This window comes from Acinetobacter sp. 22512 (assembly GCF_052044755.1).
Taxonomy (GTDB): Bacteria; Pseudomonadota; Gammaproteobacteria; order Pseudomonadales; family Moraxellaceae; genus Acinetobacter; species Acinetobacter pittii.
Genome location: NZ_JBQENP010000001.1, coordinates 172,677 through 288,019 on the forward strand (window position 1 = coordinate 172,677; position 115,343 = coordinate 288,019).

Annotated in this window: 108 protein-coding genes, 1 other RNA gene and 1 riboswitch (2 of these 110 cut by a window edge); of the genes, 46 read left to right on the top strand and 63 right to left on the bottom strand. The window is 37.7% G+C overall.

Translation table 11 applies throughout. The features are described 5' to 3' along the window. The 4 genes from ACTJJG_RS00850 to ACTJJG_RS00865 form a co-directional block, all read left to right on the top strand. Positions 1-278 carry the 3' portion of a MarR family winged helix-turn-helix transcriptional regulator gene (locus ACTJJG_RS00850; RefSeq protein ID WP_002121027.1) on the top strand. Its footprint begins 187 nt before the window's first position, so only the last 278 of its 465 coding nucleotides appear in the window; the start codon falls outside the window, past its left edge; the stop codon is at positions 276-278. Positions 279-472: 194 nt separating this feature from the next. Further along, complete coding sequence (locus tag ACTJJG_RS00855; RefSeq protein ID WP_002120955.1) at positions 473-688, top strand: hypothetical protein; 216 nt, start codon at positions 473-475, stop codon at positions 686-688. A 579-nt stretch (positions 689-1,267) separates the two neighbouring features. Next, positions 1,268-3,358: a putative bifunctional diguanylate cyclase/phosphodiesterase gene (locus tag ACTJJG_RS00860; RefSeq protein WP_069119871.1), complete on the top strand. Its 2,091-nt coding sequence runs from the start codon at positions 1,268-1,270 to the stop codon at positions 3,356-3,358. A gap of 147 nt (positions 3,359-3,505) precedes the next feature. Continuing rightward, positions 3,506-3,949 (top strand): universal stress protein, encoded by a 444-nt coding sequence (locus ACTJJG_RS00865; protein WP_002120966.1) that lies wholly within the window; start codon positions 3,506-3,508, stop codon positions 3,947-3,949. 53 nt (positions 3,950-4,002) lie between these two features. On the opposite strand, the gene ACTJJG_RS00870 is transcribed toward ACTJJG_RS00865, so the two are convergent. Continuing rightward, positions 4,003-5,442, bottom strand: coding sequence for a glucose/sorbosone family PQQ-dependent dehydrogenase (locus ACTJJG_RS00870; RefSeq protein WP_069119868.1), 1,440 nt, complete (start codon positions 5,440-5,442; stop codon positions 4,003-4,005). A 394-nt stretch (positions 5,443-5,836) separates the two neighbouring features. Here ACTJJG_RS00870 and ACTJJG_RS00875 point away from each other — a divergent pair, with 394 nt between their 5' ends. Further along, positions 5,837-6,469 (top strand): SOS response-associated peptidase family protein, encoded by a 633-nt coding sequence (locus ACTJJG_RS00875; RefSeq protein ID WP_017386009.1) that lies wholly within the window; start codon positions 5,837-5,839, stop codon positions 6,467-6,469. 226 nt (positions 6,470-6,695) lie between these two features. Then, the gene (locus ACTJJG_RS00880) at positions 6,696-8,150 is read left to right on the top strand and encodes a SulP family inorganic anion transporter (RefSeq protein WP_032055931.1); all 1,455 of its coding nucleotides are present in this window, start codon (positions 6,696-6,698) and stop codon (positions 8,148-8,150) included. Positions 8,151-8,196: 46 nt separating this feature from the next. On the opposite strand, the gene ACTJJG_RS00885 is transcribed toward ACTJJG_RS00880, so the two are convergent. From ACTJJG_RS00885 to kynU, 5 genes are all read right to left on the bottom strand, one after another. Further along, positions 8,197-9,375: a S8 family peptidase gene (locus ACTJJG_RS00885; protein ID WP_032055929.1), complete on the bottom strand. Its 1,179-nt coding sequence runs from the start codon at positions 9,373-9,375 to the stop codon at positions 8,197-8,199. A 560-nt stretch (positions 9,376-9,935) separates the two neighbouring features. After that, positions 9,936-10,217: a DUF6527 family protein gene (locus ACTJJG_RS00890; protein ID WP_032055927.1), complete on the bottom strand. Its 282-nt coding sequence runs from the start codon at positions 10,215-10,217 to the stop codon at positions 9,936-9,938. 606 nt (positions 10,218-10,823) lie between these two features. Continuing rightward, positions 10,824-11,570, bottom strand: coding sequence for an alpha/beta hydrolase (locus ACTJJG_RS00895; protein ID WP_069119866.1), 747 nt, complete (start codon positions 11,568-11,570; stop codon positions 10,824-10,826). A 7-nt stretch (positions 11,571-11,577) separates the two neighbouring features. Next, positions 11,578-12,984, bottom strand: a complete 1,407-nt coding sequence (locus ACTJJG_RS00900) for an amino acid permease (RefSeq protein ID WP_032055923.1) — start codon at positions 12,982-12,984, stop codon at positions 11,578-11,580. 40 nt (positions 12,985-13,024) lie between these two features. Next, positions 13,025-14,275 (bottom strand): kynureninase, encoded by a 1,251-nt coding sequence (gene kynU, locus ACTJJG_RS00905; protein WP_032070666.1) that lies wholly within the window; start codon positions 14,273-14,275, stop codon positions 13,025-13,027. 147 nt (positions 14,276-14,422) lie between these two features. Between kynU and gigD the strand changes: the two genes are divergently transcribed. Together gigD and ACTJJG_RS00915 are read left to right on the top strand one after the other, a co-directional pair. Further along, positions 14,423-14,872, top strand: coding sequence for an Lrp/AsnC family transcriptional regulator GigD (gene gigD, locus ACTJJG_RS00910; protein ID WP_004791887.1), 450 nt, complete (start codon positions 14,423-14,425; stop codon positions 14,870-14,872). A 28-nt stretch (positions 14,873-14,900) separates the two neighbouring features. Then, positions 14,901-15,437, top strand: a complete 537-nt coding sequence (locus ACTJJG_RS00915) for a GNAT family N-acetyltransferase (protein WP_005068924.1) — start codon at positions 14,901-14,903, stop codon at positions 15,435-15,437. 37 nt (positions 15,438-15,474) lie between these two features. On the opposite strand, the gene ACTJJG_RS00920 is transcribed toward ACTJJG_RS00915, so the two are convergent. After that, a complete protein-coding gene (locus ACTJJG_RS00920) occupies positions 15,475-15,768 on the bottom strand; it encodes a hypothetical protein (protein ID WP_023187860.1) in 294 nt (97 codons plus the stop codon). Between the two features lie 423 nt (positions 15,769-16,191). Here ACTJJG_RS00920 and ACTJJG_RS00925 point away from each other — a divergent pair, with 423 nt between their 5' ends. The 4 genes from ACTJJG_RS00925 (at position 16,192) to ACTJJG_RS00940 (ending at position 19,024) form a co-directional block, all read left to right on the top strand. Continuing rightward, positions 16,192-16,878, top strand: coding sequence for an HAD-IA family hydrolase (locus tag ACTJJG_RS00925; protein ID WP_032062771.1), 687 nt, complete (start codon positions 16,192-16,194; stop codon positions 16,876-16,878). Further along, positions 16,862-17,290: an RNA-binding S4 domain-containing protein gene (locus ACTJJG_RS00930; protein ID WP_005068915.1), complete on the top strand. Its 429-nt coding sequence runs from the start codon at positions 16,862-16,864 to the stop codon at positions 17,288-17,290. Before ACTJJG_RS00925 ends, ACTJJG_RS00930 begins: the two co-directional genes overlap by 17 nt. A gap of 145 nt (positions 17,291-17,435) precedes the next feature. Continuing rightward, positions 17,436-18,482 (top strand): recombinase RecA, encoded by a 1,047-nt coding sequence (gene recA, locus ACTJJG_RS00935; RefSeq protein ID WP_002115680.1) that lies wholly within the window; start codon positions 17,436-17,438, stop codon positions 18,480-18,482. 59 nt (positions 18,483-18,541) lie between these two features. Next, complete coding sequence (locus tag ACTJJG_RS00940; RefSeq protein ID WP_005068912.1) at positions 18,542-19,024, top strand: regulatory protein RecX; 483 nt, start codon at positions 18,542-18,544, stop codon at positions 19,022-19,024. 13 nt (positions 19,025-19,037) lie between these two features. On the opposite strand, the gene ffs is transcribed toward ACTJJG_RS00940, so the two are convergent. Continuing rightward, positions 19,038-19,134: signal recognition particle sRNA small type (ffs, locus tag ACTJJG_RS00945), an RNA gene on the bottom strand. A 314-nt stretch (positions 19,135-19,448) separates the two neighbouring features. Here ffs and ACTJJG_RS00950 point away from each other — a divergent pair. Next, positions 19,449-20,324, top strand: coding sequence for a YbgF trimerization domain-containing protein (locus ACTJJG_RS00950; protein ID WP_005068911.1), 876 nt, complete (start codon positions 19,449-19,451; stop codon positions 20,322-20,324). Between the two features lie 58 nt (positions 20,325-20,382). On the opposite strand, the gene lpxA is transcribed toward ACTJJG_RS00950, so the two are convergent. From lpxA to rimO, 12 genes are all read right to left on the bottom strand, one after another. Then, positions 20,383-21,171, bottom strand: coding sequence for an acyl-ACP--UDP-N-acetylglucosamine O-acyltransferase (gene lpxA / locus ACTJJG_RS00955; protein WP_005068909.1), 789 nt, complete (start codon positions 21,169-21,171; stop codon positions 20,383-20,385). Further along, positions 21,168-21,653, bottom strand: coding sequence for a 3-hydroxyacyl-ACP dehydratase FabZ (gene fabZ / locus ACTJJG_RS00960; RefSeq protein ID WP_002115603.1), 486 nt, complete (start codon positions 21,651-21,653; stop codon positions 21,168-21,170). The genes lpxA and fabZ overlap by 4 nt, the downstream gene beginning before the upstream one ends. Positions 21,654-21,659: 6 nt before the next feature. Next, on the bottom strand, positions 21,660-22,730 hold the full coding sequence (gene lpxD, locus ACTJJG_RS00965) for a UDP-3-O-(3-hydroxymyristoyl)glucosamine N-acyltransferase (RefSeq protein WP_002115634.1): 1,071 nt from the start codon (positions 22,728-22,730) through the stop codon (positions 21,660-21,662). A 4-nt stretch (positions 22,731-22,734) separates the two neighbouring features. Then, positions 22,735-23,235: an OmpH family outer membrane protein gene (locus ACTJJG_RS00970; RefSeq protein ID WP_002115728.1), complete on the bottom strand. Its 501-nt coding sequence runs from the start codon at positions 23,233-23,235 to the stop codon at positions 22,735-22,737. A 41-nt stretch (positions 23,236-23,276) separates the two neighbouring features. Continuing rightward, positions 23,277-25,784 carry an outer membrane protein assembly factor BamA gene (gene bamA, locus ACTJJG_RS00975; protein WP_005068904.1) on the bottom strand — a complete coding sequence of 836 codons (2,508 nt, stop codon included), beginning with the start codon at positions 25,782-25,784 and terminating at the stop codon, positions 23,277-23,279. 36 nt (positions 25,785-25,820) lie between these two features. Next, positions 25,821-27,176, bottom strand: a complete 1,356-nt coding sequence (rseP, locus tag ACTJJG_RS00980) for an RIP metalloprotease RseP (protein ID WP_032055911.1) — start codon at positions 27,174-27,176, stop codon at positions 25,821-25,823. Between the two features lies 1 nt (position 27,177). Beyond that, positions 27,178-28,374, bottom strand: a complete 1,197-nt coding sequence (gene ispC, locus ACTJJG_RS00985; RefSeq protein WP_032055909.1) for a 1-deoxy-D-xylulose-5-phosphate reductoisomerase — start codon at positions 28,372-28,374, stop codon at positions 27,178-27,180. After that, entirely contained in the window at positions 28,375-29,199 is an 825-nt protein-coding gene (locus ACTJJG_RS00990) for a phosphatidate cytidylyltransferase (RefSeq protein ID WP_002115701.1), read from the bottom strand. Beyond that, entirely contained in the window at positions 29,199-29,951 is a 753-nt protein-coding gene (gene uppS / locus ACTJJG_RS00995) for a polyprenyl diphosphate synthase (protein ID WP_032055904.1), read from the bottom strand. The genes ACTJJG_RS00990 and uppS overlap by 1 nt, the downstream gene beginning before the upstream one ends. Positions 29,952-29,956: 5 nt before the next feature. Next, positions 29,957-30,511: a ribosome recycling factor gene (frr, locus tag ACTJJG_RS01000; protein WP_002115638.1), complete on the bottom strand. Its 555-nt coding sequence runs from the start codon at positions 30,509-30,511 to the stop codon at positions 29,957-29,959. An 84-nt stretch (positions 30,512-30,595) separates the two neighbouring features. Further along, positions 30,596-31,324: a UMP kinase gene (gene pyrH, locus ACTJJG_RS01005; protein WP_000852257.1), complete on the bottom strand. Its 729-nt coding sequence runs from the start codon at positions 31,322-31,324 to the stop codon at positions 30,596-30,598. A 52-nt stretch (positions 31,325-31,376) separates the two neighbouring features. Then, positions 31,377-32,720, bottom strand: coding sequence for a 30S ribosomal protein S12 methylthiotransferase RimO (gene rimO / locus ACTJJG_RS01010; RefSeq protein ID WP_032055900.1), 1,344 nt, complete (start codon positions 32,718-32,720; stop codon positions 31,377-31,379). A 342-nt stretch (positions 32,721-33,062) separates the two neighbouring features. Between rimO and glnL the strand changes: the two genes are divergently transcribed. The 5 genes from glnL to ACTJJG_RS01035 all read left to right on the top strand — a co-directional run bounded on the left by glnL (position 33,063) and on the right by ACTJJG_RS01035 (position 38,322). Beyond that, complete coding sequence (gene glnL / locus ACTJJG_RS01015; RefSeq protein ID WP_002115631.1) at positions 33,063-34,172, top strand: nitrogen regulation protein NR(II); 1,110 nt, start codon at positions 33,063-33,065, stop codon at positions 34,170-34,172. Next, a complete protein-coding gene (gene glnG / locus ACTJJG_RS01020; RefSeq protein ID WP_002115702.1) occupies positions 34,159-35,652 on the top strand; it encodes a nitrogen regulation protein NR(I) in 1,494 nt (497 codons plus the stop codon). Before glnL ends, glnG begins: the two co-directional genes overlap by 14 nt. Before the next feature lie 266 nt (positions 35,653-35,918). Beyond that, positions 35,919-36,572 (top strand): TetR/AcrR family transcriptional regulator, encoded by a 654-nt coding sequence (locus tag ACTJJG_RS01025; protein WP_005803466.1) that lies wholly within the window; start codon positions 35,919-35,921, stop codon positions 36,570-36,572. Positions 36,573-36,684: 112 nt separating this feature from the next. Continuing rightward, the gene (gene argF, locus ACTJJG_RS01030) at positions 36,685-37,605 is read left to right on the top strand and encodes an ornithine carbamoyltransferase (RefSeq protein ID WP_005068890.1); all 921 of its coding nucleotides are present in this window, start codon (positions 36,685-36,687) and stop codon (positions 37,603-37,605) included. Positions 37,606-37,797: 192 nt separating this feature from the next. Beyond that, a complete protein-coding gene (locus ACTJJG_RS01035; protein ID WP_032055898.1) occupies positions 37,798-38,322 on the top strand; it encodes a protein tyrosine phosphatase family protein in 525 nt (174 codons plus the stop codon). Here ACTJJG_RS01035 and ispF read toward each other — a convergent pair. Continuing rightward, entirely contained in the window at positions 38,310-38,801 is a 492-nt protein-coding gene (gene ispF / locus ACTJJG_RS01040) for a 2-C-methyl-D-erythritol 2,4-cyclodiphosphate synthase (protein WP_005068887.1), read from the bottom strand. The two genes, ACTJJG_RS01035 and ispF, sit on opposite strands and share 13 nt — an antisense overlap. A gap of 100 nt (positions 38,802-38,901) precedes the next feature. Between ispF and ACTJJG_RS01045 the strand changes: the two genes are divergently transcribed. Next, positions 38,902-39,546 carry an A1S_1983 family putative colistin resistance protein gene (locus ACTJJG_RS01045; RefSeq protein ID WP_016140721.1) on the top strand — a complete coding sequence of 215 codons (645 nt, stop codon included), beginning with the start codon at positions 38,902-38,904 and terminating at the stop codon, positions 39,544-39,546. Between the two features lie 44 nt (positions 39,547-39,590). Here the strand turns inward: ACTJJG_RS01045 and ACTJJG_RS01050 are convergent, their stop codons facing one another. The 3 genes from ACTJJG_RS01050 to ACTJJG_RS01060 form a co-directional block, all read right to left on the bottom strand. Continuing rightward, entirely contained in the window at positions 39,591-40,835 is a 1,245-nt protein-coding gene (locus tag ACTJJG_RS01050) for a D-amino acid dehydrogenase (RefSeq protein WP_032055896.1), read from the bottom strand. Between the two features lie 176 nt (positions 40,836-41,011). Then, a riboswitch (glycine riboswitch) is annotated at positions 41,012-41,100 on the bottom strand. A 150-nt stretch (positions 41,101-41,250) separates the two neighbouring features. After that, positions 41,251-41,742, bottom strand: coding sequence for a hypothetical protein (locus ACTJJG_RS01055; RefSeq protein WP_002115670.1), 492 nt, complete (start codon positions 41,740-41,742; stop codon positions 41,251-41,253). 241 nt (positions 41,743-41,983) lie between these two features. Beyond that, on the bottom strand, positions 41,984-42,427 hold the full coding sequence (locus ACTJJG_RS01060; RefSeq protein ID WP_032055894.1) for a BLUF domain-containing protein: 444 nt from the start codon (positions 42,425-42,427) through the stop codon (positions 41,984-41,986). A 228-nt stretch (positions 42,428-42,655) separates the two neighbouring features. Between ACTJJG_RS01060 and ACTJJG_RS01065 the strand changes: the two genes are divergently transcribed. Beyond that, complete coding sequence (locus ACTJJG_RS01065) at positions 42,656-42,919, top strand: hypothetical protein (protein ID WP_032055893.1); 264 nt, start codon at positions 42,656-42,658, stop codon at positions 42,917-42,919. Here the strand turns inward: ACTJJG_RS01065 and ACTJJG_RS01070 are convergent. After that, positions 42,914-43,615, bottom strand: a complete 702-nt coding sequence (locus tag ACTJJG_RS01070; RefSeq protein ID WP_032055891.1) for an alpha/beta fold hydrolase — start codon at positions 43,613-43,615, stop codon at positions 42,914-42,916. The genes ACTJJG_RS01065 and ACTJJG_RS01070 overlap by 6 nt on opposite strands. Positions 43,616-43,790: 175 nt before the next feature. Between ACTJJG_RS01070 and ACTJJG_RS01075 the strand changes: the two genes are divergently transcribed. Next, entirely contained in the window at positions 43,791-44,084 is a 294-nt protein-coding gene (locus ACTJJG_RS01075) for a hypothetical protein (RefSeq protein ID WP_002115649.1), read from the top strand. A 165-nt stretch (positions 44,085-44,249) separates the two neighbouring features. Here the strand turns inward: ACTJJG_RS01075 and ACTJJG_RS01080 are convergent, their stop codons facing one another. The 3 genes from ACTJJG_RS01080 to galE all read right to left on the bottom strand — a co-directional run bounded on the left by ACTJJG_RS01080 (position 44,250) and on the right by galE (position 47,572). Further along, positions 44,250-44,696 (bottom strand): DUF6097 family protein, encoded by a 447-nt coding sequence (locus ACTJJG_RS01080; protein WP_372552700.1) that lies wholly within the window; start codon positions 44,694-44,696, stop codon positions 44,250-44,252. 357 nt (positions 44,697-45,053) lie between these two features. Then, positions 45,054-46,448 (bottom strand): class II fumarate hydratase, encoded by a 1,395-nt coding sequence (gene fumC, locus ACTJJG_RS01085; protein ID WP_017385986.1) that lies wholly within the window; start codon positions 46,446-46,448, stop codon positions 45,054-45,056. Between the two features lie 116 nt (positions 46,449-46,564). Then, positions 46,565-47,572, bottom strand: a complete 1,008-nt coding sequence (galE, locus tag ACTJJG_RS01090; protein WP_032036542.1) for a UDP-glucose 4-epimerase GalE — start codon at positions 47,570-47,572, stop codon at positions 46,565-46,567. Positions 47,573-47,637: 65 nt separating this feature from the next. Here galE and tusD point away from each other — a divergent pair, with 65 nt between their 5' ends. The 4 genes from tusD to ACTJJG_RS01110 are packed head-to-tail and all read left to right on the top strand — an operon-like array spanning position 47,638 to position 49,033. Next, the gene (gene tusD, locus ACTJJG_RS01095) at positions 47,638-48,006 is read left to right on the top strand and encodes a sulfurtransferase complex subunit TusD (protein ID WP_002115623.1); all 369 of its coding nucleotides are present in this window, start codon (positions 47,638-47,640) and stop codon (positions 48,004-48,006) included. Between the two features lie 44 nt (positions 48,007-48,050). After that, entirely contained in the window at positions 48,051-48,401 is a 351-nt protein-coding gene (locus ACTJJG_RS01100) for a hypothetical protein (protein WP_017385985.1), read from the top strand. 17 nt (positions 48,402-48,418) lie between these two features. After that, the gene (locus tag ACTJJG_RS01105; protein ID WP_039762003.1) at positions 48,419-48,703 is read left to right on the top strand and encodes a hypothetical protein; all 285 of its coding nucleotides are present in this window, start codon (positions 48,419-48,421) and stop codon (positions 48,701-48,703) included. Between the two features lie 18 nt (positions 48,704-48,721). After that, positions 48,722-49,033: a TusE/DsrC/DsvC family sulfur relay protein gene (locus ACTJJG_RS01110; protein ID WP_002115694.1), complete on the top strand. Its 312-nt coding sequence runs from the start codon at positions 48,722-48,724 to the stop codon at positions 49,031-49,033. Positions 49,034-49,035: 2 nt separating this feature from the next. Here ACTJJG_RS01110 and ACTJJG_RS01115 read toward each other — a convergent pair whose 3' ends face one another. Then, on the bottom strand, positions 49,036-49,899 hold the full coding sequence (locus ACTJJG_RS01115) for a DMT family transporter (RefSeq protein WP_372552701.1): 864 nt from the start codon (positions 49,897-49,899) through the stop codon (positions 49,036-49,038). Between the two features lie 123 nt (positions 49,900-50,022). On the opposite strand from ACTJJG_RS01115, the gene ACTJJG_RS01120 reads away from it, so the two are divergent. Next, the gene (locus ACTJJG_RS01120) at positions 50,023-51,414 is read left to right on the top strand and encodes an aminotransferase-like domain-containing protein (RefSeq protein ID WP_032062783.1); all 1,392 of its coding nucleotides are present in this window, start codon (positions 50,023-50,025) and stop codon (positions 51,412-51,414) included. A gap of 16 nt (positions 51,415-51,430) precedes the next feature. Here ACTJJG_RS01120 and ACTJJG_RS01125 read toward each other — a convergent pair whose 3' ends face one another. The 12 genes from ACTJJG_RS01125 to ACTJJG_RS01180 form a co-directional block, all read right to left on the bottom strand. Next, on the bottom strand, positions 51,431-51,913 hold the full coding sequence (locus ACTJJG_RS01125; protein ID WP_032062785.1) for a winged helix-turn-helix transcriptional regulator: 483 nt from the start codon (positions 51,911-51,913) through the stop codon (positions 51,431-51,433). Positions 51,914-52,130: 217 nt separating this feature from the next. Further along, a complete protein-coding gene (locus ACTJJG_RS01130) occupies positions 52,131-53,366 on the bottom strand; it encodes a molybdopterin molybdotransferase MoeA (protein ID WP_032055880.1) in 1,236 nt (411 codons plus the stop codon). Then, positions 53,366-54,289, bottom strand: coding sequence for a bifunctional molybdenum cofactor biosynthesis protein MoaC/MoaB (moaCB, locus tag ACTJJG_RS01135; protein ID WP_000799986.1), 924 nt, complete (start codon positions 54,287-54,289; stop codon positions 53,366-53,368). Before moaCB ends, ACTJJG_RS01130 begins: the two co-directional genes overlap by 1 nt. Before the next feature lie 23 nt (positions 54,290-54,312). Then, entirely contained in the window at positions 54,313-54,798 is a 486-nt protein-coding gene (locus ACTJJG_RS01140) for a molybdenum cofactor biosynthesis protein MoaE (protein ID WP_032055877.1), read from the bottom strand. Positions 54,799-54,801: 3 nt separating this feature from the next. After that, the gene (locus tag ACTJJG_RS01145) at positions 54,802-55,056 is read right to left on the bottom strand and encodes a MoaD/ThiS family protein (RefSeq protein ID WP_032055875.1); all 255 of its coding nucleotides are present in this window, start codon (positions 55,054-55,056) and stop codon (positions 54,802-54,804) included. After that, positions 55,057-56,097 (bottom strand): GTP 3',8-cyclase MoaA, encoded by a 1,041-nt coding sequence (gene moaA / locus ACTJJG_RS01150; protein ID WP_114259797.1) that lies wholly within the window; start codon positions 56,095-56,097, stop codon positions 55,057-55,059. A 229-nt stretch (positions 56,098-56,326) separates the two neighbouring features. Beyond that, positions 56,327-58,600 carry a molybdopterin-dependent oxidoreductase gene (locus tag ACTJJG_RS01155; protein WP_440608908.1) on the bottom strand — a complete coding sequence of 758 codons (2,274 nt, stop codon included), beginning with the start codon at positions 58,598-58,600 and terminating at the stop codon, positions 56,327-56,329. 148 nt (positions 58,601-58,748) lie between these two features. Continuing rightward, positions 58,749-59,378, bottom strand: coding sequence for a molybdenum cofactor guanylyltransferase (gene mobA / locus ACTJJG_RS01160; RefSeq protein ID WP_032055869.1), 630 nt, complete (start codon positions 59,376-59,378; stop codon positions 58,749-58,751). Further along, complete coding sequence (locus ACTJJG_RS01165; RefSeq protein ID WP_032070662.1) at positions 59,375-62,161, bottom strand: nitrate reductase; 2,787 nt, start codon at positions 62,159-62,161, stop codon at positions 59,375-59,377. Before ACTJJG_RS01165 ends, mobA begins: the two co-directional genes overlap by 4 nt. Positions 62,162-62,179: 18 nt before the next feature. Then, on the bottom strand, positions 62,180-63,802 hold the full coding sequence (nirD, locus tag ACTJJG_RS01170; RefSeq protein ID WP_069119855.1) for a nitrite reductase small subunit NirD: 1,623 nt from the start codon (positions 63,800-63,802) through the stop codon (positions 62,180-62,182). Between the two features lie 12 nt (positions 63,803-63,814). Further along, entirely contained in the window at positions 63,815-66,361 is a 2,547-nt protein-coding gene (gene nirB / locus ACTJJG_RS01175) for a nitrite reductase large subunit NirB (RefSeq protein ID WP_069119853.1), read from the bottom strand. Positions 66,362-66,372: 11 nt separating this feature from the next. Further along, the gene (locus ACTJJG_RS01180; RefSeq protein WP_068557134.1) at positions 66,373-66,714 is read right to left on the bottom strand and encodes a hypothetical protein; all 342 of its coding nucleotides are present in this window, start codon (positions 66,712-66,714) and stop codon (positions 66,373-66,375) included. 384 nt (positions 66,715-67,098) lie between these two features. Here ACTJJG_RS01180 and ACTJJG_RS01185 point away from each other — a divergent pair, with 384 nt between their 5' ends. Together ACTJJG_RS01185 and ACTJJG_RS01190 are read left to right on the top strand one after the other, a co-directional pair. Beyond that, entirely contained in the window at positions 67,099-67,689 is a 591-nt protein-coding gene (locus tag ACTJJG_RS01185) for an ANTAR domain-containing response regulator (RefSeq protein ID WP_002115726.1), read from the top strand. Further along, on the top strand, positions 67,690-68,712 hold the full coding sequence (locus tag ACTJJG_RS01190; RefSeq protein ID WP_230445266.1) for an ABC transporter substrate-binding protein: 1,023 nt from the start codon (positions 67,690-67,692) through the stop codon (positions 68,710-68,712). Between the two features lie 5 nt (positions 68,713-68,717). On the opposite strand, the gene ACTJJG_RS01195 is transcribed toward ACTJJG_RS01190, so the two are convergent. Further along, entirely contained in the window at positions 68,718-68,804 is an 87-nt protein-coding gene (locus tag ACTJJG_RS01195) for a hypothetical protein (protein ID WP_081038164.1), read from the bottom strand. A 537-nt stretch (positions 68,805-69,341) separates the two neighbouring features. Between ACTJJG_RS01195 and sbnA the strand changes: the two genes are divergently transcribed. The 11 genes from sbnA (at position 69,342) to accC (ending at position 85,089) form a co-directional block, all read left to right on the top strand. Then, entirely contained in the window at positions 69,342-70,346 is a 1,005-nt protein-coding gene (gene sbnA / locus ACTJJG_RS01200; RefSeq protein WP_005068826.1) for a 2,3-diaminopropionate biosynthesis protein SbnA, read from the top strand. A gap of 21 nt (positions 70,347-70,367) precedes the next feature. Beyond that, positions 70,368-71,381: a 2,3-diaminopropionate biosynthesis protein SbnB gene (gene sbnB, locus ACTJJG_RS01205; protein ID WP_003652251.1), complete on the top strand. Its 1,014-nt coding sequence runs from the start codon at positions 70,368-70,370 to the stop codon at positions 71,379-71,381. A gap of 71 nt (positions 71,382-71,452) precedes the next feature. Beyond that, on the top strand, positions 71,453-73,093 hold the full coding sequence (locus ACTJJG_RS01210; RefSeq protein ID WP_081318603.1) for an IucA/IucC family protein: 1,641 nt from the start codon (positions 71,453-71,455) through the stop codon (positions 73,091-73,093). Between the two features lie 3 nt (positions 73,094-73,096). Beyond that, positions 73,097-74,302: an MFS transporter gene (locus ACTJJG_RS01215; RefSeq protein ID WP_069119845.1), complete on the top strand. Its 1,206-nt coding sequence runs from the start codon at positions 73,097-73,099 to the stop codon at positions 74,300-74,302. Beyond that, positions 74,299-77,826 carry an IucA/IucC family protein gene (locus tag ACTJJG_RS01220; RefSeq protein ID WP_069119843.1) on the top strand — a complete coding sequence of 1,176 codons (3,528 nt, stop codon included), beginning with the start codon at positions 74,299-74,301 and terminating at the stop codon, positions 77,824-77,826. Before ACTJJG_RS01215 ends, ACTJJG_RS01220 begins: the two co-directional genes overlap by 4 nt. Beyond that, positions 77,819-78,592 carry an HpcH/HpaI aldolase family protein gene (locus ACTJJG_RS01225; protein WP_069119840.1) on the top strand — a complete coding sequence of 258 codons (774 nt, stop codon included), beginning with the start codon at positions 77,819-77,821 and terminating at the stop codon, positions 78,590-78,592. The genes ACTJJG_RS01220 and ACTJJG_RS01225 overlap by 8 nt, the downstream gene beginning before the upstream one ends. A 153-nt stretch (positions 78,593-78,745) precedes the next feature. After that, the gene (locus ACTJJG_RS01230) at positions 78,746-80,983 is read left to right on the top strand and encodes a TonB-dependent receptor (RefSeq protein ID WP_372552703.1); all 2,238 of its coding nucleotides are present in this window, start codon (positions 78,746-78,748) and stop codon (positions 80,981-80,983) included. Between the two features lie 267 nt (positions 80,984-81,250). Further along, positions 81,251-82,576, top strand: coding sequence for a Y-family DNA polymerase (locus ACTJJG_RS01235; protein WP_372552704.1), 1,326 nt, complete (start codon positions 81,251-81,253; stop codon positions 82,574-82,576). Between the two features lie 235 nt (positions 82,577-82,811). Then, on the top strand, positions 82,812-83,267 hold the full coding sequence (aroQ, locus tag ACTJJG_RS01240) for a type II 3-dehydroquinate dehydratase (RefSeq protein WP_017480934.1): 456 nt from the start codon (positions 82,812-82,814) through the stop codon (positions 83,265-83,267). A 17-nt stretch (positions 83,268-83,284) separates the two neighbouring features. Further along, on the top strand, positions 83,285-83,704 hold the full coding sequence (gene accB / locus ACTJJG_RS01245; RefSeq protein WP_000354611.1) for an acetyl-CoA carboxylase biotin carboxyl carrier protein: 420 nt from the start codon (positions 83,285-83,287) through the stop codon (positions 83,702-83,704). A 17-nt stretch (positions 83,705-83,721) separates the two neighbouring features. Continuing rightward, the gene (gene accC, locus ACTJJG_RS01250) at positions 83,722-85,089 is read left to right on the top strand and encodes an acetyl-CoA carboxylase biotin carboxylase subunit (RefSeq protein ID WP_002115704.1); all 1,368 of its coding nucleotides are present in this window, start codon (positions 83,722-83,724) and stop codon (positions 85,087-85,089) included. A 45-nt stretch (positions 85,090-85,134) separates the two neighbouring features. On the opposite strand, the gene ACTJJG_RS01255 is transcribed toward accC, so the two are convergent. From ACTJJG_RS01255 to ACTJJG_RS01280, 6 genes are all read right to left on the bottom strand, one after another. After that, a complete protein-coding gene (locus tag ACTJJG_RS01255; protein ID WP_002115710.1) occupies positions 85,135-85,638 on the bottom strand; it encodes a hypothetical protein in 504 nt (167 codons plus the stop codon). 155 nt (positions 85,639-85,793) lie between these two features. Continuing rightward, positions 85,794-86,960: an MFS transporter gene (locus ACTJJG_RS01260; protein WP_372552705.1), complete on the bottom strand. Its 1,167-nt coding sequence runs from the start codon at positions 86,958-86,960 to the stop codon at positions 85,794-85,796. A 554-nt stretch (positions 86,961-87,514) separates the two neighbouring features. After that, complete coding sequence (locus ACTJJG_RS01265) at positions 87,515-88,543, bottom strand: Csu type fimbrial protein (protein WP_032055808.1); 1,029 nt, start codon at positions 88,541-88,543, stop codon at positions 87,515-87,517. After that, positions 88,534-90,942 (bottom strand): fimbria/pilus outer membrane usher protein, encoded by a 2,409-nt coding sequence (locus ACTJJG_RS01270; protein ID WP_372552709.1) that lies wholly within the window; start codon positions 90,940-90,942, stop codon positions 88,534-88,536. Before ACTJJG_RS01270 ends, ACTJJG_RS01265 begins: the two co-directional genes overlap by 10 nt. A 40-nt stretch (positions 90,943-90,982) precedes the next feature. Then, complete coding sequence (locus tag ACTJJG_RS01275) at positions 90,983-91,690, bottom strand: fimbrial biogenesis chaperone (protein ID WP_032070679.1); 708 nt, start codon at positions 91,688-91,690, stop codon at positions 90,983-90,985. Between the two features lie 81 nt (positions 91,691-91,771). Continuing rightward, positions 91,772-92,302, bottom strand: coding sequence for a Csu type fimbrial protein (locus tag ACTJJG_RS01280; RefSeq protein WP_032055806.1), 531 nt, complete (start codon positions 92,300-92,302; stop codon positions 91,772-91,774). 682 nt (positions 92,303-92,984) lie between these two features. Here ACTJJG_RS01280 and ACTJJG_RS01285 point away from each other — a divergent pair. The 3 genes from ACTJJG_RS01285 to ACTJJG_RS01295 all read left to right on the top strand — a co-directional run bounded on the left by ACTJJG_RS01285 (position 92,985) and on the right by ACTJJG_RS01295 (position 96,480). After that, complete coding sequence (locus ACTJJG_RS01285; RefSeq protein ID WP_002115187.1) at positions 92,985-94,658, top strand: FMN-binding glutamate synthase family protein; 1,674 nt, start codon at positions 92,985-92,987, stop codon at positions 94,656-94,658. 209 nt (positions 94,659-94,867) lie between these two features. Next, positions 94,868-95,923, top strand: coding sequence for a linear amide C-N hydrolase (locus ACTJJG_RS01290; protein WP_002115231.1), 1,056 nt, complete (start codon positions 94,868-94,870; stop codon positions 95,921-95,923). 62 nt (positions 95,924-95,985) lie between these two features. Further along, positions 95,986-96,480, top strand: coding sequence for a hypothetical protein (locus ACTJJG_RS01295; protein WP_002115218.1), 495 nt, complete (start codon positions 95,986-95,988; stop codon positions 96,478-96,480). 56 nt (positions 96,481-96,536) lie between these two features. Here ACTJJG_RS01295 and ACTJJG_RS01300 read toward each other — a convergent pair whose 3' ends face one another. The 5 genes from ACTJJG_RS01300 to ACTJJG_RS01320 all read right to left on the bottom strand — a co-directional run bounded on the left by ACTJJG_RS01300 (position 96,537) and on the right by ACTJJG_RS01320 (position 100,735). Continuing rightward, complete coding sequence (locus tag ACTJJG_RS01300) at positions 96,537-97,565, bottom strand: alpha/beta hydrolase (RefSeq protein WP_002115207.1); 1,029 nt, start codon at positions 97,563-97,565, stop codon at positions 96,537-96,539. Continuing rightward, the gene (locus ACTJJG_RS01305; protein ID WP_032055804.1) at positions 97,565-98,689 is read right to left on the bottom strand and encodes a YdcF family protein; all 1,125 of its coding nucleotides are present in this window, start codon (positions 98,687-98,689) and stop codon (positions 97,565-97,567) included. The genes ACTJJG_RS01300 and ACTJJG_RS01305 overlap by 1 nt, the downstream gene beginning before the upstream one ends. 4 nt (positions 98,690-98,693) lie before the next feature. Continuing rightward, complete coding sequence (murB, locus tag ACTJJG_RS01310) at positions 98,694-99,728, bottom strand: UDP-N-acetylmuramate dehydrogenase (RefSeq protein WP_032055802.1); 1,035 nt, start codon at positions 99,726-99,728, stop codon at positions 98,694-98,696. A gap of 19 nt (positions 99,729-99,747) precedes the next feature. Beyond that, on the bottom strand, positions 99,748-100,251 hold the full coding sequence (locus ACTJJG_RS01315; RefSeq protein WP_032005952.1) for a low molecular weight protein-tyrosine-phosphatase: 504 nt from the start codon (positions 100,249-100,251) through the stop codon (positions 99,748-99,750). Between the two features lie 256 nt (positions 100,252-100,507). After that, entirely contained in the window at positions 100,508-100,735 is a 228-nt protein-coding gene (locus ACTJJG_RS01320; RefSeq protein WP_002115197.1) for a tautomerase family protein, read from the bottom strand. Positions 100,736-100,797: 62 nt separating this feature from the next. Here ACTJJG_RS01320 and ACTJJG_RS01325 point away from each other — a divergent pair, with 62 nt between their 5' ends. Then, positions 100,798-101,265, top strand: a complete 468-nt coding sequence (locus tag ACTJJG_RS01325; protein WP_017480922.1) for a winged helix-turn-helix transcriptional regulator — start codon at positions 100,798-100,800, stop codon at positions 101,263-101,265. 181 nt (positions 101,266-101,446) lie between these two features. Here ACTJJG_RS01325 and ACTJJG_RS01330 read toward each other — a convergent pair whose 3' ends face one another. Both ACTJJG_RS01330 and ACTJJG_RS01335 read right to left on the bottom strand, forming a co-directional pair. Beyond that, positions 101,447-101,677, bottom strand: a complete 231-nt coding sequence (locus ACTJJG_RS01330; RefSeq protein WP_005068773.1) for a hypothetical protein — start codon at positions 101,675-101,677, stop codon at positions 101,447-101,449. A 289-nt stretch (positions 101,678-101,966) separates the two neighbouring features. Continuing rightward, positions 101,967-102,296, bottom strand: coding sequence for a YcgJ family protein (locus ACTJJG_RS01335; protein WP_185126873.1), 330 nt, complete (start codon positions 102,294-102,296; stop codon positions 101,967-101,969). A gap of 341 nt (positions 102,297-102,637) precedes the next feature. Here ACTJJG_RS01335 and ACTJJG_RS01340 point away from each other — a divergent pair, with 341 nt between their 5' ends. Together ACTJJG_RS01340 and ACTJJG_RS01345 are read left to right on the top strand one after the other, a co-directional pair. Continuing rightward, positions 102,638-103,795: an iron-containing alcohol dehydrogenase gene (locus tag ACTJJG_RS01340; protein ID WP_032055798.1), complete on the top strand. Its 1,158-nt coding sequence runs from the start codon at positions 102,638-102,640 to the stop codon at positions 103,793-103,795. Beyond that, on the top strand, positions 103,795-104,229 hold the full coding sequence (locus tag ACTJJG_RS01345; RefSeq protein ID WP_372552706.1) for an acyl-CoA thioesterase: 435 nt from the start codon (positions 103,795-103,797) through the stop codon (positions 104,227-104,229). The genes ACTJJG_RS01340 and ACTJJG_RS01345 overlap by 1 nt, the downstream gene beginning before the upstream one ends. 48 nt (positions 104,230-104,277) lie before the next feature. Here ACTJJG_RS01345 and ACTJJG_RS01350 read toward each other — a convergent pair whose 3' ends face one another. The 6 genes from ACTJJG_RS01350 to amvA form a co-directional block, all read right to left on the bottom strand. Further along, a complete protein-coding gene (locus ACTJJG_RS01350) occupies positions 104,278-106,506 on the bottom strand; it encodes a phosphocholine-specific phospholipase C (RefSeq protein ID WP_032063416.1) in 2,229 nt (742 codons plus the stop codon). 26 nt (positions 106,507-106,532) lie between these two features. Further along, positions 106,533-106,685 (bottom strand): hypothetical protein, encoded by a 153-nt coding sequence (locus ACTJJG_RS01355; protein ID WP_155394911.1) that lies wholly within the window; start codon positions 106,683-106,685, stop codon positions 106,533-106,535. A gap of 145 nt (positions 106,686-106,830) precedes the next feature. Beyond that, on the bottom strand, positions 106,831-108,909 hold the full coding sequence (locus ACTJJG_RS01360) for a DNA polymerase III subunit gamma/tau (RefSeq protein WP_069120569.1): 2,079 nt from the start codon (positions 108,907-108,909) through the stop codon (positions 106,831-106,833). A gap of 123 nt (positions 108,910-109,032) precedes the next feature. Beyond that, positions 109,033-109,665 carry a metalloprotease secretion chaperone CpaB gene (gene cpaB, locus ACTJJG_RS01365; RefSeq protein ID WP_032055791.1) on the bottom strand — a complete coding sequence of 211 codons (633 nt, stop codon included), beginning with the start codon at positions 109,663-109,665 and terminating at the stop codon, positions 109,033-109,035. A gap of 22 nt (positions 109,666-109,687) precedes the next feature. Then, a complete protein-coding gene (cpaA, locus tag ACTJJG_RS01370; protein ID WP_069120570.1) occupies positions 109,688-111,469 on the bottom strand; it encodes a metalloendopeptidase CpaA in 1,782 nt (593 codons plus the stop codon). 258 nt (positions 111,470-111,727) lie between these two features. Continuing rightward, a complete protein-coding gene (amvA, locus tag ACTJJG_RS01375) occupies positions 111,728-113,206 on the bottom strand; it encodes a multidrug efflux MFS transporter AmvA (RefSeq protein WP_069120573.1) in 1,479 nt (492 codons plus the stop codon). Between the two features lie 124 nt (positions 113,207-113,330). Between amvA and ACTJJG_RS01380 the strand changes: the two genes are divergently transcribed. Beyond that, entirely contained in the window at positions 113,331-113,909 is a 579-nt protein-coding gene (locus tag ACTJJG_RS01380; protein ID WP_016145712.1) for a TetR family transcriptional regulator, read from the top strand. A 46-nt stretch (positions 113,910-113,955) separates the two neighbouring features. Here ACTJJG_RS01380 and ACTJJG_RS01385 read toward each other — a convergent pair whose 3' ends face one another. Further along, a complete protein-coding gene (locus tag ACTJJG_RS01385; protein ID WP_032063421.1) occupies positions 113,956-115,215 on the bottom strand; it encodes a serine hydrolase domain-containing protein in 1,260 nt (419 codons plus the stop codon). A 71-nt stretch (positions 115,216-115,286) separates the two neighbouring features. Continuing rightward, positions 115,287-115,343, bottom strand: partial view of a MaoC family dehydratase gene (locus tag ACTJJG_RS01390; RefSeq protein WP_032055783.1) — the final stretch only. The gene runs 798 nt beyond the window's last position; only the last 57 of its 855 coding nucleotides appear in the window; the start codon falls outside the window, past its right edge — the gene reads right to left on this strand; it ends in the stop codon at positions 115,287-115,289.

A 115,343-nucleotide genomic window follows, 5' to 3' on the forward strand; every position in this document is an offset into this window, starting at 1 on the left:
GTGTTTCTGAACTCTCAGATATGATTATTTCAAAAATGTCGACTACCACAAAAATTGTTTATCGTTTGAAAGATGAAGGTTTGGTTGAAACTTACTCTTGCCAAACTGATGGTCGTATCACTCGTGTAGTACTTACAGAAAAAGGGACTGAAATGATCAACAAGATCAATGATCTTACAAGTGTAGTACTTGAGCAGTCTTTTGAAGGTATTACTCCCTTACAGCTAGAAAAAATGATGGAAAGTTTAAAATTACTTTTAAAAAACCTTTCTCGCTAAGATGAAATAAGAATCTATTTATACCCAATAGTTAAGCTCTCATTATGAGAGCTTAACTATTTTAATGTCTCTACTTTAATATTGAGAGAAATGGCATCCCACATAAAATAATCAATTAACCTTCTATCTGTTGACTTGAGCTCTTAACTCCAGTAGAAATTCTCTTTCAATAACTGAATAGCAAATTTCGGAAAATGGCTAAAAGAAAATACAAAAGTGACAAATTTCAGGTACGTCGTATTAACCGTAGCTGGTGGGTACTTGAAAAAGACCTTGAATCAAACTGCTATTTAAAACATGAGCAAGTGGCAACAAAAACCTTAGCAAACAACTATGCTGATGATTATATCGAACAGTACTATATGAATCTGTACATACAACAACAGTTGAACAAGCCAGAAACTGTATAAAAAGCCATTTTGGCTTTTTTTATTTTTATAATTAAAATCTATAAAAATTATGCATAAAAAAAACCTACATCTTGGGGAAAATGTAGGCTATAAAATGCACAAAAAGGAAATATATATCCTTTTTGACAAAAAGAATTTTACGATAATACAAGCTATTATTTTATATTACTTTTGTAAACTTAATAGCGATTATTGTATTTAATTAACCTCTTTTGAGAGCTTCTTTGTTTATATTATGAATAAAATTTGATTTATCAAATTCTTTATTTTTTATCTTTACTCCTTCTACTTTCTTAGTTTTATTTTTAATATGACAAATATATATGCATAATTATAAGCTGCTGTTTTAATAAGTTTTTTACAAAAATAAGCATAAATATTTTTTTAAAGAAAGATAAATAAAAATTAATAAATAACAAAAACATAAATTAAATCTTTAGTATATATTAGTTTTAATAACTCAATTTTAGTTCAAAAAAAATACACATAAAATTTATTATTTGCTGTTTTGCTTACTACAGAAAGATTACAATAATGGCTAATAAATAGATTAATCAACACAATCTTTCTAGGCATGTTATGACTTCAATGTCGAACAACACCCAAAAGCATTTTATTGTTGAGCAAATTCCACTCCCAACTTGGGTGAGTGATGAAAATGGCTTGATATTATATTGCAATATAGAGTGTACAGAATATTGGTTGGATACTTTTTCTCCATTGCCAGCGCAATGGCTAGATTTTATTTATCCTACCGATTTAGATGAAGTCAAAAACAGATGGCTCGAAGCAATTCGCCTACAAAAAAGAATCGAATTAAAATGTCGACTTTTACGAGCTGGAAATCAATATAGATGGTGCAAACTATCGATTCAAGCATCTAAGTATCGCAGCTCCTCACAAACTAGCGAATGGTATGTTAGCTTTTTAGATATAGATCACGATATTCAAGAACAACAAAACTTGCAAAAGAACATTGAAATACAAAATCAGATGTTAGATATCAGTGTAGATTGCATTAAAGTTTTAAATGTAGACGGCACACTTTCTCACATGAACAAATCAGGGTGCCTCGCTTTAGGTGTACCTGTTGATGAAACAGAATTTGGAATGAAATGGCTCGAACTATTACCACCGCACATTCGTAAACGCGGTCGAGTCGCTTTGAAAAAAGCTCTTCAAGGTAAAGTTGCTAGATTTGCAGGAATGAGCTGTTTGCCAGATCAGGATCCTGAGTATTGGGATAATATGCTTACCCCGATTCATCGGGAAAATGGTGAAATTGGACAAATCCTTTGTGTCTCACGTAATGTTACTCAACAACATTTGGCAGAAAACCAGCTTAGGAATATGAGTGAGAGAGATGAACTGACCGGATTATATAATCGGCGTTCATTTAAATTTCAACTTAAGCGTACTCTCTCATATTCAAAAGACACTCAAACAAGTGTAGGGTTACTTTTAATTGACCTCGACCACTTTAAACATATTAACGATACTTTAGGGCATAGCGCAGGCGATCATCTATTAAAAGTTCTCTCCAAACGCTTTAGTCATTGTGTAGATGATGAAAAGTGCTTTGTCGCGCGACTAGGCGGAGACGAATTTGCGGTTATTATTAATAACCTTAATTCTGAAAATGATGTCCGAGAGTTAGCAGCCATTTTACTTCAACAGTTAAATCAGCCGATTACCTATTTAGGTAATGTCTTAAATGGTGGGATGAGCATTGGCTGCGCAATTTACCCGCAAGATGCCGTAGACCAGTCAGGTTTGCTCAGTTGTGCCGATATGGCATTGCATGATTTAAAAGCGCGTGGTCGTGGTGGTATTCGCATGTATGATCCATGCATGATGCAAATGACTGAAACTGTCGCTTCTCAGCTTAATTTAGCTCGTCAGCTGATTCGCCATCATACCATCCAGCCTTATTATCAACCTAAAGTAGATTTAAGAACTCATCGTGTAGTGGGGTTTGAAGCTTTATTAAGATGGCATACAACCTCAGCTCAAAGAGGCTACCCTGCACAAATTGCGGAAGCTTTTAAAGATTATAATTTAGCGAGTAAGATCGGTGAAACGATGCAACATCAAGTTTTACGTGATATCGCCAAATGGATAACTCTTGGTATTACCCCTCTCCCTGTTTCACTAAATGCTGCACCAGTTGAGTTCTTAAGAGATAATTATGCTGAGAGACTTTTGAAAAAGATTAATCAATTTCAAATACCAACGCATTATATTGAAGTGGAAGTCACTGAGCACATGCTAGGCGACCGAGGCTCGGAATATGTGATCCGTGCACTTAATAAATTAAAACAGCATGGGGTACGTATTGCACTTGACGACTTTGGGACTGGATTCTCATCGCTAACCCATATTCGCGATTACCCGATTGACAGTTTAAAAGTAGATTGTAGCTTTATCCAAAAGATGCAACATGACCCATCAATTTATGCAATTGTCCAAGCAATTGGTTTACTCGCTCCAAATTTATCACTCGGGCTTATCGCTGAAGGAATTGAAACTCCAGAACAAGAAGAACTGCTTCGACAATTTGGTTATAACATAGGTCAAGGATTCTTGTTTGAATCTGCTATAGATGCTACTCAGGTTATTTCCATACTTAAACAAAATCAGCCTTACTTAGAAAGTCATTACAATCTTTGAAAATAAGAGGTTTAATAAACCTTTTAGTTTTTACTCATACTAAAAATAAACAATAATTTTTTAAAAACTGTTCATAATATAAACATAAAGATAATAATTTCGGTGTTTCCACACCATACATTGTCACAAGACAATAAGGAGCAATATATGAGTTATCACCATATCTTGGTTCCAGTCGATGGTTCTCCTACTTCACTTATTGCCGTTAATCATGCAACAGCAATTGCAAAGGCCTTTGGCAGTAAAGTGACTCTAGTATATGCGCTTACTATAGATCCTTTCATTTCTGTAGAATTCATTGATAGTACAGAATTAGCACAGGATTATTTTAATAAAGCTAGAGCATCGATTCAGAGCATTTTAGACCAAGCTAAAGAACAATTTAGCCAACATGGAATTTCTGTTGAAACAAAAATTGTTGAGGGTCAAACAATCCACACAGAAATTATTAAAGCAGCTAATGAGCTAAAAGCAGATTTATTAGTGATTGGCTCGCATGGGCGAAAAGGGTTTAAAAAGTTCTTCTTAGGAAGTGTGACTCAAGCCCTTTTAGGAGAAATTCATTTACCAGTATTAGTCGTAACTGAATAATTTTCTAAAGCTAAAAAACCGATCTTTATAGATCGGTTTTTTAATGGGCTGTATTACTTAGCCTTATAGGTAAACTTAATTAGAGATCCTGGGTTTTCTAATGTATTTGTTACTGAGCCATCATCTTTTTGGACATTTCCGGCAGTATCAGTTAATACATATAAAACGTTCCCATCTGGACTTGCAATCACATCACGATAACGGTTGTTGCTCTTAAACATCGGTACAGCATCATCATAAGTCGTGCTATAAGTTGGATCTAACTTAATACGGAAAATAACACCGCGTTTTAAAGATGGAACCAATAATGTATTTTCCCAACCAGTAATTGCTTTTTTACCGCCCTTATAGACATAGGCAGATGACGGCGCAACTGTTGGCCAACAAATATAAGTCATCTCTCCACAAGTTGGATCGTTATAGTTGTAGGTATCTTGCACGGTATATAAAGTTTTTAATGGTGGGACAAAGTTTTTACCAGTCCATTCAGATTCTTTCGTCACAGGAACCCCTGCGGCTACTTTTACTCCGTTCTGAGCTAAATCCTTAATTGTTTTATTGGCTGCTGCTGAATAGTTTGCATAAGCATAGCCACTATCGTCTTTATAACCTGCTACGTTCGGCCAACCATAGTTGCCACCTTTGACAATAAGGTTAATTTCATCGTCAGAGTTTGGGCCTTGTTCAGACTGCAACAATTTACCATTTGGAGTGAATGCTAAGCCCTGTGGATTACGATGTCCGAGTGTATAAATATGGCTAACCACCCCATTAAAACTTGGATTATCCTTTGGAATACTTCCATCAAGATTTAAGCGTAGTACTTTACCCATGTAGGTGTGATAGTCTTTGCCATTCAGTTCTTGTTGAGTTGGCGTGTGCTGTGCTTGATTTGGCAAGAACAAATAAGCAAGCTGGTTACGCCCTTGGTCACCAATCGTATAATAAATCTTTTGATCTGGACCAATGACAAGACGACCAGACTGATGGTCTTTCGATGATGGTAATCCTGCCAATAAATCTACTGGCTTCTCGAGCGTATCTGTTGATTTATTATAGGTATAACGACGAATAATAGTTTGATTAGGCAATTCTTTATCTGTAGATTTCGGATTTTTAAATGTACCTGAAATGTAGATATAAGGATTATTTTTAAAATCAGGATGGAAAGCAAAGCCTAACAAACCATTTTGTCCATCAGCATCATTTACAATCTCAGGCACCTGAAAAACTGTTTTTACACTACCCGACTCTGGATTCACTCTTAAAATCTTACCTGTTGCGCGCTCTGTTAACCAAATTTGATTATCAGGCCCCCACAACAAAGCATGTGGCTTATTTAAATTAGATAGAATAACTTTTTTGTCAAAGTTTTCTGTTTTTGCTTTAGCGAATTGAGATGGAGTAAGAGGAACATCAGCAAATGCTGAATTGAGTGTAACTAGCTGAGCGGCGCCTAATAAAGCAATTTTTGCCAGTAAATGTTTATTCATGTGTCCACCTTATAAATTGTCAAAATTTTCCGAGAATTTTTAAACCTCTAATAAAGGGTTTGTACGAGTTCTCTATATGATTTGTATTATGATGAATAACAAATCTATTAAAATCTAAATTTCTGAAAGGCTCTGTTGCATAAAAGTAGCTATTAAAACTGAATAAACTCTCTTTAAGATGAGCAACTTAACTATACGATTTATCTATTCTATTAATTTTATATCTGAAACTTTTTTGAAATGGCCATGAGTTAAATAAATATTTATTAACGAAGTAATTGATAGTTAAAAAATTAATACTCAAAGAGACAATTCTAATTATAAAAATATACATCACTAAAGACTAAAAGTTAGAAGCTATAATTGAGAGCTATTTTTACAACGAAGGTGTCTTATGTGTGCAAACTTTAAACCTATTAAGAAAATACATGCCAATCAATTAGAGTTATTTGAACCCACTTTTGAATATAAGATGGATATTTTCCCAAGTGATGATTGTCCACTTATTTTATCTCATCAAAATGAGCTTGAGTGGCGAAAAGCTAAATTTGGAATGCTTCCCCCTTATGCCAAAGAAATCGCATTCAAATATGCAACTTATAATGCCAGAACAGAGACAGTAGAACAAAAGCGCTCTTTTAAACATGCTTGGTTAAATGATCAATTTGCGCTTATTCCTGTTGAAGCTATTTATGAACCTAAATATATCAATGGGAAAGCACATTGGTATGGTATTTTCCGTCAAGATGGGCAACCTTTTACCCTTGCTGCAATCTATGAAGAAACACTTATAGATGAACAGAAAGTTAGATCAATGTCGCTATTAACAATTAATGCTGATCATCACCCTTTCATGAAACAATTTCACAAACCTGATGATGAAAAACGTTCGGTTATTGTGATACCTGATAATCTTAGAAATGATTGGCTCAACTGTACTCATTCTGAAGCAAAAGACTTTTTCTTAGATATGCCTGCGAATGAATTTGCCTCAATGCCAAAAGCTGAAATGAAAAATTATGATTAAATCGGTTTAGTCGACTTAGGTTAGTCAGCCTTAAAAACTTATGCTATTCTTCGGGCACTTTTAAATGCCTCAAATCTCTATACCTATGACACTTACGCCACCTTAAGTTTATTTACCCCTATCCCTTGTAAATAACTCATCACTGTTTAGTGATGTGGTGTAGTCGCTTGTGTTGGTATATCACATCACTAGCCTTTTCAAAATTTTAAAACTTAGGCTATTTCTCATGTTATCGAATGTCCGAGAACAATGGTTCTCTAATGTCCGCGCAGATATTCTTTCTGGTCTCGTTGTCGGTCTTGCTTTAATTCCAGAAGCAATTGCATTTTCAATTATTGCGGGTGTAGATCCCAAAGTCGGTTTATATGCATCCTTTTGTATTGCCGTTATTATTTCTTTCGTAGGCGGTCGTCCAGCTATGATTTCGGCAGCTACGGGTGCCATGGCTTTGGTTATGACAACGCTAGTAAAGGAACACGGGCTTCAATACTTATTCGCTGCGACAGTATTAACTGGCGTCATACAGATTTTGGCCGGATATTTTAAACTTGCCAAACTCATGCGTTTTGTTTCTAAATCGGTGGTTATTGGATTCGTTAATGCCCTCGCCATACTCATCTTTATGGCTCAATTACCAGAATTGGTAAATGTGACATGGCATGTCTACTTACTAGTAGCAATTGGTTTAGGAATTATTTACCTTTTCCCCTATATTCCAAAAATTGGAAAGTTCTTTCCCTCACCTCTTATTTGTATTGTAGTAGTCACATTACTCGCTATTTTTTTAGGATTTGACGTTCGAACGGTTGGTGATATGGGCTCATTACCAGACACTTTGCCGATATTTCTAATTCCGAATATTCCTTTAAATTTAGAAACCCTCCTTATTATTCTTCCATATTCTTTAGCCCTTGCCGCGGTTGGCTTACTTGAATCAATGATGACTGCAACAATCGTTGATGAAATGACAGATACATCTAGTGATAAATTTCAAGAATGTAAAGGTCAAGGCATTGCAAATATCGCTTCAGGTTTTATGGGAGGTATGGCGGGTTGTGCCATGATTGGTCAATCAATGATTAATGTAAAATCGGGTGGTCGCACACGCTTATCCACTTTTTGCGCAGGTATATTCTTACTTATTCTCGTTGTATTTTTAAGTGACTGGTTAAAGGTTATTCCCATGGCCGCTCTGGTTGCCGTCATGATTATGGTATCAATTAGTACTTTTGAGTGGAGTTCACTGACTCAATTTAAAAATAATCCTAAAAGTAGTAATGTCGTTATGATCGCAACCGTTATTGTAGTAGTTGCTACCCATAACTTAGCGTTAGGTGTATTAACTGGGGTATTACTTTCAGCACTTTTCTTAGCAAATAAACTTGAAAATGATATTCGTATAGAAACTTCATTCGAAAATCAAGCTCGTCTATATGAATTAAAAGGTCAAATATTTTTTAGTTCATCTGAAAAATTTATGCAAGGTTTTAACTTTAAAGAAGATGTTAAAGAAGTCATTATTGATCTCACCCATTCTCATATTTGGGATGTGACCTCAGTTGCCATGTTAGATTCTGTTGTGAATAAATTTCAAAAGAACGGTATTCAGGTAACGGTTCGCGGTTTAAATGAAGCCAGCTCAATCATGATTGATAAATACGGTACTCATGCAAAAATCTAAAAAAAGGTCCTTCGGGACCTTTTCCAATTTCAAGACATACTTCTTATTAAGGTGATTTATATAACAATCGATTTGGGCTACCAGAAGGATTTTTTACCACATTACTACTTGCTTGATTTAACAGATTAGTTGAGATTGTCTGAGGTGTTGCTGTAGGTGTACTTTGCAACATTTCAGCTACGACTCCAACAACATGTGGAGTAGCCATTGAAGTTCCATTTAAAACTTTAGTTGCTGTATTGCTCCCAATCCATGAAGAATTGATCTGGCTTCCTGGCGCAAAAATATCAACGCAGCTTCCATAATTAGAATAACTCGCTCGTGTATCAGTATTATCTGTAGCAGCGACAGTAATTGCCTTACTTACTCTGGCAGGAGAAGAACTACATGCATCTGTATTCGAGTTTCCTGCAGCCACAACCATTACATAGCCATTATTAAATAAGTTTTCTACTGCACTATCTAAAGATGCGTTTGCTTCACCACCTAAAGATATATTCACTACAGCTGGCTTTTTACCATTTTTTAATATCCAATCTAAACCAGCAATCACATTACTCGAAGCACCAGAACCATCACATCCTAAAATCCGAATAGGCACTAAGCTTACATTCTTGGCAACCCCATAGGTACTACCACCAACTGTTCCTGCCACATGGGTACCATGACCATGACAGTCACTTGTTCCATTACCATCAGATATCGCGGTATAGCCACTTAATACCCGTCCAGAGAACTGTTGATGTGTAGACAATATTCCTGTATCAACAATATAAGCGGTTGTGCCTGAACCTGTTTGTAAGTACGAATAGGCTGAATCTAGAGGTAAGTTTCTTTGGTCAATACGATCTAGTCCCCAATCTGGGTTACTTTGCGTAGTCGCATCGACTTTCATGATTGTGTCATTTTCAATAGAAACGACTTTCGGATTTTTTTTCATTGCTTCAACAAAAGCAGTACCGGCAACATCGGGTAAATAAATTGCAAATCCTTTAAGTACAGCATCATAGGTCTGTAATACCTTCCCACCATGTTGTTTAGCAATACCTTGTGCAAACTCGTTAGAAGAACCCACATCCTTATTAAGAATAACAATATATTGATTTTTAATAATTCCTTTTGCTTCAGATGAGCCTAATACAGAATTTGTTGTAGCAGGTGCAGCATAGGTTAAATGACTCAGCGCTATTGCTAAAAGAAAAGTCGAAACTTGGCAAAACTTCATAGAAAATCTCCATATTTTTTACTTTAGACATCATTGTTATGATCAGTACAGTCTTTATATTTAGGGATTAACATCTTTAGAAAGGAATTTTTATTATATTCTCCATATATTATAACCACATCATGTTTTCATAAAACTTGGACCTATACAATGCTATTATCTTTTTTCATTTAAAATTGAGAACCAATTCAAATAAACCAATACATCAAACATTTTAGAATAAATAATTATCTTACTTTATTTATAATTTAGTTTAGGTGGGATGTATAATGTAAAAATATATAATCATTAAAAATAATATAAATGTAGAAATAATGAGATATGTTCCAGTTGTATTAAAGCTTTTTAAAAATTTCCAGATATCCATAAATAAAAATATAAAACAGTGAGTTATGAAAATTCTTGCAAATTACAATATAGCCTTCAACTAAAAGAGATTTACAATTTTTTAAACTATAGGTGTTCAGTATCAAATATGTAAAGATATATTGCAAAAATATGTGATAATTAATGAATATAATGTTTTTTAAATGGTTATAATTAATAAATACTAAAATCAATTATATTCTATAGCTTTTTAATTTTAGTTCTGGCAGTTCAACCTTACAACCAGCTAAATGATGCCTACAATTAACGCTATATTCGATAAAGCCATCTTTAATAAAGTAATTACAATATTCATTTATACTTATGATGGGATCAAATGTCGGTTTTTCCAAGTTACCATTAAAAAACCATTGGTTGCCGTTAGAGAAAGGATAATGTACAGGAATATAATGAAGATATCCGCAAGCAGGACACATATGTTTATACATGCCTCCTTCAAAATACTGTACTTTCATTAACACTCCTTTAAAAATAAAAAAGCCAACTCATAAGAGCCGACTAAACCATTTATTTACAGATGCAATATATTATTAAATTATGTGCTATAGCCTTCTCTCTTTTATTTTTCTGTTTTTAATTTATCTAACCTATATGACAAACTCATGAAGTTCCGAGTGTAATCTCACACTTTGTTAGTTTGGTAAAATATATTTTATATAATCTATTAATTAAATGATAATTCCAGTTAAATAATGAAAAGCAAATACTAGTTTGTTTCTTATTTGGCAGAGGGCTATGTGATTAACTCATATTAATCATTAAATAGATATTACCGCCATATCCAAGAACAAAATTCGATTTATCTTATTGTTTTTAAAAATCAAATAAAAAAGTCCGCATCTTGGGAAGCTACGGACTTGAAACTCAACTAAACAACAGCTAAACATTTTGCCGCTTAGTGAGAAAGCACTATCTTTTTAATCTAATTAAGTTCTATAGTCAGGTCAATAACGATACTTAATTTTTATAAAAATTAGGTTGAGTTGTGATTTATCTCACATTTTATCTTCTAATAAGTTTAATCTGTTTTTCTTTACTCAATTACATTCTATTTCAAACACTTAAATTAAAATATTATTAAAGTAATGATTTAAAATAGAATAATGGTTAATTTTAGCAATAAGCTTGAAAGAAACAAAATCCTGATCTTGCCTTTTCTTCATTTCAAAATAATTTTGGCTTTGCCATTTCAACTCATCAAGTTCGAGTTCACCACAGAAAATTGAACATGGAGTAGTAATTCGTTTTGACTGATGAACAGGGCTGTATTTTAAGATATCTTCGCTTGAAAGATTGAGAGCATGATTTAAATGTGTACTTTGTATAGGTTCCAGATCATAAATTCCACTTAACAAAACCATCTCAGATATGAGTGGATGGCCTAATGACAAAGCAGCCAGATGCGCCCCTGCCGAATGCCCAACCAAAACTACCTCATTAGTTTTACAGTCTTGTTCTCGAATAAAATCGAGAGCTTGATTAATTTGAGAAGCAATATCTGAAATTTTGCTTTGTGGGGCCAGATCATATTCTAAAAGAACGCACTGGACTCCTTTTGCTAGAACATACGGTACGATGAATGCAAAATCTGATTTATCACACCATTGCCAATATCCACCATGAATAAAAATAACAGTCTTTTTGGCTTGCTCTAATGGGAAAAAATCTAAAGTTGACCGTGAGTGCGTACCATATTGGATATCTGCAATATGGGTAAATTTTTGATAGCTCAACAAGCTTGTTCTTTTAAATTCTGCCAATATTTCATGTTCATTCGCTACGGTTCTAGAATTATCATATGGTCGCATAGGTGTCTCACTTCAAAGATTCTTCATGACTATTTAAAGCAAGCTTGGCTGATGAACGTTTTAAATAATAGAAAAATGTAAGAACAACAACTAATGGGACTCCAAACTGTAAAGTTGACTTGAATTCATTGGTAAACCACGTTGTGATCGTAATACTTAAAATTGCGATTAATCCTAACAAGGAGATTAACTGACTCGCTGGAACTTTAAATTTTAACTGTTCTCCTTTTCGCGCCATATTCCTTCTAAAAAACATATGGGTAACAAAAATACTGCCCCAAGTGAACAGTGCACCGAACATAGATAAAGCAATCATGATCGGGAATGCCGAGTTCGGATTAATGGTATAAATAATACTCGCAACTCCAATACCCACTGCTGATAATAGCAACGCGTTAATTGGTACGCCATTATGGCTAATACGACCAAATAGTTTCGGTGCATCACCTGCGCGTGACAAGCTAAATAGCATACGTGTCGAGATATACAACATACTATTCATGGCGGATAAGGCCGCGACAATTACAATAAAATTTAAAATACTGTCCGCATATGGAATACCTACAATTTTCATTACCATCACAAAAGGGCTGGTTGCGTCAGCTCCAATTAAGGTTATCCAAGGAACAAGGGCCACAATGAGAAATAAAGACAGCAAATAAAATAGGATTAAGCGAATTGCCGTACTTTTAAAAGCTTTCTTAACAGCTCTTTCTGGATCTTTAGCCTCACCTGCTGCAACAGCGATCATTTCAATACTTAAATAACTAAATATTGAAATGATTACTCCAATCCAGACTCCACTAAAACCATGAGGAAAAAAGCCCCCATGATCATTTAGATTAGAGACAACCTGAGCTGTTCCTCCATGACCTTGAGTCAAAATACCAATTGCTAAAAGAATAAATACAATAATTGCAAAGACTTTTATGGTCGAAAACCAATATTCAACCAACCCAAATGCTTTAACACTATATGCATTAACCACAAGTAAGGTTAGCGAAAAAAACGCAATCCAGACCCAGGAACCGACATCTGGAAACCATAATTTCATATAGTCTGCAACTGCTGTAATTTCTGTACCGACCGCTAATACAATACATGCCCAATAACAATAACGGACTAAAAACCCAGCAAGCGGACTTACATAATGCTCAGCATATGCCCCAAATGAGCCTGACGTAGGGTGCTGGACTGTCATCTCAGCCAAACAAGCCATAATAGCAAATGCGATTAAGCCTCCAATGGCATAACTCACAATGACGGCTGGGCCAGCAAAGCTAATTGCGAACTTGCTTCCCATGAACAGCCCTGTACCAATCGCTCCACCAATTGCAATCATTCCCATCTGTTTTGCGGATAATTTTTTATGTAAACCCGCTTCTCGATTTTGTATTTCATCAAAACTGCTCATAGGCCCTCCTAGCCATTTTTCTAATGTTGATCTCTAACGATCAGGTCACTTCACTGCGCACCAGATAACGTTCATTTTTCCATTCACTATTCAGCATAATTTGCTTAAGTTGTTGTACGGCATTCCAAATATCTTCAAATCCTAGATATAAAGGTGTAATTCCAAAACGTAATACTTCCGGCTCTCGATAATCCCCAATTACCCCACGAGCAATGAGAGCTTGAATAATTTCATAACCGAACTCATGCCTATAACTGACATGACTGCCACGATATTTATGATTTAAAGGTGTAATCAGCTCAAAACCAAACTGGGCACACTCTTGTTGAACAAGTTGAATAAACAAATCAGTTAATTTGAGTGATTTCACGCGTATTTGTTGCATATCAGCTTGTAAGAAAATATCGATACCACATTCAATTAGACTCATAGAAATGATGGGTTGAGTTCCGCACAAGTAACGGCGAATACTGTTAGCTGGTTCATAGTGCTGAGCCATATCAAAAGGTTTCTTGTGGCTCCACCAGCCTGAGAGAGGTTGCCAGAACTGATCACGATGCTTTCGATTTACCCATAACAACGCTGGAGAACCTGGGCCACCATTTAAATATTTATAAGTACAACCAATCGCAAAATCACTATTGCTCTGATTAAGATCCATAGGCACCGCACCAACCGAGTGACATAAATCCCAAATAATCAAAGCATCTTTAGCGTGAATTTGTTGATTAATAGATTCCATATCATAGAAATATCCAGTCCGATAATTCACATGAGAAAGAACAACAACCGCCACATCTTTTGCTAAAACACGAGATAAATCATCGGTGCCATCAATCAATTCAACTTGATAACCCTGATGAATCAAATCGATAAAGCCTTCAATAATATAAATATCGGTTGGAAAGGCATCTTTTTCTGCAACAATAATTTTACGTTCCGGAAATTTTTCAGCTTGAATTTTTACCGCTGCTGATAAAACTTTGAATAGATTTAGGGTCGTTGAGTCTGAAATAACCACTTCACCTTTTTCAGCACCGATAAGCTGCGCGACTTTATCTCCGAGTCTAGTCGGTAGTCCCCACCAATCGGCTTTATTCCAACTATTAATGAGGTCCTCACCCCACTCTTTTGCAATAATATGCTGAGCAACCTCTAATGATTTTTTTGGTCTTGCGCCTAAAGAATTCCCGTCTAAATAAATGATATTTTCTGGCAGTGCAAATTCATCTTTAAACTTTTTGAGTTCATCTTCCTGATCCCAATAGCAGCATTGTTCGTGAGTAATCATTTGTTATTTCACCTATTTTCAACATTTCCTTTGTATTTGAATTTTATCACGCCAATTCTTTCGATTTATTCGATAATATTTGATTAAAATTTGCTATTTTCGTATAAAATTCGAATTAAAATTAAAAAACATGGATGAAATTCGAAAATGAATGTAGATGCAATTGATCTTAAAATTTTAAAATATTTACAAGATAATGCTCGGTTAAGTAACCAAGAACTGGCCGATCTCGTTAACCTTTCGGCTTCAGCTTGTCATCGGCGAGTTAAAATTTTAGAAAGCAATGGTGTAATTGAAAAATATCAAGCGAAAGTTAATTATGAAAAACTAGGTATAAAAATTGAGGCAATTGTCGAAATAAAGCTTGCCCAACTCACAGAAAATGATCACAACTTCTTTTTAAGTCAGATCAAAAATTTTGATGAAGTCATTAATGCATATATTATTACTGGCGAATCTAATTATGTTTTACACGTTGCGACCAAAGATTTGAGTTCTTTTTCTCATTTCGTCATTAATACCTTAAATAAAATAAAAGGTGTAGTGAGCATCAATTCCAAGATCATTTTACAAAAGATTGTGCAAAAACCACTTTAATCCCTTATTTTTATTAAAGAGACATCTCATGATCGAAACAAAACGTTTAATTTTAAGACAATGGAAAGAAAGTGATGTTGAGCCTTTTATAACAATGGGCTTGGATCAAGATGTTATGCAATTTTTCCCAACTCTATTAACACCCCAAGAAAGCCTTAATTTAATCCAAAAAATTTCATCTCTAATTAATGAAAATGGTTGGGGCTTCTGGGCAGTAGAATTAAAAGAAACCCATCAATTTATCGGGTTTATTGGTTTACATAGCCAACCTGAACAATTTGACTTTTCTCCTTGTGTGGAAATCGGGTGGCGACTTGCAAAAGAATTCTGGAAACAAGGTTATGCAACTGAAGGAGCAAAAGCGGCTTTAGACTATGGTTTTAATGTACTGAATTTAGATAAGATCGTTTCATTTACCGCTAACATAAATATACCCTCTCAAGCCGTCATGGAAAGACTTGGAATGCACAAAGTTAAAAACTTTGATCATCCCAAGGTTCCTCTCCATCACCAACTAAAAGCACATGTGTTATATGAAATTACGAGCTCTTCATTTATTTTTTGATTAAAGTCAAAATTTTAAATTATTAATAAAAATTTTCTTAATCATCGAAATCATAGCCAACAGATGTAGAGCACTCCCAATACTCATGGATTTTACTCGCGATATCATCTTTTCCCATTGTAGTGAGTACATAAAAGAGTTTAGCCTCTTTATTTTTTCTTAGTATTAATAGGTTGTAGTAATCATACTCAGGCCCATTAAGACCTAAGGTTGGCTGTGCTTCACAGTGCTTTTCTGCTTTGTAATGCCATTCAAGCTTATAAGTATCAAGGCCATCAGCAGCATTGATTACAATACCGTCATTGGCTCCGCCAATAAATCCAATTTTCATTGCTTTCTCTAAATTCTTATTAGGGTTAATTTTAAATATAACTTTAAACAAGTATCCTTCAATTTATAAAATGTATGTCAATACGTATCCTATGTAAGCAAAATTAACCATAAATATAGATGACTTTTAAGATTTCTTAATTGCAAAACTTTGGCTGCCTATTTTTACTTTAAACACAGGAAAAGTTTTCTATTAAAAAGCATTTATTATTGTTTTTTGTTTGCAAAATTACACGCTATAATTTTCAAATCATTTATCCTCCTTACCCATCACATTAATCAAAACACCTTTTGAAAGAATTAATGGGTGGAGTTTTAAATTAATTTTATATCTCGAAGTTTCTTTAATTAATGATTTTAAAAAGGATATATGGTAGATGTGTCTTAAAAAATTTGCTTTAAATGATTTTGGAGATATTTAGATATGTCTAAAATCGTAATGTTTGACATGGATGGTACGCTATTAGATCTCGCTTTTGATGATTTCATCTGGAATGAATGTCTTCCTAAGCGACACGCAGAGATACATCAACTTCCACTCGCCCAGAGCCAAAAAGCACTATATCAGTTTTATCTAGCACATAAGCATACACTTGTTTGGTATTCATCAGCTTATTGGACCAAAACTGTAGGCGTTGATGTACTCAAATTACAGCAAGAATTTCAGACAAAAATTCAAGCTCGGTCTGGTTGTATTGAGCTTCTACAGGAACTGAAAAAGCAAGGATATAGTTGTTGGTTAGTTACAAATGCCGATCATGCAAGCTTACAGTTAAAGCTCGATAATGTTGCAATTAAACACTTCTTTGACGTAATCGTATCGAGTGAACAAATTGGTTATGCAAAAGAAGATATTCATTTTTGGCAAGAGCTCCAAAAATTACACCCTTTTGACCCAGACGTAACCATTTTTATTGATGATACAGCTCCTGTACTAAAAACAGCTGAAAAATTTGGTATCAAGCACTTGTTTACTATCTTGCAGCCCTCAACTCTAAAGGATGTAAGAAAGCATGAAGATTTAGAATATAAAGCGCTAGATCGACTTACAGAATTGCTGTCTATATTGAATCAAATTGATAGAAAGGATAATGATGTCAAAATCGCTTGAAAACGATGCTGTAGAGACCATGCGTATCGACAAATGGTTATGGGCTGCTCGTTTTTTTAAAACTCGTTCAATTGCTAAAGCAGCAATCGAAGGAGGTAAAGTACATCACAATAATGAGCGTGTAAAAGTTTCCAAAGAAATTCGTGTTGGAATGGAACTGATTATTCAACAAGGTTTTGATAAAAAAACCGTTGTCGTAAAAGCGCTTTCGAACACACGTGGTCCAGCACCAGTTGCCCAGCAACTTTATGAAGAAACAGAAGTAAGTATTGCTAGACGGGAGTTGATTGCATCCCAACGAAAATTGCATAATCTTGCTCGACCTGATCATAGACCGAGTAAAAAGGATCGTAGACAGATTAATCGGTTTAAACAGGACAATGATCAACACTGGTCGTATGGTGATGAATAAAAACGTCGAGTTGTGTCGCACACACACAGACAACACATAGAAGCTATAGAAAAAATCTGTCACTATTAGCCCTGTGAAACAAGTTGAGATTCAATGCATCCACTTGGGTTAAACGTGATGAACTTAGAGTATTGAGGTTTTTGAGATGGATGAGAATAAAAGCAAAGCATTACAAGCCGCGCTAAGTCAAATTGAGAAACAATTTGGCAAAAATACGGTGATGCGTCTCGGTGACAACACTGTTCAAGCAGTTGAAGCTGTATCTACAGGTTCTTTGACGTTAGATATTGCATTGGGGATTGGCGGTTTACCGAAAGGTCGTATCGTTGAGATTTATGGTCCAGAATCTTCTGGTAAAACCACAATGACTCTCCAAGCGATTGCACAATGTCAAAAAGCTGGTGGTACTTGTGCATTTATCGATGCAGAACACGCATTAGATCCACAATATGCACGTAAACTCGGTGTGGACATTGATAATCTACTTGTATCGCAACCTGATAACGGTGAACAAGCACTTGAGATTGCAGACATGCTAGTTCGCTCTGGTGCAATTGATTTAATCGTTGTCGACTCAGTGGCTGCTCTTACTCCTAAAGCAGAAATTGAAGGCGAAATGGGTGACTCTCACATGGGCTTACAAGCTCGCTTAATGAGTCAGGCATTACGTAAAATTACGGGTAACGCTAAACGCTCGAACTGTATGGTTATTTTCATTAACCAGATCCGTATGAAAATTGGTGTAATGTTTGGTAGCCCTGAGACTACGACTGGTGGTAACGCATTGAAGTTCTATGCTTCTGTACGTTTAGATATCCGCCGTATTGGTCAGGTCAAAGAAGGTGATGAAATCATCGGCTCTGAAACTCGAGTTAAAGTTGTTAAAAACAAAATGGCTCCTCCTTTTAAAGAAGCTATTTTCCAAATCTTATACGGTAAAGGTACAAACCAGCTTGGCGAACTTGTAGATTTAGCTGTACAACAAGATATCGTGCAAAAAGCAGGCGCTTGGTATTCATATCAAGGCAATAAAATTGGCCAAGGTAAAAACAATGTTATCCGCCACTTTGAAGAAAATCCTCAAATGGCTGGAGAAATTGAAAAGATTATCCGTGAACAACTGCTAACTACGGGTACTAATGGTGCTGTACAGGTGGAAGATGAAGAAGAAGATCTTCTATTAGAGTCTTAATTACCGCTAATAAGTCTTAAAACGCCCTTCGGGGCGTTTTTTACAAGGAAATATTAAATATGTTCAAAAGAACAGAAGAACAGCCCCAACAACGCGCTTTGCTAACAGGTCAACGTTTGCGCTCATATGCTTTTGCGTTATTGACTCGTCGAGATTATTCGAAAGCAGAACTTATCGAGAAATTGAATCGTTATGCACAAAACCCTGAAGAGGTTAAGCAACTTGTTGAAGAGTTATCTGAGCAAAATTATCAAAGTGACCAACGCGTTGCAGAACTAACATTGGCTAGCCAAATTCGTAAAGGCAAAGGGCCAAAACGCATCAAACAAGCTTTAAAAACTAAACAAATCGAAAATGATTTAATTGCAGATGAAATTCATAATATTGATTGGGTGGAACAGGCTTATCAACTTAAAGTGAAAAAGTTTGGTGAAGAAGTAGAAAAAGATCCTAAACTTAAAGCAAAACAGATGAGGTTTTTACAATATAGAGGATTTGATTTAGATGTAATTATGAAGGCAATCCAACGGAGATCGGATTAGAAGATGGTGGTAACCCCACTAGCAAAACTTCGGCACATCATAGATCTGCTACCGTTGCTACCTTCCGGTCCTGGCGGGGTTCACAGAGTACAATTGCGAAGCCACCAGCGGGGCTACCATTGCAAAACAGAGTATAGAGATTTTTAAAAGAGTTGCAAGCCTTCTTCTCAATTTTAAGCAAGTTTATGTTTCAATTGATTAATTCATCGTCAAAAACATATAAATTCCTAGAATCTCTTATCTTATATTCTTTCTTGATACTTATTTTGAATAAAATATGCTTGAAGATTGTAAACTATTCTTGCATTTATATTGTTAGCTGTTTTAATTGCAATGATCAATTAAAACCTTAGATAGCTAATGTGAATAGTTTACATATTCCCTTCTCAAGTTAGCTTTTACATAAAATTATGGACCTATACTCATGCGATTGATGAAGCATTCTTTATTATTTATTGCCTTAATGAGCACTACTTCTCTCTATGCCAATATTCCAATTGAATCGCGCGGTTTAAGTCAAAGTGGTGGTAGTTCAACTAACACTTCATCGAATAACGCTTCAGTCCCTAGTAATTTAAATTGGGAATTGATGCAAAAAAACCAACAATTAGAAAATGATATACGTACCTTACGCGGACAGTTAGAAGAACAATCGAATGATATTGAACAACTGAAAAAAGATTTATCTAATCGCTATACTGATTTAGACCAGCGTTTGGAATTACTAAATCAAAAAGTAGATCCAGAAAGTGCAGCACCAGACAATACAGCAAATAGTGATGCTACAGCTACCGGAAGCTCAGAAGCTCCTCCTACCGACAATAAAGCAGCTAGTACTACTACAACTGCTGCAAGTCAAGTTACTTCCCCTTCACAAACGCAAGTAACACAACCAGCTTCATCGCCTGCTACGCAAAATCAATCGAACCCTGTAGAACTTGAAAAAGCAGCTTATACTGTCGCTTTAGATGCCTACAAACAAGGTGGAGCGAAAAAAGCGATTGCTCCAATGCAAAACTTTATCAAAAATCATCCTAATAGCGTTTATACAGGCAATGCCTATTTTTGGTTAGCCGAGTTTAATTTAGCAACTGATCCGGTAAATTATAATGAAGCTAAAAAGAACTATAATGTAGTCGCTACGCAATACCCAAATTCTAGTAAAGCTCCTCGCGCGCTTTATCAACTCTACAGTATTGCCAAAGATGTTGATAAAAACACTGTATCAGCAAACCAATATAAAGCTAAAATTTTAAGTCAGTATCCAAAATCTGAAGAAGCCAAATTTTTTAACAAATAAAAGTTTTTAAGAAAAAAAGACACCGCAGATTGCGGTGTCTTTTTTTGAATATCTCGGCTTAACGCACAATACCACGTTCTGATTGCTCAACAGAGTCAATTAATAATTGAGCTTCTGGAACATTCGGAAGAATATCATTTTTAATCTGCTCAACAGCTTGAACAGAAGTCAGGCCTGATTTAAAAATCAATTTATAAGCTTCTCTAAGGCCTTGAATTGTATCCTTAGACCAACCCTTTCGGCGCATACCTTCTATATTAATACCAAACGCATGTGCTGGATTACCAGATGCCATAACATACGCTGGCACATCTTTTAAAATTAAAGATGCTCCACCAACCATACTGTAAGAATCGATTTTACAGAATTGATGAATTCCCGAATTACCACCAATAATGACATGATCACCAATATGGACGTGTCCAGCAACACCAACATTATTTGCGAAAATATTATGATCACCAACAATACAGTCATGTGCAATATGCGTATTAACCATCAATAAGTTATGACTACCTATTTTAGTTAAAGCATTATCTTGTACAGTTCCTCTATGTAAACTGCAATGCTCACGAATTAAATTATGATCTCCAATCTCTAACCAAGTTTCTTCACCTTGATATTTCAAGTCTTGGCAAATTTCACCAACACTTGCAAACTGGAAAATCTCATTATTTTGACCAATTTTGGTAAAACCACCAACTACAACATGTGAATGTAATTTAGTACCAGCGCCAATTGTCACATTTGGACCAATAATACAATAAGGTCCTATCTGGACATCCGGGGCAATCACTGCAGATGGATCAATAATGGCCGTAGAATGAATTAAATCGTGATTGCTCATGCCTGCTCTGTTTTTTGGTGTGAAATCATAATTTCAGCGGTTGTTGCTACAATACCGTCAACGGTAGCCGTACAGTTATATTTGTAGATACCGCGTTTTTGCATTACTAATTCAGATTTTAATACAAGTTGGTCGCCAGCAACTACTTGTTTTTTAAATCTTACCTTTTCTGCACCAGCAAAGAGGAATAAAGAACCTGGTTTTGGCGTCTCATTGTTCATAATAAAACCTAGAACGCCCGAAACTTGAGCTAATGCTTCTACAATTAGAACACCCGGCATAATTGGATATTCTGGGAAATGTCCTTGTAGGAACTCTTCATTGATAGAAACATTTTTATAACCAACAATACTATTGTCAGTAACTTCAGTCACACGATCAACCAATAAGAAAGGATAACGATGCGGCAAATATTGACGAATCGTTTGAATCTGCATTGGTAATTCAGGGATGGCAAATTTAGGTGTAGTTGACTCGGTCATAATATTCTATTTACGCAAATTAAAAGTTGATTCAAGAGACTCTATTTGAGCTTGTATATGATCAAGTCGTTTAGTGATTTGGGTCAATGGCACATCTGCTAATTGTCGCAAGCGCACAATTGTCTTTTTCCAATGACTATTTTCAAATAATCCAATTCCTGAAGAATAGGTACCAGCTTCAGAAATATTTTTTGTGACCATTGACATTCCAGTTAAAGTCACATTATCAGTGATTGAAAGGTGACCAGACACACCACAGGCTCCTGCAAGAATACAGTTTTTGCCAATTTTAGTGCTTCCAGCAATTCCACATTTAGCAGCAATAGCTGTATTGGAACCAATATGAACGTTATGTGCGATTTGCACAAGATTATCAATAATTACCCCATCTTCCAAAATCGTATTATCTAGTGCCCCTCGATCAATACTACAATTTGATCCAATACGGACATCATTACCAATAATAACTGAACCTAATTGTGCGATACGATGCCATTTACCTTGATATGGTGCAAATCCAAAGCCTTCACTACCAATCACAGTACTTGCATGAACTCGAACACGATCAAGTAATTTAGAACCGCCAGTAATAGTGACATGAGAATCGATAAAACAATCCTTGCCAATTTCTACATTATCATCCAGACGAGTATGAGACTGAATAATCGTGTTCTCACCTACTACACAATTTTCACCAATTACAACGTAATGGCCAATATATGCTTTTTCAGAAATAATTGCAGAAGGATGAATTTGAGCAGTACTTTCAATACCTATTGATGTGATCTTTTTATCAAAAGCATGGGTAAGGATGGCAAAAGCCAAATATGGATTATCAACAATAATAAAATTTTGTTTATCAGTAAGCTGTTCTTTAATAGAGCTTGTAACAATGTACGCACCCGCACGGCTAGTCTTTGCTTGATCGATATACTTTTCGCCATTTACGAAAGTAATATGAGAAGGTTCAGCATTTTCTAAACTTGCCAGATTTATAAATTGAAGACTACCCGCACCGACTAACTCACCATTAACTAGGTGAGCTAGTTCATCTAAACGATAATGTTGCACTTTCATTAATTTATTTCATTGAATTAACCTTTTGTATCATTTTATCAGTTAAATCATATTTAGCGTCATAGGCAACGGTCGAATTTTTATTCAAAATGAAGTCAAGATTATTTTCTTTTCGTAATTGTTCAGCTGCTTGCTTCACACGAGTCTCAAAAGTTGAGTTCATTCCTTGCAAACTAGTTTGAACTTTAGACTGCAAACCTTGTTGAGTCGAATTAAATTCATTTAATTTTGACTGATATTGAGTTTGAAGCTTCTTAATATCATCTTCTTTCATTTTTTGCCCTTGAGTTTGGGCTTGACGCTGAAGGCCTTCTAACTCTTTACCCAACTGCTCAAGACGAGTTGTTGTTGGTTTAACAGATTGATTTAAACTTGCATTTTGTTGTTTTAAATAAGTACTACTTTCAACAACTTTAGCAAGATCAATAACACCATAACCAGCAGCATTAGTCATAGCAGAAATTGTAAGGCCTAACCCTAACATTAATATATTTAATTTTTTCATCTTAATTTGTGTCCTTATTTCATTGTTTAGTCAAGTCGTACTTAGAAAGTACGACCGATTTCAAACTGAATCTCTTTAGTTTCGTCACCAGGCTTATCATTTAACGGGAATGCATAGCTAAGAGATAATGGCCCAATCATAGTGATCCATGTAAAACCAACACCTACGCTATAACGCATATTACCTAAATCAAAACCGTAGTTATCTTCACAGTATTTTTTAGCATCTGCTATTTGCTGCCCATTCATAATCATAGAATAAGAGCCAACATCACACTTAGTATCAAATACTTGACCACCTTCAGCAAAAATGACTGGTCGTACTTGGCGAGTCCAGTCCCCTTTGAAAGGTAACGGTAAAGCTAATTCAGTACCAAATTGTACTAAAGCATTACCCCCCACCTCTTCTGGAGAACCGTCATTTTGCTTGGTTTCTTGTAAGTTTACACTTGCATACTTAGGACCCAAGGTACTGTTATCATAACCCCGAACAGAACCATAACCACCTGCATAGAAGTTTTTATAGAATGGTAAATCATTACCATAGCCAAGTTTACCGTAACCACGCAATACGAAACCAGTATTACTAATTGGCCAAAATGCCTGTGCATCATAAGTTGCTTTTTGATAGTCAACATCACTACCTGGCAAACCAATTTCAAGACCTACACGATGTGACATACCTGAAGTAGGGAAAATAGGACGGTTTAAAGTATTGTATGACCAACCTAAATTTAAGTTATATGTAAAGAACTCACCATCAAACGCATTATCATATTGTTCTTCTGGGACCTTACATTCCCCCTTCTCAGTATCATACTGCGACTCACCATTTAAGGTTGGACAATATGAACCCTTACTTGTTGCTTTACCACCATTTGCTAACAAATAATCACGCACATAAGTAGAGACATAAGGACCAGTCGTTACTTTAGTATTATCAATACCTAAAGAGGCACTTAGGCTTTGGTTTTCATCAATTGGGTAACCAAAACTTAAACTACCACCGAAACTATCGGTAACGTAATTATTAACGTTATAGTCATCATTTAACTTTGTTTTACGGTAATAAACATTATAACCGCGGCTTACACCATCAATAGTGAAGTAAGGGTCAGTAACACTTAAGTTATAGTAGTCTTGAGTTTCAGAGCGAGATAAATCGATCGAAACACGATTACCCGTTCCCATAAAGTTAGTTTGACTCAAACCTGCCTGGAATGTGATACCACCACTTTGTGAGTAACCTACCGCTAATGTTGTAGTTCCCGAGTGTTGCTCTTCAACATTTACGTTTAAATCCACCTGATCTGGTGAATTTGGAATACGAGCTGGTTTAATATCAACTGTTTTGAAGAATCCAGTACGCTCTAAACGAACCTTGGACAAATCAATTTTTTCATTACTCGCTAAAGCGCCTTCCATTTGACGCATTTCACGACGCAATACTTCATCGGCAGTTTTACTATTACCTGTAAAGTTAATACGACGTACGGTTACTTGCTGACCTGGGTTTACATAATAGTTCAAGTCAACAACACCCGTTTCATTATTAATTTGCGGAACGACATTTACATCTGCAAAGTAATAACCAGCATTACCATATTTACGCAATAACAATTGCTTAACAGCATTTACTTTTTCTTGAGAATAGGTATCCCCATCTTTATAAATTTTCAAAGCTTGCAGTTCTTCAGGTTTATAAAGTGCGTCACCTAAAAACTTGGTTTGACCAAATTTAAACTGGCTACCTTCCTCAACAGCAACTTCAATAAAGATATTCTTTTTATCTTCACTAATATTAAGCTGTGAGTTATTGATATGAAAATTGATATAACCTTTATTCAGATACATAGCGCGCAAAGCTTCAAGGCTCGCTGCCATTTTCTCTCTAGCATAACGGTCATTACGGGTTACAACTGAAGCCCAACCACTTTCTTTAACTGCGAAAGCTTGTTTAATTTCACTGTCTTTAAAAACAGTATTACCAATAATATTGATATTAAAAACTTTAGCTGCCGTACCTTCATTAAAATTTAATTTAAGTTCAACACGGTTATTTGGGCGAGCTATAGTATCAACAGTTACATCAGCATCATAACGGCCTTGCTGAGTATATTGCTGCTCTAATTCAGTTTCAATTGTTTGTAAAGCTGACTTCTTAAAAACTTCGCCTTCAGCAATGCCCATTTTTTTGAGGCCTTGCTCTAAAGCCTCTTTAGGAATAAGTTTGTTACCCTTAAATTCAAGTTTTGAAATAATCGGGCGCTCTACGACATTGAAAACTAAAGTATCGTTATCTCTTGATGCTTTAATATCGTCAAAAAGTCCAGTGGCATACAATGTTCGAATTGCTTCTGCGATCATCGGTTCATTAACGCGATCGCCACTGTTGATTGGCAACATGGTAGAAACATTTGCAGGAGTAAGACGGACCAAACCATCTATACGAATATCTCGAACAACGAAATCATCAGCTGCATATGCTTGTTGTACCGCTGCCATAGCGCTAACAAGTGCCAAAGGCATTAAAAAATGTGTGTGCCGCATGCCAGTTTTTCCAGTAAGTTATAAATCCATATACGTTTACAAACGCATAAAATCGTTAAATAAAGCTAAAAGCATCATACTACCGAGCAGTACCATACCAATTTTTAGACCAAACATTTGTATTTGTTCAGAAACAGGCTTACCACGAATAGCCTCAATAATGTAATAAACGAGATGTCCACCATCTAGCATTGGAATTGGTAATAAATTTAAAATTCCAAGACTTACACTCATTAAAGCCATAAATGAGATGAAAGTCTGCCATCCCATTTCTGCACTTTGTCCCGCTACTTTCGCGATTGTAATTGGTCCAGAAAGATTCTCTAAACCAATTAAACCCTTAACCATTTTTACTATCGAACTCAATATCATGCTAGAGATTTGGCCAGTCTTATCTAGCGACATCTGGAAAGCTTGTATTGGAGTATATTGAATTGTTTGCTTATATTCGTCAGGAATTATAATTTTTCCTGCATCACTTTTTACGCCTAAGACACCGCTCACTTGCCCCATATTGTCACGCTTTCCTTGAGGCATGACTTGCAAATGAACGAGTTGACCATTACGCAACACATCAATACTTAGTAATTTTTCTGGTGAATGTTGCACAACTTCCACAACATCAAACCAATCTTTCATCGCTTGACCATTAATGGATACAATACGATCACCGACTTTTATTCCTTGTCGAATTGCTGCTCCATCTGCAGTCAACTCAGTTACAACAGCGGGAATAACAGGACGATAAGGTGAAAAGCCTAATACATCTAAAGCTGATTCATTTTGGTTTTTTAAAAAATCTTTAATGGGTAAAACAATATTTTTCTCAGTACCTGCACGATCTACATCGATATTCAAGCTACCAGTTTCACCTACACGATCAATCAAAGCAAAGTTAAGTTTTTCCCAAGTTTGCGTTTCCTTTCCATCAACAGCAATAATCTTGTCACCTACTTGTAGTTGAGCTGTAGCAGCTGGCGAGTTGGGTACAACCTTACCCACTCTTGTATTTAGTTGTTCCTGTGCTGGTAAAAATAAAATCCAAAAAAGTAAAACAGCAAAAATCAAGTTAATTAAAGGCCCAGCCGCAACAATTGCTATACGCTTCCATGGTTTTTGACGGTTAAATGCATAAGGTAAATCTTGCTCTGCAACATTACCTTCGCGCTCATCGAGCATTTTTACATAACCGCCTAGAGGCAAAGCTGAAAGTTGGTACTTAATTCCAGATTTTTTTGAGGTCCATTTAAGTAATGTCGGACCAAAACCAATAGAATAAACTAGAACCTTAACACCAAGTTTTCGTGCCACCCAATAGTGACCGAACTCATGAATTGCAATTAATGGACCGAGCAAGAGAGCTGCTGCTGCAATCATAAATAATGCGCTCATTTCAGCCTCCTATACTTGATATATACTGCTGTGCTACATGTCGTGCTACTTCATCTTTATTCAAAATAGACTCGATATTATCAGCAACTGAGTTTTCCAATTTTTGCAAAGTATGCTCTACCACTTGTGGGATATTTGTAAATCCAATCTGTTGGTTTAAAAATGCAGCAACGGCAACCTCATTTGCAGCATTTAAAATAGTAGGTGCCAGCCCTCCTGAACGCATTGCCTGACGGGCTAAATCCAGTGCTGGAAATTTCTGGATATCCGGTGCTTGAAAATTAAGCTGAGAATACTCAAATAAATCTAAAGCAGGAACATTAGTCTGTAAACGTTCTGGCCATGCTAATGCATGGGCAATCGGTGTACACATGTCTGGATTACCCATTTGAGCCAATGTTGAACCGTCAACATATTGCACCATAGAATGAATAATACTTTGTGGATGAACAACAACTGTAACAAAATGTTCAGATATTGAAAACAAATGACACGCCTCGATCAACTCTAACCCTTTATTCATAAGAGTAGCTGAGTCAACTGAGATTTTCTGTCCCATAGACCAGTTGGGATGCTTACAAGCCTGCGCAGGAGTAACTTTTTCTAACTGTTCTAACGAATGGTTTAAAAATGGTCCACCTGAAGCGGTCAATAAGATTCTTGATACGCCCTGTTGCGGTTGTCCATTTCTTTCAGCCTCTAAATAATTATGAGGTAATGACTGAAAAATAGCGTTGTGTTCTGAATCTACCGGTAATAATAATGCCTGATGATCACGTGCTGCTTGCATCATGATTTCACCAGACATGACCAAAGCTTCTTTATTAGCAAGCAATACGCGTTTACCAGCTTTTACAGCCGCTAATGTTGGTAATAAACCAGCTGCTCCAACAATTGCAGCCATAACTACATCAACATCTGGATGAGATGCGATACTTACCAGCCCTTCCTGATCAGTCAAAATTTCAATATTTTGTAATTCACTCTTTACAAATAAAGCTGCTAATTCGTCAACTTTTTGCTTTGGAACAACTACAACTTTTGGTTGGAATTGTTTACATATGTCAACCAATTCAGAAATTCGACTATGAGCTGAAATTGCAAATACTGAATACTTATCAGGATGTTGATTTAAAATTTTTAAGGTACTTTGCCCAATGGAACCGGTTACACCCAATATGCAAACAGATTGTGTCATTTATAAATCTACACCAATAAGTTTTAATATATACATTCCCGTTGCAAAGATCGGGGCTGCAGCAAGTAAAGAATCAATACGATCTAAAACACCACCATGACCAGGTAGTACACGTCCAGAATCTTTAATACCAGCACGACGTTTAATCATTGACTCAAATAAATCACCCAACACTGAACCGAATACTGTAATCAGTGACAAGATAAGAAACAGAATTTGCTGAATTAAAGTTAAATTTAGATACTGATATTGCACAACCAACATTACCAGTATGGTCGTGACAATACCACCATACAAGCCTTCTACTGATTTGTTCGGACTAACGGTTGGAGCTAATTTTCTTTTACCAAATTTACGACCAACAAAGTAAGCACCACTATCTGCACCCCACACGAGTAAGAACAGATACATTAACCACCATGGCGAACTTTGCCAAACAACAAAAATTGAAGTTACCGCAGCACAAACTAAAATAATGCCAATTACATATAGAGTAGCGTTATACCACCCATCAAATTCAGGAAAAGATTTGACCCAATAAACGCTTACAAGCCAAGTCAAAATTGAAGCTGACCACAAAAGTAATGCAATATCATGGAAAAATAGAGCAACGCCCGAAACGAATGCAACAAGCAGACCGTAGCACCAAGCTTTTGGCTTTACAGCATTTACAGTTTCATGGGGCATTAATTTATACCATTCATACCCCGCAACCCCTGCTGCTACAATCATAAGAACCAACATTGGATAATGTGATTGCGTAGCAAACATACAGCCTAAAACAACTGCGACAAGTACCAATGCGGTAACAATCCGCTCTAACATTATAAGTTCTCTATTTTCTCTTGCTGAATTTGTTCAGATGTTTTGCCAAAACGACGCTCACGCCCTGAAAAAACATTCAATGCATGATCGAATTCTTGTACTGTAAATTCTGGCCATAAAGTATCAGTAAAATACAGTTCAGCATATGCTGCTTGCCATAACAAGAAATTAGATATGCGATAATCTCCACCTGTACGGATCAATAAGTCCACAGCTGGCAGATCGTTTAGACTGACATATTTTTCGAACAAATCAACATTTATTTGATCAGCACCAAATTCACCACGGGAAACCGCTTCAGCAACTTGTTTTGCTGCATTTGCAATATCCCACATCCCGCCATAGCTCACAGCAATAGTTAAGGTCATAGTGTTATGGTGTGCTGTCTGTTGCTCTGCATCTTCCATTAAGACAACTAGGTGTGACGGTAATCTGGAACGATCACCGATGAAACGCAAAGCAATATTAAATTTCTTCATGCGAGGTATTTGCTCATGAATAGTTTCTTCAAGAAGCTTCATAAGCAGATCGACTTCAAATTGTGGTCGATTCCAGTTTTCGCTTGAAAATGCAAACACCGTTAAAGCACGAATACCTGTTTTTTTACAATGTTCAACGATAGGATCAAGAACATTTTTACCCTCTCGATGCCCATCACCTTTTTGCATTTGATTTTTTTTTGCAAAGCGGTTGTTGCCATCCATGATGATGGCAACATGCTTAGGAAGATGATACTCTTCTGAATCGGTCATAAAATTTAGACCTTCATCAATTCTGCTTCTTTCGCTGCAAGACGCTTGTCTACTTCTGCAACATATTTGTCAGTGATTTTCTGGATATCATCACCTGCACGGCGCTCATCATCTTCAGAGATTTCTTTCTCTTTTAATAATGCTTTGATATCACCTAATACATCACGACGAATATTACGAATTGCAACTTTTGCATTTTCAGCTTCGCTACGCGCAATTTTTTGCATATCACGACGTGTTTCTTCAGTTAATGCAGGTAAAGGTACACGAATTGCATCCGCAGTAATCGGGTTTAAACCAAGATCACTCTCACGAATTGCCTTATCAATAGCTGAAACCATTGTACGTTCAAATGGCTGAACAAGAAGTGTACGAGAATCTTCAACCCCAACGTTTGCCACTTGATTTAAAGGCACATCAGAACCGTAGTAAGGAACCATTACCCCATTTAAGATTGATGGGTGTGCACGGCCGGTACGAACTTTAGCAAACCCTAGTTCCAAAGACTCAAGAGTTTTCAACATACGCTGTTCGCTGTCTTTTTTCAGATCGTTAATCATATGATCTACCTTACTTATTTATTCAAGGATGTTTTAACAAATTTAATTTAGCGCTAGTATAAAGAGCTTTCGTCAACACGTACATTATTTAGTAACGCGTGTACCTTCTTTTTCGCCCATGACTACTGACAATAGCGCGCCTGATTTATTCATATCAAAAACTTGTAATGGCACATTATGGTCACGACATAAACAAATAGCTGTCAAATCCATAACACCAAGTTTTTCGTCTAATACTTGATCAAAGGTTAAATGATCATATTTAACTGCATCTTCGTATTTACTTGGATCTTTATTATATACGCCATCTACTTTGGTCGCTTTTAGAATTAAATTTGCTTCAATTTCAATTCCGCGTAAGCAAGCTGCCGTATCAGTCGTAAAGAATGGATTTCCTGTACCAGCAACAAAAACACAAACTTCACCTTGACTCAAGTGACGAATCGCATCACGACTTGAATAAGACTCCACTACTGTACCAATTGGTAATGCAGACATAAGGCGAGTTCTGATATTACGGCGAACTAATGCATCACGCATAGCCAAACCGTTCATTACAGTTGCAAGCATACCCATTTGATCGCCTGTTACACGACCAACCAAGCCATCCTTTTGCAACTGACTACCACGATACAAGTTACCGCCACCAACAACGATACCCACTTGCACACCCAAGCCAACTAAGTGAGCAATTGAAAGGGACATTTGGTCAAGAACTTGGGCATCAATACCCATGTCTTTGTTACCTGATAATGCTTCACCAGATAGTTTTAATAAAATGCGTGAATAACGGGGGCTAATTGTTTCCGCCATGAGTTTGCTCCAAAACCTCTTAAACTGAATGCTTTTTTTGAATCGTTATCGATTAAACCGACTTAATTTTAATTAACTTTGCAAATAAGTCGTATTCATCCGCATCGGTGATTTCGACTTCCAACATATCGCCTAGTTGAATAATGCTCTTATCGATATCTTCTACAAAGACATTACCGTCAATTTCCGGAGCATCGGCATAAGAACGTGCAACAGCAACAGGATATTCATCTTCCAAACTATCGACTAACACAGTCATCGTTTGACCAATACGTTTTTGCAACTTAGCAGCAGAAATTTGTTGCTGCACTTGCATAAAGCGCTCGTAACGCTCTTGCTTAATTTCTTCAGGCACATGATCGGGTAAATCATTTGCCGTAGCGCCTTCTACTGGTGAGTAGGTAAAGCAGCCAACACGATCAAGTTCAGCTTCAACTAACCAATCGAGCAATATTTGAAAATCTTCTTCAGTTTCGCCTGGGAAACCCACTACAAATGTAGAACGAATCACAAGATCCGGGCATTTTTCACGCCACAATTTAATTTTTTCGAGTGTATTTTCACTGTGAGCCGGACGCTTCATTAACTTAAGAATACGCGGGCTTGCATGTTGGAATGGAATATCAAGATATGGCAGAATTTTACCTTGTGCCATTAAGTCAATAACCGCATCAACATGTGGGTATGGATAAACATAATGTAAGCGCACCCAGATACCAAGTTGGCCTAGTGCTTCACACATATCAAAGAATTTTGTTTTAACAGGCTGGCCATTCCAGAAATCAAGTTTGTACTTGGTATCTACACCATAAGCTGATGTATCTTGCGAAATAACCAAAATTTCTTTAACACCTGCTCTTTTAAGCGCAGCAGCTTCTTCCAGTACACTTCCAACTGGACGCGATACTAGATCGCCACGCATACTTGGGATAATACAGAAGGTACAACGATGGTTACATCCTTCAGATATTTTTAAATAGGCATAATGTTTTGGTGTTAAGCGAATTCCTTGTTCAGGAACCAAATCAACAAACGGGTTGTGTTTAGGTGGTGCTGGTACATATTCATGTACAGCTTCCATTACATCTTGATAAGCTGCTGCACCAGTAACCTTTAAAACGTTTGGATGCATTTGACGAATTTTGTCTTCGTCTTTACCTAAGCATCCAGTAACGATTACTCGACCATTTTCACTCATGGCCTCGCCAATTGCATCTAGCGACTCTTGTACCGCAGATTCGATAAAACCACAGGTATTAACAACAACTAAATCAGCACCATCATAATCTGATGCAACTTGATAACCTTCAGTCTTTAACTGAGTTAAAATTCGTTCAGAATCTACCAATGCCTTAGGACAACCTAAAGAAACAAAACCGACTTTGGGGGTCTTCATGAATCTGCGCTCCACTTGAATGCGCGTATTGTATGTCTTTTCTTGTCTCAAGCATAGGTGGAAAGCCTACTCTTTGTGTAATGCACCAAAATACGACCAACATTTGCACCAAAACTCACCTTTGCACCAAGTTGGATCATGTTATTATCTATATTCAAGCCATCAGTTTTGATCAACCGATATAAAGACCGATTTCAGCGCGTTTTTAAATACTTTAAAACTTTAAAATAACCCATAAACAAAGTTGGCGTATATTTTGCATCGTTCATGTTCTATAACGGTGAAAATCCGATAACCAATGAAGATGCCATTGCGCTATTTTAAGACAGGAACGATTCGCTAATGGATCAACACAACCCTATCGACTATCGCCTATTGGTAGACAATTTAACTACTGCGATTTTATTGATCGATAGTAACTTGAATATTTTTTACTTAAATTCTGCCTGCGAAGCACTATTTGACATTAGTTTGCTTCGAGCTTCAGGACAGCCGGTTTTGAATTTACTTCATGCACCGGATGATACTTTTAATACACATGAAGCGTTATTAAACACTATTAAAACGGGTCAACCTTATACTCGTCGAGAAGCGGTTATTAATGTCAACTTTAAAGACCTTCATGTTGATTACACGGTGTCTCAATTGAATGCAGGTAAGAGTTATCATCCATTACTCTTGATTGAGCTCAACCCGATTGATCGTATGTTAAAGATTTCTAAAGAAGAAAATCTGGTACAACAACATCAGGTAGCCAGACAGCTTGTACGTGGCGTTGCGCACGAAATTAAGAACCCACTGGCAGGTATTCGTGGAGCAACTCAATTACTCGCGCGCAGTTTGAATGATAAAAGTTATGCTGAATTTACAGATGTCATTATTAATGAAGTAGATCGTTTAACTAACTTGGCAGATACCATGTTGGGTTCTAGACAACTCCCAAGTTATGAAAATGTTAACGTACACGAGCCTTTGGAGCGAGTGCGTTCACTTATCGCCAACCAGACAAAGAAGAAAATTAAAATTATACGGGATTATGATTTATCTTTACCCGATGTTAATGCCGATCGCGATCAGTTAATACAAGTCATGCTCAACATTAGTGTAAATGCAATTCAAGCCATAACAGAAAACAAAGCATTTTTTATAGATCACGAACCGGAGTTAATTCTACGTACACGTATACAACGTCTTGTCACGATTAACGGTGTACTAAATCGATCTACAGTGCGAGTCGATATAGAGGACAATGGACCAGGCATTCCTGAAAGTATTTTGGAGTCAGTATTCTATCCATTGGTTACTGGACGAGCAAAAGGTACTGGGCTTGGCCTGAGTATTGCACAGAATATTATGCATCAACATAACGGAATGATTGAATGCCAATCTGTTCCTGGAAAAACAATTTTTAGCTTATATTTACCTTGGGAGTCAGACCGTGTCGCGAAATAAAATATGGGTTATTGATGATGATCGCGCCATGCGATGGGTATTGGAAAAGACCTTTAAAGAAGAGGGTTTTGATGTTACCAATTTTGAAGAAGCTCAAACTGCGCTTGAACGTTTGCACCATGATGCTCCCGATGTCATCTTAACTGACATCCGCATGCCTGGAATTGATGGTTTAACTTTTTTATCTAAAGTCAAAAACACTCATCCAGATTTACCTGTCATTATTATGACAGCACATTCTGACTTAGAGTCTGCTGTATCAAGCTATCAAACAGGCGCGTTTGAATATTTACCAAAGCCTTTTGATATTGATGAAGCTTTAGCTTTAGTCAATCGTGCGATCCTGCATATTAATAAACTACAACAGCAAGAAGCTACAAAAACAGCCTCACCTCTTCAATCAACAGAAATTATTGGTGAATCTCCGGCAATGCAGGAGGTTTTCCGTGCTATCGGCCGTTTATCGCAATCTCATATTACTGTTTTAATTAATGGTGAATCGGGTACGGGTAAAGAATTAGTTGCTCATGCTTTACACAAGCACTCCCCACGCCGTGCCAAGCCTTTTATTGCTTTAAATATGGCTGCGATACCAAAAGACTTGATTGAAACCGAGTTATTTGGTCATGAAAAAGGCGCTTTCACAGGGGCAAATACTCAGCATCAAGGCCGCTTTGAACAGGCAAATGGCGGAACACTGTTCCTTGATGAAATTGGTGATATGCCATTTGAAACTCAGACTCGATTGCTTCGCGTACTCGCTGACGGTGAGTTCTATCGTGTAGGCGGACACATTCCCGTTAAAGTAGATGTTCGAATTGTTGCGGCAACGCATCAGGATCTAGAGAAACTGGTAAATGAAGGTCGCTTCCGTGAAGACTTATATCACCGCTTAAATGTGATTCGTATTCACATTCCTAAGCTTGCCCACCGTAGTGAAGATATCCCAATGCTTGCGCAGCATTTCCTTGCGCGTGCAGGTAAAGAGCTTGGCGTAAGTCCAAAAATCTTACGTACCGAGACGACAGACTATATGCAACAGTTACCATGGCCAGGTAACGTACGACAACTTGAGAATACTTGCCGCTGGCTAACTGTAATGATTACGGGCCGCGAAGTTTATCCGGAAGATTTACCTTCTGAGCTCAAACAAGTTCCATTGCAAAAGAATAGTGATTCTAGTCAACCAGCACCTTCATTTGAACGTATTTCTCTACATCATTGGGATGAACTACTAAATCAATGGGCTATTCAAAAGCTTAAAAATGGTGAAATGAAAATTTTGGATATTGCCACACCAATGTTTGAACGCACATTGATTAACGCAGCCTTGCAACAAACACGTGGACGCAAACGTCACGCAGCGGAATTATTAGGTTGGGGTCGCAACACCTTAACACGCAAGTTAAAGGAACTTGGAATGGATTCTGCAGATGATGACGAAGAAGATGAGCACAAGGTTACTCAAACTGAAGCCTAGAAATCTCATTATTTAACTTCAAAGCGGTTAAGTCATTCTTAGCCGCTTTGTTTTTCAATCAGATTTTTGATTAAAATATAATGCAAACATAAGGTTACATCATTAAACCCTTCTACAACCTACACTAAACTTATATTTTCTATTAGTTTATTTTTTGAATTAGCCACTTACTGTTCAGCATATGATCTAAAAAAATGGTTATGACCATCACTAAAGATAGTTTTGCTATACTAGATAAGCAAAGTCAGTTGTTGTTATTAAATTTTATGCATGATTCAGTCCTGGATTCACATCACCTTGCATGTGAGAAACCTCAAACACGCCGCGGTATTGAACGTCGTTTAGCTCTATTGTTAAGCGCGACCGAGCTGTTCCTAGAGAAAGGATATGATGCTGTATCTCTCGATGATATTGTTAATCATGCAGGTGGCTCTAAGGCTTCTATTTATAAATATTTTGGCAATAAAGAAGGACTTTTTACGGCTATATGTGATCATAAACGTGAAATGTTTTTTAAAGACATTTGCATTCCATTCCAACCAGAGAAAAGCACTTTAAGAGAATATCTGATTCAAACACTTAATCGTGTATATATTCATATTATTCAGCCCGAACATGTTGCATTTTTAAGACTTATTATTGAACAGACCGAATGTAACACTGTCCTCATACAATACTTATATGACAAATGGGTACATAATTTACAAAATACACTTACTCAAGCATTAGAGTTTGCGGATAAATCAGGCGAAATTACCTGTAATTCTCCGTATTATTCTTCACTCATGTATTTTGGGATTTTACGAGATATTGAATGGCGTATGATTATGGGTATGCCAGCTCTTCCAGATGAGAAAGAAGCTTTTGATTATATTGAATATTGTGTAGATATTTTCTTAAAAGGCCATCATAAAGTCTAATTCTTTTGCATTTTAAAATGCTTATAGTATAGTAGACTTCTTTTTTCCCACATCCACCCAGCCAACAACAGATAATTGTTATATTTCAAAACGATTATTATGGAGTAGCTACATGGCTCTAAGACATTTCCTAACTTTACGTGATCTATCCACTCTAGAACTTAATCGCATTTTAGAACGCGCAAGCGAGCTTAAAAAAATGCAACATGACAATAAGGTCTACCAGCCTTTTGTTGGTAAAGTATTGGGAATGATTTTTGAGAAATCAAGTACGCGTACACGTATCTCTTTTGAAGCAGGTATTAACCAATTTGGCGGTAGTGCGATTTTTTTATCGCCTCGTGACACACAATTAGGCCGTGGTGAACCAATCGAAGATTCAGCACGTGTAATTTCAAGTATGCTTGATATTGTGATGATTCGTACTTTCGGTCATGACATTGTTGAACGTTTTGCATCTTATTCAAAAGTTCCTGTAATTAACGGCTTAACTGATGATCATCATCCATGCCAGTTACTTGCTGACTTACAAACTTATATTGAACACCGCGGCAGCATTGAAGGCAAAACCGTTGCTTGGATTGGTGATGGTAATAATATGTGTAATTCATATATTGAAGCTGCACACATGATGGGCTTTAAGCTCAAAATTGCATCGCCAAAAGGATATGAACCTAAACCTGAATTTTTAGCCGAGTTTGGTCATTGCGTTGAGCTTTATGACAATGCAGAAGATGCAGCAGTAAATGCTGACCTTATTGTGACTGATGTATGGGCAAGTATGGGCCAAGAAGAAGAGCAAAAACTTCGTGAAAAAGCCTTTGCTGATTTTCAGGTTAACGAAAAATTAATGAGCCTTGCTCACCCAGATTGTTTATTCATGCACTGCTTACCTGCTCATCGCGGCGAAGAAATTTCTGAAACCATGCTCGATTATAAAAATGCAGTCGTATGGGATGAAGCAGAAAACCGTCTCCATGCTCAAAAAGCTTTAGTCGAATTTTTATTAAATGAAAATTTAAAGAAAGCTTAAATTTTGAGTTTAAAAAACAGCATCTTTATGATGCTGTTTTTTATTTTATAAGACTTGTACTCTTCCAGTTAATTATTTTTAAAAATTTGATAACGTTGCCGAATATATAAGCAGGCTGTATTTTAACTATTCTCTAGAATCGTGTATAACATTCTACACAATAAGCTAAGCCTACTCTTGTAGAGTGCGATCATGACAACCCTTGAACAATCATTATCTCAAATTCCCGCATTTTCGATTATTCATGAACATTTATTTAGCTCGGCCCAGCCTTCTGCTGAACAACTAAAATTGATTAAAGAGTTTGGTTGTAGCACAGTCATTAACCTTGCTTTAACTAATGCTTCAAATCATCTTGAAAATGAAGACCGTATTTGTTTAGACCTTGGTTTAAATTATATTCATATTCCAATTGATTGGGAGATGCCTTCTGCTGAGCAGTGCTTATTAGTTTTAGATTTGATTGATCATTTAGTGCAAAATGAAATTATTTGGATACATTGCGCCAAAAATAAACGCGTAAGTTGCCTGATGTATGTCTATAGACAGTTTTATATGAATATGGATATGCCGACTTCTCAGGATTTATTGCACGAAATTTGGGAACCTAATGAGACTTGGACTGGACTCATTCATAATATTACCTTACAGCTACAAGGCCGTAAGGCAACTTTAGAACTTCAACAGTCTTTACAACAGGCAGATCACTTGGTGTGATGAGAAATTAAAACCGTCGCTGTAGCCAAAATTCCTTCTTGACGACCGGTAAACCCGAGTTTTTCGGTTGTCGTTGCTTTAATACTAATTTGATTAATATCTACATTTAGAACGTCAGCAATGCTTTGACGCATTTCCAGATTATGCTTAGCTAATTTTGGACGTTCGCAAGCCACCGTAATATCGGCATTATTTAACTGATAACCACGATCTAAGATCAATTGATAAACATGCTTTAACAATACTCGGCTATCTGCGCCTTTGTATTCTGGGTCAGTATCAGGAAAATGTTGTCCAATATCTCCAAGCGCTAAAGCACCTAATAAAGCATCACATAGCGCATGAAGTACAACGTCACCGTCAGAATGTGCTTTCAAACCATGTGTATGTGGAATTTGAATACCCGCCAATGTAACGAAGTTCCCCTCTTCAAAGGCATGTACATCCATTCCTTGTCCAATACGAATCTGAGCAACCATATAAATTATTACCTTCCATAAAAACTTAAGAAATCTTGTATTCAGCCGTTCTGTTTCGCTATAGTACACCTAGCAAAGTAGACTGAAAGTATAAGCGATCATGCTGTCTAATACTGATATGAATCAATTGAAAAGATTAAGTTTTGTCGTGACACTGAGTTGTTTATGTTCACCTCTTGTCTTTGCAGAATCAATAGACTGTTCCAATACTGGAGCTGAGCTTAAAATCTGTTCAAAAACATTTAGTGAATCCAGAAAGCAACTCAATAATAAATATCTTTCTGCATATTTAGTTACTGATGCCCCCTTACAGCTTTTACAGGATACACAAAAGTTATGGTCTAAACATACTCAGCAATGCAAGAGTAATACATGTATTCAACAACAGTTTGATTTACGTACTGATGACTTAAATTTTTATGCTTCACTTAAGCAAACGCTTACCCAGCATTATCTTAAGTTTGAAAATGGACATATAGCAGCTCAGCCTGTACACATTCAAGTCCATCAGCTCGCGAAAGATAAAATTAAGATTGAAGGGATAGCATACCGCAATCCAAATAACCGCAAAGAAACTCAAACGATCTCATTGATGGCCTATAGTTCACCTGAACAAAAAAGTGAAATTTTAGACAATGAGCACAACTGTAAATATCAGTTTAATTTTCAAAAAGCTTTACTTAATGTGAAAACTCAGCAAAAAGGCTGTGAACGTTTTAGCGGAATCTACCGCCTATATGATTAACGCTTAAAATAAAAGCCAGTGTTTGAACACTGGCTTTTTACTTTCTACGCTGGATATTTTTGAGCAATATCCTGACCGACTAAAACTGCGGTTGCCGCAGACAAAGTCCAACCTAAATGCCCATGCCCTGTATTATAAAAAACACGAGGTTGTTTAGATTGCTTAACAACAGGCAGCATATTCGGCATCATTGGTCTTAACCCTGCCCAAGGCACCACATGCTCAGTTGAAATATCAAAGTTACGATTAACCCAATTCACTAATGGTTGAATACGATCAGCCCGTATGTCGCGGTTATAGCCATTAAACTCAGCAGTCCCTGCCACACGCAGTCGATCTTTACCTAAACGAGAAGTCACAATTTTTGCACTTTCATCTAGTAAACTCACCCAAGGAGCATTCTTTACGCTGTGCTCATCTTTTAATTGCACGGTAATTGAATAACCTTTTACTGGATACACATTTACTCGCTCACCAATCATATCGGCAAGTTGATAACTCCCTACACCACCACAAACAACAAGTACATCACCTTCTAGCTGAATGTTATCGGACTCAACCAGATAAGGATGCTCAGCACTTGGTTGACAAGTTACGACTACTTTATCTGCGCCGCACTTAATATCCATAACTTCTAGGCCGAACTTATATTGAACGCCATATTCTTTAGTCTTCTCAGCCAAAGAGGTTGAATATTTATGAATATCACCCGTCGCATCACTTGGCGTGTAATAGCCGCCGAAATAGTCACCTGTCAAAGATGGCTCTATTGTTTTCATTTCATCAGGTGAAACCGAATAGCGTTCCAATGTACCTTTGTTCAATACGTTATTAACTTGTTTAGCAATCTCGTAGTCAGCCTTACTGTGATACATATGGAGGATTCCACGTTTCTCCAAATCAAACTCAAGCTGCTCTTTTTCAGCAACTTCAAACAAACGCTTACGAGCGAGTAATGCCAAACGGACCGTCTCAATCGTATTCGCTTCATAGTTTTTAATATGTGATAGAAATTCAACTAGCCAACTATACTTATGCAGACTAAATGAAGGGTTCAACAATAGAGGAGCATCTTTTTGTCTCATCCATTTAAAGCCTTTAATCACGGTGGCTTTTTGGTTCCATACTTCGGCGTTACAAGCCGATAATTGCCCTCCATTGGCAAATGATGTTTCCATTGCAGGATATAAATGTCGATCAATCACTGTGACTTGATAACCCAGTTGCGATAATTCATAAGCAGAGGTAACCCCTGTGATTCCCGCACCTATCACAATAACATGTGGCATAACAGACTCCTCAGAAATGCAAAAACATTTCATCAGTACAGCCCATCTGTCATTGGTACCTGAGAGTTTTGACCCCAACGTTACCTTTTAACGTTTAGATCTTCCCCTTCGGTGAGTTTATAATTTATAAGTTATTGTTTTCCATTCTTATAAATCTAAGCTTCTCTCCAGATTTTTTAATTATTACAGTCCTTTTGCCTGAGAGTTTCCGGGCTTGTTGCTCCTTCGGCGGGTTCTTAATGAACCTCTCTCCCGCAATAATTTTGTATTTATATAAGCAATGTATCTGCCACATTGAAAAAAACGCATTCTTTTCTTGTAAACTTTTGTATAAGCAATCTTAAAATTATAAGGCACTGATTTAATTAGAAAATAAAAAAGGTGAATTTTTATAAATTCACCTTTTACACTTAAATTAGAGTTTTCCGTTGAGCACTTGGTCTGAAACCGTACCCTTCCATTGCTCACGCAAGGTTGGTAAGTAGAATTTCTCACCAATAGTGACCAGTTCAGCATCAATCAATGCATGAACTTCGTGCATAAAAATATAATCCAAAGCAACTAAAGAAAGCTGATGGTTCTTTTGGGCTGTTTTCTTACGTTTTACCTGTGCTTGTTTCACTAACTCATTTGCAAAGTTTTTATCTTTGTAAGCAGTAATTGCGTTTAAACGAAGCTCAATAACGCCCCATCCCGCTAATAGCTTTTTAAAAACTTCAAAATCTTTTGAGGTTGATTCCCACGTTACGTTTTCTAGATCATTATCTTCAGGTAAAACTGGTAATAATAAATCCGCTGTACTTGGGAAAATCTTTTTAAGATTTAACAGAAACTTAACCGGCTGATCACTAGGATAATCATTAAATTGCACGTGTTGCTGGGTATCTGTTAAATAAATAGAGAGCATTCAAAAATCCTTAACTAAGCAGCTGTTTTTAATAATTTTATCTCTAACTTTGCGAAATACATGCAAAACAAAAAACAATATAAAAACAGGACAAGGTGGGCATTTTAACAATTATGACGGCTTATTCAACGCCAATTCGCCATTAATTAGTGAAAGTTTCAGTCTTTGTGATAAAAAGCTCTCCGAAGAGAGCTTAACTTTAAATAGAACATCAAAAATCCGTTGTAATTCTTGGTTTCGGTTAACCTTGATATTGATCAACTTTATAATTTGGCTGATCTACAAGCAGTTCAATAAAAGACGGAATAGAGGTAGTGTTAAGCAGATAAGGATTAAACTCATCAACATGATGATAATGAAAGAACTCTTTTATTTTCGTGTTAATGGGAGCAAATTTCATACTCCAATGTTTAAATAGCCGTTGTTCGGATGGTTCTGAAAAGATGATTTCACAGTTCTGATGTCTCGAATCTTTCAAAATTAATTTATAAAATAGCGATTCGACCTGTTCTTTCTCACCTTCCAAATACTGCAAGAAGTATCCATTACCATAGTAAAGCACTCCTGTAATATCATTATGTGAATTGAATTTGACAGCTTCTGTGAGAATATCAATTAAATCTTGTTTTATTTGACTATGTTCACTATTGGTTTTACTTGCATACATAAAGCCTATTAAACTCATAGCGATACTCGAAGATAGATTTTAATGTCCATTCTGACATCTACCCTCTCTTCTTACAATGTAAGCTATTTAAAACCTTGTATTTCAAAAGTAAAGATTATTTTCTTTTTGAAAATGACAAACTTTAACAACCCGAAATCTTTTGTAAATTAATGCCAACCTAACAAGCTAATTAGACACTATTAATTTTAGTACAATTGAAAATTATCTTTAATGTATGGATGTCTAATGGAGAATCATGAAGTTATTCTTCAAGACGAACATCATAAACAGTTTAAGATTATTAAAGTTCAAGATGTTCGTTTTGATAAGAGTACCCTTAACAATAGCTACCAATGGTTATGGATATTTGATCATAGTTCAGAGTTTTTTCCATTTGAGTTATGGGATCAGCTTGATCATGCAACCATTCACCAAAAGATCAAACTTGGTAATCAAGTTTTCAGGATTATTAAGATTCTGACGAAGAAAACAAAAGTTAGGCCCTCATGAAAGATAAGTACTTAACCAAGTTAAAATCACTGTAACCAATGCTTTTGGCTGTTCCATCGGAATCATATGACCAGTATTTTTAATTATCTCAAGCTTTGCATGTCGCAATTGATCTAATAATTCTATGGCTTCTTCCTTAGAGCGCAGTTGGTCATCAGCGCCAGAAATAATTAAAGTTGGACATGTGATTTTGCTCATATCATAAGAACTTCTATCTAACATAGATTGTTTAACGAATTCTTCATAACCTAAAGCTTTCCCCATCTCTTGGATTCTTTTTACAAGAGTACGATTCTGCACATTTGATGGATGAAGTGTTTTTTCAATCGATATTGAGCTTAGCCCATGGAAATTTTTCCTAGAGTTAAGTTTAATTGCAGTTAACTTTTGATTTTTCTGCTCTTCTGTATCTGAGCGTAGTGAAGACGCTATTAAAACAAGCGCCTTAACTTTTTCAGGAAATTGCTCCACTATAGATCTGGCGATATATCCTCCAAGTGAGAATCCAATCAGTACAAAGCTTTCCGGCGCATTTTCAACAATTTTTTGAGCAATTTCTTTTATTGTTTTTCCTTCTTTTAAAGTAGCTCGAGATATATTCCACTCTTTAGGCATTTCATCTATGAGTTCATTCCAGAGAGATTCATCAAGCATATAACCAGGAATTAAAACAACTGAAAGTGTCTTTTGATTCATAAGTTTTTTAATACCTTACTTGTAAATTATAGCTAACAGCATTTTATGCTAATAAAAAATCTATAATTAGAATATTGAAGTAAAAAATAAAATCACTATATAAATTAAACAGAAATAACTGTGGAAGCACGCCAGACTAAAACATTCCCTTTTTATGCTTGAGAAGGAGGTACACATGAAAGTTAGAGCATCACGTACGTATTCCGCTTCAGCAAATAATTATTTTATTTCTAAGGAATATGATTGTACTGTTATTCCTGTAAAAGGAATGTGTTTTATAGACTCTGGTTTAACTGAGAGTGGAGTGATTGAACCAGTAGAGATTATTGAAGTGACTATAGAACCAGAATCTAACTCATATCATGTTCTTTTAGCACGCGATATACATGAGTACGAAAAAGAAGAGCTAAAAAAGAAGTTTGAAGCTATGAAATCTCATGGTTGGGAATACATAGACGGCTTACTTTGATATTTTCTAATTTCAAGATACAAGCTAAATCCTTCCACCCCAAAAGAGCCCTCATTTGAGGGCTTTTATATAAATATTAGCGCGTACACTTTTATTAATGATTTATCTGTATATACAGATAATAGAGTGCACAGCATATTGTATGCTTAAAGATTTTAAACATATTTAGCTAAGAAGTTTATTCACATTCTTTTCAATTAATTTTTTGCTTTGGTTATTAAGTATATAAAAGTATCCAATCAATCCAAAGAATATGACTGCATAAATTATGACAATCCAAATATATTTAAATATATTATCGAACAACATATGATTTAAGACATCTACATCAATATTGATACCAAAGTTATGTACATATCGACTTAAGAATAATGCAATACAATAAATCAATATTGGAACCGCAAGAACTCCTGTCCATATATTGATTTTATTTTTCTTAACTTTTAGTTTTTCAAAATCATCTTCTCCAAAATATTTTTCAACTTCAATAATTTGCTTATTCAAATCATCTTTTAATGATATAGGTAATCTGTTGTCTTTAATATGATATTGAATGTTTTTCAAGATTTCTGCACTTTCTAATGCCTCACCTAAAATTGTTAAATTTCCCATAGAAAAACCAGAATGTAATTAGTAAAACCATGGATTTTAAGGCAAATTTTATGATTAAAAGCACTTTTTAACACAAAAGTAATAAATTGAGCTGAGTTAAAAAATATTCAAAAGAAATACGAGAAGCCGAAAATGTTCCAAAGATTACTAAACATAGCTTCCTCTCACTATATTTCTCAATTTTTTAAACACTATGAGAACGACTGAACTTTTATCCTGAACTATAAGATTATCAAAAGCCAAATTTTAATAGGAGTTAAGTATTCGAATTATTAAAATAAAAAGGCACTTTCGAAATAGCTCCAAAGTGCCTTTCTATTGATTGAGATTCTAAAAATATCTTTATTTTTAGATAGATTACTTACTATTTGGGGAAACCATCTTTTCAGGTTTAACTACTTCGTCAAATTGTTCCGCTGTAACCAAACCAAGCTCAACAGCAACCTGCTTCAACGTTTTATTTTCTTTATAAGCAGTCTTTGCAACTTTTGCAGAATTTTCATAGCCGATTACTGGATTTAAAGCTGTAACTAGCATCAGAGAATTATGCAAGAAGTGATCAATCTTATCGCGATTAGGCTCAATTCCCACCGCGCAGTGATCATTAAAGCTATTACATGCATCACCAAGTAACTGAATAGATTGCAATAAGTTATAAGCAATCACTGGCATAAAGACGTTTAATTCGAAGTTACCTGAAGCACCTGCTACGTTAATGGTCGTATCATTTCCAAGCACTTGCGCAACAACCATGGTCATTGCTTCACTTTGTGTTGGGTTTACTTTCCCAGGCATAATGCTTGAACCAGGCTCATTTTCTGGAATACGGATTTCACCAAAACCACAACGAGGTCCACTTGCCAGCCAACGAATATCATTCGCGATTTTGTTTAAGCTTACAGCCAAAGTTTTTAATGCACCTGATGCAAAAACAGCGGCGTCCCGTCCTGCTAGAGCTTCAAATTTATTGGGTGCAGTTACAAAAGGTAAACCTGTGAGTAATGCAAGCTGAGCTGCTGCTTTTACTGCATAGTCGGGATGTGCATTTAATCCTGTACCTACCGCTGTGCCACCTAATGGCAACTCATATAAGCCACTCAAAGCTTGTTGTAGTCGAACCAATCCATGCTCAAGCTGTGATACATAGCCACTAAATTCTTGACCTAAGGTTAATGGAGTAGCATCTTGCAAATGGGTACGGCCAATTTTGACAATATCCTGAAACTCATCTGACTTTTTTTGCAAAGTCGCTTTAAGCTGCTCTACAGCAGGAATGAGCAACTCGTTAATTTGTAAACTTGCTGCCACGTGAATGGCCGTTGGAAATGAGTCATTTGTTGATTGAGCACGATTGACATGATCGTTTGGATGTACTGGCTTTTGAGCACCTAAAGCTTGCCCTAATTTCTGGTTTGCAATATTGGCAATCACTTCGTTACAGTTCATGTTGCTTTGCGTACCAGAACCTGTTTGCCAGACAACTAAAGGAAATTGGGAATCCCACTTGCCATCAATGACCTCTTCAGCAGCACCCACAATATATTGACTCAAATCTTGTGGTAGTTGTTCAAGTTCAGCATTGGTTATTGCAGCAGCCTTTTTTACAAAACCCATCGCTCGAATCATGGCACGGGGTAATCGTTCTTGCCCGATTTTAAAGTTCTGTAAGCTGCGTTGAGTCTGTGCCCCCCACAATGCTTCATTTGGAACTTCAATCTCACCCATAGTGTCATGTTCAATTCGTGTTTGCATAGAAACCTCGGTTATCTCAATAAAGAACTCACGGGCTGAAGCAAGTGTTTGCTCTGGCTAGTTAATTTTGAATATCGTACTCAAGCATACCAGTATTGTAAATAAGAATCATTATCTTATCTTCCATTTAAAGTATTTTGATAGAAGCGCCATTCATCTTCGATCATTTGTTTTAATGGGCGCTTCGGTGTCCATTGCAATAAGGTTTTTGCTTTCTCAATATTAGCGCCAACTTGATCTAACTCGACATGTTTATAAATTGCTGATTGTGTAGGAACTTCAGCTTGAGTGACTTGTGAAATTTCATCGAGTAATTGACGAATTGAATGAACTTGGTCATGTGCAATATTAAATGCTTCACAACAATGCGTTTGTTCACGCAGCCAATGTAAGCTCGCAATGACGGCTTCACATAAATCTAAAACATGTAAAAAACTACGTTCAGTCGTATGATCTGACGTTTCAGCTTGATCTTGTAATTCAATTAAATCACGCTGCATTGCTGCGACTTGCATCGCAAGCGGAACAATATTTTTAGGGAGCTGAGCGACATACTCTCCGAGTACCCCATGTTCAAATGCACCTACGATATTAGACAATCGTAAAATCGCAATTTTCCACTCATGGTCAATTTTATAAGTATCACGGATAATTTCTTCAATCATCTGTTGAGACTTAATGTAGGGATTAGGATAAGCATAATTAAATTCTTCTGTTTCACTCAATTGCAAGCCAGATTTCCCATAAGCTGCAAGGCTAGACAGATGAATGAAGTGACGAACACCTGTACGTTGCATGGCACGAAGCAAACTCATGATACAACTAACATTATCATTATAATATTCAAGAGGTTTAAGGTTAGATTCTTCAATTGATTTGAATCCGGCAGTATGAATAACTGCATCAATTGAATATTGCTCAAACACCTTATTCAGCGCTGGTGTATTGCGTACATCAAGTTTGACAAATGGAACGTACATACCAGAAATAAACTCTAGCCGCTCCAAAGTTTGCAAGGTTGAATTAGCCAAATTATCGACGATTACCACCTCTTGCCCTTGAGCCATTAGACTCAACGCAATGTGTGAACCGATAAAGCCTAAACCACCTGTCACTAAAATCATTGTATACTTACCTTTCTCTTAATGTATCTACGCCCATTTAGACGTATGACCATAGTGAATTCTCAATGAGTACATTACTACTAATTACCTCTGCTCCTACTTCCATTCATGCTTGGCATGCGTTAGGACTTGCTCAGGCACTCAAAAGTAAAAATGAAGACTTCCGTGTATTCTTTTACCAAGATGGCGTGCAGGTTGCTAATGATTTTCAATGGGTTCCTGACGACCAGCGTAATTTAACGCATGAATGGCAAAAGCTTGCGATTCGTCTTCCTGTTTGTGTGAGTGCTGCCCTCGCTCGTGGTATTACAGATGCAGAAAATGCCAGTCGTCATCACCTTACTCATCACAACCTTGCCAAAGACTTTGAACTTGTCGGGTTAGGTGAACTTGCTGATGCAGTACAGTCAGCATCTCGTCTTATTCAATTTTAAGTTACTTTGTTTGCTTAGATTGTTGCTTTTAAAAGGTATATTGTGTGAAATCTGTACTCGTCATTTTAAGCCAAGCCAATTTAACCAGTCTTCAAATCAATGAAAGCCTTTCTGCTACTATGGTTTTAGCAACCTTTGGCTCACCAGTCAAAGTATTATTGAAAGATGCTGCTCTTAGTCTTTTGCAAAATGATTTGAGCTTTGATCAGTTTCGTCAGGCTTTCAAAGTGGCCTCAAATATGGTCGAAAGTTTTGAGTTCTACGACTTGAGCCCTATTCTGATTGAAAGTAAAAATCAGCAGCATCCTCTTGTACAAAAAACCGAACAAGAAATTGAATTCGTTCAGTTGAATGCTGAGTTTATTCAATCTTTTGATCATGTTCTATATTGGTAGATTAAGGTGTAAGTTTAATGAATCCGTCAACACTTTATCTTGTGCAATCTTCTTACCATGCTACGCCGAAGATTATTGAGGAATTACGCAATCTTTTTCGGGTAGGTGATCAAATTGTTTTTATGGGTGATGCAACGGCACACCTTTCTGCTGAAATGATTCAACCATTTGAATCTGTTTCATGCTTAAGCATCGAAAAAGACTTACTTGATACAGATACTTTATCTCAAGTGAAGGTATTAGATTACGATCAATTTGCTGATCTGGTTTTAACGTTTAATCGCTGTATTTCTCTTAAATAATATATTTAGGCTGGTTTCATGAATTTAGAATTAGACCAAGACGGTCATTTGGTTGATTACACAATCTGGAATCCTGAAGTTGCGCAAGAACTTGCCAAGTCACTTGATCTCGAACTCACCGATTGGCATTTTGAAGTTTTAGCAGCTGTACGTCAGTTTTATCAACAGTTTGGACACTCTCCAGCAACTCGCCCGCTGATTAAATTTTTAATGAAAACGGTCAGTCCAGAGATTAATAATGCAGTTTTACAGCAACAATTTAATACTGGTTTAGTGGCGCGTCACTTAAGTCGTTTAGCAGGGATTCCTAAACCAGCAAATTGCTTATAAAATTAGGTAAACTTTTTGGCAGCAGCGACGCATAAAATAGTTGCTGCTGTAACCACCAACATTGACCAACTTACCTGCTCATGTAACAAGACCGCAGCAATACCTAATCCCATTAAAGGTTGTAAGAGTTGTAGTTGGCTAATAGCAGCAATTCCTCCTTGCGCAAGTCCTTTGTACCAAAAGAAAAAACCAATCAGCATACTAAATAAAGACACATAAATAAGGCCGACCAAAGCTGATGTAGATACGCTCTGAAATGAAGCTGGCATATAGAAAATAGTCAGAAATAGCATAATAGGTAGTGACAAAATTAGCGCCCAACAAATGACCTGCCACCCCCCTATTTTTCTTGAAAGAACACCGCCTTCTGCATAACCAAAGCCACAAAAAATGATCGCCATCAACATATAAAAGTCTCCTATCCCGAGTGAGGTATCACCAGAGACGAAGAATATATAAGCAAATACAACCGCGCTCCCTAAGATTGCAAATATCCAGAAAAATTGATTCGGTTTTTCGCCGCCTCTCAATACAGCAAATATTGCAGTTGCGAGAGGCAAAAGGCTAACAAAAACGATTGAATGAGCCGCATTCATGTATTGGAGAGCAAGCGCTGTAAATAGAGGAAAACCTATCACCACGCCTAAAGCAACGATGGCAAGAGGCCACCAATCTTGTTTGGCTGGTTTTTTTTGTTTTAAAACCAAAATAAGAATAAGGCCTAAAATACCTGCAATTGCCGCACGTGCCGCAGTTAGAAAACCCGGTTCGAACCCCATTACAGCTACGCGTGTTGCTGGTAGTGATCCCGCAAAAATAGCCACGCCAATAAAACCATTCACCCAGCCATTCATAAACCTAGTCATAATTTTCTCCGTCACTATACGAAGAATTTAAGCTGTGCTAAGGTGAATAAACCAGATACAAAGCAGTACAATTTAAAAGAACTGTAATGTATTAATAACCAGTACAGTTCGGATTGTAAGTCAGTGAACCAGAACAAAACCAAAATTGAAATTGTCATTTCAGAGATTGAGCAACAAATAAAAAATCGGTCTTTAATGCCTGGAGCACGCTTACCCTCCGTTCGTAAGTTAGCAAATAATCTTGGCTTTTCTGTATCAACGGTTGTAGAAGCCTATGAAAGATTAATTGCTCTAGGCAAAATCGAATCAAGAAGTGGGTCTGGATTCTATATTGTTGGTCCGCTTGCCCCTCTTTCTTTAAGCGAATTAGGTCCTAAATTAGATCGCTCAGTCGATCCATTATGGATTTCACGCCAATCTTTGGAGGCGAAAGCAGATGTTTTTAAACCCGGTTGCGGTTGGTTACCTGATGACTGGATGCCATTAGATAGTATTCGTAAAGCATTAAGATCGGCTGCAAGAAGCCCAGATGATTGTTTGATGGGTTATTCAACGCCATTAGGACTACCAGCTCTACGTGATTTACTGGCAAGACGCGCTCAAGCAAAAGGTATCAATGCAAATCTTAATCAAGTGCTTTTAACAGACTCAGGAACTCAAGCCATTGATTTAGTGTGCCGATTTTTACTAAAGCCCGATGATGTCGTTCTTATTGATGATCCTTGTTATTTCAACTTTCATGCATTGCTTAAAGTCCATCAAGTCAAAGTTATTGGTATTCCCTACACACCAACAGGCCCTGACTTAAAGGCATTTAAAGAAGCAATTGAGACTTACAATCCACGTCTTTATATCACCAACTCAGGAATTCACAATCCAACTGGTGCGACACTGTCTCTTGCTACAGCCCATCAACTTTTAAAACTCATTGAACAATCCAATTTGATTGTCGTTGAAGATGATATTTTTTCAGATTTTGAATATAGCCCTGCTCCTCGGCTTGCTGCTTTGGATAATCTTTCACGTGTCATTTTTATTGGGAGTTTTTCTAAAACGTTATCAGCATCTATTCGTTGTGGTTATATTATTGCTAAACCAGAATGGATTGATCAGCTCACAGACCTGAAAATTGCCACAAGCTTTTCTCACAATGGTGTATCAGCTGAAGTTTTATTAAGTGCTTTAACAGATGGGTCTTATCGTAAACATATAGAATTATTAAAGGTCCGATTAGCAAAAGCAATGCACGATACCATTACTCAGTTAGGACCTTTGGGTATAAAACCATGGATTAAGCCTCAAGCTGGAATTTTTGTTTGGTGTCATTTGCCAAAGGGAGTTGAAGCTTCAGAAATTGCGAAATATTGTATTAATCATCAGGTTATTCTTGCACCAGGAAACGCGTTTAGCCAAGCTTCCAATGCTGGTCAATTCATACGCTTTAATGTAACACAGTCAAATCATGACCATATCTATAAGACTCTGGCTGATGCGATTCAACTAGAGTCTTTATAATTGATAGTAAGAGAAATTAAGCTTGTTTCTGTTTTTGCTGCATATATGCAAAATAACCCGGCCCAGCTGAAACCTGAACTTGTTTTGCATGTAAAGGTTCACGGCAAACCGAACATGCCATGACTGGTTCAAATTTATGACCACAAGTTTTATGACGATATTCTAAAGGTTTGCCTAAACCTTGATCCATCCATTTATCTGCCCAATTCGCCATAGACAAAATAATTGGATAAAGCTCAAAACCTTTATCAGTCAATTTATATTCAAAGCGTTCCTGCCGATCAAAATAAGGAGCTTTGGCTAAAATTTCATATTCAACCAAACGCTTTAAACGATCTGAAAGGACATGACGAGTTACACCTAATGATTTTTGAAAATCATCAAAGCGGCGTATTCCCATAAAAGCATTACGTAATATTAGCATCGTCCATCGATCGCCAATCACTGATAGCATACGAGCAACCGAACAAGGTTGATCACCGATGTCATCCCATTTCATCTTTATGCGTTCCTCGATATTTCCTAGCCTAATGGCCCTATTGTTTATACCCTAAACCACTTACTACGAGTTATGCAAGATTCATTATAAAAATAACTTCTTATCAACTTTATAAAAGAATTTTTATTATAAAAAAATAGAAAGCTATTATATAAATTCACTTAACAAATATAACTCACCCAATTGTATAGTGAGTTATATCTATTATTATTCATCATTAATTTGAGATGAATACACCCTTCAAAATATGACCTGCTTCTAGTTTCACACTTGCTGGGATTCGCACCAGACAATTGGCCTGCATTAAATTACTGAGCATGTGTGATTGCTGTTTTGTCAGACTTTTAACTTTAAGTTGTCCATTGTCAAAATAAGCATGCATTCTTAGAAAACGTTCACGCGCATCTTCTTTTAAATCATGATCTAAAATTGCACTAAACCACTCCGGCCCTGCCGAGTTTCCCTGTAAAGTATCAAGCAATGCTTTACCGTAAATTTGCATTGATACATAGACCGCAGCCGGATTACCCGGTAATCCCAGTAAATAACAGTAGTGATCTGTTTCTGGATGAGAATATTCAGCAAAAAAAAGTGGCTTGCCCGGCTTTTGTTTTACTTTCCAAAAAATCTGTTCAAAACCAACTTCAAAAGCACATGGCCGAACAAAGTCATAATCACCTACAGAGACTCCACCTGTCGTTATAATGACATCATGGCTATCTTTTAACTCATTAAAGTAATGCGTGACTTGCTCTGCCTCATCTGCCACATGAATGAGTTCAATATCTAAACCATAATCTTCAAACCAAGCTTTTAGTAATGGGCCATTTGCATCAAAGATTTTACCTTCAGCTAGATCTTCTGCTTTTTCGGCAACTTCATCACCCGTGATCAAAACAGCTACTTTCGGCGCACGGTAAACGTCAACCGTTTGTACACCCGCCATACTTAAGGCAGCCAAACTTCCAATATTCAAAAATTGTCCAACTTGCGCAAGTAACTGCCCTTGCTGGATTTCTTCGCCAGTAAAACGAATATCAGCTTGAGGACGAATATGTTCAGTTAACGAAATTTCTTGAGGCGAAACAACCGATACGATTTCTTGCCGAGCTACATGCGTTGTCCCTTCAGGAATTTTGCCGCCCGTAAATATACGAATTGCTTGACCTTCACTCAAAATGTCATGACTTTCGCTTCCAGCACGAATCTCACCAGTAACCTGAAACTTTTGATTATTTAAATCTTCGGCATGACAACAAAGTGCATAGCCATCCACAGCACTTTGAGAAAAGCTTGGTAGGTTAATTTCTGAATAAATTTCTTTAGCAAGATACCCACTTAGGCTATTTTGAAGAGGTTGCTGAATTGAACCTAATTTTTTAGGTCGGTTACTAATCAGCTCAATTGCTTCATCTACGCTAATCAATCCACGTTCTGCACCACAACCAGTCATTACTCATAGCCTCCCGGATGTGGTAGATCACGGCAAACATCAAAAATATGGACTAAGGCAGGTAAAATAGCAGCCATTGATTCGCTTGCTCCACCACGGCTTCCCGGTAAAGTCACCACTAAAGAACGATCAATAAAACCAGCTACTCCACGCGACATTGCAGCGTATGGCGTGCGTTTTTGTCCAAATGAACGAGCAGCTTCCATTAAGCCATCTAGCTTTCGTTCTAAAAGTGGTTCTAGCGTATCAACTGTAATGTCACGCTTACCAATTCCTGTCCCACCAACCGTCATAATGCAAGCATATGATTTGCTCAACTCAAGCACTAAGTTTTTTAAAGTATCCGCTTCATCTGGCAAAATTTGGTAATGGATTGGATCGAATCCTGCTTCTGTTAAAGTTTCAACCACAGATTTTCCGGCAGTATCGGGCTTTCTACCTGCTGCTACGGTGTCCGACAACACAATAACCGCAGCCGAAACAGGCTGACGAAGAACTCGCTTAAAGTGTGATTTGCCACCTTTTTTCTTAAGCAATTTACATTGATCCATCCAGAGTTCTTCTGGTTCACAATGCGGTTTTAACATGTCGTAAATGGTTAACCCTGCAAGACTTGCAGCCGTTAAGGCTTCCATTTCTACGCCAGTTGGACCAATGGTTTCCACCACGGTAATAATCTTTACAAAATCATGTTCTAGTTCATATTCAACATCTGCACGATAAATCGGCAGTGGATGACACAAAGGAATCAGCTCATCAGTTCGTTTTGCTGCCAAAATCCCTGCAACACGTGCAGTTTTTAACGCATCCCCTTTTTCGGTATTCCCCTGTCTTAATAATTCAATACAGTGCGGTGGTGCATATAAAATTGCTTGTGCTTCAGCAACACGATAACTCTCCGGCTTCATTCCTACGTTTTTCATTATTTATCCTAGTCTTGCTTATTTCAGTGTGAGTGTTCATGGCCGGCATGATGGTGATGTTTGTGTTCGTGCGGTGCATCCTTACGAATACAACAACCCTCTACATAGTGACTCGTACCATCTGCAAAGAACTCTTCTTTAAACACAGGCACTTCATGTTTTACTCGCTCAACCGCTTCTTCGCATGCTTGAAAAGCTTCACGGCGATGGGCTGCATAAGCAATTGCAATGATTGCTGTTTCACCGACATCTAGATGCCCAATCCGATGAACCACTCGCACATAAGATACCTGATACTTTTTCTCAATTTCCAGTTCAATTTCACGTATCATTTTTTCAGAAAGCGGTTTATAAGAGGTATATTTCAACGCCTTAACCGCTTTACCTTCATGGTGATTACGAACTGTACCCATAAAAATATCAATTCCACCGCATTCTGGAAAAGATTCAATAGGATCAAAAGTATCTAAGCTTAAAACCTGCTCTTGAATACGTGCAAAATCTCGCATAGCTTAGCCTCCTGCAACTGGTGATAATAAAACCAAAGTACACGGCTCACTTAAGGCCGATTGTCTTGTTATGACATTATCGCCAATAGCGCATGCACATTTTTCCATGGCCTGTGTACATTCCGGATGCAACGAAACAATTTCATTTAAGACATCTTTAACTAAAATATCGGTGGGGAAAACTAACGAAAGATTTTGTGGAAGCAATTTTTCAATTGCACCAAATGATTCGATTTTAATTTGGATAGATTGCTGCATTTATCCCCCAAGCATATGCATACTGATTTTACGGGTTTGTTGATGTTGTAAGGCATGAAAGCCTTTAGCTTTATGCCAAATATAAGGATGGACCAAATTCTTTAAATTTTGGATATACATGTCGTATTCCGGTGTACGTTGTTTACTTACCAGCGTTTGAAGCTGTGGCTTAATATTTAAACCCTGCGGGGCAAAGAGACAGTTATAGAGTTCACCTTGTGCCGTTAGTCGTATACGGTCACATTGGTGGCAAAATGAGTGAGTAATGGTAGAAATGATGCCTAGCGCGTAACTATTGTTAAGTAGATATTGGCGTGCTGGCTCATGTTGCTGCTCAATCACTTGTACTGAATAATGTGGTTGCAACGCCTGTAAAATTTCGGCTTCACTCACCACATCTTTATTTGACCAAAGTGCATCACCATCAAGTGGCATGAATTCAATAAAACGTAGCGGAATATGATTGGCGATAGACCATTTCACCATCGGTAGGATTTGATCCTCATTTTTATCTTTCATTAACACGCAGTTAATTTTAAAAGGTAGCCCTGCATCTTTTGCAGCTTGAATACCCTCAAGAACTGGTTCTAACTTTTTCTTAGTGAGCTCTTTAAATTGAATCGGATCTAGGCTATCTAGACTAATATTTAAATCATCTAGACCAGCATCTTTTAATTGCTGAGCGTATTTTGCAAGATAATGTCCATTGGTGGTCATTGAAATACGTTTTAAACCTAATGCTTTTAAAGCTTGTAAATCGCGAACGAAATGAACAATACCTTGACGCATTAATGGTTCACCACCCGTAATACGGATGCTTTCAATACCTTGTTGCACCATAAAACTGCAAAACTGAAAGAGCGCCTCAAAACTAAGCAAATCTTGTTTATTTAGCCATTCAGGATGTTCAGGCATGCAATACACACACTTAAAATTACAGCGATCAGTTACTGAAATACGTAACTTTCGCTTGATACGCCCATATTGATCTTGCAAAAGCATTGGCGCAGTTTCAGAGTGATATTGTTTCATTATTTGCACTCATATCGAGAACAGTTCAAATATTGCAAGCACTCATTAAGAGCAATTAAACTTTTAAAATTGCGCCTTAGTAGTGCTTTGATCTTTATTGCAAAATTTGTTCCAATTCTATTTATCATCCATAACTTTTTGGGTTGTATTTGAAATTTCGGCCGTATCGTTTTAGTTCAAACTTTAAAGCTTTACAAAATCAGTGCGGCGTCAACCTTTTATATGCCCTACTTTATTTCTAGCACTTTTCTAAACGGATGGGTACATATTTATGGTACGGTGTTTTAGATAAAGGGTCACAATGCTCACCAGAAATGAGCATGTTTAATTGTGGTCCAATAGGTTCCCCACCTTGAAAGCGCATGCCATAACCATGTGGAAGCGAAACAACTCCTTTTCGCATTCCCTCATCAAAATCTACAGTAACCTGAATTTCTCCATGTTGTGAGATACATTTGATTTGATCACCCACAGCTACACTTAAGGCTTCTGCATCTTCAGGATGAATTCGTAAAGCTCCTTCAGCATCTACTTTTCGCCATGCTGGGTCACGGTAAATTTGGTTGGCGTTATAACTACGTCGCTCACCTGATAAGAGGATAAAAGGAAACTCTTCTATATTAACGTTATGGCTTTTCAAGCTTGCGAGCTCACTTAACATCTCGGGAATCGCTAGACGTATTTTCTTATCTTTATAAGCCACCAGTTTCCAGACTTCGTCATATTCATGTTGCGATAAAACCATACCTGAACGTTGCTTTAATATTTGCTCAAATAGTTTGACACCTTGTGTTAACGGATTACCCTTATAACCTGCACGACGTACCGCTTTGGTGTGTAACACAGCATATTGAATAGACAGCGGCAATAAAAAAGCTACTGAACCAGCTGATTTTTCTAACTGCTTACCTAAAGTACGATAGATAATTGAAGCTGCAAAAGGAATATATTTTTTGTGTCGTGCAAAAGTGAGTCCCAATGCCGACAAATACGGTAAATAAGCTATTTTTTTCGAGTCGACTGAAACTATTTTTTCTAAAATTGGAAAGCGTTTTGGAATCACCTGCATGGCTTCAAGTAATCGAGTATAAATTTCGGCTTCCGGTAAAGTGTTTGCTTGAGCAGCCAATACGGAATGACGCAGGTGAAAACCATTCTTAGGAAATTCCAAGTTAAAACCAGTAAATTCCCATTTTTCAAACTGAGTATGAGCAGGCAAAATATAGTCGGCGAGTCTCGCGGTTTCTGTCATCGCAACATCAACTACCACCAACAAATCTAATGCTTTAAATGCTTCCTCATAAGCTGGTGTATCAGGATAAGTTAATAACGGATTACAGCTATCTACAAAAACTGCGCGAATTCGCTTTTCCCCTGCTTTTAAGATTTCATCGGGTAAAATATTAGGCGGGAAAAACCCGGAAATCGGGAACATTTTATGGTAAACACTACGTCGATATTTCGGCTTTCTTTCATCTGTATCGCTTAAGATTGGAATTAACATAGTATGCAGATTATTGGTACCTTGCTTTCCAAAGTTTCCAGTCAGTAAGTACAGTAGTTTTTCTAAATATCCGTTTAATGTAGTATTTAAAGTATGTTGAATGCCTAAATCAATACGTATACAGCCTTTTTTCGCCTTGGCAAAATCTCGAACGACTTGGTAAATCAAATCGACTGGAACATCAGCTTTAGCAATATAGTCTTCAATTGGAACTCGACTAAATGCTGTTTTTACGTCTTCAAAACCGTGCGTATGCTGCTCAATAAATGCTTCGTCATAAAGCTTTTCTTTAATAATGATCGCAATCATGGCTGACATTAAAAAAGCATCTGTCCCTGGTTTTAATTGCACATGGATATCTGCTTGTTTGGCTGTTTCGGTAACACGCGGGTCAAACACCACCATAGTTCGGTTCGGATCTTTCTTAATATGTTTTAGCGTGTCTCGGGCGTTGGGAATGCCATGGGCCTGAAAAGGATTTGTTCCAATGAAAAGTACATAGTCGGCATGTTCAACATCTTCTGTGGTATGGCAAGCCTGACTACCGAACAAACGACCATTCAGCCAGAAATCACCCGTTTTTTCTTGGGCAAGTGAGTTGTATGCATAATAACTTTTCATGGCCAGCAAAAGTTGTCGACCATACGCTGCACCAAGATGATTGCCTTGACCACCGCCCCCAACCGAAGCAAAAGCAGTTCCGCCAAAATCATCTCTAATCTGCACTAATCGATCAGCAATTTCTTGTATCGCCACATCCCAACTAATTTCTTTAAATGAACCATTTGGTTGGCGTTTTAAAGGTGTGGTCAAACGATCTGCGTGTTGCTGGTAGTGCTGTAATCTTGCGGCTTTTTGGCAAATGTAGCCTTGAGAAAATGGATGTTCAGGATTGCCTTTAATTTTGACAAACTGATTATCTTTAATTTCTACGCTCAAACCGCAGTTTCTAGAACATAAGATACATGCGGTTACATCTGTTTTACTTTGCTGAGCTGCGTCCATCATTTTTCTGGCTCCGTTTATTTTTATACATCTAGCTAGAATTAAAACAACAGGTTCCAAAATAGAACTTATATATTAGATAGTCAAGAACGCATCATTTTAAATTTGTTTATAACATCACTTTAGTTTGTAAATTAATAGAATCTAATGTTTAACTCGCGGTAAATATCTCTTTAAAAGCATTGATTTGTTTATATTGTTGAAGCTCATCCAGAGAGTTAATGCTATGAAAAAATAAGTTTTGTTTTTGAAATACGGCGACTTGTGCATGTAAAAGTTTAAAGCACTCTTTCAAACTTAATCGTTGTTTGTCAATTTGCTCTCGTACCGTAATCAGGCTTTCACGCTTTAATAAGCAAAATGGATATAAAGCATCTCCATTAATTGAAACATAGGCTGCCTGAGCTTGTTTATTTTTGCGTAGTGCGCTATGTAATTTCGCAACGACTTGCGTAGGTATATACGTCACATCACAGGGAACACACAAAACATAATCTGCTTTTACATGTGACCATGCGCTTTTCATACCCATAAGCGGGCCGAAAAAACCAGAAGCATCATCTTGAAAACACTTAATATCAGGCACAATACTTTGATAAATCGAATAATCACGATGACTATTTACCCAAATTTCAGATACAGATGACTTTAGTTTTTGATGAATTTTGGATAGTTGCGTATCGCCATCAAATTGCTGCAACAGCTTATTTAAACCATTCATACGGCGGGCTTGTCCACCCGCCAAAATGACCAGATCAGTTACGGGATATCCCTTATTCACACTTCCACCTCTTGTTGGCAAGCTTTAATCAAGCCACGAATCTCAGGTAAACATGAACCACAGTTCCCACCTGCTTTTAAACATGCAGTAACCTGTTTTTCATGGGTAATGTTTTGTGTTTTTATGACGTCGATAATTTTATTCTTACCTACTTTAAAACAACTACACACTAAAGGCCCATCATTATTAGTAGCCGACATTGGCATACCCGCTAGTAAAGCTTTTCGGTGCAAGGCGCTCAAACGTTCTCGTTTAAACAGACTCGCTACCCAATCACGGTCTGGCAATAAATCTGGCGGTGCAATATATAGACTTGCAATTACAATGCCATCTTTCAAAATAACGCTATGGCTCAGTTGTGAAGAGATATCTTCTATGCTTAACCATTCAAAGGTTTCATCGGCAAATGGTAAAAAGCTTTTCAGATTCTTTTGAGTATCATGAAAAGTTTGGCGGTCTGCAAGTTCATAACGATTGGTTTTCACCATTTTGACTTTGGTCCACCATGCACAGTGATGTAGCGATTCTTGAATATGCGAATCATATCCTTCACGAATATAGAGCACGCCCTGCCAAGTGGTATAGAACGGCTGAATGATTACAGGCGTATGTTTGAACTCAGGTTCACCTGAAATTGCATCAACTTCTGGATTAACGACTTTACCAATGCGGGCGTCGGATGCAACCTGTTCAGTCCAGTGAATCGGTGCAAAAATTTGCCCACGACGGACACCCGATGAGAAGGTCACACGTAGTACACAACTGCCCCATTTCGAACGAACTTCTACTAAACCTTGATCACGTACACCAAACTTTAAGGCATCATTTGGATGAATCTCACAGAATGGTTCAGCGCGGTGACTGGTCAAATTTGGTGACAAACCAGTACGCGTCATGGTGTGCCATTGATCACGAATACGTCCCGTGTTCAAAATGAGCGGATAATCTTCTGAAACTGCATGTACCGGATCAATCGCAACAGTCGGAATCAATTTTGCCTTGGCATTTTTATGACTAAACTGGCCATTGCCAAACAGTTGTTGAACGGCTTTAGCGTCTTGGGTTTTATCCCATACTGGCCATTGCATTGGTTGTAGAGCATCGTACTCAGCATTAGTTAGGTTCATTAAACCTTTCAGGTTGAAATAACGAAAATTATTACTCTCTTCTCGCATATCCATGTCTGCATTGTCTTGTGCAGATAGCGCAGCATGCTCATTGAAGATGTCACTTGCACTCGCAAAGTCAAAACCTTTAAAGCCTAATTTTTTCGCAACTTGACTCACTGACCACCAATCCGCCTTTGCTTCACCCGGTGCAGGTAAGAAAGCACGTTGACGTGAAATACGGCGCTCAGAGTTCGTCACTGTGCCATCTTTTTCACCCCAACCTAAAGCTGGAAGCAAAATATCGGCGTAAGCTGTAGTATCGGTATCGGCACAGATATCTGACACGACGACTAACTCGCACTTCTCTAAAGCACGTTTAACTTGATCGGCATCTGGCAAACTCACCACCGGATTGGTTGCCATAATCCAGATCGCTTTAATTTTTCCAGCTTCAACCGCATTAAATAAATCAACTGCTTTTAAGCCCGCTTGATTTGCAATAAATGGGCTATCCCAAAAAGTTTGCACTACTTTTTGATGTGATGGATTATCTAAGTCCATGTGTGCCGCTAGCATATTGGCTAAGCCACCCACTTCTCGACCACCCATCGCATTGGGTTGGCCTGTCATTGAAAATGGTGCGGCGCCGAGCTTACCAATTTTGCCTGTTAGTAAGTGACAATTAATAATGCTGTTGGCCTTATTTACGCCCTGACTTGATTGATTCACACCCATTGAAAATAGCGTGATTACCTTTTCAGTCTGCGCAAATTTCTCAAAGAACTGCTGTAATTTATCGAGTGCAATTCCCGTACGCTTTGCCACATATTGAATATCAGTTTCTGGCTGGCTGCTTGCCAAAACATCTTGCAGACCTTCGGTATAAACATCAACAAAAGCCTGATCGGCATGACCATTTTGATATAGATATTGGAATAGACCGTTAAACAATGCGACATCTTGGCCCGGTAAAATCGGTAAATGTAAATCCGCTTGCTCACAAGTACTGGTAAAACGTGGATCAATCACTACAACAAACATATCGGGATTGTGGCTTTTAGCCTGCATAATCCGCTGATACAGCACAGGATGGCACCATGCGGTATTGGAACCAACCAAAACCACCATGTCTGCATGTTCAAAATCTTCATAACTTGCAGGCACAATATCTTCACCGAAACTACGTTTGTGACCTGCCACCGCAGATGACATGCAAAGGCGTGAGTTGGTATCGATATTTGCAGTGCCTAAATAGCCTTTTACAAACTTATTCACCACATAATAGTCTTCAGTCAAAAGCTGACCTGAAACATAAAATGCAATGCTGTCACGACCATATTGATCGATACAAGATTGGAATTTATCGGCAAGTTTATTGATTGCCGCATCCCATGTCGTTACTACCCGATCAGCTTTGCGCCCCATCATTGGTTGTAAAACACGTGTTTCTAACCCTAAAGTATCCGCGAGTCGGCTACCTTTAATACATAAGCGTCCAAAGTTGGAAGGATGCTCGGCATCCCCCTCAACTTGTACTAGAGGTCCTTGCGGTTTTTGTTGGACGTTTACGCTAACACCACAACCTACACCGCAATATGGACATGTTGTTTTAGTGTTTTTTGCAACTGCAACATGGTCGGAGCTATCGATTTCAACGCTTGGAATACTATTCATAACTGCTCCTTTCCCTATTTAGCCTGCATTTTTTAATGCAAAATCTCGACCAAATAGCAGCTTATTTCTAAATGAAGAAACAGGTGTTTGGTCTGCAATTAACTCTGCATACCACATGCCATCTTCAGTATCACCAAACAATACTGCACCGATTACTCGATCGCTTTGAATGATAATACGCTTATAAATCTGGCGTTTTTCATCGTTCAGGATAATGTCTTCATAATCATCTTTCGGCTCAAAATTACCAGCCGAGAATACATCGACACCACTGACTTTTAACTGAGTCGGCACAGTGGGTGCTTTAAAAGTTAAGCTGCCGTGTTCAGCCAGATGGGTCGCGCAAATAAAAGCTTGCCCCCATAGTGGCTCAACCAAACCAAAAGTTTGACCACGGTGTTCGATACATTCACCCACCGCGTAAATACTTGGATCAAACGTTTGCATGGTGTCATTCACCAATACACCGCGATTGCAACGTAAACCAGCACTTTGTGCCAAAGCAATATTTGGACGAATGCCCACAGCAAATACCACAAGGTCAGCATCTAAGACCGTGCCATCTTTCAAACGGATTTGTTTGACATGACCATTTTCATCACCAATTAACGCCTCTGTATTGGCTTCGGTAATAATATGAATGCCTTTTTGCTCAATGCTATGACGAAGTAATTGACTCGCACGTCCATCAAGTTGACGTTCCATAATACGGTCCATCAAATGCAATACTGTGACATTCATACCGCGTTGTTTTAAACCATACGCCGCTTCTAAACCGAGTAAACCACCACCAATCACCACTGCATTGGTTTTTGAATCGCAGTATTCAATCATGGTGTTGACGTCATAAATATCGCGGAAAGTTAACACGCCCTTTAAGTCAACACCTTGAACTGGTGGAATAAATGGTGCCGAGCCTGTTGCCAGAATCAAACGGTCATAATCAACTGTCTGGCCTTTTTCGGTGTAAACCACTTTACGCGGACGATCAATTTTTACGGCTTTATCACCGGCAATAAATTTAATGCCTTTATCGTCATACCACTTTGGTGGATGCAACATAATGTCTTCAATGGTTTTTTCACCCGATAAAACCGGAGATAACATAATGCGGTTATAGTTACCCCAAGGTTCTTCACCAATCACCGTAACTTCATAACGGTCTGGTGCCATATCTAGTAAATCTTCCAGACAACGCATACCCGCCAAGCCATTCCCGATCAGCACCAGTTTAAGTTTGTCTTGTGATACACCTGTATTGGTAATATAAGTTTTTTGCGGCACTGCATTGACCCAAACACGGCCATCAACAATTTTGCTCGGATAAACCGCCAATTTTTGGTCTTTATCTTCTAAACAACGCCCTGTTGCTAAGCTGAAATGTTGTTTATAGATTGGTGATGCAATGACACGCTCGCCTTGTAAATCTCCGATAATCCCACGGCTCATCACATTCGCTTGGCTAAATGGATCTTTATTACTCAGCACGTAAACACGTTTTTCATGTCCTACACGGAAGATTGCTACCGCTTGGTCACCCACTAGTGCACCCGCGCCAGTGTTTGGGGTTAAATCATCGAGTGCACACACATCAATCCATTGATCATCAGGAAGCATATTTTTGTCTTGTACAATATTCATATAAGTTCTCCTTTATGCTTCAACCATTGGAATACGGTCTTCTGAACGTTCAGCTTCAGTTAATGGGCGAATTTGACCACGTTCAGTTGTAAATTGAATGTGTGGATCGGCCTGTTCATTTGCTCCTGCGTTGATATACGTTTGGAAGCGTTTACGAACTTCAGGATTTTCCACCGCAGTACGCCATTCGTCTTGATATGTGCCAATGATGTGTTCCATACGGCGCTCAAGCTCGGCAGCCAAACCAAGTGAATCATCCACCACTACAGATTTAAGGTAATCTAAACCGCCTTCCATGTTGTCGCGCCATACACTCGTACGTTGTAAACGGTCTGCGGTTTGGATGTAGAACATATAGAAACGGTCGATGTAACGGATGAGCGTTGCTTTATCAAGGTCAGATGCAAGTAACTCTGCATGACGTGGTTTCATACCACCGTTACCACATACATAAAGGTTCCAACCTTTTTCGGTCGCGATAATACCAACGTCTTTACCTTGCGCTTCCGCACACTCACGAGTACAGCCAGACACTGCCATTTTTAATTTATGCGGTGAACGTAAACCTTTGTAGCGGTTTTCAAGCTCAATCGCTAAACCAACTGAGTTGTCTACCCCGTAACGGCACCATGTGCTACCTACACAAGATTTCACGGTACGCAATGATTTACCGTAAGCATGACCAGACTCGAAGCCCGCAGCATTCAGCTCTTCCCAAATGAATGGAAGCTCGTGAACTTGCGCACCGAACATGTCAACACGTTGACCGCCAGTAATTTTGGTATACAAGTTATATTTCTTCGCAATTTGACCAATCGCGATTAAACCATCTGGAGTCACTTCACCACCAGCCATACGCGGTACAACCGAGTAAGAACCGTCTTTTTGGATGTTACCCAAATAGTAGTCATTACTGTCTTGTAAGCCTGCATGACTTGGCTCAAGTACGAAATCGTTCCAGCAAGATGCCAAAATATTTGCTGCCGCCGGTTTACAAATATCACAACCTAAACCATGACCATGTTGATGAATCAAATCATCAAAAGTTTTGATTTCATTGACACGAACCAAGTGATACAACTCTTGACGCGAGTACGGGAAGTGTTCGCAAATGTGGTTATTTACAGTCACGCCTTGACGTTGCAACTCTGACTTTAACACTTGTGTCACTAATGGTGCACAGCCACCACATGCTGTTGCTGCTTTGGTGCATTTCTTTAATGCACCTAAAGAGGTCGAACCATCGCTAATTGCTTGGCAGATGTCTGCTTTTGATACATTGTTACATGAACAAATGGTTGCGCTGTCTGGAAGTAAATCTACACCGCTACCACCAGACTTACCTGCTGATTGTTCAAAGCCCGGCATGATCAAGCTTTCAGGTACTTCAGGTAAAGCCAGACCGTTTAACATCATTTGTAAAAGGTCGTTGTACTCTTTCGCATCGCCCACCAAAACCGCGCCCAGCAATTTGGTTTTATCTGCATTTACAACAATCTTTTTATAAACCAGTGCATGCTCATCTGCATAGAAATAGCTTAATGCTCCCGGAGTCATGGCATGTGCATCACCTACAGAAGCAACGTCCACCCCCATCAACTTCAACTTGGTGCTCATGTCTGCACCAGCGAAGCAATGACACTCTTCATCTAAAATATGTTTTGCTGCAATACGTGCCATGTCATAGCCCGGTGCAACCAAACCATAAATTTTATTTTGCCAAAGCGCACATTCACCAATGGCATAAATATTGTTATCTGAAGTTTGGCAGTAATCATTAATGACAATACCGCCACGCTCACCAATCGCGAGACCACTGTTACGTGCAAGTTCATCACGTGGACGGATCCCCGCAGAGAATAAAATGACATCTGCTTCAAGCTCGCTACCATCTGCAAATTTCATTACATGTGTAGTGCTGTTGCCACATTCGATAGATTGTGTCGCTTTTTGTGTATGAACTTTTACACCAAGGTCTTCAATTTTACGGCGTAAAACTTTACCGCCCAAATCATCAATTTGAACTGCCATTAAACGTGGCGCAAACTCAACAACGTGTGTTTCTAGATCTAAATCACGTAAAGCTTTTGCGGCTTCAAGACCAAGTAAACCACCACCAATGACTACACCCGTTTTTGCATTAAGACTTGCTGCACGAATCGCATCTAAGTCTTCAATCGTACGGTAAACAAAGCAGTTTTCACGGTCATTACCCGGAATTGGTGGAACGAATGCATACGAACCAGTTGCCAACACCAATTTGTCATAGCTGATGACATCACCATGATTGGTTGTGACTGTTTGTGCAGCTGTATCAACTGCAGTTGCTTTTGTATTTAGACGTAAGTCAATGCCATGAGCATCAGCAAAGTCAAAACGTGCTAAAGATAAATCTTTTGCTGATTTCCCAGAGAAATATTCTGTCAAATGTACACGGTCATAGGCGATACGAGGTTCTTCCGCGAGAATCGTGATTTCCAGTTCATCATCTGCTTTTTCTAAAATGGCTTCGATGAATTTGTGGCCCACCATACCATGACCAATCATTACCAATTTCATAGTGTTTCTCCTCAAATCACGTTGCTTTTAAGCTGCGTTATTGTGTTCTCAAATAGACATTGTTTTTTTGCCTTGTGTTCTACCGAGAAGCGAATCAATCTCACAAAGCATGTAGCTGCTTGGAATCCATTTTTCCCACTCGTTAATGACACCCAATGCACAGCAAAGTCATAAAAAGAAATAAAAAAAGCGAGCCCCCTCATAGAGAAGGCTCGCATCGCTGGAACTGAAAAATTAGATAATTCAGATGTAACTTTTTTATGCAATAAAAATAAAGACATGGCCTTCACTCCGACTGAACGTAAATTCTTTGTGTGCACAGTTGCACTCACAAATTCGATCAGAACGGACATCGTTGGCCGTCTTTAAAACTTATGGTCGTCTTCGACCTGTAATTAAGTAAGCATTTTGCATGCCAATTCTTATACAAATTTAATTTAAAATTTTTTTATTTTTAATTTCATATAGATATAATTTCGCCAGCTATCTTATAAAAATAATGTCTTATTCTATTTGCCCCATCGCTGTACACTTAAATAGTTGAAATAAAAATATGTCTTGCCACAAAATGAATCGTATTTTTGCACCAAGACTGACCACATTAATTCTTTAGCTCGCTGAAATGCCACTTAAACTGGATTTTTTGTTTAGTTTTGGATGGCACTAATCTTGCTTAAAACCTGATAACAAAAAACGCGTCGAATTGGCGCATTTTCTTAGCCTGATTTTCTGAACTTATGCCAAAACTCAAAATAGCCCTTATTGATGATGATCATGCGCGAGCAGACTATATAAGAAAAAGTCTGCTTGAAAATGATTTTGAAGTGGTCGCTTGCCTTACTTTGGACCATTTAAATATTTTTCGTCTCGAGCATTTACAAGCCGATGTGATCTTGCTCGATATGGATCATCCTCATCGTGACATTATTGAAAGTTGTGTGAGTAGCTATGACCTACCGACTGTCCTGTTCACTAAAAATTCAGATAAAGACACCATCAAACAAGCCATCGATGCGGGAGTAACGGCTTATATCGTAGATGGCATAGACCCTGCCCGTTTACATACCATTTTAGAAATCTCGATTGAGCAATATAAAAAGCACAAAAAACTCGAAGGTGATTTAAAAGAGGCTCAAACCAAACTGGCTGACCGTAAAGATGTTGAAAAGGCCAAAGTGTTACTCATGCAACTCCACGGGCTGCCTGAAGATACAGCTTTCCAACTTCTTAGAAAAAATGCCATGAGTCACCGTATAACGATTGGAGAAATGGCACGGCGGTTACTTGATGCCCAAAAATTACTCAACAATCAACTAAAGGATGAATAAATGAGCACATTAGAAAAGACTCAATTACAACTCGGCTATATTCCTTTGCTTGATTGTCTTGCATTGCTTTGGGCAAAACAAAGAGGCTTCTTTGAGGAAGTCGGTTTAGACGTCACTTTAGTTAAAGAAGCATCTTGGGCAAGTCTTCGAGACCGTCTTGCTTTTGGTCTATTAGATGCAGCGCATTGCTTATCTGCAATGTTACCTGCGGCGGCTGTCGGCACAGATCAAATTGGCACGCCACTGCAAACATCACTCGTTTTAAGTGAAAACCGTGCTTTCATTAGCTTAAGTCAAAAACTTACTCATCAACTTACAATTCAAAAAAATGATACGGCCCAAGTAACAGCGCAAAAAGTGGCAGATTATCTCGAACAAGGTCACTCCATTTCTTTAGCGCATGTATTTAAGCATTCTATTCATCATTATTGTTTAAGAGAGTGGCTCGCCTTAGCAAACCCTGAACTTGCTCAATCTATCCAGCTCAAAACATTACCGCCACCTTATATGGTTGAAGCATTAGACAAACATGTGATTGATGGTTTTTGTGTAGGAGAACCTTGGAATACTCAAGGAGAGCTTTTAGGTTTAAGTAAAATGATTTGCTCAAGTCAAAACATTATTCCACCTGTGGCTGATAAGGTTTTAGCCGTAACTCAAGAATGGGCTGAACAGCATCCACAAACACTGGTTGCACTCACCACGGCAATTATGAAAGCCCAACAAGAATTGAGTGAGTTAGACGATTTTGCTCCAATTTTAAAATTATTAGTCGAGTTTGGAATTGTGCGCTTCCATTGTTCAGAAGAAGTACATGTCGACAAATACTATATGATTCAGGATATTGTCCGTCATTTAGTAAAAGAAAGTGCACTTCCAAAAGTAGAAGATTTTTATTGGCTGCTCGAGCAAATGCAAAAATGGGATGAACTTCAACTCGACCAAGCACAAATCACAAGCTTGGGTGCTCAATGCATTAATCTTGAGGCTTATGAACAAGCTAAACAACGCTATCGTTCATAACTTTTCTACTTATTAAATCGCCATAAAAAAAAGCTGTCTTTTATGACAAAGACAGCTTGAAAGACCCATAAGACAAAATGCGAAACACGCATTACTATATTTTCTAGGCTCAACTGATCCGTTGAAAATATAGCGCTTATGGAAATGATCATATCTATCTAAGCGTATCATTTTCAGACATTTTCATATCAATAACTGCCACTTGATCACTTTCAGTTCATTATTCAAAGCATCTTAAGTCAGTCTTTAAATACCTCTCTCTTCTTTAAGCCTTAAATCTACCCATGCTCACTGCAGAATAGTGATGCATCAATTACGCGGGTGAAGTCATAAATTTCATTTTATTTCTTCAAAATAATTTCTCGCATCTGTCTTAATTAAATTATTTTTTTTAGCTCTAAAGTAATTTATTGCCTATGTCATTATATTTAAAAAGATTTATTTATTAATCCTTTTGTAAAACTTAAATATTACGATTCAAATAATTAGATAAAAAAAATTAGTGAAAAATCCTCTAAGTCCCTCCTGTTTTTAGTTACAAACCGCAACAATCATGGCACAAATGGTAATAATAATTTAATTAATAATCATTATCATTCACACCACATAAAAACCTGAGAAGATCTACCATGATCCATGAAAATATTCTCGACTGCATAGGTAAAACGCCACTACTACAATTATCAAGGCTATTCACGCATCAATCGATCTCAGTGATTGCGAAAATGGAATTGTTAAACCCAGGAGGAAGTATTAAAGACCGTCCGGCATTATTCATGCTACAGGAAGGCCTGAAATCTGGAGTGATTAATAAAGATAGTCATATTGTTGAAAGTTCATCAGGGAACTTAGCGATTGCGCTTGCAATGGCCTGCAAAATATATGGATTAAAATTTACTGCCGTTATTGACCCGAAAATTGCCTCAGCAAACTTACAAATGTTGAAGCTCTACAAGGCCAATATCGAAATGGTCTCTGAAAAAGATCAAAACGGCGGTTATTTAAAAACCAGAATTGACACTGTAAAACGACTCTGCCAACAGCTTCCAAATGCTGTTTGGATTAATCAGTATGCAAACCCAAATAACTGGAAAAGCCATTATTTTGGAGAAGCAGAAGAAATCCTAAATCAAATTGATCGCAAGATTGATTACCTCGTGATTGGGGCAAGTACCTCTGGCACGATTATGGGCGTATCTCGTCGCCTTAAAGAAAGATTTCCAGAATTAAAAGTGATCGCAGTCGATATCGTCGGCTCTGTGTTGTTCGGTGGCACATCTGGTCCACGCGAAATTCCTGGGATTGGTGCAAGTACTGTCCCGCCGCTACTCTCCCCCGATGAAATTGATGATGTCATTTATGTAGATGACTATGAGTCGGCACTCGGTTGCAGAGAACTTCTTGAACATGAAGGAATTTTTGCTGGCGGTTCAAGTGGCTCATCAATTTCAGCCATCAAAAAACTGATTCCAACCATTCCTGATGGATCGTGCGTCTTAACGCTGTTGCCCGATCGCGGCGATCGTTATCTCGATCTTGTTTATGAAGATGAATGGTTCGAAATGATCAAGAAGCGTCACTTCAATCGAAACTTAAGACGCCAAGAAAACCTTACTTTACAAAATGTTGTTTAACCTTCTCCTTAGGAAATATTCATGAGCAATTTGGCTACCCTTCGCTATTTAAGTCAATCAGATTTATTAAATCTTGGCGCAAATCATAGTAATTCATTTATTGAAGCAATTACTGAAGGTTTAACCCTGCATGCAAATAAACAGTTTGTTCAACCTTTAAAACCTTATCTTCGCTGGCAAGGTGCAGACCATATTGCCGACCGTATTATCGCAATGCCTTGTTATTTAGGCGGCAACGACCCGATTGCTGGAATCAAATGGATTGGTTCAAGACAACATAACCCTAAAAAATTCAATATTCCGCGTGCCAGCGCACTGATTGTTTTAAATGACTCAGAAACAAATTATCCAGTTGCGGTGATGGAAGGCAGTCTCATCAGTGCCATGCGAACTGCGGCAATTACTGGTGTTTCGATTAAATATCTAGCGAAAAAAGACTTTTCAGACATTACCGTGATTGGCTGCGGACCAATTGCTCAAATGCAGATTAAAACTGTGCTTGAACAATATGCTCAAGTGAAAAAAATCCATTTATTTGATGTGAACCCTGAAGCAGCTGAAAAACTCAAAGCGTTGTTCTTATCGGAATATCCACATCTAGAAATTGAAATTCATGACAGCGCTAAGTCTGCGATTCAACAAGCCGATGTCCTCATTACCTGCACAGTTTCAGATAAACCTTACATTCCATTTGAATGGCTTAAAAAAGGCTGCTTTGTTTCAAATATTTCAATTATGGATATCGAGCCTGAAGTCTTCTTAAAAGTCGACAAAGTCATTGTGGATGACTGGGACCAATCAAACCGAGAAAAGAAAGTCATCAACGTGCTGGTTGAAGATGGCTTATTCAGCCGTGAAAAACTACATGCTGAACTTGGCGACATCATTATTGGCCATAAAAACGGCCGCGAACACGAAGATGAAATCATTTTGCTCAACCCAATGGGCATGGCGATTGATGACATTGTCTGCGCTAAATGGTTCTTCAATGCTGCACAAGAACAAAACGTTGGCACGGTTCTACCGCTTTTATAAGAATAGGAATAACTAAAATGTTAGATCGGATTTACACAGCACAACTACAAAAAACGATAGATGCACTCTACATGGAGAATTATGGAGATTTTAAAGATCACATTTCCTATAAAAAGCCTTATCTGGCAATTACTCTCAATGATGAGTTGGAACTCTATTTCAGCTGTTTAAAAGTAGATGGTGTAAATCCTTTCTATGTTACCCAACCCGAAGTTTTGCTTCATAAGCTCTTGAGCAATACAACTTCTAAAATTTCTATTTCTGAAGTTTTTAACTATTTAACCCAAGCAACTTGGTGGCCATCTCCACACCATCAAAAAGCGATTGATTATTGGCTCGACAACTTAGTAACGGCTGAAAAAATTCCTCAAATTTTACAGTCAGCCCTTTCATTTTCTTCACCTTTAATCAAAAGCGAGTTGCTATCGCTGGTAGCTGACCGTCCATTTCACCCATTCGCTCATTCAAAAGGTGAACTTACACCACTCACAACTCAAAAAGAAATTGAGGTGTATTGGTGGGCATTTAAGAAGGATGACGTGATTAATAATATGGAGTCGATTCCTCATAAAGAGCTTCTGTTATCAGAAGTTGAGGAAAGTCTGATTGCTGACAAAATGGCTGAGCTTTCAGATGACTACTTAGCCCTTCCTTTGTTAGAGACTCAACATCGCTATTTAAAGTTTGATGAAAATAAGTATGAAGGTATTGACCTAAACTATGTCACCACAATTGGTTTACCGACTTCTTCTTTAAGAACGCTTATTCATAACGCAAACCCTACTCTGCATTTAAAACTCTCAACCAATGCCAAAACTTTAGGTGCAATCCGCTCTATGCCAGGTCGTTATTTAATAAATGGACATACGGCTTATAATTTTTTAAATGACGTCATTAATGAAACTGCTTTAATAAAAAATCGCCTCTTTTTGAGTAATGAAACACATTGGTGGGTGCTGGGTAAACAAGAGCCGATTGTAAAAAATTTAGGTGTAATCGGTTGCCAAGTCCGACATTTACCGGATATTTGCCAAGATAAAAAAGTTACTCCAATCACTATGTCAGCTTTAAGCTGTATGTATGTTGACCCTTGGGAAGCTTTAGGCGTTGAAGGTGACAAATGGTCATTACTAAAAGACTTAAGTGTTCATTTTATTCAAACATTCTTAACACTTTGGGCACAAGGAATCATGCCTGAATGCCACGGGCAAAACACCATGGTGTGTTATGAAAATAATAAGTTGAAATGCTTTATTTTACGTGACCACGATACCTTAAGAATATGTACCACAGCCATTGAAGAAAGTGGTTTTACTCCTCCGGTTTATACCATCGATACCAGCACGCCGAACAATCTTATCTTTACTAAAAATGAAGACTTATTTAATTACTTCATTACTTTAGGGATTCAAATTAACCTCTACCCGATTGCTTTAGCGACCTTGAAATATACAGATCGTACAGAAAGCGATTTCTGGGAGATGGTTCAAGACATTATTCATGATTTTGTAGAAACGCAACCCATTTCAGAACAAACAAAATCGCAAATTCAAACTTATCTTTTTGACAATAAGACTTGGCCATTCAAACAGCTACTTACGCCTTTACTTGCGCAAGAAAGCGACTCAACAGGCATGCCAAGTAAAATCGGAAGTACGCCAAACCCTTATCACAGCTTATCTGTTTCTAGCTATGAGACCATGGATATCTAAATCATGCGCTCATCTCGCCTAGATCATTTCATTATTTTGCTCTGTCAGTTTTTTTCTACTTTCGGGCTCATGGTGCTTATTCCGATCATGCCGCTCTATATGGAAAAACTGACGGCGCATATGAGTGCTCCCACTATCTGGGCAGGTTTGGCACTCGCGGCTCCGGCTATTGGCAGCTTATTTACAGCACCGATTGTTGGCCACCTATCCGACACATTCGGCCATAAAAAAGCCTTGTTACTTTCTCTGGCTGGTTTCTGTATTTCAATACTGCTCATGGCGAGCGCCCAGCATTTATACCTGTTTATTTTCGCGCGAATTTTACTCGGTTTTTGCGGTCTTTCTGTGATTTTAAATGCCTATGTTTCATATCTTTCTAATGAACAACAACGTGGTGCCGCTTTTGGGCAACTACAAAGTAGTGTTGCGCTCGCTTGCCTATGTGGTCCCGTGCTCGGCGGGATATTTATGGATCAATGGCGGGTTGAAGTATTACTCAACGCGACAGCATTTGTTGTGATGACACTCATTGTGATTGCGTCATTTGTATTAACCAATCCCGTTAAAACCGAAACCACAAAAACCAAAGAGAAATCTAAGCTTCCAGCTTTCTTTGATAGAACGATTTTTGCGTGGTTAAGCGCCGGCATTTTGGTTCAAGCGGGCGGCTTTGGTTTGGTGTCATGCTTTGTTTTATACATTAGTGAAATAAGCCAAAGCACTCACTCATCGTTATCTGCTGCGAGTTTAACGGGAACAATTCATGCGCTTTCATGGGGAGCAGCATTTATTGCTGCAACCTATTGGGGAAAAAGAAATGATGATAAAGGAGATTCTTTTAATAACTTCATTTACGCATCTTTAATTTGCGGCATCACGATTTTCGCATTGATCTGGGTTTCTAATCTCTGGCTGATTCTTGTATTACGACTCATACAAGGCTTCTGCTTTGCAGCCCTTATTCCTTCGATCTTACACACAATTTCTCTAAAAGCCGGCGCTCAAAGCCAAGGAAAAGTGATTGGTATTTCTAATAGTGCCTTTGTCTTAGGACAACTTATTGGCCCAATCACGATCACGCTCACCTACTCATTTTTCAATATTACTGCTGCATTAATCTGCACCTCACTATTTTTTATCGGTGCGGGATTAGTGGTGATTTTGAACAGATTCTTAATGGATACAATTTTAGAAGAGGCACAAGAATGAACTCAATTATTACAACCGATGCATGGTCTTATAAACTTTTCGAACAGTACCTGAATACTTTCTTTCGTGAACTCAAAGTAAATCTTGAAAAGTACATTATCCCAGCTCAAGATTCTCCTTTATTCACCCTATATGCGGAGCAACCAGACACACTGTATTTTGCTTATACGTTTAATGCGTCTAACACGATTGTTTATGGTGCAGTTCAGCATCTTTCAACTACGGGTTATCACCGATATCAACGTGGTTTTGTCCTGCAAAACTTAAACGACAATACATTTGACTCACTCACCAACCCTAAACAGTTAGTGAAACTGATTACAGATGAGTTGAATAGTCTATTTAAAGATAAAAACCAAAATAAGAACCTGTACTCCGATATTGCCAATAGTATCGAAAATACAAAATTCTTTTTAGAAAATAAGCCTTCCCAAACAGCAACTAAAGCGTTAAGCGGTTTTCAGGCTACGGAACAAGGCATGTTATATGGGCACCCTTTTCATGTGACCTCTAAAGCCAATTTAGGTTTCTCTAAAGAAGACATGAAAAAATATAGCCCTGAGTTAGGCGCAAGTTTCCAACTTCATTACTTTGCAATCCATTCTTCTTTAATCCAAAAGCTTGTAAGTGAAGAACAGCTTTCTCATCGTATTGAAGATGAAGTTTTAAAAACTGCAAAAGAACGTTTACAAGAAAACTTAGCAAATTACGAGCTAATGCCAACCCATCCGTGGCAAGCTAATTTCTTACTTCAACATCCATCTTTAAAGAAACATTTAGATAGCCAAGACGTGATCTATCTGGGAGCTTTAGGTCAAACCGTATGGCCGACCTCATCCGTTCGTACAGTATGGTTGCCTCAATCAAATCTATTCTTAAAGCTATCAATTGATGTACGAATTACCAGTTTCATTCGTAATAACCCAATGGATGAAATGGAACGCGCGATTGATGCGAGCAAAATTATTATTAATCACAAGATTAGTGAGCAATATCCAGACCTTGTGATTCTGCCGGAGTTAGAGGCAAAAACAGTCAAAATTCCAGAGCTTGAAAGTTCATTTGGCATCCTCTATAGAGCTGGGCTCACTACTGATGTATTAGAAAATACCCGAATGCTGGGCGGCTTGGTTGAAGAAAATGAAAACCATGAAATCCCACTTTTAAGCTTTATTCAGCAAGCGGCACCGAATCAAAATCTACAATCGAAAGACGCGAAAGACTTCATTACTTTCTGGTGGAAACAGTACGTTAAAGTTTCACTGATTCCATTAATTGAGTTGTTTGCAAATAAAGGCATTAGCGTAGAAGCGCACATGCAAAATAGTTTAATGGAATTTAAAAACGGCTATCCACATCGCCTTATTCTTCGAGACATGGAAGGCATTAGCATTGTTCCAGAAATGATAAAAGACGACTCATCTATTTCTGAAGATAGTACCGTTTGGTTCTCTCAGAAAGATGCGTGGACCTTTTTAAAATATTACCTTGTGATCAATCACATTGCTCATCTCATCAGTGCAATTGCACGAGTTACGGCCATTGAAGAATCTGAACTTTGGCAAGCCACACGCCTTACGCTCACGCAAGAAAATTTTAGCGCAAAAGGTGAGCAATACCGCGATTTATTAATTAATTCACTCACATTACCAATCAAGGCAAATATGTTAAATACGCTCTACCATAGTGGTGGCAACCCAATCTGGATTGAAGTTGAAAACCCTATTTATAAATATCGCGGCGCAGAAGCACTTTGCCCTCTTCAACCAACACAACAAACCAATTATAAAACCCTCGCGGAAAATCGCGTGATGGGCCAATTATTAGAAGCACTCATTTTTGAAAATACTTTTAAATACGAGTTTTCTAAAGGTCAAATCAAGTTCTATATTTCCGATACCGTTTTTTATACCTGCGCGGCCAAACGACACTTTAGTTTTAAACGAATTAAGTTAGATCCTTCAAGCTTAGTCCGTTCTGATATTACTTTAGGCACTGAAACTCGCCCTAACTTAAAAACATTACTTGCCGATCTAAAAAATATTATTGAAGCTGACCCAGTTAAATGGCAAAACTTTAATGATGAACTCAATTTAACTTACGTTAAACATGCGCAAACTTTAAGCCAAGCCCCTGCTCAACCTTTAAGAACCTTGTCTTATTTAGAACAAGAAGCACGGATTACCAATGCACATTTATATCACCCAAGTTTTAAGTCTCGTATCGGCTTCGATTTAAAAGAAAACCAGAAATATGCACCCGAGCTTTCTGAAGGTTTTACGGTTCAATGGGTCGCGACTCATAATAGTTTATGTAAACTGGTTTTAAGTGAAACCATTAACTTAGAGCAGCTTTATAAACAGCATTTTTCAGAAAAAGATCTACAAGCCATTAACGATCAATTGAAAGAGCAAAATGTAGATTTTAAAGATTATATCCTCACTCCAATTCACCCGTGGCAGTGGGATAAAATTATTGAATTATATTATCAAGATGCAATCAGCAACCAACTGATCATCCCGTTAGATATTGAAGGTCCGACTTATTTACCACAACAGTCCATTCGCACATTATCAAATATTAGCGACATCTCAGCGCTTTCTCTTAAATTGGCAATGAACTTGGTCAATACTTCTACCTCTCGTGTATTGGCACCGCATACCGTTCAAAATGCGGCAAAAATGAGTGACTGGCTTTATAACATTGTTGAGCAAGACCATATTTTAGAAAAACAGCGTAAGCCTGTTATTTTAAGAGAGATTGGCGGTCTTTCAGTTAACCAGCAAATTGCGCTACCTGTTCAATACGGCGCACTCGCCTGCATTTGGCGCGAAAGTATTTACAGCTACTTAAAAGAAGGCGAATCAGCAACGCCTGTAACGGGTCTAATGCAACTCGATACAGACCAAAAACCACTAATCGATGAGTGGATCCAAGAGTATGGTATTGAGTTCTGGTTAGAAAAATTACTCAGCAATGCTTATTTACCAATCATGCATATTTTGTGGTGCCACGGCCTCGCTTTAGAGTCACATGCGCAAAACATGGTACTAATTCATAAAAATGGTTTACCCGTTAAAGCGGCTTTGAAAGATTTCCATGATGGAATTCGTTTTAGTCGTCATCTTTTACGTGAGCCGAACCTTTTACCTAACTTGCAAGATGCGCCGAAAGAACATGCCAAGATTAACCCGAACTCGTTCTTGGAAACCCACTCTCCAAATGAGTTAAGAGACTTTACTCAAGATGCGCTTTGGTTTGTAAATCTGGCTGAGTTAGCGATTTTCTTAAATGAACATTATGACTTCGATGAAATCAAATTCTGGACCATGTTAAGAACCATTATTAATCAGCATAAAGAAGCTCACCCAGAGTTTGCCGAGCGATATGAATTGTTTAACTTTACAGATGACACCATCGATATTGAACAACTCGCAAGCCGCCGTTTCCTTCCAGAAATTCGCTTAAGAGTACAAACCACGCCGAACCCGCTCAGCCTTATTAAGGAAATTGAATATGAATAAGTATTCGATTTCTTTTAAGAAACGAATAGCAAATGGCGAGATGCTCTACGGAATCTTTTGTTCCGTAGCTTCTCCGATTAATGTCGAGCAAATGGCACTTGCGGGCTACAACTTTATTATTATCGACTTGGAACATACTTTATTTAGTACGTCTCAAGTCGAGACCATGATTTTAGCTGCTAGAGCCATGAATCTTGATGTCTTTGTGAGGGTACCGTTAAACGCCAACCATTTAGTTCTACCTCTGCTCGATGCAGGGGTAACGGGTATTGTTTTTCCGCGTATAGAAAATGCTCAGCAAGCACAAGAAGCCGTGAACTATTGTCACTATATGCCTCTTGGGCAAAGAGGTCTCAACTCGACAAGGTTAAATCGATATGGTATGGATGATTTAGCTAGTTTTGTTCAACACGCAGCAAACGAAACGGTTGTCGTTGCCATGATTGAAAGCTTAGAAGGACTAGAACAACTAGATGAAATATTAAAAGTTGAAGGTATTGATATTATTCTGGAAGGTGCTGCCGACCTTTCCCAATCAATGGGAATGCCATGGCAATCTAGCCATCCAAAAGTGAAAGAAAAAGTTCAAGAGATGTATATAAAGACTAAAAATAGTCAAAAGCATTTCTGTGCTATTCCACGCCAACCTGAAGATATTGCGGCATGGAAACAACAATCCGTTCAGCTTTTTGTACTCGGTGATGACCGCAGCATTATTCGCCGTGCTCATCAAAATCATTTGAATTCTTATAAAGAAATCTCATAAATTTTCAGTTGTGTAGAGCGATGAGTGCACCTTCCTCTACACAACAATTAATAAAAATAAATTTTATTATTTTTTGTCCAACAACGATATTGTGAATTACAATCATTCTCACTTATAATTCGACAAATTTAAAATCACTCTCAGGGCGAGACAATGGGAAATAAGATAAAAAGTCACAAACTTTTTACGAGGAAGTCTGAAGTAAAAAATATCATTCCACTCCTTTCACTTGGTGGGGCCATTATTCTTTCCAATTCAGCTTTTGCTGCTTCACCTGCTGAAACTACAGAAACAGAAAAGAAACCCGAAGCTCTCCCGACAATTACAATTACTGCTTCACGCGCAGATGAACTCTCTACCTCTGCCAAACAAGTCACCAAGCTAGATGAAAAACAAATTGAACTTTTAAGAAATGGTTCATCTGGAAGTATTGCGACTGTTTTAGCAAAAGCCGTACCGGGTTTATCCGATTCGAGCCGAACCATTACCGATTATGGTCAGACTTTACGTGGTCGTAATGCTCTCATCTTGGTCGATGGCGTTCCAATGAACCTGACACGTGACACATCACGCGGACTTTCAGCAATTGACCCTGAAAGCATTGCCAACATTGAAGTGATTCGAGGCAGCAACGCAATTTATGGTGGCGGTGCTTCTGGCGGTATTATTTCAATTACCACAAAAGCTGCGGGTGGCGAACCTACAGCAAAAACAGTCGTTGGGCTTCAAACACCTTTAACAAATTTCCGTTCTAATGCTTTAAGTGGCGATATTCATCAATATTTCACAGGCAGCTTTAACGCTTTTGACTATGCACTCGACTTTGGTTACCAACGTATTGGTAGCCCGTACGATGCAAGTGGTGACCGTGTTGCACCAGAACCAAGTCAGGGCGATTTATATGATGCCGATGCTTACAGCGTAGGTGGTAAACTTGGTTATCATATTGATGACAATCAATACCTACAATTCGCTGCAAACTATTATAATGCCGAGCAAGACTCAGATTATGCATCTGACCCAAGTGTGAAAAATGCTCCTGCTGGAACTGTACCAGCGAAAGCAATTAAAGGCTTAAAGCTCAAAGACCAAAATAAAAACGAAAACCAGATATACAATTTAACTTATAACCATAAAGACTTTTTTGGTAATAAGGTTGATGCACAAATTTATTATCGCGACTTCTTTACACGTTTTTCACCATTTGATGCACGAAAAAATGCAAATCGTGGAGGACAAGTAGATCAGATCTATCAAGAAAATAATGTACTCGGTAGCCGCTTAACTGTTACTACACCACTTGAGTTTTTAGGTGACACCTCACTAGTTTGGGGTGGTGACTTTAGCCGCGAAAAAAGCGAAATACCTTTAGATATTTTCGATCAAAAAATTTATGATCAATCTGGTGGCTTAGAGTTTGTAAAAATTGGCAAACTTATTTATTTACCTGAACTCACTACGCAAAGTGTGGGTGGTTTTATACAGTTAAAACACCGCTTTAATGACCAATGGTCAGCAGAAGCTGGTACGCGTTATGAAGACAGCTATGCCCAAATTGATAGCTTTGTTCCTTTATCACAATTAGGTAAGCCCAACCCTTACACCGTTGAGGGGGGGAAAGTGAAAGCTGATGCATGGTTGTACAATGCTAACGTGACTTTCTCTCCAAATGACCAACACTTGATTTATGCATCTTTTAACCAAGGTTTCCAATTACCTGATGTTGGTTTGATTATTCGTAATGCTGGTGAAGGTTTTAACCTTGGTTCATCATTCTTAGAACCCGTAAAAGTAGATAACTACGAGTTGGGCTGGAAAGGAAACTTCAATAACTTCTCTTCAAGTTTAGCGGTCTTCCACTCTACTTCCGACCTAGGTGCGGTGCAATCTTTCAACAATGGTTTAGTACTCGCTAGAACCAAAGAAAAAGTCACTGGTGTTGAAGCAACATTTGATTATCTTGACGATGCCAATGTTTGGGGAACTGGTGGTAGTGTTACGTGGATGAAAGGTCGTGAAAAGCCGCAAAACGGTGCTGAACAAGATATGACAGGCTTCCGTATTCCACCATTAAAACTCACAGGTTATATTTCCTATAGTCCAACGGAAACTTGGACGAATCGTCTACAAGCCACTTACTTCGGTTCAGAAGATTACCGCTTAAATGGTAAAAATAGTTTTGGTCGCTATGATGTAAAAACTTATACAACAGCAGACTTAATCAGTAGTTTTGCGCTTAACAAAAAAGACACTGTGACGATTGGTTTAGAGAACATGTTTAACCGCAAGTATTATCCTCTCTATAGCCAATTATTACGAACTAGCGATAACACTAGCCATTTAGTGGCAAATGGTGCAACGCTTAAAGTGACTTATAGTCATAAGTGGTAATCAAAAACTGACATTGAATGTGTCACAAAAAGGAGATCAATGCGATCTCCTTTTTTACTAAAAATATTAATTCCTTATCTATTTTTTCCATTATTAACCTGAGGCAAACCCACAGAACCACCCTAGTATTCTGCTAAAAATTTTGTTAACTTGATTTTGTTACATATTCAAGATGCAACTTTTTTCATCCAACATTTCCTCTCACTGTGTTTATGAAAACAATATCCATATGTAATTTTACCAATATTTTTCATGGGGCAAATCATAATGGAAATCTCACACCGCGAAATCTACGCGCTCGTAGACATTAATAATTGTTATGTGAGTTGTGAGCGACTATTTAATCCCAAACTTATTGGCCTACCAGTCGTAGTACTTTCTAACAACGACGGATGTGTTGTATCACGTAGTGAAGAAGCAAAAAATATGGGTATCAAAATGGGGGTTCCATGGTATCAGATCGAACAAGAAGCTCTTCAAGCAGGTGTACACGTCTATTCAAGCAACTACACGTTATATGCTGAAATGTCACGTCGCTTTTTTTCAGTTCTTGGTGAGTTTTTCTCGCCCGATGATTTAGAAGCTTATTCTATAGATGAATGTTTTATTCGCCTTACCCCTTATCTTCAATCTCTAGATATTCATTCTTATTGTGTCAAAGTCGTAGAAACCTTAGAAGAATGGTTAAGCTTACCCTGTTGTATTGGCATCGGATATTCAAAAACTCAAGCAAAATTAGCCAATCACTATGCTAAAAAAATTAGAAGCTTTAATAGAATTTGTAATTTCACCACTTTAGATCCTCTGCTTCTTGAAGACCTCATGCAACACACTTCAGTCAAAGAAGTCTGGGGAATTGGCTATCAATTAGTCAAACAATTACGGAGTTATGAGATTTATTCATGCTTAGACTTAACTTTTGCCAATGAGCATCATCTAGCAAAAGCTTTTTCTGTGGTTATGGCACGTACCATTCGTGAGCTAAAAGGCCAATCCTGTATTCAACTTGACGATCCTGCCATCGTCACAAAACGAATTTTAGCTTCACGTAGTTTTGCTCAAGCTTTATCCAGCATTGAGATTATTAAACAAGCACTTATTTTCCATCTCAACCGTGCTCATCGCCGTTTAATGAAACAAGAGCAACTATGTGCCTGCATTCAAGTCATGCTTTATGAAAAAATAGATAAACCACCTTATAAAAAAGCATCTTCTCAAGCGATAGGCTTAAATTATGCAACAGATGATTTATGCATATTAACAAAAGCAGCCATGCAGCAAATTGATGTTTTATATAAAGAAAATAAAAAATATATAAAGATTGGAGTTTTATTCTGTGGTTTGCATCCCCGTCAACATCACATTGATGATTTATGGCAACCTCTTGAGTTGATTCAGCAAAGACAACAATTAATGCAAACTCTCAGCACAGTTCGTAACCGATTTGGCAGTCACTATTTACAAGTCGGTTATCATTCCCGTAATCCATCTTGGCACATGAAACAATGTCACCGTTCAAAAAATTATCTAACTCGATGGAATGAGCTATTAGTGATTGGAGAGAACTCTATAGCCGTTACACAAAATACATGAACTGTTTTTGTCAATTCAGTTTAAAATAAGCTCCATTAAATTACTTGAAATTTTGTCATTTTTTAACATTGCTAAATCATCGCAAAATTTACAATATATAAGCCGAATTTGGTATACCCTTTCTGCGACGATGAAAACAAATTATAAAAAAATTGTAGAAACATATGCCATAATAAGCAAACTTTGCAGACATCTTGCAAAGAATATTTGCAACTTTAGAGCTGGAGCAATCTGAATGAGTTCGACCATTTTGGTGATTCATGGACCGAATTTGAATTTGCTGGGAAAACGCGAACCAGAAGTATATGGTCATCTTACCTTAGATGATATTAACCAACAACTTATTAGCCAAGCTCAACAAGCTTCACTCACATTAGATACTTTTCAAAGCAACTGGGAAGGTGCCATTGTTGATCGTATTCATCAAGCACAAACTGAAGGCGTAGAACTTATTATTATCAACCCTGCAGCCCTCACTCATACTTCAGTTGCTCTACGCGATGCCCTACTTGGCGTTGCCATTCCATTCATTGAAGTTCATTTGTCTAATGTCCATGCAAGAGAGGCATTCAGACATCATTCTTATTTATCTGATAAAGCAATTGGCGTGATTTGTGGTCTAGGTGCAAAAGGCTATCGTTTTGCGCTCGATTACGCTATTGAAAAAATTCAACCATCTAACCCAAACTAGTTTAGGAATAGTCGCCCATGGATATCCGCAAAATTAAGAAACTCATCGATTTAATGATTGAGTCTGACTTGCAAGCGATCGAAGTTAAAGAAGGTGATCAATCAATCGCTTTAACTCGTCGCAATCCTGTCGTTGCTGCGGCTGGTGTAGCACTTCCGGCTGCTCCTGTTGCAGAAGCACCAGTTGCAAAAACACCGCGTGGAGCAGTTGAAACTTCTCCAATGGTTGGCGTGTTCTACGCTGCTCCAAGCCCAGGTGAAGCACCATTTGTTAAAGTAGGCCAAACAGTATCTGCTGGTGAAACTTTGGGTATTATTGAAGCAATGAAAATCATGAACCCAATTGAAGCAACTCAAAGTGGCGTGATTGAAGAAATTTTAGTGAAAAATGGTGAAGTTATCCAATTCGGTCAACCTTTATTCCGTTATCGCGCGTAATTACCCCGGGGACGTCTATGTTGCAAAAAGTTTTAATTGCAAACCGTGGTGAAATCGCTTTACGTATTACCCGGGCTTGTAAAACATTAGGAATCAAGACTGTTGGTATCTATTCAGATGCCGACAAGGATTTGATGCATTTACGTTTTGTTGATGAAGCAGTATGTATTGGTCCGGGCGCAAGTAGTGATAGCTATTTAAATATCCCGGCAATTATTACTGCTGCAGAAATTACCGGTGCTGATGCTATTCACCCGGGTTATGGTTTCCTTTCAGAAAATGCTGAGTTTGCTGAAATTGTAGAAAGTTCAGGCTTTACTTTTATTGGCCCACGTCCAGAACATATCCGCCTTATGGGGAATAAAGTTTCTGCGATTGTTGCCATGAAAAAAGCTGGCGTACCTACTGTACCAGGTTGCGACCATGCAGTAACCATCCACAATGCCTTGGCAGAAGCGAAAGAAATCGGCTTCCCGCTTATTGTTAAAGCGGCTTCTGGTGGTGGTGGTCGTGGTATGCGTATTGTTGAACGTGTAGATACACTACTTGAATCAGTTCAAGCAGCACAGCGCGATGCAGAAATGTGGTTCGGTGATGATACCGTTTACATGGAACGCTTCTTACAAAAACCTCGCCATGTCGAAGTTCAAGTTCTTGGTGATGGTAATGGTCATGCAATTCATTTATATGACCGCGACTGTTCATTACAACGTCGCCATCAAAAAGTACTAGAAGAAGCACCTGCACCAAACCTACCAGAGCAAGCTCGAGCTGATATTTTAGAAGCTTGTGTTCATGCATGTCAGTTGATGCAATATCGTGGTGCTGGTACGTTTGAATTCTTATTTGAAGACGGTGAATTCTTCTTTATTGAAATGAATACTCGTGTTCAGGTTGAGCACCCTGTAACTGAAATGGTTACCGGTGTCGATATTATTGAACAACAGTTACGTATTGCTGGTGGCCTAGGACTAGAGCTTCAACAAGAAGATATCAAAGTTCAAGGACATGCAATTGAATGCCGTATCAATGCAGAAGATCCTACAACCTTCTTACCTTCACCAGGTAAAATTGAAAGTTTCTATGCGCCAGGCGGCGCTGGTATTCGTTTAGATTCTCATATCTACCCAGAATACAGCATTCCACCTTACTATGACTCTATGATTGCTAAATTGATTTCTCATGGTAAAGACCGTGAAACTTCAATTGCTCGTATGCGTCAAGCACTAGATGAAATGATCCTTACAGGAATTAAAACAAATATTCCTCTACATAAAGATCTTATTTTGCAAGATAAGAGTTTCTGCTCTCAAGCAATGGATATCCATTACCTTGAAAAACACTTGTTAAAGCAAGTGGAAGAAAAGAAAGCTGAAACTGCATAATAAAAAAGCCTCTTATTTTTAAGAGGCTTTTTTATATCAACCATTTTATGGTAATACCCGACGTAAAGTGGCAAAGCACTGCTCACCCTTAGCTGTTGAACAGAAATTGATTGTATGGTCGTTTTTCCATTGTACAAAATATTGTGAGACATCACCTGTTTGGTCTTGTTTCTGACCAGAACAATCTACTTTATTATTATCAAATTTAATTTGCATTACTAAAGCAGCTAGCTGTTCTTTAGGATCATCAGATGGTTGATATTCATAAATACCATAAGACCATTCCTGACCGCTTTTGATCACTACATCATTACTACTACGAAAGTTATAATATTCCACACATTTCTTATTATTTGGAATTTCCATTCCCCATAATCCCATAATTTCAGGGCGCGTAACAATACGTATAGCATTAGGATTACTTGCGGTCCGAACGGGTTGTTCAGCTGGCTGTTGAGTAGCCGTTTCTGCCACAGCTAAACCAGAACAAGCCCACAATAATCCAATAATATAAATATTTTTCATAGATTTATTAATCATTAAACGCATGAAGTTAAGTTAGCATATTTTTTGACAAAATCACTGCTCCATAACCATATAAAAACAATATTTTTCAACTGTAACGTGTCACAACAAGTCATCAAACAATTTTATATTTACTTGCTTTTTTCAATATAAATTCTTTGTTTTGCATGATCTCAGGCTTAGGTAGTTGAAGAATCGACTTGTTTCGGAAGCCACTTTACAAAGCACAAACCTAAGAGCACAACCACGCTGGCACACATAAAGATGAGTTCACCAGAAAGAATTTTCCAGAAATGCCCAGCCAGAACACTACCGAAAGCTACACCTAACCCCCACATGGTACTATAAAGTGCTTGTCCACGCCCTTGCTGTCCAGCAGAAAAGTTTTGAAAAATAACTCTCATTGCGATCAAGTGAAATAAACCAAAACTAAAGGCATGTAAGCACTGCGCAAAAAGTTGACCAATAAAATAATGTGAAAATACTGCAACTAGCATCCAACGTATGCTCGTCACTAGCAGACACACTATCACTAAACTGCGCCACGAAAAACGTTGAAAAATCTTTGAGGCAATTGAAAACATAAAAATTTCAGCAAAAACGCCCATGGCCCATAAAAATCCAATTTCAGTCGTACTGAAATTCAAAGATTTCAGAAAATTACTATAAAAACTATAAAAAGGCGCATGTGAAAAAAGTAGAATAAATTCAATTGCAAAAAAAGCAGCCACTGTTGGGCGCTTAAGAACAGGAAATAAAGGTTCTAAATATTTTTGGGAAGTAGACGCGCTATCAGGTTCGCGGATTGTGAAAGACCAAATAAACGCTAGAGACGCGATAATTAATAGTAAAATTGGGAGCATTGAAATATGCACTATTTCTAAAATAGCCCCAATAGTGAATACCCCAACAATAAACCCAACCGATCCCCACTTACGAATTTTGCCGTAGAGTTTAGCTTTTTGATCACCCAACCAAAATAAAGTCACTCCCTCAAATTGAGCTAAAATCGCATTTTGAAAGAAACTAAAAATAAGCATAAGCAAAGCAACTGATTGAAAAGTATTTGGCACTATAAAAATAGCCAACCATATACATGACTCCATCCAAGTTGCTATCCGAACAAGTAACATCCGCCTACCAGATTTATCAGCAATCCACCCCCAAACTAAAGGCGCAAAAAAACGAGTTACAATCGCAATTGATGATAAAACACCAATTTCTTGATAATTAAATCCCTGATCTTGAAGATATAAATTCCAATAAGGCATGAATGTGCCCACGATGGAATAGTAAAAGAAGTAGAATCCACCAAGTCGAGTTTGGATAGTAAGTGGTTGAAACAATTTATAAACCTTTGTATTTTCATGAGGTTAAAATTCGGGATAGCTGTCACGCATGTAGCCATTTGTCTTTAGTACTACTAAGCATCCACAAATTTCGATTCGTAGATTCACCGAATAAAATACAATTAAACATATCAGAGCATCTGAGCTTTTCAATTTTAACACTTTGTTTTCCAATACAAATCATTAAATTATTGAGAATCGACTTGTCTCTATAAGTATTTTTTATTGATAAGAAAGAATAAATAAAGAAAAGAGAACTGTAATTTAATTTGTACAATCTGTTAACTTGTGTAAAAATACATTTAATATTCATAAGGTATATATTTATCAGATGTTTTTTCTTATTTTTTTAATTTGTCTTTTTCTGTTTTTACTCATCCTAAAACAACATTACCGCTAACTACTTATCACCCCTACCTTTTGTTTAAAAAAACCTATTTGCCTCTTTTAAATTAGAACAATTAAACACCAAATTTATAGACCACTTTTTAAATGCTAAGTGTTCAACTCAACCTCTAAAAATATATTCAACATTAAATTCCAATAAATAATTAATAAGTTACTGTAACAACTATCGCATCTGAGTAATTACCCGGAGCTGTTGAAATAGTGGTACCTTGCGGAATTTTTCCATAGACATTTGTACCCTGAGAATTGCCCGAACCTGTTTTAGAAACACCTCCAGAACCTCCAACTGCGCTTACACCACCAGTAGTATCCCATACCGCACTATAATTCGAGTTCTGATATAACTGATATGGGATATATTGACCACTACCATTTGTCATCTGCCTAAAGCCACCAGCAATACGGTTATTTCCATCCCCTAAATAAATACTATATGGCAGTCCATTATTACAGGTCGTATTTACCACTCCTTGAGCTGTATAATCACGAGTAGTCTTACCAATATCATTAATATTTCCAAAATCGACATTTGATGTTGAATCTATTTGACACAAACTTGGCACAACATAATTAGCAGTTATAGTGGTATTACCCGAGTCCCAACCTCCACCACTATCGCCCTCACACACAGTGCTAGAGCTTGCTTGCATGTCCCAAAATAGCTGAACCGTGCCAGTATAGGTTCCTTTAGGGTATGCCATGAGCGACCCTGTACGGGCTGGTACTTTTATATTTACAGAGTAACTAATAACATTATTTGAAGCGACTGTTCTTACTGGACCATACCAGACATTCGAATTTTGATTGGTGGTAGAAGACCCAGCTCCACCTACAGTTGCTGTGACGGTGTAAGGTAATGAAACACTGTTAATTGCATTTGTTGTTCCCGTAAATACAGTTTTCATACACATATAACCTGAAATTTCTGGTGTTGTACGCCCCCCATAACAACGTATTGTTCCCGTGTATGTCAGAACTGCATCATTGTTAATTGTTGCGGCAGTGTATGTGTATGTACCAGAAGGTGTCCCTGTAACTGTGCAACTTGCATGGGCAGAGTTAAAAAATGTAAAGATCAGGCATAGCAAGCTCATTCCCAAAAAATATTTCAGGATAAATGAAAGACCTTTAAAAGTTGTCGGCTGGTTAAAGCTAGCAATATTTATCGACATACATAAGGCCCCAATTTTTTAGCACTGTATTGCTTATTTTCATACGCAAAATCAACTTGGCATGAGCCATGATCTAGAAGATCAACTTCAAGTTTGTTTTGTTTTAACAGGTTTGGAATAAATACTTCACCATCATATCCAACCATCCCATTTTGCTGACCATTAATTCGAACGGCATAACCCGGCATTAACGGTGAGTTGTTTTGATCAACCAGTTTCACTAATCCAGAAATAACCTGATGAGCACCGAAGTCGACCAAAGTTCCTTGACGGTAACCCACAAACGCTGTCTGATTCGTAGAGCTAACTTCCCACTCTAAAGGTAAATATGATGGGTCTAGGTAGATATGATGAGACATGTAGGGTCTTAAATTTGCAATTAAGAATCGGCCAGACTTATCGGTCGCACCTAAATTAACACCACCATTTAAAATTTGGCTTTGTGGCCCTGCATTGGTCACATCTGCGTAGCCATCTCCAATTTCATTGGCCGCAAAGATACGTCCCGCCGCCGCAACCAATGAACCCGTCGCCGAAACTGCAACCTGATCGTTGTCTCCAAATCGGTTATAGCGTCCCGTCAGGTAAGCCGCTCGTGCTCGGTAAGATGCATAGACCGATGCATTGTTTTCATTGGCATCCTGATCTCTTTCAACATAGCCCCCCCAGCCAAATGAACCAATTTGGGGTTCTGACAAACCGAATATTTCTTGGCGATACCGTAGGCTACCGCTGTCACTAGATACACTCGTGATCGCATTCACTTTACTGGACGGGGTATATCTCAGCGCAAAGTAAACTCCATAGTCCTTGTGATTTTCATAATCTTTATACGCTGATGCATAAAAGCCCCAGTTCTTGTCCAGACTTCCACTTAAATTGGTAGACAGTAATTTATAGGAGTTGTCACTATATTTAATCTGGTTATAACCCAGATAAACCCCATAGCCTGCATAAAAGTTATAATTAATCCCTGCCCTGAAAATCTCATCTGCCAGTGCGCTGTAGTTCAGGTAGTTCTGTGACTCGGCATTGATCTGGTTATCTTTTAAATATCTCACTTGAGATACACGAGCAAGGTCAAAGTAGTTATCAAATACTTTGCGGTAACTGGTGTTAAATGAAATATTTTTACTGATGCGCCCTTCCAAACCCAGCAAGGTAGAGTAACCGTTTTCATCTTTATACTGGCTTGCTGCAATGTCGGCATTGATCACGCCAATACCCAAAACATTCTTGGCAAATCCTGTGCCTAGGTTCGATAACCCATCTGTTGAAGCTTCTGCTCCACCGCTTAAGGTCAGTGAGTTACTGTAGCCGTATCGAATCGCACCTGAGGCAAAGGTGACATCATCATAATCGTTTGAATAGAGTCCATAGTTGTAGCGTGGAACCCCCACATCTACTGAAAACTCATTAATACCTTTTGCCAGAATCTTGGAGGAAAAATAGTACGGCTTTTTGGTAATGCTCTGCTGTCCCGTTGCATCGGTAGTCACAAGTGTGACTTCATTTCCTGAAATAAACGGAAGCTGTTTAATATCAAATGGACCAGATGGGACTAACCCTGAATAAATCTTTTGTTGGTTGACGTATAAATCCAGTGTTGAAGGTAATGCTGCCGAGCCGGAGAATTGCGGGAGTGCCGAAGTGACAATATCCCCGCGTTGGCTATAAGCACTCGACCATTGAAAACCAGCCAGACGGACACTGCTTCCCCAGTCTGGGCTATTAGAAATAAAGTCCCCTAGGGTATATATCCTGATCTTTTCAGGGTCAACATATTGCCACTTAGTTTCCAGTCGTACCCATTTTTCATGGCTATAACTATTTTCATTACTACCGTTATATAAAACGCCTGATGAGAAGTTACCAATTGCACTGTTAAAAATACCCTCTGCCGTACCTGAGAAAACATTCTCATCATTGGTTATAGTGTTATACAGACTGTAATTCAAAATAGCTGCATTTAAGGGTTTCATTTTCAGTAACTGAGGGCTAGTGATCTGCTGGCCACTTAAGTCGACTGAGTAACCCGTTAACATGTTCAGTGGAACTTTTAGGTTTAGAGACTGCTCATTTTCGAGATATTTAAACTGGATTCCATTTAAATCATTAATACATACCCACTGGTTATCTGGGATATGTTCATCCATTTTTAGTCTTAAAGTTTTTAAGTCACGAGAGCGAATATATAGCTTTCTATCTTGATCTTGCCGCACAGGTATTAAATCTTTAGAAGCATTTGAATTAACAGAAATATTTAAAAACAGCTGTACATATCCCTGATCAGAACCAAAGGCCTGATGAGCAGAATTCGCAACTTCCGGAATAATTGGTAAGACAGTATTAGTACTATCTTGTAATGATTCAGCAGCAGCATGAATCGGCAAGTACATAACACATAAGGCACTTACGATATATTTCATATGTGCCTCTTTAAAGAGATGTTTGCTTACCGTTAATATTTAATGAAATATTATATTTATGATCTGCTTGAAATTTAAAATCAGGACTAATATTAAAGTTTCTCGATTTCCCAGCAAGAATATAACCATTCACGGTGTTTACTTTAATGGGATAGCTTTTATTTGCTGTTGTATCCACAAGTATTAAATTATTTAAAAGCGCATGTCGGTTACCAACATTAATTATGGTGAGATAAGCGTTATTTTGTTCTTGTTGTATTGACCAATTCAGTTTAGTAATCGCATCTTTATTGACGACAAATACAGGTAATGACGAACGTAGTAGTACGTTAACCCCTTGATCAGCTTTACGACTATCAATCGGTTTTGGTAACTCATCAATAATAATACGATAAGTTTTTTCACCAGAAACAGGTTCTGGGTTAATTCTAACTACACGTAAGTTATAAGAGTCACTAGGTTGTAGTTTTAGAAATGGTGGACTAATTACAATCTCATCCGTAGGGATTAACTGATCTTGACCAGCATTTTGTCTCCACTCAAATACACGCACCTGCAAATCAGCGCTTTCATTTGACTGATTATATAAACTAATGGAAGATGCAGCCTGATCACTCAATATTTCAACACTAACAGGTGAAAGGCGGATTGATGCTGCATTTAGCATACCAGGCAAAAATAACAATAAGCTTGTAACGACAAAGATATTTTTTTTCATGATTTGCCCAGAACTACTTTCTCAAATTGAGCTAGCTCTTTTAAAAAGAGCTAGCGATGACGCAACTAAACTTATTAAAAATTAATAAGTCACTGTTACAGTCACAGTGTCAACATAGCTACCCGCACTTGGTAAAGTTGAGCCAGCAGGAATACGACCATAGACGTTAACTGTTTGTGCTGCACCAGTACCAGTACCGCTATATGCAGTTGTTGCAACACCAATTGCTGTTGCACGATTAGTATCTGAGAAAAGGTTATAAGGAATGTATTCGTTGCTAGCTGCCCCACCAATCATACGACGTTGTGTCGATTGAGCATTTTTCCCTGCGTCAAAAGCCAAAGTCCATGGCACAGTGTTGTTACATAACACTTTAATTGCAGTCCCACCTGTTGTTGTGGTGTCTGCATCTACGTTGCTTGCAAGCGAACTTAACGTACCAAAGTCTAAAATTGCATTTGACGTAGTACCTGTTGCAGAAGTGTTGAGAACACAACTGTTTGTAATCGTTGCTTTAACAGTTAGTGTACCGGTTGCGTTAGCTGCATTTGCAACATTGATAGACGTTAAACCCATAGCAATTGCTGATAAACAAATGAGAGACTTATTCATGGTTAAAAACCTTTTTACATTACGCCAATAAAATTAATAGATGTAAAAATTAGCCTTCCCCATCACAATCACTAGTTCTTCTGACTGTTTTTTCAAAGCGTTATTTTTTTACTCTACCAGTTGCGCATAATACAAAAAAACAACAAAAACACTAATGTTTGTTTCATTCCAAATATCAATTAATAATCAAAATTTTTATTGATTTCTCAATTATAAAAATTTTTATGGTTAGTCCCACTCTTTTTATTAATTTTCGATAATTTCATTTACATTTTTATTAGTTTTTCTAAAAAATTTTAATTTTTCATTAGTTAAAATTTACCATAATTATTCATATTTTATAATTTTTTAAAGTTTGGTCAAAAAAATAAGAACAAAAAGTAAGCATATGATTATTCTATATATTTTAAATGAATAAGAAAATAATACTTTATGAATAAGAAATCTAAGTGTTTTATCACATCTTTAGAATTTTTTTAGACATTTCAATAGCTAGAGGCAGGTCTTCACTACTAAAAGTATGTATTGCTAGCTCAACTATTTCTAAAAATAAAATGAAAAATCAAACCTAATAATCTTTGGATTTTGTTATACCGTCCTTAAGCTAACAATTCCATACTTGTGGTTTTAGTTCCTTCTTGGCAAGGTATGTATCAGTAAAACATTAGGAATTTGTTCCAATATGGCGAGTCCAGCACAAATCATTCGACATAAATTTCTCAATACATTTTTTTCACGTCATTCTCTCTGGTTTTTATGTATTTTTACTGCGCTCAGCATCACATGGTTTCGAACCGTCTACACCCCTCATAGTATCTATTATTTTATTTCTGATACTCTCCTTAATGGTTTATGGGTAGTTACAGGCGCCTTAAGCCTATTAGGCCTCTATGATGTTTTACAGAATAAACATTCAATTTTAAGAAATTACCCAATTATGGGACATTTTCGTTTTTTGTTTGAAGATATACGTCCCGAAATTCGTCAATACTTTATTGAAGCGGATCAAGATGCTCTACCTTTTTCTCGCATGCAACGAAGCTTAGTTTATCAACGTGCTAAAAACGAAAATGCAGATAAACCTTTTGGCTCAATTATTGATGTCTATCAAGAGAATTACCGCTTTATTGTCCACTCAATAAGCCCTTGTCCACCAGCTGATCCAAAAAGCTTCCGCATTCAGGTGGGTAATGCGCAATGCCTTCAACCCTATAGCGCATCCATTATGAATATCTCTGCCATGAGCTTTGGTAGTTTAAGTGCCAATGCAATTCGAGCACTCAATAAAGGAGCGCAATTAGGTGGGTTTTATCACGATACTGGTGAAGGTAGCTTAAGCCCTTATCATCTCGAAAATGGTGGAGATATTGTTTGGCAAATTGCCAGTGGTTATTTTGGTTGCCGTACCCTAGATGGAAAATTTGACGAGCAAAAATTTGCTAAACAATCTCAATTGCCACAGATCAAAATGATCGAATTAAAGCTTTCACAAGGTGCAAAACCGGGCCATGGCGGTATCTTACCTAAGCATAAAATTACCGAAGAAATTGCTCAAATCCGTGGCGTTTCACGCGATCATGATTGTATTTCTCCTGCTAAGCATTCTAGTTTTTCTACCCCAATTGAAATGATGCATTTCTTACAGAAGCTGCGAACATTATCTAGCGGCAAGCCAGTTGGTTTTAAACTGTGTATTGGCCAACCTTGGCAATTCATGAGTATTGTTAAAGCAATGCTTGAAACAAAAATTGTTCCTGACTTTATTGTTGTAGATGGTTCCGAAGGTGGTACTGGTGCAGCACCAATTGAGTTTAGTGACAATATTGGTACCCCATTACGAGAGGGCTTACGCTTTGTCCATAATACTCTTGTCGGTGCAGGACTAAGAGATCAAGTTAAAATTGGCGCAAGTGGTAAAATCATTAGTGCTTTTGATATCGCTAGCACTTTTGCACTCGGTGCAGACTGGGTTAATTCAGCACGTGGTTTCATGTTTGCAGTTGGGTGTATTCAGGCACAAAGCTGCCACACCAACCAATGCCCTGTGGGTGTAGCGACTCAAGACAAAGATCGTCAAAAAGCAATTGATGTACCAACCAAAGCAGAACGAGTATTTAATTTTCATAAAAATACCTTGCATGCATTATCAGAAATGATTGCTGCAGCAGGTTTACGTCATCCTTCTGATATTAAAGCTCATCATTTGGCTCAGCGAGTAAATGACCGTGAAATTAAGAACTATGCTCAGTTGCATTTTTTCTTGAAAGAAGGTGAACTTTTACAATCTGAACTTAATAATGACGATGATAATTTCTACTATCGAATGTGGAATATGGCTGATGCCAATCATTTTTAATTTATATTAATTTTTATAAGTTGAGCATCACCTTTATAGTGTGATGCTCTTCCAGATTTAAACCTAATATGTGATTTTTGCTTAAATTTTACGCCTCTTTTAATTTGTATTTAATAGATTTTTCACCTAATATAAAAGTATAAATAACGTACACATTTTAATTTTATTTAATAAAAATTTTTATGCTTATAACAAGAAGGTACCTCATCATGTTGAAAAAAACATTCATCTCTTCTTTTGTTGCAATCGCTGTAGGCTTAAGTAGCTATGCTGTTGCTTGTACACGTGCCGTATATTTAGGTAATAACCAACATATTATTACCGCTCGCTCAATGGACTGGAAGGTTGATACAGGTACCAACTTATGGATTATGCCAAGCGGAGTTAGCCGTGACGGTAGTGCTGGTCCCAACTCAATAAAATGGACGTCAAAATATGGAAGTGTAATTGCTACAGGTTATGAAGTTTCAACAACAGATGGGATGAATGAAGCAGGTTTAGTTGCTAATATTTTATGGCTAGTAGAGTCTGAATACCCAAATGCAAAAAAGACAGATAAGCCTTTATTAAGTATTGCAGCATGGGCTCAATATATACTCGATAATTTTGCAACTGTAGATGAAGCCGTTAAGGCCTTAGAAAAAGAACCCTACACTATTATTACCGACAATGTTCCCGGTGAAACACGGCTCACCACTTTACATTTATCTATTTCTGATAAAACAGGTGATAGTGCAATTATTGAATATATTGGTGGAAAACAAGTGATTCACCATAGCCGAAGCTATCAAGTCATGACCAATTCACCTACTTTCGACAAACAACTTGCACTTGTTGAATATTGGAAGCAAATTGGCGGAACAATTATGCTTCCCGGTACTAACAGAGCATCTGATCGCTTTGCACGTGCATCATTTTACATTAATGCTATTCCTAAAAATGATAATACAAAACAAGCACAAGCTTCTGTATTTAGTGTGATTCGCAATGCATCTGTTCCCTATGGGTTAAATACTCAAGAAGAACCTAATATTTCCTCGACTCGTTGGCGAACTGTTGCCGACCACAAACAAATGCTCTACTTTTTTGAATCTGCCCTCTCACCAAATGTATTTTGGGTCGACTTGAAAAAGATTAACTTTAAAGATGGTAAAACACGTAGACTTGATTTAGGACCCGATCAAAGCCATATCTATGCAGGTGATGCCACCTCTTCCTTTAAAATTGCAAAACCATTTGTATTTTTAGGTCCAACTACGCGTTAATTTATGTCAAAATTTATTACTCTTAGTATAAATAATATTAAACATACGATCTTGGAATTTATATGATGAAGAAATCTCTACTCTTATTAGGTTCATGTCTACTTACTGCAGCGTGTAGCACCACACAGGTTAGTACACCAGCTCCTAAAGAGGTAAAGACAGCTGGTCAACTAAACTGCTCACCAACTGAACTATGCCCAAGCTTATTGGTTAAATGGAACGAAAATCAAAAAAATCAGCTTCGAGTAGATGTTCATTTAAGTAGTAGTTATAACTTTTATGATATTAACGCTTTGACTTTTGATATTGATGGCAAACGATTCAATTACGAACCAGCTCAAGCCACTGAAAAGACAAATGTGAGCCGATTAGTACCTAAACATTCAACCACTTACTTTGTTATTCCAAGTCAATTCCTACAAGAATTTAAAAATGCTCAAAATGTGAATGTTTTAATCAAAACAGATAAAGGAACAATCGAGCGCAATATGTATAGTCCACAAAAGCAGTCTTCGGTTTATAAAAACTTTATGCAGCTTTATCAAAATTCAAAATAAAATACAAAGATTAAGTCATGCATCTATCTAGAATTTTAGATAGATGCATTATTTTTTTAATAATAAAAATGTTTTGGCTTTGCATGCAAAAAGGCAGGAATCAACCCCGTTAAAGCCGCACGTATATCCGCACGCTCATTAATTAATTGATGAGAGCCCTCTTCAAGCATTAACAACGTTTGGAGTCTAAATTTACGACGAATAAATTCAATGTTGTAACGCCAATCAACCGTCTGATCAAGAGCACCTTGTGCAAGCCAGACTGGGATACGGCAAGCAGGTCGCTCTTCCATTTCCTGCATCCATTTTGACATTGCCAAAATCCAGTCCATACCCATCATTCGGGGTTGCAAAGGATCTTTTAAACGAATAAAACGCAAAAATTCAGGATTATGATTATTACGTCTAAAATGCCTTGGTACCTGACGCTTAATACGGCGAATAATGCCTAATCCAACGGGGTTATGCCACCACGCGGTTTTTGCAGGGCGAATTAACGGAGAAAGTAAAAGTACTCGATCTACAATCGGATCTTGGCGTTTTTCAGCATATTCTAATAAGTGATGCATCCAAATTGCTCCACCCGTACTTTGACCAATACCGACCCATGGTTTAGGTAACTGATCTGCATGTTTCACATATTGATAAACAGCCATCAAAACTTGCTGGTAATGATCAAAGTTTTTAATGCTGGCTGGTGAACCATCACTTAATCCATGCCCCGGCAAATCATAAGTAATGATACTAAAGCCCTGCTCAAGAATTTCACGAATGATTGGCTGGTAAATACCGCTATGCTCAAGATAGCCATGCAATAGACAAACTGTACCTTGTATTTTTTCTACTTTAGGTTTGAAAACTTGCACATGCAAACGGAATAAAGGCATTTGAACATAGCCTTGCCAATGGTCACATTCAAGTAAATGTAAACCATACAATTTGCGATAGGCCAGCAAATCACGAGAAGGTTCTTCTAATGTATTTAAATTAAGCGGACTCAAAACCTGCGGCGTAAGATCACGATTAGGAACCGGTAAATCTAATTGTTTTAATACGGCAGGATTGAGAAATGGAATATCTGACATTAAGGAACCTCTCGACAATCACTTGAGCCAAACAACATGTCACGAATTGTCGCAAGTAATTCATAATTTGCACGGCGGCTATGATCGTAATTTTGCACACTTGGTTGCCAACGTGTCAGTGGAGTTGGCATTGGAGCTACAACAGGAATAGTTTCTATACCATTTAAAGCAAAAAGTCGGCGTGTACGCGGCATATGATATTCATCTGTAACCAACATGACTGTTGGTGCCCCGCCTTTTTTCTGAAGCAATAAAGAGCTAAAACGGGTATTTTCACATGTATTCATACTCCGCTTTTCTAATAGCTTTGCATCAACACCGCGTTCTTTTAACCAAGCTTGCATATAAGGTGCTTCTACACCGCTAAGTACAATAGGCAGATGATTTTGTTTTTCAACTTCTAAAGTTTTTTCTAATCGCAATCGTGTATAGCCATTAACAACAATATCCTTACCATTTTTATCTAAGGTTAATCCTCCGCCCAACACAACAATTGCATAAGGCTCTGATAACTTTTTAGGTTGTACTGGTAATGGATTTTTACGCACATACTCGACTTTTTGTTCAGGTTCACTGACAGCTTTTTGATGCTCTGGTACCACAGGTTTTCTTGCTAAAAACTCTGTATATTGCTCAGTAAGCGCTTTATTTTCAGAACTATTAATAAAAAGTGCTTCGTCAACAGGACTACTCGCCTCATCTGCAGCATCAATTTCTGAGTTTTTAGCGACTAAAGGAACCGTTACAGATACGGCTTGCTCTTCCGAATCCTGTTCCTTTTCTTCTAAAAGAATAATTTGCTGCAAAGCTTTATAATTCTCTTGAATATAGGTCAGATCAGATGTTCTTTTTTCACGTAACGCTTGCTCTGTCAGTTTTAAATAGGCTTGACGAGCGATCCATAAATTCGAACCTGGCTCTAAATTATCATGCTCACTTAATGCAGCCTGTCTTTGGCTCTCAGCAGCGACTTGATTAACATCAACAGGTACAAAATAGTTAAGCCCAGCTACAATAAGTTTTGAATAAAATGGCGAATATAAAAAAACCACGAAACAGCCTAATAGTACAAATAGCACGGTGACTACTTGTACTAAACGTACCATTAAGTGTACTTTTGGCATAAAACTATTCCGTATGATTTTCAATTAAACCTAAACTGTTATAAAGCACAGGTTCTGGTTCTAACATAATATGGAAAAGCTGATCAACATCATGTTGTACAGCCTGATAAGTTTTCCTTACATCAGCTAGAGATGCATTGGCATAATTCACCAGAACTAATGCCTGTTTATGGAACATCCCTACCATATCGAGTTGCTTCCCTTTCCAACCCGCCTGATCAATTAACCATCCTGCTGCAATTTTAACGTTTCCGTTAGCTTGAGGATAATGTGGAATTGTTGAGAATTGTGTGACTAAGCGTTCAAACTCTTGAGGTTTAACAATCGGATTTTTAAAGAAACTCCCGACATTTGGATACTCTTTTGGATCAGGAAGTTTACTTTGACGAATATGGATGACCTGATTTTGTAAATTTTCGGCAGTCTGATTGTCTCCAACTGCTTGTTTCAAGTCGCCGTAGTTAAGTTTCAAATGCGGCTGTTTAAGCAATTTAAAAGTAACATGCGTGATAATGTAACGGTTTGGATCATCTTTAAAAATACTATGGCGGTAGGCGAAATGGCAGTCGGCCGCTAAAATTGTCTGAGTTTGCTTCAATTTACGGTCATACACTTGTACTGACTCAATAAACTCACCTACCTCTACCCCATATGCACCAATGTTTTGTACGGGTGAAGCACCGACTAATCCTGGAATAAGGGCTAAATTTTGCAAACCAAACCAGTTCTGTTCAGTGCTGTATAAAACAAAATCATGCCAGACTTGGCCTGCGCCTACTTTAACCCGCACAGAATCATCATCGTTTAATAAAACTTCAATTCCCTGAATATCAAGATGAATCACTAAAGCATTGATCTGCTGCGGTAATAACATATTACTACCGCCCGATAATACAAGTACATTTAACTGATGCTGCTCAGCAAACTCTAAAGCTGCTTCAATATCTTGAATATTGCCAACTTTAGTATAGTGAGAAACAGTTGCATCTAAACTTAAAGTATTGAATGGCTTAAGCTGTACTTGATTCTGAATTTGCATTGTGTTGAAAAACCTATTCTTAAACATTCAATTGTTTTTTTAAAATATTAACCCACGCCAAACTACTGGACTCACATTGATTGAGTACACGTTCAAAACCATCAGCACCGCCATAATAAGGATCAGGCAACGCTTGTTGTGGGTATTCAGGATCATGCTCACTCATTAAAGCTACTTTTGCACGAATTTGATGTGCGCCAAATTGGGAAACGGCTCTTTGCAACACGTCATGAATATCTTCAAAATTTTGATGATCCATTGCCAAAATCAAATCAAACTCTAAAAAGTCTTGAGTTGAAAGTTGTCTTGCACGTAAAGATGATAAGTCATAGCCCCTTTTCTTGGCATGCAACTGACTACGCTGATCAGGCGATTTATTGGGATGATAATTACTCGTTCCAGCTGAATCGACAACCACATTGAGTTGATGCGCGTCACAATAATGTCTGAAAACCACCTCAGCCGTGGGAGAACGGCAAATATTTCCTAAACAGACACATAACACCTTATATTGTGTTTCCATTAGAAATTACTTCCAAACATTTGAATTACATAAAAATAAACGGGATCATGCACAATCTTAACAGACTATAAGTTTATAAGAACCAAATTGACCAGCGTGACTTGTTGCATTTTGTCAAAACTCACTTGGGTTGAAAAGGAAAATAATGTTTATCAATAGATTAAAAGTTGATAAATCAGACGATAAATTAGCTAATCTTGTATTTTTGTAGTAATTAAATAAAAATAAAGCCCTAATTTATAGGGCATTACAAACATCACTTTGATGCAGTGATTAATTCAATCATTTCCTTTGTTGGTCTTAAGCTGCCTAACTGCCAATGTTCAGGAGGATGTTCATCAATTCTGATCCAAACATGTTCACGAAAAGCAGGATTTCCCTTTCCTTCTATTTCCACAAATAAATCCGTTATTCGCTTGAAAAGCTCAGCCTTACTATCTTTATCTAGTAAACCTTCTATAGTTTGTATATTTATAAATGGCATAATGCTACCTGAATTAAGGCTAGGTCTAAATTATAGACCCATACTAATTGGAGCTCCCAGTGATGTCAAATCAAATTATTCCGGATCATAAATTTCCAGTAGATGTATGTGGGATCTTCAAAATTACAGAAATATTGAATGACAGATGGACGATTCTCTTGTTAAGAGAAGCCTTCTATGGGGTAACAAAATTTAATGATTTTTTAGAAAATACAGGCATATCAAAGCAAATTTTATCTAATCGTCTAAAGCATCTCATCCAATTAGAAATATTTGAATTATCAATTTATAAAGAAGTTGGTGAGCGAGAACGTAAAGAATACTTACTCACTAAAAAAGGCAAAAGTCTAAATATTGTCTTACTCGCCATGCTTGAGTCTGGCGGTAATTTTATTGAAGCTGGTAAAGATGTGGTGAAAGTTTTTAATAAGAGTACTGATGATGAACTTAAATTAAAACTTGTTGATTCTTCTAATCAAGTTATAGATTTTAAGAATTTGGAACTTAAGCTCATTCATAGTAAAAAATAAATTTTTATAACTCAGCTACCCTGATCATAAAGTCTTCAGTATGCTTTTATAAAGAAATAAAAAAAGCCTACTCTTTCAAGTAGGCTTTCCCCTTATGACTTTTGCGCTGATCATTCAGGTTTATTGTTGTTTAAAGCAACGGAAGGATCTTACAGAAATACTTAAGAATAAAAAAGCTTATTTACTTAACTGAATGTAAGTACTCATAGGCTCCTTTTTCGTTACTCTCAAGTTTAATGACTGCATCCGTTTCATCATTTAGTGTCAGATTAAATACTTTTTCACCATCATATGAAATTTGGTGGCCCATACGAAACTCTGAATCAAGTGACTCAAGAATAATAAAATTTCCTTCGTTGTTCGAAGCGATATAGTAAGTGTTGTTCCGATGAACATATCTAATTGTGTACATCACTATTTAAATTCCACCTAAAAATTATGTTTTTTCTTAATAATAAAAAGATCCTTTTTCCCTTCTCAATCAGAAAAGATCCTACCGAAAACTAAACCCTCCCTTATTAATTATTACCCCTGATCATTTAGTATTTTTTCACCCTATACTATTAAATTGATATTACAGAAATACTTAATAATAAAAAACCCCGCCATTAGTCGATAGTTAGCGGGGTCTTTTGCGATTTAACTTTACTTTTATAGACTCATCTATCAGAGATATTTACCTCATTTCTGCAATAGAAAAATCATTTATTTTTAAAAAGCTTATCTGTCATAGTTCTATCAATTTTACTGCGACGCCCATTCTCAAAGTATCGATCAACATGGCATAGTTTTGTTTTAGTATCACAGAACACACCATTTGAGAGCGTAAACGCTGAAGTATCAAAATCACCTTGAGAGAAGGCTTTATTCGCTTTATAAGTGCCTAAGTATTTAGCTGTAAGCTTTTTAGAAACACCTTTTTTGTCAGCACAAATATATTTGTCACAAATTACACCTTTTGTAGGCGAATATACACTAGAGCTGGTTTTCGCGATTGCTGCCGAGCTAAGCATCAAACACGTACATCCCATAATACTAAGAAAAGTTTTAGAAATTTTCACTTTTTAGAACCGATAAAATTATAAATTGTTAAGGCATTATATAAATTAGAAGCTTGCCAGAAAATCTACAGATCCCTATAAATAACAAAAAGCCCACTTTTCGACGAGCGTTTAAATATCTTGGTAATCCTCACTTACATTTCGGACCCTACATTGCAAAAAAGTATTTATCTATGGGTGGCACAAGGCTTAAGAAAAGTATAGTCACGTCAGAACTACTTTATTTTAAAGTTTCTTATGCTAACTTATTCGGAGATTGAATCTTATAGAACCATTCAACAATAATGTTCAAAAATAAGGAAATAATGTATATGAGCCATTTTCAATTTCAAACTGTTCCAAATATCATCTCTGGCTTAGGCTCTATACAAGAATTACAGAATGTTTTGTCGTCAAATGCTTACCGTAAGTTATTGCTAGTCACCGATGCAGGCATGGTTAAAAATCAATTACACCACCCCATCCTGCAAATTTTAGATAACCTCAACATTGAATATGTCATCTATGCTGATGTGCAAGCTGATCCACCTGAACAAGTAGTACTAGATGCAGCCAATTACGCTAAACAGCAAAATGTTGATGCCATTATTGGTTTTGGTGGTGGTAGTTCTCTAGATGTTGCAAAAGTTATTGCTTTACTCGCCCACCCTAATCAGACCCAAAGTTTGCAAGAGATGTACGGCGTAAACCAAGTCACTACAGCTCGTCTTCCGCTTATTTTGATTCCTACTACAGCCGGTACAGGCTCAGAAGTAACGCCAATCTCAATTGTCACTACAGGTGAGACGACAAAGATGGGGATTGTCTCTCCAGTACTATACGCCGACACTGCGATTCTTGATGCTACTTTTACTCAAAACCTTCCAGCACATATTACCGCTGCAACAGGTATTGATGCGATGGTACATGCTATTGAAGCATATACCTCTAAACATAAAAAAAATATTTATACGGATATTTTAGCCAAGCATGCTTTGAAATTGTTAAACCATAACTTACCGAAAGTTCTTAAAGATGGTAACGATTTAGAAGCACGTCAAAACATGCTATTTGGTTCAATGCTCGCGGGTCAAGCCTTTGCAAACTCGCCCGTTGCTGCGGTACATGCTTTAGCTTATCCACTGGGCGGACATTTTCATTTGTCGCATGGTCATACCAACGCCCTAGTACTGGTTGAAGTATTAAAGTTTAATGCACCAAATGCAAAAAAATACTATGCAGAGCTTATGCAATGGCTTGATCCATATAGTAATGGCAGCACCGATGGTTTATGTGATCTGTTTATTGACCACATGCAGAACCATTTAGACCGTAGTGGTTTGACTTTAAGACTTAGTGATTTAGGTATTGACGAGTCCAGCTTACCTCGACTTGCTCAAGATGCCATGCTGCAAACCCGTTTACTACAAAATAACCCACGTGACATGACAGAAGCCGCTGCTTTGGCAATTTATCAGGCGATTCATTAATGACTAAACCAGTTTTAAAAACGCGTGGTCAATTTAAGTTCTTTTTGGACATTCAAACACGTTGGGCAGATAACGATATTTATGGTCATGTGAATAATGTGACTTACTATAGTTATTTTGATACAGCGGCCAATGCTTTGCTCATCCAAAAAACAGGTTTTGATATTCATAAAGCAAAAGCAATTGGGTTAGTGGTCGATTCAGCTTGTAGTTTTCTTCAGGAATTGTCATTTCCAGAAATTATTCAAGTAGGTGTTGCGATTGGTAAAATCGGTACGACTTCATTGCGTTATGAATTAGCAATCTTTAAACAAGGTCAGAACCAAGCCTCAGCTCAAGGACATTTTGTACATGTGTTTGTTGATCGCGAAACGCGTAAGACTGTGCCAATTTCCCAGACAGTTCGTGAGGTTTTAGAGAATTTCTTATTATAAAAAATGAGGCAAAAAGAAAATACACAGCTCTTTTTGCCTCATTTTAGCTTACATCATTGCAGGGTCACTAAAGGAATCTTCACCCGTTTCGACTCGACCAGCAAAACGTCGGTAATAATATGGATCACTCTGACTGGTGATTTCAAAATCATACCAATGCCCTACATCAGCTAACGCCCAATGTTGCTTAACAACCTGTCCCGCTTTTACGGTAAGTTGCAGCGGCGCATCTTGTCGATATGCACAAGGTTTTACTGTCAATATTGTATCCTTAGTACCATCATTCATAAGTTCGACATAAACATCACCATTGGCAATGTCATAGCACACTCGAATTTCAGGTTTAATACCACTATCAACAATACGTTGAGTATTCCCTTTGAAATGACGATGGTAGCCATTTGGGCCAAGTACCCATAGGTCATAACGGCCCAAGTTATCTTTTAAAGCGTCCCATTCATCATCTAAAGTTTTATTCGGCTCAACAATATAACGCTTTGGAATACGGTCTAAGTTGAGCTTGTCATATACATGGAAAACAGCTGCTTGCTGACCTGTATTAGAGAAAATCAATTGCACTTTACCATCAGTATTACAGCGCGCGCTGGTGTGCAGTTCGTAAGGTAGTGCACGCGACAGACGTATGCCACTTTGCTGAATCGGTAACTTAATATCCGTTGGTACAGGCACAGCTGGCAAAGCTTCTTGATATTCTCTTAACTCATCGGCCTGCACACGTGTTTGTTTACCATTCAGCTGCGGTAAAACATCTGCATTTGGTGTTTTAAAATTAAATGCACTAGTTAAATCGCCACATACCGCACGGCGGTATGGACTGATATTCGGCTCTTTCACACCAAAACGTTTTTCTAAAAACATGAGCACAGAAGTATGATCAAACACTTGAGAGTTCACCCAACCACCACGGCTCCATGGGGAAATCACATATAACGGAACACGAGGGCCTGGTCCATAAACTCGTCCATCAGGTGTAGGCTGTGAATGACTTCCCTCAGGTGCAGCATGATCAAAATATTCGTCCTGCATATCGGCACTACTTAATGTCGATTTACCTGCGTACTGGCCATTTTTGAGTCGAGATGGCGCTGATGGCGACGGCACATGGTCAAAGTAACCATCATTTTCATCGAAATTGATAATGAGTGCTGTTTTACTCCAAACCTCTGGCACGGCAGTTAAAGCATCAATAATTTCTTGAATAAACCAAGCCCCTTGAACTGGGCTTGAAGGGTCTGGATGTTCGCAATAAATCGATGGCGCGTTAATCCAAGAGACTTGAGGTAATTTACCTTCCCGAATGTCGCGTTTAAAAGCGTCAAGATATTCTTCTGGTTTATTGCCCGGTAGCGTATTTGCAATGCCCTTATATAATGGATTTTTGGCATTATCCGTTGCAGCATCATAGGCTTTATAAGGTAGTTTTTGACCCGTATCCGCATACGGTTTATTCGGTTCTCCGCCACTTGCAACCGGATAACCAGAAGCAATGTTCGCCTTTCTAAATGAACGAAATGCCCCAAGCATGTTATCGCCCCATTCATCCGGCATATTTTGATAACAAATCCAACTTACCCCTGCTTCTTCTAAGCGTTCGGCATAAGTTTTCCATGTATAACCACGGTCTGCCGTCGCCGGGTTACCATCAATCCAGTCCCACTCATTGTTTACAAACGAACGCTTGGTCGGTGTTGCACCATTTGTACCAGTTAAATGATAAGAACGGTTTGCATCTGTTCCAGTGTGCATAGAGCAATGGTAGGCATCACAAATCGTAAAAGCATTTGCAAGCGCAAACTGATATGGAATTTCTTTTTCTTTAAAATAACCCATTGAGATATCAGTTTTATGAGTTGGCCAGTTCGCCATACGCCCATTGTCCCAAGCCAGCTGACTGTCGTTCCAAGTATGTGGCGTACCATCTGCACGCTGTGCATTATTGGCTGTACCATCTAAGTGAAAAGGCGTTAAAACTTGCCCATTACTTCTAAGCTGCTCCCACACACGGCGGCCACTTGGCAGTGGAATTGTAAAACGGTCAGCAAAACCTCGAACACCTTTTAACGTTCCAAAGTAATGATCAAAAGATCGGTTTTCCTGCATTAAAATAATAACGTGTTCGACATCCTGAATGGTGCCAGTTTTATTGTTTGCAGGAATTGCTAAAGCTTTTTGAATACTAGATGGGAAAGCTGCCAATGCCGCAGCACCAAAACCCATATTTAAAGAATAATTTAAAAATTTACGACGTGTAATCATGATCAGGTTCTTTTTATTATTTAAGTTTATGGAGCACAGCGCATTACAGGCTTTTTACCTGTTTCTGGTGTATTTGAATTATCATTTGCCGAGTCGTTACAACCACTCAGCAGAATCGCGCCGATTAATAAAAAATATGAATATTTAAAACTATTTATTCCAGTGGATTGCCTTTTCATGACGATATATAGTCCATTTAAAATCTAAAATGGCTAACATAGAAAAGTACAATGACAGTGACATGACCCAAATATTTCAATCCAGTGAAAAATATGAAAAGTCTATTATTTTCATATTCTGCACCAGATCAAAAATCAGATGAATTTAAGGCTTTAATTGAATATTTTGTAGTTCACCATCAAAAGTTTCTATGAGACTCTTAATCACGAGCTGTTGCTGTAATAGCTCAACTGCTCTATGAAAGGCTTTTTCTTTACGTGCACTTTGAATGGTATAAGGGGTAGATGTATTCAAAACACCATATTCAACTGTAAATTGAGTATTCGGCCATTGCTCATTTAATGCATCAATAAGGCCTTGTTGTAATTGGGTCAGCATATTTTCATATTCTTGAGGAATATGGAAAATAGTATTGCCACCAATTTCACCAATCATCACACCATGTTGAGCAAGTTCTTGAACGGCTGGAGAAAGCTGACTATTTCTAAACCAATATTCCCACTTTTCGAGTGTCCACTCACCTTCCAAAACTTGAGGAGAAAGCTTCAAGATATCTTGAGGCATCAACTGACCGTTATCAGTTGCACTAGGCTCTTTTACAACGGCAACTGTTTCAACAACTTCAGCCTGCACCAATGATTGCTGCTCAACAACAGGTTCAGAAGACAAATCAGGAGTTATAGGCGCATCTTGACCAAGGGAAAATTCAGCGCTAGGCGTTTCAAATAAACCCATAGGTTCAGCAGTGAAAGCTGGTTCAGGTTCAATATTTTTAGTTTGTGTTTCTGCCTGAACTTGTACCAACTTTTGTTCTGGTACAGGAATGAAATCTTCCTCTAGAACACTAACAGTCTCTTGAACAGAAGCTGACTCAAACCCAATCAACTCATGATAATTTGGGTCAAATACCATTAAATCCTGATTAGACTTTGGTTCAGGTTCAGGTTCAGGTTCAGGTTCAGGTTCAGGTTCAGGTTCAGGTTCAGGTTCAACCATAGCGGGCTGGTTAATAACTTCAACAGGTTGAACCGTATTTACTGGAGTAATCTCTTGGACTGTTGGCTGAGCTTGTGAATTTAGACCTACTTCTGCTTGTCCATTTTGTTGAACAGGCTCTGACACCACAATTTCATTTGGTGCTAAAGGACGGAATGCCAACAAGCGTAAAACACACATTTCAAAACCTTGCTCTTGCGTCACGGCAAGTTGCAAGTCTGAACGTCCTTTACATGCGATTTGGTAATAAAGCTGTAAATCTTGAGCAGAAATCAACTTAGACAGTTGCATGATTTTGCGATTGATTTCATCGCTATATTTCAAACTCAAATCAGGTAGATATTGCAAAATTGCCAATTCATGCAATGTCGAAATCAACTGATCAAGCACCAGTGAAACATCTAACGCTTGATGTCTAAATTGCAATAAAAGCTGACTAACTTTCTCACGTTGGTTCTGATGAATCGCTAAAATCAAATCATAAATAATTGTACGATCAATCAAGCCAAGCATTTCTTTAACATCTTGATGATGTACAGAACCTTGACCATAAGCAATCGCTTGGTCAGTTAAAGATAGTGCATCACGCAGTGAACCTTGAGCAGATTCAGCAATTTGCCAAATTGCATCCTGATCAGCATTAATTTGCTCTTTTTCAAGAATAGCGCCAAGATGCTTGGTAATTTCATCAACGGCTAAAGGTCGTAGAGTAAATTGCAAACAACGTGAAATGACTGTAATCGGTAGCTTTTGTGGGTCAGTCGTGGCAAACAGAAATTTAACGTGTTCAGGTGGTTCTTCTAGTGTTTTTAATAACGCATTAAAAGAATGCGTCGATAGCATATGTACTTCGTCAATCAGGTAAACCTTAAAACGTCCTTGCGTTGGCGCATAAGGAACGTTGTCTAAAAGTTCACGTGTATCTTCTACTTTTGTTCTTGAAGCAGCATCAATTTCGATCAGGTCAATAAAACGGCCTTCGTTTACCGCTTTACACGTTGCGCAGACTTCACATGGTGTAGAAGTTACACCCGTTTCGCAGTTCAAACACTTGGCTAAAATACGTGCAATTGTAGTTTTACCTACACCACGCGTTCCTGTAAATAAATAAGCATGGTGAAGACGACCGCGTTCCAATGCACTACTTAATGCACGAGAAACATGGTTTTGCCCCACTAACTCATTGAAATTACGTGGACGGTATTTTCTAGCAAGTACTTGATACATGTATGCTCCTTGTTACAGGCATAAGCATACTTTGTTTTTAAAAGAGTGTGAACGCATAAAGCTCATATCCGTACAGATAAACTGCGAACTGACTTCTTTTCTCTACCAGAACCGTTTATTTGTCTAAGGATGATCATGGTGTAACTCCTGATCTGTAACACCCTCATCCATCCTTTGCACGAGTCCCACACCATCCTTAATTTCAGCCGAATAATTTCCCTTCTCGGTAAAAATTTGCATGATCGTATAATGGTCTTTTTGACTTTGAGTAATGGTAAAGAAATTCTGATTCGGATCGCCCTGATCAAATTTACCGGTCCACCGAACAATATCTTGGTCAACAGGTTCGATTTCTACAATTTTACCCGTGCGATTAATGCCATATTCCAACATTTGGAACTTAACAGTGTCACCCACTTTTTTAAGTTCAATCACATTTGGATCATATTTAATGACCATACCTTCTGCATTTTTAATTAGTGGAAAATTAACATTAGAAGGCAGTTGATCCTTTTCTATTTCATTAAAAACAATCTGTTGCTGAGACAATCTTTCTTTTTCGGACGAACTCAAATTCAGTATATTTTGACGAGCAAATTCATTCTGATTATCTGCCAGTTTTTGCCCACTCCCTTGCCCATTTTCTGAAGACGATGTTAAAGCAGAAGAGCTTTGCTGTGAAAAGGCAAACCAGATTAAAACTGCTAACGCCACACAAGCGATAGCAGTTCCTATTAACAATTTATTTTTCTTCATTATTTACAGCTAAAAATAGAGATTAGTTATATAGAGAAATTTTCTGTGCATTCAGATTAATGACACTGACCGCATCAATTTTTCCTTCTACACCTAAACGTACACCATATTTAGGGTTATATAGATAGGGACTCGAATAAAAATTAATGTTATTACCACCCATTGCAGTACTTCCTAAAGGATGAGCAAAGCCTGAACCAATATTGGTTGAGCCATTATGGTATAGGCCAAGATTATGCCCAACTTCATGACGCATAGCAGCGAAAGAACAACCTGCAATATCATTTGCACCAATCATGTTATATGCAGAAGCATTAATCCAAGCCCAACCACAACCACCATCACCAGGTTCATTACCTTGATAATAAACACCGTCTGCCAATACACGTTTACGCTCATTTTGTACCGTGGTGTCATCTCGTCCAGACGAGATTGCTTCTTTTAAAGTGGTAGCAGGGATTTTATAAGTTAGATAACCTACATCTCTTAAATAAAAACGTGCATTCGAATTTTCAGCAGTTAAATTCGTTAAATTTACGCCTTCAATCATTCTAAGTTTTGCAGCGCTCTCTCCTAAAATTGAGTTTACCTCTGGGCTAGAAACCAACAACATATCAATTGTATAACTATCTACTGTCCAGCCTTGAGCGGTGTATATAAAACGGCGATTTTCACCATTTTTAATTGCGGTAGACAAGCCATTAGCAGCATTAATATAGGTGTCTGCCGATGCATTTGACACAATAACAACTTTATCGCCGACTTGAGCTTTAGCAGGTAGTTGTAAGGTTGGCTGCCAATTTGAGGTAGAAAGTTTTACCTTTAAAGTAGGCTGAGTCATATTCGGTAAAGTTGCAGGGATTGTTGCGGCTGAATCAATCACCTTTGTAGGTGAAGAGATCAATTGCCAATATCCTTTGTCGCTTACATACATAAACTCATATTGATCGCCTGTTTTAAGCGTTAAAGTCGCTTGGCTATTAATATTAGTATTATTAATTTTTGCAGACCAAGTCGCTGTAGACTTGATAATAATTCTATCCCGATCACTTGCAGTGGTAGGCAAAGTGAAATTGGAAACCCAGTTTCCATCTCCAAATGAAATTTCTGTAAGTGGACTATTAACTGTCGCTAATGACGTTCCAATTTGCTGAACATTTAGCTTCTGTGGTTTTATATATTCTGGAACCCATTTTCCTAAAGCAGAATAATATTTAAACCAATATTCAGATCCATTTTTTAATATAAAACTGCTCGGGAATAGTAAATTTGTTTTATCAATGTCCGAACTTGCACTTGCTGTAGAAACAACTTGTACGGTTGTTCCATCACGTACATCACTCGGTAATGCTATGGTTTGTGCCCATTTGTCATTTTGAATAAGTACTTTTTGCATTGATGCAGTTGTTAATGGAACGACTTCATAGGTCGCACCATTAGTAGGACTCACTGTCGCTAACTGAGCGATCCATTTATTTTGACTACTATTAAAGATGAATTGGTAAACATCACCACTATTTATCTTTAAAACCTCTAACGGAATATTGATATTAGAAGTATCTAGATAACTACTATAGGCAGCACTAGAACGAATTGTAATTTTGTCCAAATTATTAGCACTTGTGGGTAAAGTGAGGTTTTTGACCCAATTCCCATTTGCTAGATTAAATTCTAAATCTGAATAACCGGATGGAATTGATCCACTATTATTATTCTGATTTGGTGAAAGTACAGTTGCGGCATATACAAGTGAAGACGCAACAATTGCTCCAATAATGAGTGATGTTTTTAATTTAAAATTCACAGCAGCCTCTTTTATTTGTTTTTAGATTTTTCGAATAGCAGGTTAGCAAACTATTTTTACACAGTCAATTTCACAAAAATTAATTTTTCATTAAATTTCAATTACATGACTACTGAATCATTTTGAAATAAAAATATGAACCTTTTTAAAGAATAGTTTATTTATGAGAATTAAATAACCAATTTTTAATATGTAGAAAATATTAAAAAGATATTTAAGGATAAAAAGAAAGGTAGTGTCTCTTTTTATCCTTTAATTTTAATTTACTTTCTTTGGAAAACTCAACCAGACAAATACAGTTAAAAGGAAGAAACAAATAGCTGAAATGGTAAGCACCCAACTATGCGCATAGCTAAAAGCTTGCTGTGCAACTGCAATTAATTGTCCTCCCAAAGGATTTTCAAGGTTAGATGCTAATTGCATGGTTTCTCCAATCGAGATACTCGCTTTTTCAATTAAGTCCGTTGGAAGCTGTTCTGGCAAAATAATTGAACGACTATAAAACCAAGATAACATTAACCCAAATATAGCAACGCCCAAACCAGCCCCAAGTTCATAGGCCATGCCTTCAATCGCACCTGCTGCACTCGCCTTTTGCGGAGGTACAGATGACATAATGGCGGCAGTTGAAGCCAGTAAGGCAATTTCAATGCTAAAGCCTAAAAAGACCATACATGTCCATGCTAAAAAGTGGTCGGTTGAAAAGTTGAGCTGGGCAAGCCCCCATAGACTAAATCCACTTATTAAAATACCAACAGTAGATACAAGTCTAAGCCCCCATTTATTTAAACAAATTCCAGCTAATGGACCACCTAAACTAATCGCGATCATGAATGGAATAATAAACATTGCTGCCTGTAATGGAGAAAAACCATGTACAAACTGCAACTCTTGAGACAAAAGTAATTCAAAGCCAACCAAAGCAATCATGGAAACAACAGCCATGACAATGCTGGTAGAAATCACTGGATGTTTAAACAATTCCAAATCAATCATTGGCGTCGTAGCTCTTTTTTGGCTTCGAATGAAGTGGATTAAAGTACTTATACCAATTACAAACATCACGACTGTAAGTACCGAGAAGTTATACATTGCCGATTTGATTGAATAGATCAGGCTTAAAATGGCTACAACCAAGATTAAAGCTTGTCCTAAATTAATTGGCTGATCAGTCTTCTCTTGTTGTTTAGGAATGATCATTACAATCATAACCAGAACCACTAAAATAATCGGGATATTGATAAGGAATACAGCTCCCCAATGGAAGTGTTCTAGTACAAATCCACCAACCAATGGACCAAAAGCTGCTCCGCCACCACCCACTGTAGACCAAAGACCAAGTGCAAAATTTCTCTGCTTTTCTTCGGTAAAGGCATTACGGATGCCGGATAAAGTGGCAGGAATAAGCATAGCTGCCCCTAGCCCTAAGACAGCACGAGAAGCAATTAAGGCATAGGCAGTTGGAGAAAAAGCCGCAGCTAACGAACCCACACCAAAAACTGCGGTTCCTATAAATAATAATTTTTTAAAGCCGATACGATCACCGAGTGCACCCATTGGCAAAATCAAACCCGCCATAATCAGTGAATAAATATCAATAACCCATAAAAGCTGATTGGCAGTTAAATTCAATGCTGCACTTAAAGATGGTGTTGCAACATGCATCACCGTTGCATCAATCGTAACCGGTAAATAAATAAGGACGATAATTGTCAGGATTAACCATTTTTTTTGCATAACGCTCTTCAATATCCAAAACTTGGACATGTGTTCAAATTATGGTTATTATATACACAATTGGACACTTGTCCAACTTTTAGTTTTAATGTAATTTATGTCAAATTGATTCAGATGAAAAAACATGGCCTATCTTAATCGCGATCAACGCAGAGAAATGATTCTGCAAGCTGCCATGCAAGTTGCTTTGGCTGAAGGTTTTACAGCCATGACGGTACGTAGAATCGCAACAGAAGCACAAACCTCTACCGGACAAGTTCACCACCACTTTTCTTCGGCATCTCATTTAAAAGCTGAAGCTTTTTTAAAGCTGATGGAACAGCTCGATGAAATTGAACAAACTCTCCAAACAACCAGCCAATTTCAAAGACTCTTCATCCTATTGGGTGCAGAAAATATCGACAAACTTCAGCCCTACTTACGTTTATGGAATGAAGCTGAACTATTGATTGAGCAAGATGCAGAAATACAAAAGGCTTATAACCTTGCCATGCAAAGTTGGCATGAAACAATTGTGCAAGCGATTGAGTGTGGCCAAAAAGAAGGTGAATTTAAAAACAGATCAAATTCCACAGACATTGCATGGCGACTCATTGCCTTTGTTTGCGGCTTAGAAGGTATTTATAAACTTGGTTTACATGGTTTAGCTGAAGAAGACTTCAAGCGCCATACCGAAGCGATTATTCGCCTAGAATTATTATAAATGTTGAGCTGGCATTGATTAGAATGCCAGCTTTAAAATACTAAAATTAGAACCAGCCTTTACGACCTTTTAAAATTTGGTCGATGCAACGTAAGGCTTCTTGGGTCAGCCCCCACAAACGATAATCGCCTGTAATTGAACCAATCTGGAAGTTATGGGTATAGGCAAAGCTAAGATCACGCTCAGGATCGCACCACGCTCCTGAACCATTGTAACCAATATGCCCAAAACCATTTTTTGCACGTTTGCCCATGGTAATAATACGGTGATATCCTAAGCGCCAATTCATCGGTATTGGCATGACACGATCACGTGCATAACTTTGAATAGTACTAAGTTCTTTAAATACTTCTGGGCGAATAAGTTGCTGTCCATCCCATTCACCTTGATTTGCTAGCATCGCATAAATTTTAGCAAGACTATTTGCAGTAAATGTGCCGTTTGCTGCTGGAATGACTGCTTGCAACCCCTCGTCACTAAAGAAACTAAGATGTTTCATTCCTTTTGGAATCATGGCATCTTGAAAGTCTTGAGGGTCTTGTCCAGTCCACGTAATCATTTTTTCAGAGAGTGAACTCTTGCGCGTCTGTGGCTTTTTAGGTTTTTCAACTTGAGTAGACGCTGGTTTTTTTGGTTTTGGTTGAATAATTAAACGTGCTACACGATCCAACTCATTTTCAGGCGTCCCAAAATAAGCACCGTCTAACTGCAACGGTTCAACAAGATATTTTTGCATGAGCTGATCTAAAGATTGACCAGTTGCTTTTTCAAGTACACCACCCACAAGCCAACCAAATGTTAAAGCTTGATAAGCATTACCCTCTCCTGCAAGAAATCTTGGCTTAGTCGCCGCGACCACATCTAACATATGTGACCAGTCGAGCATTTCTCGCGCACTTTCGATGATATTTCGCACATCAAACATGCCGCTTTGATGGCTGAGCACATGACGCAATGTCATTTGCTCTTTTCCATTTTGAGCAAACTCAGGCCAATAAGTCGAAATTGGTTTGTCGTATTCTAAAAAACCTTCACTTACTAAAATATGCGCTAAAGTTGCAAGTATGCCCTTACCTGTAGAATAGCAGACTGCCAATGTGTCAGGTTGCCAAGCTTCAGTTTGTGATTTTAGACCGGTGTAGATATCTACAACTTTCTGACCTCTAAAATAAACCGCTAAAGCAGCTCCACCTTGTCCTGTTCTAGCATCTTGAAGACGGCTAAACTGGTGAGCTAAATCAATAAAACGTTCATCTAAAATACCGTGATAGTTATGGGTATCGGCCAGTAAAATTTCTTTAATCACATGGAGTTCCTTGCATTTTTTGTTATTTTGCTCAAAAGCAGCCCAAACCTCTGTTCAGGCTGCTGATATTTTTATAATGCTTTTACAGTTCCTGCAACATGTGGTTTTTGTGATTTGGCATTACGAAT

Coding starts and splice junctions, on each gene's coding strand:
- ACTJJG_RS00890 (WP_032055927.1), bottom strand. CDS start 10,217: ATGAAAGTACAGTATTTTGAAGGAGGCATGTATAAACATATGTGTCCT.
- ACTJJG_RS01165 (WP_032070662.1), bottom strand. CDS start 62,161: ATGAATAGTATTCCAAGCGTTGAAATCGATAGCTCCGACCATGTTGCA.
- ACTJJG_RS01155 (WP_440608908.1), bottom strand. CDS start 58,600: ATGATGGACGCAGCTCAGCAAAGTAAAACAGATGTAACCGCATGTATC.
- ACTJJG_RS01255 (WP_002115710.1), bottom strand. CDS start 85,638: ATGCGTTTAATGATTAATAAATCTATGAAAAATATTTATATTATTGGA.
- moaCB (WP_000799986.1), bottom strand. CDS start 54,289: ATGAAAAACGTAGGAATGAAGCCGGAGAGTTATCGTGTTGCTGAAGCA.
- glnL (WP_002115631.1), top strand. CDS start 33,063: ATGGATCAACACAACCCTATCGACTATCGCCTATTGGTAGACAATTTA.
- ACTJJG_RS00950 (WP_005068911.1), top strand. CDS start 19,449: ATGCGATTGATGAAGCATTCTTTATTATTTATTGCCTTAATGAGCACT.
- frr (WP_002115638.1), bottom strand. CDS start 30,511: ATGATTAACGATCTGAAAAAAGACAGCGAACAGCGTATGTTGAAAACT.
- ACTJJG_RS01125 (WP_032062785.1), bottom strand. CDS start 51,913: ATGAAATGGGATGACATCGGTGATCAACCTTGTTCGGTTGCTCGTATG.
- rseP (WP_032055911.1), bottom strand. CDS start 27,176: ATGAGCGCATTATTTATGATTGCAGCAGCAGCTCTCTTGCTCGGTCCA.
- ACTJJG_RS00865 (WP_002120966.1), top strand. CDS start 3,506: ATGAGTTATCACCATATCTTGGTTCCAGTCGATGGTTCTCCTACTTCA.
- nirB (WP_069119853.1), bottom strand. CDS start 66,361: ATGAAATTGGTAATGATTGGTCATGGTATGGTGGGCCACAAATTCATC.
- ACTJJG_RS01180 (WP_068557134.1), bottom strand. CDS start 66,714: ATGTCCGTTCTGATCGAATTTGTGAGTGCAACTGTGCACACAAAGAAT.
- cpaB (WP_032055791.1), bottom strand. CDS start 109,665: ATGAAGAAAAATAAATTGTTAATAGGAACTGCTATCGCTTGTGTGGCG.
- ACTJJG_RS01280 (WP_032055806.1), bottom strand. CDS start 92,302: ATGAATAAGTCTCTCATTTGTTTATCAGCAATTGCTATGGGTTTAACG.
- ACTJJG_RS01335 (WP_185126873.1), bottom strand. CDS start 102,296: ATGGGATGTACGTGTTTGATGCTTAGCTCGGCAGCAATCGCGAAAACC.
- ACTJJG_RS01035 (WP_032055898.1), top strand. CDS start 37,798: ATGACAACCCTTGAACAATCATTATCTCAAATTCCCGCATTTTCGATT.
- ACTJJG_RS00900 (WP_032055923.1), bottom strand. CDS start 12,984: ATGAGCAGTTTTGATGAAATACAAAATCGAGAAGCGGGTTTACATAAA.
- recA (WP_002115680.1), top strand. CDS start 17,436: ATGGATGAGAATAAAAGCAAAGCATTACAAGCCGCGCTAAGTCAAATT.
- ACTJJG_RS01130 (WP_032055880.1), bottom strand. CDS start 53,366: ATGACTGGTTGTGGTGCAGAACGTGGATTGATTAGCGTAGATGAAGCA.
- ACTJJG_RS00920 (WP_023187860.1), bottom strand. CDS start 15,768: ATGAAAATTGGATTTATTGGCGGAGCCAATGACGGTATTGTAATCAAT.
- murB (WP_032055802.1), bottom strand. CDS start 99,728: ATGCAAATTCAGAATCAAGTACAGCTTAAGCCATTCAATACTTTAAGT.
- ACTJJG_RS01315 (WP_032005952.1), bottom strand. CDS start 100,251: ATGGAAACACAATATAAGGTGTTATGTGTCTGTTTAGGAAATATTTGC.
- accB (WP_000354611.1), top strand. CDS start 83,285: ATGGATATCCGCAAAATTAAGAAACTCATCGATTTAATGATTGAGTCT.
- ACTJJG_RS00930 (WP_005068915.1), top strand. CDS start 16,862: ATGTCAAAATCGCTTGAAAACGATGCTGTAGAGACCATGCGTATCGAC.
- ACTJJG_RS01380 (WP_016145712.1), top strand. CDS start 113,331: ATGGCCTATCTTAATCGCGATCAACGCAGAGAAATGATTCTGCAAGCT.
- ACTJJG_RS01140 (WP_032055877.1), bottom strand. CDS start 54,798: ATGCGAGATTTTGCACGTATTCAAGAGCAGGTTTTAAGCTTAGATACT.
- ACTJJG_RS00870 (WP_069119868.1), bottom strand. CDS start 5,442: ATGAATAAACATTTACTGGCAAAAATTGCTTTATTAGGCGCCGCTCAG.
- sbnB (WP_003652251.1), top strand. CDS start 70,368: ATGAGCAATTTGGCTACCCTTCGCTATTTAAGTCAATCAGATTTATTA.
- ACTJJG_RS01045 (WP_016140721.1), top strand. CDS start 38,902: ATGCTGTCTAATACTGATATGAATCAATTGAAAAGATTAAGTTTTGTC.
- ACTJJG_RS01050 (WP_032055896.1), bottom strand. CDS start 40,835: ATGCCACATGTTATTGTGATAGGTGCGGGAATCACAGGGGTTACCTCT.
- ACTJJG_RS01355 (WP_155394911.1), bottom strand. CDS start 106,685: ATGAAAAGGCAATCCACTGGAATAAATAGTTTTAAATATTCATATTTT.
- lpxA (WP_005068909.1), bottom strand. CDS start 21,171: ATGAGCAATCACGATTTAATTCATTCTACGGCCATTATTGATCCATCT.
- ACTJJG_RS01055 (WP_002115670.1), bottom strand. CDS start 41,742: ATGCTCTCTATTTATTTAACAGATACCCAGCAACACGTGCAATTTAAT.
- ACTJJG_RS01210 (WP_081318603.1), top strand. CDS start 71,453: ATGGAGAATTATGGAGATTTTAAAGATCACATTTCCTATAAAAAGCCT.
- ACTJJG_RS01320 (WP_002115197.1), bottom strand. CDS start 100,735: ATGCCATTTATAAATATACAAACTATAGAAGGTTTACTAGATAAAGAT.
- rimO (WP_032055900.1), bottom strand. CDS start 32,720: ATGAAGACCCCCAAAGTCGGTTTTGTTTCTTTAGGTTGTCCTAAGGCA.
- ACTJJG_RS01115 (WP_372552701.1), bottom strand. CDS start 49,899: ATGACTAGGTTTATGAATGGCTGGGTGAATGGTTTTATTGGCGTGGCT.
- fabZ (WP_002115603.1), bottom strand. CDS start 21,653: ATGACCGAGTCAACTACACCTAAATTTGCCATCCCTGAATTACCAATG.
- lpxD (WP_002115634.1), bottom strand. CDS start 22,730: ATGAAAGTGCAACATTATCGTTTAGATGAACTAGCTCACCTAGTTAAT.
- ACTJJG_RS01270 (WP_372552709.1), bottom strand. CDS start 90,942: ATGTACTTGCCGATTCATGCTGCTGCTGAATCATTACAAGATAGTACT.
- ACTJJG_RS01060 (WP_032055894.1), bottom strand. CDS start 42,427: ATGAGTTTAATAGGCTTTATGTATGCAAGTAAAACCAATAGTGAACAT.
- kynU (WP_032070666.1), bottom strand. CDS start 14,275: ATGATTACTCACGAACAATGCTGCTATTGGGATCAGGAAGATGAACTC.
- ACTJJG_RS01075 (WP_002115649.1), top strand. CDS start 43,791: ATGAAAGTTAGAGCATCACGTACGTATTCCGCTTCAGCAAATAATTAT.
- ACTJJG_RS01330 (WP_005068773.1), bottom strand. CDS start 101,677: ATGTACACAATTAGATATGTTCATCGGAACAACACTTACTATATCGCT.
- ACTJJG_RS01325 (WP_017480922.1), top strand. CDS start 100,798: ATGTCAAATCAAATTATTCCGGATCATAAATTTCCAGTAGATGTATGT.
- ACTJJG_RS00895 (WP_069119866.1), bottom strand. CDS start 11,570: ATGCGACCATATGATAATTCTAGAACCGTAGCGAATGAACATGAAATA.
- ACTJJG_RS01305 (WP_032055804.1), bottom strand. CDS start 98,689: ATGCCAAAAGTACACTTAATGGTACGTTTAGTACAAGTAGTCACCGTG.
- ispC (WP_032055909.1), bottom strand. CDS start 28,374: ATGACACAATCTGTTTGCATATTGGGTGTAACCGGTTCCATTGGGCAA.
- ACTJJG_RS01295 (WP_002115218.1), top strand. CDS start 95,986: ATGATGAAGAAATCTCTACTCTTATTAGGTTCATGTCTACTTACTGCA.
- ACTJJG_RS01070 (WP_032055891.1), bottom strand. CDS start 43,615: ATGAATCAAAAGACACTTTCAGTTGTTTTAATTCCTGGTTATATGCTT.
- argF (WP_005068890.1), top strand. CDS start 36,685: ATGGCTCTAAGACATTTCCTAACTTTACGTGATCTATCCACTCTAGAA.
- ACTJJG_RS01300 (WP_002115207.1), bottom strand. CDS start 97,565: ATGTCAGATATTCCATTTCTCAATCCTGCCGTATTAAAACAATTAGAT.
- tusD (WP_002115623.1), top strand. CDS start 47,638: ATGAGTACATTACTACTAATTACCTCTGCTCCTACTTCCATTCATGCT.
- pyrH (WP_000852257.1), bottom strand. CDS start 31,324: ATGGCGGAAACAATTAGCCCCCGTTATTCACGCATTTTATTAAAACTA.
- aroQ (WP_017480934.1), top strand. CDS start 82,812: ATGAGTTCGACCATTTTGGTGATTCATGGACCGAATTTGAATTTGCTG.
- sbnA (WP_005068826.1), top strand. CDS start 69,342: ATGATCCATGAAAATATTCTCGACTGCATAGGTAAAACGCCACTACTA.
- ACTJJG_RS00885 (WP_032055929.1), bottom strand. CDS start 9,375: ATGAAGTTTTGCCAAGTTTCGACTTTTCTTTTAGCAATAGCGCTGAGT.
- ACTJJG_RS01185 (WP_002115726.1), top strand. CDS start 67,099: ATGCCAAAACTCAAAATAGCCCTTATTGATGATGATCATGCGCGAGCA.
- ACTJJG_RS01345 (WP_372552706.1), top strand. CDS start 103,795: ATGACTAAACCAGTTTTAAAAACGCGTGGTCAATTTAAGTTCTTTTTG.
- ACTJJG_RS01275 (WP_032070679.1), bottom strand. CDS start 91,690: ATGAAAAAAAATATCTTTGTCGTTACAAGCTTATTGTTATTTTTGCCT.
- ACTJJG_RS00940 (WP_005068912.1), top strand. CDS start 18,542: ATGTTCAAAAGAACAGAAGAACAGCCCCAACAACGCGCTTTGCTAACA.
- ACTJJG_RS01340 (WP_032055798.1), top strand. CDS start 102,638: ATGAGCCATTTTCAATTTCAAACTGTTCCAAATATCATCTCTGGCTTA.
- ACTJJG_RS00970 (WP_002115728.1), bottom strand. CDS start 23,235: ATGAAAAAATTAAATATATTAATGTTAGGGTTAGGCCTTACAATTTCT.
- ACTJJG_RS01220 (WP_069119843.1), top strand. CDS start 74,299: ATGAACTCAATTATTACAACCGATGCATGGTCTTATAAACTTTTCGAA.
- ACTJJG_RS01285 (WP_002115187.1), top strand. CDS start 92,985: ATGGCGAGTCCAGCACAAATCATTCGACATAAATTTCTCAATACATTT.
- amvA (WP_069120573.1), bottom strand. CDS start 113,206: ATGCAAAAAAAATGGTTAATCCTGACAATTATCGTCCTTATTTATTTA.
- ACTJJG_RS01290 (WP_002115231.1), top strand. CDS start 94,868: ATGTTGAAAAAAACATTCATCTCTTCTTTTGTTGCAATCGCTGTAGGC.
- ACTJJG_RS01145 (WP_032055875.1), bottom strand. CDS start 55,056: ATGCAGCAATCTATCCAAATTAAAATCGAATCATTTGGTGCAATTGAA.
- ACTJJG_RS00880 (WP_032055931.1), top strand. CDS start 6,696: ATGTTATCGAATGTCCGAGAACAATGGTTCTCTAATGTCCGCGCAGAT.
- ACTJJG_RS01195 (WP_081038164.1), bottom strand. CDS start 68,804: ATGCGTGTTTCGCATTTTGTCTTATGGGTCTTTCAAGCTGTCTTTGTC.
- fumC (WP_017385986.1), bottom strand. CDS start 46,448: ATGCAAACACGAATTGAACATGACACTATGGGTGAGATTGAAGTTCCA.
- nirD (WP_069119855.1), bottom strand. CDS start 63,802: ATGAATATTGTACAAGACAAAAATATGCTTCCTGATGATCAATGGATT.
- ACTJJG_RS01105 (WP_039762003.1), top strand. CDS start 48,419: ATGAATCCGTCAACACTTTATCTTGTGCAATCTTCTTACCATGCTACG.
- ACTJJG_RS01235 (WP_372552704.1), top strand. CDS start 81,251: ATGGAAATCTCACACCGCGAAATCTACGCGCTCGTAGACATTAATAAT.
- ACTJJG_RS00875 (WP_017386009.1), top strand. CDS start 5,837: ATGTGTGCAAACTTTAAACCTATTAAGAAAATACATGCCAATCAATTA.
- bamA (WP_005068904.1), bottom strand. CDS start 25,784: ATGCGGCACACACATTTTTTAATGCCTTTGGCACTTGTTAGCGCTATG.
- ACTJJG_RS00925 (WP_032062771.1), top strand. CDS start 16,192: ATGTCTAAAATCGTAATGTTTGACATGGATGGTACGCTATTAGATCTC.
- ACTJJG_RS01265 (WP_032055808.1), bottom strand. CDS start 88,543: ATGTCGATAAATATTGCTAGCTTTAACCAGCCGACAACTTTTAAAGGT.
- ACTJJG_RS01225 (WP_069119840.1), top strand. CDS start 77,819: ATGAATAAGTATTCGATTTCTTTTAAGAAACGAATAGCAAATGGCGAG.
- ACTJJG_RS00990 (WP_002115701.1), bottom strand. CDS start 29,199: ATGTTAGAGCGGATTGTTACCGCATTGGTACTTGTCGCAGTTGTTTTA.
- ACTJJG_RS01065 (WP_032055893.1), top strand. CDS start 42,656: ATGGAGAATCATGAAGTTATTCTTCAAGACGAACATCATAAACAGTTT.
- accC (WP_002115704.1), top strand. CDS start 83,722: ATGTTGCAAAAAGTTTTAATTGCAAACCGTGGTGAAATCGCTTTACGT.
- ACTJJG_RS01360 (WP_069120569.1), bottom strand. CDS start 108,909: ATGTATCAAGTACTTGCTAGAAAATACCGTCCACGTAATTTCAATGAG.
- ACTJJG_RS01190 (WP_230445266.1), top strand. CDS start 67,690: ATGAGCACATTAGAAAAGACTCAATTACAACTCGGCTATATTCCTTTG.
- ACTJJG_RS01110 (WP_002115694.1), top strand. CDS start 48,722: ATGAATTTAGAATTAGACCAAGACGGTCATTTGGTTGATTACACAATC.
- galE (WP_032036542.1), bottom strand. CDS start 47,572: ATGATTTTAGTGACAGGTGGTTTAGGCTTTATCGGTTCACACATTGCG.
- ACTJJG_RS00855 (WP_002120955.1), top strand. CDS start 473: ATGGCTAAAAGAAAATACAAAAGTGACAAATTTCAGGTACGTCGTATT.
- ispF (WP_005068887.1), bottom strand. CDS start 38,801: ATGGTTGCTCAGATTCGTATTGGACAAGGAATGGATGTACATGCCTTT.
- ACTJJG_RS01350 (WP_032063416.1), bottom strand. CDS start 106,506: ATGATTACACGTCGTAAATTTTTAAATTATTCTTTAAATATGGGTTTT.
- ACTJJG_RS01025 (WP_005803466.1), top strand. CDS start 35,919: ATGCATGATTCAGTCCTGGATTCACATCACCTTGCATGTGAGAAACCT.
- ACTJJG_RS01230 (WP_372552703.1), top strand. CDS start 78,746: ATGGGAAATAAGATAAAAAGTCACAAACTTTTTACGAGGAAGTCTGAA.
- ACTJJG_RS00915 (WP_005068924.1), top strand. CDS start 14,901: ATGATCGAAACAAAACGTTTAATTTTAAGACAATGGAAAGAAAGTGAT.
- uppS (WP_032055904.1), bottom strand. CDS start 29,951: ATGACCGATTCAGAAGAGTATCATCTTCCTAAGCATGTTGCCATCATC.
- ACTJJG_RS01215 (WP_069119845.1), top strand. CDS start 73,097: ATGCGCTCATCTCGCCTAGATCATTTCATTATTTTGCTCTGTCAGTTT.
- gigD (WP_004791887.1), top strand. CDS start 14,423: ATGAATGTAGATGCAATTGATCTTAAAATTTTAAAATATTTACAAGAT.
- ACTJJG_RS00860 (WP_069119871.1), top strand. CDS start 1,268: ATGACTTCAATGTCGAACAACACCCAAAAGCATTTTATTGTTGAGCAA.
- ACTJJG_RS01080 (WP_372552700.1), bottom strand. CDS start 44,696: ATGGGAAATTTAACAATTTTAGGTGAGGCATTAGAAAGTGCAGAAATC.